Origin of the sequence: Marinobacter sp. tcs-11 (assembly GCF_002049515.1) — a bacterium.
GTDB classification, from domain to species: Bacteria; Pseudomonadota; Gammaproteobacteria; order Pseudomonadales; family Oleiphilaceae; genus Marinobacter; species Marinobacter nauticus.
Window position 1 is genome coordinate 115,343 of record NZ_LLYU01000005.1, and the last position, 115,343, is coordinate 230,685.

Annotated in this window: 100 protein-coding genes (2 of these 100 running past the window's edge); 51 read left to right on the top strand and 49 right to left on the bottom strand. The window is 58.2% G+C overall.

Annotated elements, in window-relative coordinates:
- The 9 genes from lptA to yjgA form a co-directional block, all read left to right on the top strand.
- On the top strand, positions 1-224 hold the 3' end of the coding sequence (gene lptA, locus ARC85_RS07800) for a lipopolysaccharide transport periplasmic protein LptA (protein WP_114434201.1). Its footprint begins 343 nt before the window's first position; the window shows 224 of its 567 coding nt (coding positions 344-567); the start codon falls outside the window, past its left edge; its stop codon occupies positions 222-224.
- Positions 202-927, top strand: a complete 726-nt coding sequence (gene lptB / locus ARC85_RS07805) for an LPS export ABC transporter ATP-binding protein (protein ID WP_014422107.1) — start codon at positions 202-204, stop codon at positions 925-927. The genes lptA and lptB overlap by 23 nt, the downstream gene beginning before the upstream one ends.
- 188 nt (positions 928-1,115) lie before the next feature.
- On the top strand, positions 1,116-2,645 hold the full coding sequence (locus ARC85_RS07810; protein WP_153741163.1) for an RNA polymerase factor sigma-54: 1,530 nt from the start codon (positions 1,116-1,118) through the stop codon (positions 2,643-2,645).
- A gap of 73 nt (positions 2,646-2,718) precedes the next feature.
- Entirely contained in the window at positions 2,719-3,027 is a 309-nt protein-coding gene (hpf, locus tag ARC85_RS07815; RefSeq protein ID WP_011786161.1) for a ribosome hibernation promoting factor, read from the top strand.
- A gap of 88 nt (positions 3,028-3,115) precedes the next feature.
- Positions 3,116-3,586 carry a PTS IIA-like nitrogen regulatory protein PtsN gene (ptsN, locus tag ARC85_RS07820; protein ID WP_153741145.1) on the top strand — a complete coding sequence of 157 codons (471 nt, stop codon included), beginning with the start codon at positions 3,116-3,118 and terminating at the stop codon, positions 3,584-3,586.
- 54 nt (positions 3,587-3,640) lie between these two features.
- Positions 3,641-4,525 carry an RNase adapter RapZ gene (gene rapZ, locus ARC85_RS07825; RefSeq protein WP_153741146.1) on the top strand — a complete coding sequence of 295 codons (885 nt, stop codon included), beginning with the start codon at positions 3,641-3,643 and terminating at the stop codon, positions 4,523-4,525.
- A gap of 6 nt (positions 4,526-4,531) precedes the next feature.
- Positions 4,532-4,801, top strand: a complete 270-nt coding sequence (locus ARC85_RS07830; RefSeq protein WP_011786164.1) for an HPr family phosphocarrier protein — start codon at positions 4,532-4,534, stop codon at positions 4,799-4,801.
- A gap of 91 nt (positions 4,802-4,892) precedes the next feature.
- A complete protein-coding gene (gene mgtE, locus ARC85_RS07835) occupies positions 4,893-6,254 on the top strand; it encodes a magnesium transporter (protein WP_011786165.1) in 1,362 nt (453 codons plus the stop codon).
- Positions 6,255-6,271: 17 nt separating this feature from the next.
- On the top strand, positions 6,272-6,796 hold the full coding sequence (gene yjgA / locus ARC85_RS07840; RefSeq protein ID WP_011786166.1) for a ribosome biogenesis factor YjgA: 525 nt from the start codon (positions 6,272-6,274) through the stop codon (positions 6,794-6,796).
- Here yjgA and ARC85_RS07845 read toward each other — a convergent pair whose 3' ends face one another.
- The 7 genes from ARC85_RS07845 to ARC85_RS07875 are packed head-to-tail and all read right to left on the bottom strand — an operon-like array spanning position 6,797 to position 15,880.
- Positions 6,797-7,621: a carbon-nitrogen hydrolase family protein gene (locus tag ARC85_RS07845; protein WP_153741164.1), complete on the bottom strand. Its 825-nt coding sequence runs from the start codon at positions 7,619-7,621 to the stop codon at positions 6,797-6,799.
- Between the two features lie 10 nt (positions 7,622-7,631).
- Complete coding sequence (locus ARC85_RS07850) at positions 7,632-11,342, bottom strand: YhdP family phospholipid transporter (RefSeq protein WP_286714690.1); 3,711 nt, start codon at positions 11,340-11,342, stop codon at positions 7,632-7,634.
- A gap of 37 nt (positions 11,343-11,379) precedes the next feature.
- Entirely contained in the window at positions 11,380-12,861 is a 1,482-nt protein-coding gene (gene rng, locus ARC85_RS07855) for a ribonuclease G (protein WP_011786169.1), read from the bottom strand.
- Entirely contained in the window at positions 12,858-13,460 is a 603-nt protein-coding gene (locus ARC85_RS07860) for a Maf family protein (protein ID WP_153741148.1), read from the bottom strand. The genes rng and ARC85_RS07860 overlap by 4 nt, the downstream gene beginning before the upstream one ends.
- 4 nt (positions 13,461-13,464) lie before the next feature.
- Positions 13,465-13,941, bottom strand: a complete 477-nt coding sequence (mreD, locus tag ARC85_RS07865; protein WP_011786171.1) for a rod shape-determining protein MreD — start codon at positions 13,939-13,941, stop codon at positions 13,465-13,467.
- Positions 13,941-14,807, bottom strand: coding sequence for a rod shape-determining protein MreC (gene mreC, locus ARC85_RS07870; RefSeq protein WP_153741149.1), 867 nt, complete (start codon positions 14,805-14,807; stop codon positions 13,941-13,943). Before mreC ends, mreD begins: the two co-directional genes overlap by 1 nt.
- A 29-nt stretch (positions 14,808-14,836) precedes the next feature.
- A complete protein-coding gene (locus ARC85_RS07875) occupies positions 14,837-15,880 on the bottom strand; it encodes a rod shape-determining protein (protein WP_011786173.1) in 1,044 nt (347 codons plus the stop codon).
- Between the two features lie 394 nt (positions 15,881-16,274).
- Between ARC85_RS07875 and gatC the strand changes: the two genes are divergently transcribed.
- Genes gatC through gatB form a run of 3 tightly spaced genes read left to right on the top strand, consistent with a single transcriptional unit; the run spans position 16,275 to position 19,527 of the window.
- Positions 16,275-16,562, top strand: coding sequence for an Asp-tRNA(Asn)/Glu-tRNA(Gln) amidotransferase subunit GatC (gatC, locus tag ARC85_RS07880; protein ID WP_014422114.1), 288 nt, complete (start codon positions 16,275-16,277; stop codon positions 16,560-16,562).
- Between the two features lie 33 nt (positions 16,563-16,595).
- Positions 16,596-18,053: an Asp-tRNA(Asn)/Glu-tRNA(Gln) amidotransferase subunit GatA gene (gene gatA / locus ARC85_RS07885; protein WP_286714691.1), complete on the top strand. Its 1,458-nt coding sequence runs from the start codon at positions 16,596-16,598 to the stop codon at positions 18,051-18,053.
- Positions 18,054-18,075: 22 nt separating this feature from the next.
- Positions 18,076-19,527 (top strand): Asp-tRNA(Asn)/Glu-tRNA(Gln) amidotransferase subunit GatB, encoded by a 1,452-nt coding sequence (gene gatB / locus ARC85_RS07890; RefSeq protein ID WP_011786176.1) that lies wholly within the window; start codon positions 18,076-18,078, stop codon positions 19,525-19,527.
- A 203-nt stretch (positions 19,528-19,730) separates the two neighbouring features.
- Here gatB and rimO read toward each other — a convergent pair whose 3' ends face one another.
- Positions 19,731-21,071: a 30S ribosomal protein S12 methylthiotransferase RimO gene (gene rimO / locus ARC85_RS07895; protein ID WP_220269747.1), complete on the bottom strand. Its 1,341-nt coding sequence runs from the start codon at positions 21,069-21,071 to the stop codon at positions 19,731-19,733.
- Positions 21,072-21,380: 309 nt separating this feature from the next.
- Between rimO and ARC85_RS07900 the strand changes: the two genes are divergently transcribed.
- The 4 genes from ARC85_RS07900 (at position 21,381) to ARC85_RS07915 (ending at position 25,687) form a co-directional block, all read left to right on the top strand.
- Entirely contained in the window at positions 21,381-21,803 is a 423-nt protein-coding gene (locus ARC85_RS07900; RefSeq protein WP_014422121.1) for a PilZ domain-containing protein, read from the top strand.
- Positions 21,804-21,971: 168 nt separating this feature from the next.
- Positions 21,972-22,886, top strand: a complete 915-nt coding sequence (gene cysD, locus ARC85_RS07905; RefSeq protein ID WP_011786179.1) for a sulfate adenylyltransferase subunit CysD — start codon at positions 21,972-21,974, stop codon at positions 22,884-22,886.
- Position 22,887: 1 nt separating this feature from the next.
- Positions 22,888-24,546, top strand: coding sequence for a sulfate adenylyltransferase subunit CysN (gene cysN, locus ARC85_RS07910; RefSeq protein ID WP_011786180.1), 1,659 nt, complete (start codon positions 22,888-22,890; stop codon positions 24,544-24,546).
- Between the two features lie 124 nt (positions 24,547-24,670).
- Positions 24,671-25,687, top strand: a complete 1,017-nt coding sequence (locus ARC85_RS07915; protein WP_011786181.1) for a nucleoid-associated protein — start codon at positions 24,671-24,673, stop codon at positions 25,685-25,687.
- Positions 25,688-25,694: 7 nt separating this feature from the next.
- On the opposite strand, the gene trmH is transcribed toward ARC85_RS07915, so the two are convergent.
- Positions 25,695-26,429 (bottom strand): tRNA (guanosine(18)-2'-O)-methyltransferase TrmH, encoded by a 735-nt coding sequence (trmH, locus tag ARC85_RS07920; RefSeq protein ID WP_011786182.1) that lies wholly within the window; start codon positions 26,427-26,429, stop codon positions 25,695-25,697.
- 342 nt (positions 26,430-26,771) lie between these two features.
- Here trmH and miaB point away from each other — a divergent pair, with 342 nt between their 5' ends.
- The 5 genes from miaB (at position 26,772) to lnt (ending at position 32,490) form a co-directional block, all read left to right on the top strand.
- Complete coding sequence (miaB, locus tag ARC85_RS07925; protein ID WP_011786183.1) at positions 26,772-28,118, top strand: tRNA (N6-isopentenyl adenosine(37)-C2)-methylthiotransferase MiaB; 1,347 nt, start codon at positions 26,772-26,774, stop codon at positions 28,116-28,118.
- 539 nt (positions 28,119-28,657) lie between these two features.
- Positions 28,658-29,644: a PhoH family protein gene (locus ARC85_RS07930; protein WP_011786184.1), complete on the top strand. Its 987-nt coding sequence runs from the start codon at positions 28,658-28,660 to the stop codon at positions 29,642-29,644.
- Complete coding sequence (gene ybeY / locus ARC85_RS07935; protein WP_014422126.1) at positions 29,641-30,114, top strand: rRNA maturation RNase YbeY; 474 nt, start codon at positions 29,641-29,643, stop codon at positions 30,112-30,114. Before ARC85_RS07930 ends, ybeY begins: the two co-directional genes overlap by 4 nt.
- Positions 30,111-30,956, top strand: a complete 846-nt coding sequence (locus ARC85_RS07940) for a CorC family transporter (RefSeq protein ID WP_011786186.1) — start codon at positions 30,111-30,113, stop codon at positions 30,954-30,956. Before ybeY ends, ARC85_RS07940 begins: the two co-directional genes overlap by 4 nt.
- Positions 30,946-32,490: an apolipoprotein N-acyltransferase gene (gene lnt / locus ARC85_RS07945; protein ID WP_272999222.1), complete on the top strand. Its 1,545-nt coding sequence runs from the start codon at positions 30,946-30,948 to the stop codon at positions 32,488-32,490. The genes ARC85_RS07940 and lnt overlap by 11 nt, the downstream gene beginning before the upstream one ends.
- A 49-nt stretch (positions 32,491-32,539) precedes the next feature.
- On the opposite strand, the gene ARC85_RS07950 is transcribed toward lnt, so the two are convergent.
- Entirely contained in the window at positions 32,540-33,088 is a 549-nt protein-coding gene (locus ARC85_RS07950) for a zinc ribbon-containing protein (RefSeq protein ID WP_022991399.1), read from the bottom strand.
- A 151-nt stretch (positions 33,089-33,239) separates the two neighbouring features.
- Between ARC85_RS07950 and leuS the strand changes: the two genes are divergently transcribed.
- The 5 genes from leuS to ARC85_RS07975 all read left to right on the top strand — a co-directional run bounded on the left by leuS (position 33,240) and on the right by ARC85_RS07975 (position 38,604).
- On the top strand, positions 33,240-35,825 hold the full coding sequence (gene leuS / locus ARC85_RS07955; protein WP_114434281.1) for a leucine--tRNA ligase: 2,586 nt from the start codon (positions 33,240-33,242) through the stop codon (positions 35,823-35,825).
- A 1-nt stretch (position 35,826) separates the two neighbouring features.
- Positions 35,827-36,402 (top strand): LPS-assembly lipoprotein LptE, encoded by a 576-nt coding sequence (locus ARC85_RS07960; protein ID WP_114434188.1) that lies wholly within the window; start codon positions 35,827-35,829, stop codon positions 36,400-36,402.
- Complete coding sequence (gene holA / locus ARC85_RS07965; RefSeq protein ID WP_114434187.1) at positions 36,399-37,412, top strand: DNA polymerase III subunit delta; 1,014 nt, start codon at positions 36,399-36,401, stop codon at positions 37,410-37,412. The genes ARC85_RS07960 and holA overlap by 4 nt, the downstream gene beginning before the upstream one ends.
- A gap of 103 nt (positions 37,413-37,515) precedes the next feature.
- Positions 37,516-37,779: a hypothetical protein gene (locus ARC85_RS07970; RefSeq protein ID WP_014422133.1), complete on the top strand. Its 264-nt coding sequence runs from the start codon at positions 37,516-37,518 to the stop codon at positions 37,777-37,779.
- Between the two features lie 189 nt (positions 37,780-37,968).
- Positions 37,969-38,604 carry an endonuclease gene (locus tag ARC85_RS07975; RefSeq protein WP_022991403.1) on the top strand — a complete coding sequence of 212 codons (636 nt, stop codon included), beginning with the start codon at positions 37,969-37,971 and terminating at the stop codon, positions 38,602-38,604.
- A gap of 89 nt (positions 38,605-38,693) precedes the next feature.
- On the opposite strand, the gene ARC85_RS07980 is transcribed toward ARC85_RS07975, so the two are convergent.
- From ARC85_RS07980 to bioB, 8 genes are all read right to left on the bottom strand, one after another.
- A complete protein-coding gene (locus ARC85_RS07980) occupies positions 38,694-40,484 on the bottom strand; it encodes an acyl-CoA dehydrogenase C-terminal domain-containing protein (RefSeq protein ID WP_114434186.1) in 1,791 nt (596 codons plus the stop codon).
- A 220-nt stretch (positions 40,485-40,704) separates the two neighbouring features.
- The gene (locus ARC85_RS07985) at positions 40,705-42,504 is read right to left on the bottom strand and encodes an acyl-CoA dehydrogenase C-terminal domain-containing protein (protein WP_114434185.1); all 1,800 of its coding nucleotides are present in this window, start codon (positions 42,502-42,504) and stop codon (positions 40,705-40,707) included.
- 249 nt (positions 42,505-42,753) lie between these two features.
- Complete coding sequence (locus ARC85_RS07990) at positions 42,754-43,470, bottom strand: putative metalloprotease CJM1_0395 family protein (protein WP_022991406.1); 717 nt, start codon at positions 43,468-43,470, stop codon at positions 42,754-42,756.
- 11 nt (positions 43,471-43,481) lie between these two features.
- A complete protein-coding gene (locus tag ARC85_RS07995) occupies positions 43,482-43,727 on the bottom strand; it encodes a flagellar basal body rod C-terminal domain-containing protein (RefSeq protein ID WP_011786197.1) in 246 nt (81 codons plus the stop codon).
- Between the two features lie 51 nt (positions 43,728-43,778).
- Positions 43,779-44,483, bottom strand: coding sequence for a dethiobiotin synthase (bioD, locus tag ARC85_RS08000; protein WP_273030369.1), 705 nt, complete (start codon positions 44,481-44,483; stop codon positions 43,779-43,781).
- A 182-nt stretch (positions 44,484-44,665) separates the two neighbouring features.
- The gene (gene bioC / locus ARC85_RS08005) at positions 44,666-45,487 is read right to left on the bottom strand and encodes a malonyl-ACP O-methyltransferase BioC (RefSeq protein WP_114434183.1); all 822 of its coding nucleotides are present in this window, start codon (positions 45,485-45,487) and stop codon (positions 44,666-44,668) included.
- On the bottom strand, positions 45,484-46,668 hold the full coding sequence (gene bioF, locus ARC85_RS08010; protein WP_114434182.1) for an 8-amino-7-oxononanoate synthase: 1,185 nt from the start codon (positions 46,666-46,668) through the stop codon (positions 45,484-45,486). Before bioF ends, bioC begins: the two co-directional genes overlap by 4 nt.
- 6 nt (positions 46,669-46,674) lie before the next feature.
- Positions 46,675-47,733, bottom strand: coding sequence for a biotin synthase BioB (gene bioB / locus ARC85_RS08015; RefSeq protein ID WP_114434181.1), 1,059 nt, complete (start codon positions 47,731-47,733; stop codon positions 46,675-46,677).
- Between the two features lie 51 nt (positions 47,734-47,784).
- Here bioB and ARC85_RS08020 point away from each other — a divergent pair, with 51 nt between their 5' ends.
- Entirely contained in the window at positions 47,785-48,513 is a 729-nt protein-coding gene (locus ARC85_RS08020; protein WP_114434180.1) for a ComFC family protein, read from the top strand.
- Here the strand turns inward: ARC85_RS08020 and ARC85_RS08025 are convergent, their stop codons facing one another.
- Positions 48,514-49,626 (bottom strand): NAD(P)/FAD-dependent oxidoreductase, encoded by a 1,113-nt coding sequence (locus ARC85_RS08025; RefSeq protein WP_114434179.1) that lies wholly within the window; start codon positions 49,624-49,626, stop codon positions 48,514-48,516.
- Positions 49,627-49,749: 123 nt separating this feature from the next.
- Between ARC85_RS08025 and ARC85_RS08030 the strand changes: the two genes are divergently transcribed.
- From ARC85_RS08030 to cmoB, 5 genes are read left to right on the top strand one after another with little or no spacing between them, the layout of a single operon-like run.
- Positions 49,750-50,172 (top strand): hypothetical protein, encoded by a 423-nt coding sequence (locus tag ARC85_RS08030; protein WP_114434178.1) that lies wholly within the window; start codon positions 49,750-49,752, stop codon positions 50,170-50,172.
- Positions 50,173-50,177: 5 nt separating this feature from the next.
- Positions 50,178-51,197: a serine/threonine protein kinase gene (locus ARC85_RS08035; protein ID WP_286714692.1), complete on the top strand. Its 1,020-nt coding sequence runs from the start codon at positions 50,178-50,180 to the stop codon at positions 51,195-51,197.
- Positions 51,198-51,217: 20 nt separating this feature from the next.
- Positions 51,218-51,598: a PA3694 family proteiin gene (locus ARC85_RS08040; protein ID WP_114434176.1), complete on the top strand. Its 381-nt coding sequence runs from the start codon at positions 51,218-51,220 to the stop codon at positions 51,596-51,598.
- A complete protein-coding gene (cmoA, locus tag ARC85_RS08045; protein WP_114434175.1) occupies positions 51,591-52,343 on the top strand; it encodes a carboxy-S-adenosyl-L-methionine synthase CmoA in 753 nt (250 codons plus the stop codon). The genes ARC85_RS08040 and cmoA overlap by 8 nt, the downstream gene beginning before the upstream one ends.
- 22 nt (positions 52,344-52,365) lie before the next feature.
- Positions 52,366-53,358 carry a tRNA 5-methoxyuridine(34)/uridine 5-oxyacetic acid(34) synthase CmoB gene (gene cmoB, locus ARC85_RS08050; protein WP_114434174.1) on the top strand — a complete coding sequence of 331 codons (993 nt, stop codon included), beginning with the start codon at positions 52,366-52,368 and terminating at the stop codon, positions 53,356-53,358.
- A 76-nt stretch (positions 53,359-53,434) separates the two neighbouring features.
- Here cmoB and ARC85_RS08055 read toward each other — a convergent pair whose 3' ends face one another.
- From ARC85_RS08055 to ARC85_RS08105, 11 genes are all read right to left on the bottom strand, one after another.
- Positions 53,435-54,730, bottom strand: a complete 1,296-nt coding sequence (locus ARC85_RS08055) for an adenylosuccinate synthase (RefSeq protein WP_011786209.1) — start codon at positions 54,728-54,730, stop codon at positions 53,435-53,437.
- A 73-nt stretch (positions 54,731-54,803) separates the two neighbouring features.
- The gene (locus ARC85_RS08060) at positions 54,804-55,985 is read right to left on the bottom strand and encodes an ATP phosphoribosyltransferase regulatory subunit (RefSeq protein WP_023011130.1); all 1,182 of its coding nucleotides are present in this window, start codon (positions 55,983-55,985) and stop codon (positions 54,804-54,806) included.
- A gap of 191 nt (positions 55,986-56,176) precedes the next feature.
- Positions 56,177-57,052, bottom strand: a complete 876-nt coding sequence (gene hflC, locus ARC85_RS08065) for a protease modulator HflC (protein ID WP_023011131.1) — start codon at positions 57,050-57,052, stop codon at positions 56,177-56,179.
- Positions 57,053-57,055: 3 nt separating this feature from the next.
- Positions 57,056-58,240 carry an FtsH protease activity modulator HflK gene (gene hflK, locus ARC85_RS08070; RefSeq protein ID WP_114434173.1) on the bottom strand — a complete coding sequence of 395 codons (1,185 nt, stop codon included), beginning with the start codon at positions 58,238-58,240 and terminating at the stop codon, positions 57,056-57,058.
- 78 nt (positions 58,241-58,318) lie between these two features.
- Entirely contained in the window at positions 58,319-59,617 is a 1,299-nt protein-coding gene (hflX, locus tag ARC85_RS08075; RefSeq protein ID WP_114434172.1) for a ribosome rescue GTPase HflX, read from the bottom strand.
- Between the two features lie 94 nt (positions 59,618-59,711).
- Positions 59,712-59,963 carry an RNA chaperone Hfq gene (gene hfq / locus ARC85_RS08080; RefSeq protein ID WP_011786214.1) on the bottom strand — a complete coding sequence of 84 codons (252 nt, stop codon included), beginning with the start codon at positions 59,961-59,963 and terminating at the stop codon, positions 59,712-59,714.
- A 37-nt stretch (positions 59,964-60,000) separates the two neighbouring features.
- The gene (gene miaA, locus ARC85_RS08085; RefSeq protein ID WP_213020293.1) at positions 60,001-60,990 is read right to left on the bottom strand and encodes a tRNA (adenosine(37)-N6)-dimethylallyltransferase MiaA; all 990 of its coding nucleotides are present in this window, start codon (positions 60,988-60,990) and stop codon (positions 60,001-60,003) included.
- 57 nt (positions 60,991-61,047) lie between these two features.
- A complete protein-coding gene (gene mutL / locus ARC85_RS08090; protein WP_114434170.1) occupies positions 61,048-62,937 on the bottom strand; it encodes a DNA mismatch repair endonuclease MutL in 1,890 nt (629 codons plus the stop codon).
- A gap of 20 nt (positions 62,938-62,957) precedes the next feature.
- Positions 62,958-64,289, bottom strand: coding sequence for an N-acetylmuramoyl-L-alanine amidase (locus ARC85_RS08095; RefSeq protein WP_014422153.1), 1,332 nt, complete (start codon positions 64,287-64,289; stop codon positions 62,958-62,960).
- Positions 64,286-64,783: a tRNA (adenosine(37)-N6)-threonylcarbamoyltransferase complex ATPase subunit type 1 TsaE gene (tsaE, locus tag ARC85_RS08100; RefSeq protein ID WP_011786218.1), complete on the bottom strand. Its 498-nt coding sequence runs from the start codon at positions 64,781-64,783 to the stop codon at positions 64,286-64,288. Before tsaE ends, ARC85_RS08095 begins: the two co-directional genes overlap by 4 nt.
- The gene (locus ARC85_RS08105; protein WP_114434169.1) at positions 64,780-66,342 is read right to left on the bottom strand and encodes an NAD(P)H-hydrate dehydratase; all 1,563 of its coding nucleotides are present in this window, start codon (positions 66,340-66,342) and stop codon (positions 64,780-64,782) included. Before ARC85_RS08105 ends, tsaE begins: the two co-directional genes overlap by 4 nt.
- 136 nt (positions 66,343-66,478) lie before the next feature.
- Between ARC85_RS08105 and queG the strand changes: the two genes are divergently transcribed.
- A complete protein-coding gene (queG, locus tag ARC85_RS08110) occupies positions 66,479-67,567 on the top strand; it encodes a tRNA epoxyqueuosine(34) reductase QueG (RefSeq protein ID WP_014422155.1) in 1,089 nt (362 codons plus the stop codon).
- Here the strand turns inward: queG and orn are convergent.
- A complete protein-coding gene (orn, locus tag ARC85_RS08115) occupies positions 67,562-68,104 on the bottom strand; it encodes an oligoribonuclease (RefSeq protein ID WP_114434167.1) in 543 nt (180 codons plus the stop codon). The genes queG and orn overlap by 6 nt on opposite strands.
- 105 nt (positions 68,105-68,209) lie before the next feature.
- Here orn and rsgA point away from each other — a divergent pair, with 105 nt between their 5' ends.
- Positions 68,210-69,265: a small ribosomal subunit biogenesis GTPase RsgA gene (gene rsgA, locus ARC85_RS08120; RefSeq protein ID WP_286714693.1), complete on the top strand. Its 1,056-nt coding sequence runs from the start codon at positions 68,210-68,212 to the stop codon at positions 69,263-69,265.
- A gap of 15 nt (positions 69,266-69,280) precedes the next feature.
- On the opposite strand, the gene motB is transcribed toward rsgA, so the two are convergent.
- Both motB and motA read right to left on the bottom strand, forming a co-directional pair.
- On the bottom strand, positions 69,281-70,240 hold the full coding sequence (motB, locus tag ARC85_RS08125; RefSeq protein ID WP_222448943.1) for a flagellar motor protein MotB: 960 nt from the start codon (positions 70,238-70,240) through the stop codon (positions 69,281-69,283).
- Positions 70,241-70,270: 30 nt separating this feature from the next.
- Positions 70,271-71,122: a flagellar motor stator protein MotA gene (gene motA / locus ARC85_RS08130; RefSeq protein WP_141067191.1), complete on the bottom strand. Its 852-nt coding sequence runs from the start codon at positions 71,120-71,122 to the stop codon at positions 70,271-70,273.
- A 195-nt stretch (positions 71,123-71,317) separates the two neighbouring features.
- On the opposite strand from motA, the gene asd reads away from it, so the two are divergent.
- Complete coding sequence (gene asd / locus ARC85_RS08135) at positions 71,318-72,178, top strand: archaetidylserine decarboxylase (protein ID WP_022991415.1); 861 nt, start codon at positions 71,318-71,320, stop codon at positions 72,176-72,178.
- A gap of 6 nt (positions 72,179-72,184) precedes the next feature.
- Here the strand turns inward: asd and epmA are convergent, their stop codons facing one another.
- Both epmA and efp read right to left on the bottom strand, forming a co-directional pair.
- The gene (epmA, locus tag ARC85_RS08140; RefSeq protein WP_228223854.1) at positions 72,185-73,153 is read right to left on the bottom strand and encodes an EF-P lysine aminoacylase EpmA; all 969 of its coding nucleotides are present in this window, start codon (positions 73,151-73,153) and stop codon (positions 72,185-72,187) included.
- Positions 73,154-73,162: 9 nt separating this feature from the next.
- Positions 73,163-73,738 carry an elongation factor P gene (gene efp / locus ARC85_RS08145; RefSeq protein ID WP_011786227.1) on the bottom strand — a complete coding sequence of 192 codons (576 nt, stop codon included), beginning with the start codon at positions 73,736-73,738 and terminating at the stop codon, positions 73,163-73,165.
- A 45-nt stretch (positions 73,739-73,783) separates the two neighbouring features.
- Here efp and epmB point away from each other — a divergent pair, with 45 nt between their 5' ends.
- The 3 genes from epmB to ARC85_RS08160 all read left to right on the top strand — a co-directional run bounded on the left by epmB (position 73,784) and on the right by ARC85_RS08160 (position 79,030).
- Positions 73,784-74,851, top strand: a complete 1,068-nt coding sequence (epmB, locus tag ARC85_RS08150) for an EF-P beta-lysylation protein EpmB (RefSeq protein ID WP_183576509.1) — start codon at positions 73,784-73,786, stop codon at positions 74,849-74,851.
- A gap of 177 nt (positions 74,852-75,028) precedes the next feature.
- Positions 75,029-76,843 carry a cyclic-di-GMP receptor FimW-related protein gene (locus ARC85_RS08155; protein WP_286714694.1) on the top strand — a complete coding sequence of 605 codons (1,815 nt, stop codon included), beginning with the start codon at positions 75,029-75,031 and terminating at the stop codon, positions 76,841-76,843.
- Positions 76,844-76,945: 102 nt separating this feature from the next.
- Positions 76,946-79,030, top strand: a complete 2,085-nt coding sequence (locus tag ARC85_RS08160) for an EAL domain-containing response regulator (RefSeq protein WP_114434164.1) — start codon at positions 76,946-76,948, stop codon at positions 79,028-79,030.
- Between the two features lie 51 nt (positions 79,031-79,081).
- Here the strand turns inward: ARC85_RS08160 and serB are convergent, their stop codons facing one another.
- Positions 79,082-80,314: a phosphoserine phosphatase SerB gene (serB, locus tag ARC85_RS08165; RefSeq protein WP_014422162.1), complete on the bottom strand. Its 1,233-nt coding sequence runs from the start codon at positions 80,312-80,314 to the stop codon at positions 79,082-79,084.
- Positions 80,307-82,613 carry a DNA topoisomerase IV subunit A gene (gene parC / locus ARC85_RS08170; RefSeq protein ID WP_273030402.1) on the bottom strand — a complete coding sequence of 769 codons (2,307 nt, stop codon included), beginning with the start codon at positions 82,611-82,613 and terminating at the stop codon, positions 80,307-80,309. Before parC ends, serB begins: the two co-directional genes overlap by 8 nt.
- Before the next feature lie 173 nt (positions 82,614-82,786).
- On the opposite strand from parC, the gene ARC85_RS08175 reads away from it, so the two are divergent.
- Positions 82,787-83,041, top strand: coding sequence for a hypothetical protein (locus ARC85_RS08175; RefSeq protein WP_273030403.1), 255 nt, complete (start codon positions 82,787-82,789; stop codon positions 83,039-83,041).
- Positions 83,042-83,134: 93 nt separating this feature from the next.
- Positions 83,135-84,772: a methyl-accepting chemotaxis protein gene (locus ARC85_RS08180; protein WP_226595631.1), complete on the top strand. Its 1,638-nt coding sequence runs from the start codon at positions 83,135-83,137 to the stop codon at positions 84,770-84,772.
- 33 nt (positions 84,773-84,805) lie between these two features.
- Here the strand turns inward: ARC85_RS08180 and ARC85_RS08185 are convergent, their stop codons facing one another.
- The gene (locus ARC85_RS08185; protein WP_011786235.1) at positions 84,806-85,387 is read right to left on the bottom strand and encodes a YceI family protein; all 582 of its coding nucleotides are present in this window, start codon (positions 85,385-85,387) and stop codon (positions 84,806-84,808) included.
- Between the two features lie 60 nt (positions 85,388-85,447).
- Complete coding sequence (locus ARC85_RS08190) at positions 85,448-85,996, bottom strand: cytochrome b (RefSeq protein ID WP_113879990.1); 549 nt, start codon at positions 85,994-85,996, stop codon at positions 85,448-85,450.
- 580 nt (positions 85,997-86,576) lie between these two features.
- On the opposite strand from ARC85_RS08190, the gene ARC85_RS08195 reads away from it, so the two are divergent.
- The gene (locus ARC85_RS08195; protein ID WP_011786237.1) at positions 86,577-87,860 is read left to right on the top strand and encodes an EAL domain-containing protein; all 1,284 of its coding nucleotides are present in this window, start codon (positions 86,577-86,579) and stop codon (positions 87,858-87,860) included.
- On the opposite strand, the gene ARC85_RS08200 is transcribed toward ARC85_RS08195, so the two are convergent.
- From ARC85_RS08200 to ARC85_RS08235, 8 genes are all read right to left on the bottom strand, one after another.
- Positions 87,848-89,614 (bottom strand): SLC13 family permease, encoded by a 1,767-nt coding sequence (locus ARC85_RS08200; RefSeq protein ID WP_273030408.1) that lies wholly within the window; start codon positions 89,612-89,614, stop codon positions 87,848-87,850. The genes ARC85_RS08195 and ARC85_RS08200 overlap by 13 nt on opposite strands.
- Positions 89,615-89,710: 96 nt before the next feature.
- Positions 89,711-91,606, bottom strand: a complete 1,896-nt coding sequence (gene parE, locus ARC85_RS08205) for a DNA topoisomerase IV subunit B (RefSeq protein WP_011786239.1) — start codon at positions 91,604-91,606, stop codon at positions 89,711-89,713.
- A 94-nt stretch (positions 91,607-91,700) separates the two neighbouring features.
- Complete coding sequence (locus tag ARC85_RS08210; RefSeq protein ID WP_273030410.1) at positions 91,701-92,198, bottom strand: protease complex subunit PrcB family protein; 498 nt, start codon at positions 92,196-92,198, stop codon at positions 91,701-91,703.
- A complete protein-coding gene (locus ARC85_RS08215; protein WP_272999323.1) occupies positions 92,195-94,804 on the bottom strand; it encodes a S8 family serine peptidase in 2,610 nt (869 codons plus the stop codon). Before ARC85_RS08215 ends, ARC85_RS08210 begins: the two co-directional genes overlap by 4 nt.
- Before the next feature lie 150 nt (positions 94,805-94,954).
- Positions 94,955-97,006, bottom strand: coding sequence for a TRAP transporter large permease subunit (locus tag ARC85_RS08220; RefSeq protein ID WP_114434156.1), 2,052 nt, complete (start codon positions 97,004-97,006; stop codon positions 94,955-94,957).
- A 15-nt stretch (positions 97,007-97,021) separates the two neighbouring features.
- The gene (locus ARC85_RS08225; RefSeq protein WP_022991428.1) at positions 97,022-98,032 is read right to left on the bottom strand and encodes a putative solute-binding protein; all 1,011 of its coding nucleotides are present in this window, start codon (positions 98,030-98,032) and stop codon (positions 97,022-97,024) included.
- A 63-nt stretch (positions 98,033-98,095) separates the two neighbouring features.
- Positions 98,096-99,160, bottom strand: coding sequence for a hypothetical protein (locus ARC85_RS08230; protein ID WP_199452358.1), 1,065 nt, complete (start codon positions 99,158-99,160; stop codon positions 98,096-98,098).
- A gap of 294 nt (positions 99,161-99,454) precedes the next feature.
- Complete coding sequence (locus tag ARC85_RS08235) at positions 99,455-100,084, bottom strand: TetR/AcrR family transcriptional regulator (protein ID WP_183576517.1); 630 nt, start codon at positions 100,082-100,084, stop codon at positions 99,455-99,457.
- Positions 100,085-100,216: 132 nt separating this feature from the next.
- On the opposite strand from ARC85_RS08235, the gene ARC85_RS08240 reads away from it, so the two are divergent.
- The 8 genes from ARC85_RS08240 (at position 100,217) to ARC85_RS08275 (ending at position 111,833) form a co-directional block, all read left to right on the top strand.
- Positions 100,217-102,013, top strand: a complete 1,797-nt coding sequence (locus ARC85_RS08240) for an acyclic terpene utilization AtuA family protein (RefSeq protein WP_272999322.1) — start codon at positions 100,217-100,219, stop codon at positions 102,011-102,013.
- A gap of 224 nt (positions 102,014-102,237) precedes the next feature.
- Positions 102,238-103,104, top strand: a complete 867-nt coding sequence (locus tag ARC85_RS08245; protein WP_272999321.1) for an SDR family oxidoreductase — start codon at positions 102,238-102,240, stop codon at positions 103,102-103,104.
- Positions 103,105-103,113: 9 nt separating this feature from the next.
- Positions 103,114-104,730 (top strand): acyl-CoA carboxylase subunit beta, encoded by a 1,617-nt coding sequence (locus ARC85_RS08250; RefSeq protein WP_014422172.1) that lies wholly within the window; start codon positions 103,114-103,116, stop codon positions 104,728-104,730.
- A gap of 30 nt (positions 104,731-104,760) precedes the next feature.
- On the top strand, positions 104,761-105,921 hold the full coding sequence (gene atuD / locus ARC85_RS08255) for a citronellyl-CoA dehydrogenase (RefSeq protein ID WP_014422173.1): 1,161 nt from the start codon (positions 104,761-104,763) through the stop codon (positions 105,919-105,921).
- Positions 105,922-106,102: 181 nt separating this feature from the next.
- Positions 106,103-106,927, top strand: a complete 825-nt coding sequence (locus tag ARC85_RS08260) for an enoyl-CoA hydratase/isomerase family protein (protein WP_286714695.1) — start codon at positions 106,103-106,105, stop codon at positions 106,925-106,927.
- 228 nt (positions 106,928-107,155) lie between these two features.
- On the top strand, positions 107,156-109,114 hold the full coding sequence (locus ARC85_RS08265; protein ID WP_286714696.1) for an acetyl/propionyl/methylcrotonyl-CoA carboxylase subunit alpha: 1,959 nt from the start codon (positions 107,156-107,158) through the stop codon (positions 109,112-109,114).
- Positions 109,111-109,935, top strand: a complete 825-nt coding sequence (locus tag ARC85_RS08270) for an SDR family oxidoreductase (protein WP_286714697.1) — start codon at positions 109,111-109,113, stop codon at positions 109,933-109,935. Before ARC85_RS08265 ends, ARC85_RS08270 begins: the two co-directional genes overlap by 4 nt.
- 68 nt (positions 109,936-110,003) lie before the next feature.
- Positions 110,004-111,833: a long-chain-acyl-CoA synthetase gene (locus ARC85_RS08275; protein WP_286714698.1), complete on the top strand. Its 1,830-nt coding sequence runs from the start codon at positions 110,004-110,006 to the stop codon at positions 111,831-111,833.
- A gap of 397 nt (positions 111,834-112,230) precedes the next feature.
- Here the strand turns inward: ARC85_RS08275 and ARC85_RS08280 are convergent, their stop codons facing one another.
- The gene (locus ARC85_RS08280; RefSeq protein WP_286714699.1) at positions 112,231-113,208 is read right to left on the bottom strand and encodes an NADPH:quinone oxidoreductase family protein; all 978 of its coding nucleotides are present in this window, start codon (positions 113,206-113,208) and stop codon (positions 112,231-112,233) included.
- Positions 113,209-113,364: 156 nt separating this feature from the next.
- Positions 113,365-113,934: a BLUF domain-containing protein gene (locus ARC85_RS08285; RefSeq protein ID WP_286714700.1), complete on the bottom strand. Its 570-nt coding sequence runs from the start codon at positions 113,932-113,934 to the stop codon at positions 113,365-113,367.
- Positions 113,935-114,117: 183 nt separating this feature from the next.
- Here ARC85_RS08285 and ARC85_RS08290 point away from each other — a divergent pair, with 183 nt between their 5' ends.
- Positions 114,118-114,735, top strand: a complete 618-nt coding sequence (locus tag ARC85_RS08290; protein ID WP_286714701.1) for a trimeric intracellular cation channel family protein — start codon at positions 114,118-114,120, stop codon at positions 114,733-114,735.
- Between the two features lie 132 nt (positions 114,736-114,867).
- Positions 114,868-115,343, top strand: partial view of an NCS2 family permease gene (locus ARC85_RS08295; RefSeq protein ID WP_286714702.1) — the 5' end (the start) only. Its footprint extends 823 nt past the window's final position; 476 of the gene's 1,299 nt are visible here — the first part of the coding sequence; its start codon is at positions 114,868-114,870; its stop codon lies beyond the right edge, outside the window.

Here is a 115,343-nt window from a genome sequence, read left to right on the forward strand (position 1 = left end):
ATGAAAACCTGGTTATTTTTGAACGCCAGGCCGTTATTGAACAAGACGGCAACGTATTCCGGGGCGACGTCATCCACTACGACACCGTTCGCCGCGTTGTTACTGCGGAAGGCGGCACGCCATCCGACGGCGGCTCCGGCCGGGTGGAAATGGTGATTCAGCCTCGTAATTCAGCTCAATCCAGTGACGGGAAAGGTTCGGATGGCAGTTCTCAGGGCCAGTAATCTGGCAAAAAGCTACAAGCAGAAAAAAGTGGTGCTGGACGTTTCTCTGGAAATTCGCTCCGGCGAGATTGTCGGCCTGCTCGGCCCCAACGGCGCCGGCAAGACCACCTGCTTCTACATGATCGTGGGCCTGGTGCCTGCGGATCACGGCCGGATCACCATCGACACCCAGGACATCACCCCGCTGCCAATGCATGGGCGCGCCCGCAAGGGCATCGGTTACCTGCCCCAGGAGGCCTCCGTGTTTCGCAAACTGACCGTGCGGGACAACATCATGGCCATCCTCGAAACCCGCAAAGGCATGAGTCGGGCGGAACGGGAAGCCAAGCTGGAAGAGTTGCTGGAAGAGTTTCATATTACTCACATCCGAGACAGCGTGGGTATGGCGCTATCCGGAGGCGAACGCCGCAGGGTTGAAATCGCCCGGGCGCTGGCCATGGAGCCTGCGTTTATCCTGCTGGACGAACCCTTCGCGGGCGTAGACCCTATCTCCGTCAGTGACATCAAGCACATTATCCGGCACCTGCGGGATAAAGGTATTGGCGTGTTGATTACCGACCATAACGTTCGGGAAACCCTCGACATCTGCGAGAATGCCTACATCGTTTCCGGCGGCCACATCATCGCCTCCGGCAATGCCGAAGCCATTCTGGCAAACCAGCAGGTGAAAGAAGTGTATCTGGGTGATGAGTTCCGGCTCTGACCTGATAAAACAGGGTTTATCCGAGGTCTGATTGTTTTGATGATCTGTAGCAAGTAAACTCGGCAAAAAACTTGCTTATACTGTTCACAGACAATGGCAAGTAACCAGCGTACAACATTTTTTTCGGCCTGTGCGCCGGCAAAGCAACAACCGGGATGCCCATGAGTTATGGATCTTGAGCCATGGTTATGAAAGCCTCATTACAGCTTAAGCTGGGCCAGAGTCTGACCATGACGCCCCAGCTGCAGCAGGCCATACGCCTGCTACAGCTTTCTACCCTCGATCTCCAGCAGGAAATCCAGCAGGCGCTGGAATCCAACCCCATGCTGGAAACCTCAGAGGACGATGAGCACGCGGAAGGCGACGAGCACGAAGAGCACGAGCACAGTGACGCTTCCAGCTCTGAGGCCAACCAGGACGACAGCCACCAGGACGCGAGCCCGGACTGGGACGAAACCGAGAACGGCCCTGACTGGTCGTCCGAGAACGATATTCCGGACAACATTCCCGATGATCTGCCAGTGGATACCGCCTGGGACGACATCTACCAGTCTGCCCCGGCTCCGGCCAGCAAAGGCGAAGACGAGCACGAATCGGATTTCGAAACCCGGAACTCGCCTACCGAAACCCTGCAGGATCACCTCGAGTGGCAGCTGAACCTGACGCCTCTGAGCGAGCGGGATCAGGCCATTGCCCACGCACTGCTGGATGCTGTGGATGAACGCGGCTACCTGACGTCTGACATTGAGGACATTCACGCAGGCCTGCTGGACGAAACCGAAGAAGACCCGTTGGAACTGGACGAAGTGGAAGCGGTACTCCACCGCCTGCAACACTTCGACCCGCCCGGCGTGTTCGCTCGGGATCTCCAGGAATGCCTGCTGATTCAGCTCAACCAGCTGCCACCGGATACCCCCTGGCTGCGCCAGGCGAGACTGGTGGTTACCCAGTTCCTGCATCTGCTTGGCAACCGGGACTACGCACAGCTGTTGCGCCGCAGCCGGCTCAAGGAAGACCAGCTGAAACAGGTACTGGCCCTGATCACCAGCCTGAACCCGCGCCCTGGCGATGTCGTGGACCGGGCCGAACCGGATTACGTTATCCCGGACGTCATCGTACGCAAACACGAAGGCCGATGGCGGGTTGAACTCAACCCGGAAATCGCTCCGCGTATCCGGGTGAATGCCAGCTACGCGTCACTGATCCGCCGGGCTGACAGCAGTGCCGATAACACCTACCTGCGCGACCAGCTGCAAGAAGCGAAATGGTTTATCAAGAGCCTGCAAAGCCGGAATGAAACCCTGCTGAAAGTGGCCACCCGCATCGTTGAACACCAGCAAGGGTTCCTGGATCAGGGCGAAGAAGCCATGAAGCCTCTGATCCTGTCTGACATTGCCCAGGCGGTGGAAATGCACGAGTCCACGATTTCCCGGGTTACCACCCAGAAGTACATGCACACGCCCCGCGGTATTTTCGAGCTGAAGTACTTTTTCTCCAGCCACGTCAGCACCGCCGAGGGCGGCGAATGCTCGTCTACAGCCATCCGGGCGATGATCAAGAAGCTGATTGCCGAGGAAACCCCGAAAAAGCCATTGAGCGATAGCAAAATTGCAGCCATGCTAGGGGAACAGGGAATCAACGTGGCGCGGCGTACCGTCGCCAAATACCGGGAGGCCATGCATATTCCTCCCTCGAACGAACGAAAACGCCTGGTTTAAACTTTCGCCGGTGCAAGATGCACTGGCATGCAAGCCGGCAAGCACGCCGGCAGTATGACAACAGGAGACGCCTATGCAACTCAACATTTCAGGCCATCACGTAGAACTGACTCCCGCTCTGAAGGATTACGTCAACACCAAGTTCGAGAAGCTGGAGCGTCACTTCGACCATATCAGTAACTGCCAGGTCACCCTGGAGGTCGAGAAGGTGCGCCAGATGGCGGAAGCCACGCTGCACGTGATTGGTGGTGAGATTCACGCAAAGGCAGAAAATGAGGACATGTACGCCGCAATCGACGCTCTGGTCGACAAGCTGGACCGTCAGATCCTCAAGCACAAGGAAAAGAACGTAGACCGGATGCACGGTAACGGCGGTCGCTGAAGCGCGAACCTTACCGGGTGTTTCATGAAACGAGCTGCGGCGGGGCTAACCGGCCGCAGCCTTTTTTTTACGGACATGCAGTCGATCCATGAGCGAGCCATCCCTGACCATCGACAATATTCTTGCCCCTGAACTGACCCTGTGTAAGGTGCCGGCCTCAAGCAAGAAACGTGTGCTGGAGTTCATCGCTGAACGGATTCACTTTCAGGATGAAATCCTCAGCGACACCCAGATCTTCAACAATCTGGTCTCCCGCGAACGGCTGGGTAGCACCGGTATCGGCGAGGGTATTGCCATCCCCCACTGCCGACTGGAAGGCCTGGACCGGGTCATCGGCGTGCTGATGACTCTGGAGGAGCCGGTAGACTTTGATGCTATCGATAACCAGCCGGTAGATCTGGTGTTTGCACTGATCGTCCCCAAAGAAGCCACCAGTGAACACCTGGAGTTACTGAGCCAGCTGGCGGAGCGCTTCAATGACAGCACCTTCTGCGCCCGGCTGCGCCAGTGTGAAGATGCCGCGAACCTTTACCAGCGTATGGCGGAGAGTAATCACTGAGATCAGCCTGATATCTGGACAGGCTGCCAGGCAGATTGAAGGAGAAACAGTCCCATGAAGCTGATTATCGTCAGTGGCCGATCCGGTTCCGGCAAGAGTACGGCTCTGCATGTGCTGGAAGACCTGGGATTCTACTGCATCGACAACCTGCCCATTGGCTTGCTGTTCCCGCTGACCCGAGAGGCGGCCACCCAGGAAGCGCCCGGCCGGCTGAAAAAAATGGCCGTGAGTATTGATGCCCGTAACCTGTCCGCCGAGCTGGCCAATTTTGAAACCATCTACCAGCAACTGAAGCAGACCGGTGTCGAGGTTGAAATCATATTCCTGGATGCCGACGAACAGTCACTGCTGCAGCGCTTTCACGCAACCCGCCGCAAGCATCCGCTGAGCGATGACAAGACGTCTCTGCGGGAGGCAATCACCAACGAAAAGCAATTACTGGAACCCCTGTCAAAGCTGGCCGATCTTTACGTCAACACGACCGGGCTCTCCATGTATGAGCTACGCGACATGATCAAGCAGCGCGTGGCCGGCCGCAAGGATCAGGAACTGGCACTGCTGTTCCAGTCCTTTGGCTTCAAACATGGCGTGCCGGTGGATTCAGACTACGTCTTCGACGTCCGCTGCCTGCCCAATCCATACTGGGACACCAGCCTGCGCAAGCACACCGGCGTTGATCAGCCGGTCATCGAATTTCTTGAACGGGAACCGCTGACACGTCAGATGGTGGATGACGTCACGGGCTTCCTGAATACCTGGCTGCCCTCGTTTGCCGACAGCAATCGTAGCTACATGACCATTTCCATCGGTTGCACCGGTGGCCAGCACCGCTCCGTTTATGTGTGTGAGCAGCTCGGACGCTATTTCCGCGACAATTACCGCAATGTGCAGGTGCGCCACACCGAACTGCCACACCTTCAAGCCCGGGGAGAAATCTGAGCGCCTATGATTTGCCGCCCCATCACCATCATCAACAAACTCGGCCTGCATGCGCGGGCCACGGCGAAGCTTGTGGCCACCGCATCAGACTTTGACAGCAAGGTGCGAATCCGCGGCAAAGGCCGGGACGTAGACGCCAAGAACATCATGCAGGTGATGATGCTGGCCGCCAGCCAGGGCACCGAAGTGGAACTGGTTGCCGATGGCCCGGACGAACAGGATGCCATCGACGCGCTGGCTGCCCTGATCAACGATTATTTTGGTGAAGGGGAATAACCTCCGGTTTCGTCATTCACCTACAATCCTTTCTCACGTGTGCCACCTAACTCCGCTATAATGCAAAGGTTTTCTGATCGCAGGTGGTTCAATGACCGACATTCTGGAAAAAAGCCAGGCCCGCCAACGCCTTCGCTCACTCAGTGAAGCGCTGGACAGTGGTGCCCTCAAGCAGGTGGCCCGCATTCTGAATGGCGGTCTGAGCCCCAGCGATATTGCTCACCTTCTGGAATCCTCGCCACCACGCCAACGGGCCCTGCTCTGGAACCTGGTCGACAAGCAGCTGGAAGGGGAAGTCCTCCAGTACCTTGGCGACGATATTCGTAGCTACTTCCTGAGCCAGCTGAACGCGCAGGAGCTGGCGGACATTCTGGAAGATTTCGAGTCGGATGACCTGGCCGACTTGCTTCAGCAATTGCCGGACACGGTGATCCAGGAAGTCCTGGACACCATGGACGAGCAAGACCGTCAGCGGGTAGAGGAAGTCCTCGCTTACCCGGAGGACACTGCTGGCGGCCTGATGAACACCGACACCATCACGGTGCGGCCGGACATCAGCATCGACGTTGTGTTGCGCTACCTGCGCCGTCACCGCAGCCTGCCCCCGATGACCGACAGCCTGATTGTGGTCAGCCGTCGGGACGAGTTTATCGGCATGCTGCCCATTACCCGGATGCTGGTATCCAATCCCGCGGCTACCGTTCGGGAAGTGATGGACACAGACATTGAACCCATTCCCGTGTCGCTGTCCGATACCAAGGTCGCCACTCTGTTCGAACGCTACGACCTGATTTCTGCCCCTGTGGTGGATGAGACCAACAAGCTGCTGGGCCGGATCACCATCGATGACGTGGTCGACGTTATCCGTGAGGACGCAGACCATTCCCTGATGAGTATGGCTGGTCTGGATGAAGACGAGGACACCTTTGCCCCGGTGATGAAGACCACCCGCCGGCGCGCGGTCTGGCTGGGCATTAATCTGATCACGGCCTTTACCGCATCGGCCGTGATTGGACTGTTTGAAGACACTATTGCCAAAGTCGTTGCACTGGCCGTACTGATGCCAATTGTGGCCAGCATGGGCGGCATTGCCGGTAGCCAGACTCTGACCCTGGTAATCCGGGGCATGGCCGTTGGCCAGATCAGCGGCGCCAACGTGGGCTGGCTGCTGAACCGTGAGTTTCTGTCCGGAGTGCTGAACGGCCTGCTGTGGGCGGTGGTGGTTGCCACCGCCGCGGTGGTCTGGTTCCAGGACTGGCTGATTGGCGCCATCATCGCAGCGGCACTGGTGATTAACCTGGTGGCGGCGGCGCTGGTGGGCACCGTCTTACCACTGTTCCTGAAATCCCGGAACATTGACCCGGCCCTGGCCGGCAGTGTGATACTCACCACCGTAACCGACGTTGTCGGCTTCATGGCCTTCCTGGGACTGGCCACCATTTTCTATGCCTGAGCAACCTGTGACCTACCATGACTGACCAATTTGACGACGAATTCCAGGACGACCTTGGCCCCAGCAAATCGCAGCTGAAGCGCGAAATGCACGCGCTTCAGGATCTGGGCAAACGCATGCTGGACCTGAACGACGAACAGCTGGCCACCCTGAGCATCAGCGAGACCCTGAAAGCGGCGATCATTGAATCACGCCGGATTCCCCAGCGTGAGGCCCGCCGGCGACACTTGCAGTACATTGGTAAGGTGTTGCGCCAGGAGGACGACCCCGAAGCTATTGGCCGTGCCATCGACGCCTTCCACGCTGGCAGCGAAGAGCATACCCGCCGACACCATCTGGCCGAGCGCTGGCGCGACCGGATGATTTCCGAAGGTGACAAGGTGGTAGGAGAGTTTATTGATTACTGCCCTTCGGCCGATGTACAGCACCTGCGCAATCTGGTGCGCAATGCCCGCAAGGAAGTCGAAAAAGGCAAGAATACCGGCCAGGCCCGAAAGCTGTTCCGGGCTCTGCGGGAATGGATCGACGACGCCGAGCAGTAATCAGAGCCGCCGGTGCTCCCACACGGGCATACGGCTTCGCAACTGATGCAGTTGCTCCAGGTCCAGATTGGCGCAAGCCATGCCCGGACCTTCGTCGAACTCACTGACGATCTTACCCCAGGGATCGCAGATCAGGCTGTGGCCATAGGTTCTTCGCCGGCTACTGTTCTGCCCCCCTTGCCCCGGCGCCACCACCCAGACCTGGTTTTCAATGGCGCGGGCGCGTATCAGGGCGTGCCAATGGGCATTGCCCGTCTGCCAGGTAAAGGCGCTGGGCAGGCAGACCCATTCGGCGCCCTGCTCTCTCAAGGCCCGGAACAGTTCTGGAAAGCGAAGGTCGTAACAGATCGCCAACCCCAGTCGTCCGGCCGGCGTATCCACCGTAATCGCCTGATCACCGGGCTCAAAGGTATCCGATTCCCGATACTGGCCGTGGGCGTCTTCAACCATGGCGTCAAACAGGTGAATCTTGTCGTAGCGGGCCACTTCTTCGCCATGATCGTTGTACACCAGACAGGTGGCGCGTACCCGGTCTGTTATCACTGAACCATCTCGCCGACTGGCCAACGGCAGGGAACCGCCGACAATCCAGAGCCCCAATGACCGGGCCTGCTCGGCCAGAAAGCGACGGATAACAGGCTCACTACCCGCCTCCCGGCGGCCGCACTCCAGCATCTGCGCGGTGGCCAGAACGGCGAAGTTCTCGGGCAACACCGCCACCTTCGCCCCTGCGCCTGCCGCTTCAGCCAGCAGTCTGCGGGCCTCTTCAAGGTTGGCATCGATGTCATGGGTACTGACCATTTGTATTGCCGCGACCTGAACCATCATGGCCTCCTTACTCACCGGTATCGAACACGCCCCGCAGATCCACTTCCGGATTGCTCCAGGTTCCTGTGACACTGTACGTCGCACTGGTCAGTTTGCTCAACGGGTCGCCCAGAATTTTATCGAGCACGAACAAGGCGCCGCCGATGGGGGCGCTCGCCCCCATCAGTATGGCAGCCAGGGGCAGATTCTGTGTCACGGGTAGCACTAGGACCAGGCGCATATCCAACGTTTCTTCGGCCATGTTGGTATTGCCACTGAGTTTGAACGCGCCGGACGGACCCACCAGTTGCAGTTCCGGATCCATGGTCACCAGGCCATTTATGATGTTGGCTTTACCGGAAATGGCGTCAAAGGCGACGCCCCGTTCGTACAGATCCGAGAAATCCAGCCGCAACCTGCGCCAGAGCGTATCGGTGTTCAGCAGGTTGAAAATCCGGAACAATTGCGCCGAATTGCTCTGCTCCATGATCATGCCGTCGTCCAGGCGGGCACTGACCGTGCCGCTTATCTTGCTGAGAGAAATGTTATTCGGGCTTCCAGGCCAATCCAGATCCAGTTCAACCGCCGTTTCTTCGTTGGTCATCGGAATGGTGCTGCCAGTCAGCGCTTCCAGATCCTTAAGGGCCCCGCCCTCCAGCTTACCAGTAAACCGGGTGGTTTCCCGATCGTCTACAATGCTCCAGGTCATATCGCCGGACAACACCAGGGATCCAAGCCGGCCTTCCACCTCCTGCACACGCAACCGATAGGGTTCAGGGCGCAGCTTGAAACGCCAGCTTCCCGCAGACTCGCCATCCAGCCGGAGATCCGAGATTCTGGCATCAATGTCGGGCCAATTTCCCATATCCAGCTCCCTGAACGCCTGCAACTGCTCCTCAAGAGTCAGAAATTCGTTGTCCTGCTCTGCGGCACTGGTCTCCCGTACCAGGCGCAGGGTTGCAAAGTCGGCCTCTACCGTGCCCCCTTCCCTGGGTAACACCACCCTGCCCTGGGCCCGATCCGAGTCGGTGTGAACGACCCACCGGTCTTCCAGCTCAAGCGCATCAATGGCGATATTGGTCAGATGGTGAGCGCCCAGATTCAAATGTTCGAAGACCAGCTCGAAGCCCGTCTCCTTAAAACGGAGTTCAGCGTCCAGACGATCCTGCCATTGCGCAGCGATCGCCACGCCTTCGCTCTGGAACGGATCAACCCGGACCGACAGGGGGGTTCGCTCGCGCGCGGTCTTTGCCAGTGGTTTGGGCCAATCCACCTGCAGACCTTCAAGGTCTGAAAACAGGGAAATCACCGGCTCGCTGGCACCGCCTAATTCCAGCTCTGCGGTGTAGACAAGCTCTCCGGAAAGCCCGCGCGCCGCATCGTTAGCCAGGCCAAAGGCCGCCAGGGAGCCTGGCAGCTTCAGACCACCTTGCTGGCGTATCAGCATGGCATCGCCGGCCTCCGCGGTGGAAAAAACGACACTGACCGGTTGATCGAAAAAACGGGCAGTGACCGGTGGCCCGGAAAATCCATCAACACTGTCGTAAGTCAGGTCAGCCCGAATATTCTGCCAGCGAAGTCCCGCATCCGGTAATTGGAATCCGGCATTGTCGGTTTTTACCTGCGCCGTAACCCGGGTGTCCTGCCCTTGCGATAGCGGTAGCTCCAGCCCAAGACTCAGCTCAAACTCCCCGTCATAACGGGCACGGGTGTTACCGTATCCCAACAATTCCCCCAACGGAGTATTGGCCAGCCACCAGGGTATTCTCTCTGCCGGAACCGTCGACACTGCATCTACGCGCACCAGCGTGCCAGCTTCCCCATCTCCGGGAAGGACGTGAACACTGGCGTTTTCCAGCTCCAACCCACCGATCTCGCCCCGAGCGAGCATTACCCGCGTGTCGGCATTCTGGATCTCGACCCGCCCGCTGGCCTGCTCCACAGCGGGCCAGCGCTGGTCGTATCGAATCGTGGCGTTATCGAATTCATACCACATGGAGGAAACAAACGATCCAGACGGCGCGGAGGAATCAATACGGCCGTGGCCATAGTACTGCCCCCGGATACCGGCCTCCGGAATACTGTTGGTGAGCCATTCATAAAGCCCGTCGCCCACAGCATTCGCCGGCACGAAATCCGCCAGCATATCGGCATTGCCGCCTTCTACGCCGACGCTCAAACCAAGATTGTCCTCCCCGAATCGATCCAGCCGCAGGTCAAACGCGCCGCTTAACCGGGTATCTGAGCGATAGATAAACTCCAGATCATCGGAGAATACCCTGGTGATCCCTCCTTCCAGGGTCCAGGCGACGGTTCCGGATAGGGAGTCCAGCGTCCAGTCAGTGTTGAACAACTGCGGAAAGCCCAGCATGACGGGTTCTGGTGTATCCAGGGTCACCCTGCCACTGTCTGAATTCATCTGGATAAAGCCATATAGCCCCTCGGCGCGGGGGGCGCCAGACCAGGCCCGCACCCCGAACTCCCGCAATCTGGCACTTAACGAGAACCGGGAGCCCTGCTCTGGCAGAGTAAACAACATATCGTCCAGAAAACCCGCAGGCTGGTAATGCTCCAGCGCCTCACTGGCAGCATCCGGCAGCAGCTCCAGGGCCTGAACCAATCGCCGCAAAGGCTTGAGCGGCAGTGAGTCTGCCACCAGCTTGAGCTCATTCTGACCGTCCTCGATGCGAACACTGAACGGCAGAACCTGATCGCCAATCCAGTCCCAGCGAAGCTTCTGCAAACGTAGGGCCTCCCCCCGCCGCCAACCGAAGTGAGCCTGGATATCTTCAAGAGGCGCCAGCGATTCACGGTTAACACCTAACTGAAGATAGGGAGTGCGAACCTGACCCTGAACCTGCTGCAGCTCGCCATCCTCAAAGCTTAACCAGGCACTGCCCCCCAGATCGAAGCCTTCAACGCGTATGCCCCGCCAGTTCAGATCATCAATCAGGCCGTCGAACAGTCGACCGGAATCCACATCCAGGTAGAGTTGACCGGTAAACTCACCCCTGAAAAACCGCTGCCCTACCAGAGCAAAACTGGCCAGCTGTGTGGTTGTACCACTCTGCATGGCCCGGCCTGCGGCCTGGAACAAGCCGCCCTGGTAGGACAGATCAAGCTGAGGAATATCCAGAAAACGAAGGTTCTGTCGGCTTGGGCCCAGCGCCAGGCTGACCCGTGTCACCCGGACTTCCGGATCCGACAACCAGCGGCCTGCCAGGCGAATCCATTCCTGAAGTTCCGGCGCACCCGGCTCGGCCAGCTCCACAATCTCTTCCACCGGATTGATAAATGGATCCTCGGTAGGGCGAACCACCGTTAACGCCAGACCGTCAGCGTCAAAATTGCGGAACACCAGGCGGAAGCGGAACAGGGAGGCAAAAAAATCGAGCCGCAATTCCAGGTGCTCAAGTTCTGCGGCTATGCGGTCTGAATCCGGGGAATTGATGGTGATATCTTTGGCGGTAATGGAGGGATCCAGCCAATACCATTGGGAGGATAAACGGCCAACAGACACATCCAGGCCTGTGGCTTCGGAGAGCGAAGCCGCCAGTTCATCAGAAAAGCTGTTGATATTGGAGGTGAGCTGGCGACCGACACCAACATAGAGTGCGAATAACACCAGCAGCGTCAGGATGGACCACCAGACCACACTGGCAAAAACCGCCAACCCGCGGGCAACCAGACCGCGCTCATCCTCGGCTGGTTGCGAACTGTCCGGCTCGCGGATCGACATAAGACTCAGCTCCCTGCAACGCCCTGCTGCTCAGGTGTCAGAGCAAAACAACGTCGTACTGTTCCTGGCTGTAGAAAGGCTCAACCTGGAAGCGAATGGTTTTACTGATAAAGGTTTCAAGGTCCGCAACGTTGTCTGACTCTTCATCCAGCAGGCGGTCCACCACCTTCTGGGACGCCATCACCAGGTAATTCTCCGCCTCATAGGCACGGTTAACGCGCAGGATTTCCCGGAAGATTTCGTAGCACACGGTTTCGGCGGTTTTCAGGAATCCCCGGCCGTCACAGATCGGACACGGCTCGCACAGAACCTGACCCAGGCTTTCGGTGGTGCGTTTTCGGGTCATCTCCACAAGTCCCAGCTCGGAAACGCCGGTGATCTTGGTTTTGGCGTGATCCCGTTCCAGCATTTTCTCCAGCATCCGGTGCACCTGGCGCTGGTGTTCGGGATCTTCCATGTCGATAAAGTCGATGATGATGATCCCGCCCAGATTCCGCAGCCGAAGCTGACGACTGATCGCCCGGGCGGCTTCCAGATTGGTTTTGAAGATGGTCTCTTCCAGATTGCGGTGGCCCACAAAGGCACCGGTGTTGATGTCGATGGTCGTCATCGCTTCGGTCTGATCGATGATCACATAGCCACCGGATTTGAGCTGCACCTTGCGGCTCAGGGCTTTCTGGATTTCATCTTCAACCGAATACAGGTCAAAGATAGGCCGCTCACCGGGGTAGTACTCCACCTTGTCGGCAAACTCAGTGACGAACTCTTTGACAAACTCCATTACCCGCTGATAGCTCTCGCGACTATCAATACGCACTTTTTCAGTTTGCGGTCGGATCAGATCCCGGATGGTGCGAATAAACAACGGCAAATCCTGATAGACCACTGAGGGTGCCGGCGCTTTGGCAATGCGCTCCTGGATCGACTGGCTTAGCCGGTGCAGGTAGGTCATATCAGCAATCAGATCTTCGGCCGAGGCAGCCTCCGCCGCGGTGCGGATGATATAGCCACCCTGCACATCATCATGTTCCGCTGCGCCTTCCTCGATCAGGGATTTCAGCCGCGCGCGCTCATTATCATCTTCAATGCGCTGGGAAATCCCGACATGGCAAACGCCTGGCATGAACACCAGATAACGGGAGGGAATGGAAAGCTGGGTGGTGAGTCGCGCACCCTTGGTACCAATCGGGTCCTTGGTTACCTGCACCACCAGGGACTGCCCCTCCCGCAACAGGGTACGGATATCCGGCACGGTCCGGGGGGCGTCTGACGGTTCGTCGCCTGATGTCTGGCCACTGACGACGTCGGACGCATGAATGAAAGCCGCCCGTTCCAGGCCGATGTCCACGAACGCGGCTTCCATGCCGGGCAGCACCCGAACGACCTTGCCCTTGTAGATGTTGCCGACAATCCCCTTGCGACTGGTGCGCTCGATATAGGCTTCCTGCAACATGCCGTTTTCAACGAGGGCGACCCGGGTTTCCACCGGAGTCACGTTGATCAGGATCTCTTCACTCATGCTTGGCCCTCCTTACTGCATGGCCAGTGGCGCCAGACAGGGTCGCCGGCATCTGCCAATAACTCTGCGGTTTCCTGCAGGGGCAAACCCACCACAGCGCTGTAGCTGCCCTTGAGTTCCCGAACAAAGATACCACCACGTCCCTGAATTCCGTAGCTTCCTGCCTTGTCCATGGGTTCACCGGTGGCGACGTAGGCGACAATTTCGGCTTCTGAGAGCTCCCGAAAGCTGACATCGGTGACCACCACCAATGACCGACACTTCTGATCCTGGGCCAGAGCGATCGCGGTCATCACCTGATGGGTTCTTCCAGATAACCGGCGCAACATCTCACAAGCCTGAGTATCGGACTCCGGTTTCCCAAGAATCTCTCCGTCTACAACAACAGAGGTGTCAGACCCCAGTACCCAGGCACCCGGGGCCTCACCGGCAACACAAGAGGCTTTCTCCCGGGCCAGGCGCTCAACATAGTGCTGAGCCGCTTCACCCGGTTGCGGAGTCTCGTCTATCTCGGCAGGCGCCACCTGAAAGTCAGCACCGATCTGTCTCAGCAACTCAGCGCGGCGCGGTGATGCCGAGGCCAGAATGAGGCAGCTCATACAGTTATCCCAGTTTACGGTTGATTGTGTCCAGTACGCCACTGACCACAGGCCAGGCCAGAGCGCTCGTCAAGGCTGGCCACAAGTAGCTGAAACCGGCGCTTTCAGCACCCAGTAACTGTTTCACGAAATGCACCAGCATCTGGTTGATGCCCAATAACAGAAACACCATCAGGCACTGCTGAGGCAGCGGATACATCCGCAACCGCTGGTGAATGGTCAGCACCAGAAAGGCGATCAGGGCCATGCCCATGGCATTCACGCCCAGCGGGGTAGACTCGAGAATATCCAGTAACAACCCCAGGCACCAGGCCATCAAAATGCCAAACTGGGCCGGGGCGCGGAAGGTCCAGTAGAAGACAATCAGTCCGAGCCACTCCGGGCGAAACTGAAACCAGTCCACCGGAAACAGGGAGATACTCAGCACCAACGATAACACCACGGTGATGGCGAACAGCGGATAACTGATGACAGACAACATCAGTTTGCCTCCTCGTTATCCGGGGCCGTCTGCCCATTTTCGGGCACCGAGCGCTCTTCCGGCTGAAACACGATCAGCACCAGCCGACTCTGGTTGAGGCGGGCTTTCGGCGCGGCCTGAATGGTCACAAAAGGCTCCCCCGGCTCTTTGACGATGGAACTGACCTCTGCCACCGGGTAGCCTCGGGGGAATCGCCCGCCAAGACCGGAACTGACCAGCATGTCGCCCTCGCGGATGTCAGCAGTATCCGGTACGTGAACCAGATCCAGCTCATCGGTTTCGCCGTTACCCAGCAAAATCGAACGCAGACCATTACGCACCACCTCAACGGGAACGGCGTGACTGCTGTCGGACACCAGGAGGACACGGGAGGTGAACTGGCTGGTCTGGATCACCTGGCCCATCAGGCCCTCTGCGTCCAGTACCGCCTGACCGGTCGTGACACCATCACTCTCGCCCTTGTTAATGATGATCTCGTGGGAGAACGGATCCGGGGAGACCCCCACCACTTCGCCCACAATGACCCGGTCATCCAGTACTTCGGAAGAATTCAGCAGCCGGCGCAGCTCGTTATTCTCCGACGCCAGAGCCGCGTACTTGAGAGCACGGCGTTCCAGAATCAGCAGGCGGGTTTTGAGCTCTTCGTTCTCCTGCTGCAGATCATCGCGGCTGACAAACAGGCCGGAAAACCAGTCGGCAAAGGAATATGGGGCATTGCCAAGCCAGTACACCGGAGCCAGCCCGGTGGCGAGAGTGCTGCGGACGGTGGTGAGCTTGTCAAAACGGGCATCGGCAGCGATTAACGCTGCCGATAACAGAACGACGAGAAACAGCCGGAAACCGGGTACCGGCCCCTGGACGAATATGGTCTTAATGGCTTAGCCCTCCCACGGGGTTACCCCTCCTGGGAGAACATTCCGATGCCACCGCGATCAATCACTTCCAGGGCTTTACCGCCGCCACGGGCTACGCAGGTCAGCGGATCTTCCGCAATAATGACCGGCAGGCCGGTCTCTTCGCTGATGAGCTTGTCCAGGCCCCGCAGCAGCGCACCGCCACCGGTCAGCACAATGCCGCGCTCAGCAATGTCGGAGGCCAGTTCAGGCGGAGACTGCTCCAGGGCGCTCTTCACGGTCTGGACGATCTGGGCCAGGGATTCCTGAAGCGCGTCGAGAATTTCTTCGCTGTTCAGGGTAAAGGCCCGGGGCACACCTTCAGCCAGGTTGCGACCACGAACGTCGATTTCTCGCACTTCCAGGCCTTCATAGGCACAGCCGATTTCATGCTTGATACGCTCGGCTGTGGAATCGCCGATCAGGCTGCCGTAGTTGCGACGGACGTAAGTAACGATGGCTTCGTCGAACTTGTCGCCACCAACCCGGACGGATTCGGCATAGACGATGCCATTCAGGGAGATAATCGCGATCTCGGTGGTACCGCCACCGATGTCGACAATCATGGAGCCGCTGGCTTCTTCCACCGGCAGGCCGGCACCAATGGCGGCCGCCATGGGTTCTTCGATCAGGAACACCTCGCGGGCGCCTGCACCCAGGGCCGATTCGCGGATGGCCTTGCGCTCTACCTGGGTAGATTTGCTGGGCACACACACGAGTACGCGGGGACTCGGGGTAATGAAACTGTTTTCGTGCACTTTGTGAATAAAGTGCTGGAGCATTTTTTCGGTCACGACGAAGTCGGCGATCACACCATCTTTCATGGGACGGATGGCGGTAATATTGCCCGGGGTGCGGCCCAACATGCGTTTGGCTTCGGACCCGACGGCAGCGACCATTTTCTGGGAGTTATTGGTGCGGATGGCCACGACAGAGGGTTCGTTAAGTACAATGCCGCGTTCGCGCACGTAGATAAGGGTGTTGGCGGTGCCCAGGTCGATGGACAGGTCGCTTGAGAATAAGCCTCGGAGTCTTTTGATTAACATTCGTGTTGTTTCAACCTGAGAGTTGCGGTTGCAGAAAAGAATGCGGCAACTTTAGCAGTGAGCACCTACTCAGGCAAGGCGCCATCGGGGCTTCGGGGCTTACCATTCTCACATTTTATGGCTTTAGACGGGGCCAATGTTGCGTGGGATTCTGCTAATATGTCTCGCTTATTTTCTCTGGGTGCAAGGATGCCTTGGGGAACTGCTTTCCAAAAAACGCTCCTTCGGCACATCCATGTGGCGCTTCTGCTCCGCCATCCATGGCTCCGCAAATTTTTGGAAAGCAGTTCCCCAAGGCATCTCCGGACGGCAGAGTGGCACTAAACTCAGGCCAGTACAGTCATCCGGACATCACTGCATTAAATTGTTTTCACACACGCTTTTTGGAGGCAACGTGAGCATTTCCCGCGAGGACATCGAGAAAGTTGCCGTGCTCGCCCGCATCAAAGTGGACGGCGAGCAGGTTTCGGCTCTGGAAAAGGATCTGGGCAATATTCTGGATCTGGTGGATCAGTTGAGTGCCGCGGATACCGATTCGGTGGAGCCCATGGCCCATCCGCTGGATGCGGTGCAGAAGCTGCGGCCGGATGTGGTTACCGAGACCAATCAGCGGGAGGCGTTCCAGGCGATTGCGCCGGCTACCGAGGATGGGTTGTATCTGGTGCCCAGGGTTATCGAGTGATTTGGTCGTCCATCAGAGATTTCGGGATTTATCATGCATAACAAGTCTGTAGCAGAGCTTTCCAGAGAGCTGGAGAGTGGCAGGATTTCGAGTGTGGAGCTGACGCAGCAGTTCCTGGACCGTCTGAAGACAGAAGACGGCAAGTACAACAGCTTTATTACCATCTCCGAAGAGCAGGCATTGGCCGAGGCCAGGGCTGCAGACGAGATGCGGGCGGCGGGTAAGGCCACGGTGTGGACCGGGGTGCCCTTTGCTCACAAGGATATCTTCTGCACCAGCGGCATTCGCACCAGTTGCGGTTCGAAAATGCTGGATAATTTTGTGCCTCCCTACGACGCGACGGTAACGGCTAACTTCAAGGCGGCTGGCGCGGTGTGCCTTGGCAAGACCAACATGGACGAGTTCGCCATGGGCTCGTCTAACGAGTCCAGTTTTTATGGCGCCGTGACCAACCCCTGGGGACTGTCCGGTGGTGACAAGCGGGTACCAGGTGGTTCATCCGGTGGTTCTGCGGCTGCGGTAGCGGCACGACTGGTGCCGGCGGCGACGGGCACGGATACCGGTGGCTCAATCCGTCAGCCGGCGGCATTGTGCGGCATCACCGGTTTGAAGCCGACCTATGGCCGGGTATCCCGATACGGGATGATTGCCTTTGCCTCTTCCCTGGATCAGGGCGGGCCGATGGCGCGCACGGCAGAAGATGCCGCGCTGATGTTGAATGTGATGGCGGGGCACGATCCGAAGGACTCCACCTGCATTGACCGGGAAGTACCGGATTACACGGCCACCCTGAACGAGCCGCTGAAGGGCCTGAAGATTGGCCTGCCGAAGGAATACTTCAGTGACCAGCTGGCTCCGGCTATGGAAGAGCAGGTTCGTAACGCCATTCGCGAGTATGAAAAGCTGGGCGCGACGGTGAAGGAGGTTTCCTTGCCAAACGCGAAGCTGGCCATCGCAGCGTATTACGTGATCGCTCCGGCGGAGGCGTCCGCCAACCTGTCCCGGTTTGACGGCGTGCGCTATGGCTACCGCTGCGAAGCCCCGAAAGACCTGATGGACATGTACACCCGCACCCGGGCGGAAGGCTTCGGCAACGAGGTGAAGCGCCGGATTCTGGTGGGTTCCTATGCCCTGTCCGCCGGTTATTTCGATGCCTATTACCTGAAGGCCCAGAAGGTGCGCCGCCTGATCCAGCAGGATTTCATCAATGCGTTCAAGGAAGTGGACGTGCTGATGAGCCCGGTGTCGCCAACGCCGGCGTTCAAGCAGGGCGAGAAGAACACCGATCCGGTGTCCATGTACCTGGAAGACGTGTTCACCATCGCCATTAACCTTGCAGGCATTCCGGCCATGTCGGTTCCGGCCGGGTTTGTCGACGGCTTGCCGGTGGGGCTGCAGATTATCGGGGATTACTTCTCCGAAGCGCGCCTGCTGAACGCCGCCCATCAGTTCCAGCAGGTGACCGACTGGCACCAGCGTGAACCTCAATAAGCCCGGATTAGGAGACGAACACATGCAGTGGGATATCGTGATCGGGCTGGAAATTCACGTTCAGCTCGCCACCCAGACCAAGATTTTCTCCGGCTCCAGCACCGCTTACGGTGCCGAGCCCAACACCCAGGCCAACGCGGTTGACCTGGCGATGCCCGGCACCCTGCCGGTACCCAACGAACAGGCGTTCCGCTACGCGGTGATGTTCGGCCTGGCCACCAACGCAGAAATCGGCCGTCGCTCGGTGTTCGAGCGCAAGAACTACTTCTACCCGGACCTGCCCAAGGGCTACCAGACCACCCAGCTGGCCCAGCCCATCGTTGGCCCCGGCTATGTCGACATCGACCTGGCCGATGGCAGCACCAAGCGCGTGCGCATTCACCACGCCCACCTGGAAGAAGACGCCGGCAAATCCCTGCACGAGGATTATCATGGCATGACCGGCATCGACCTGAACCGCGCCGGCACGCCGCTGATTGAGGTGGTGACCGAGCCGGATATGACCAGCGCCGAGGAAGCCGTGGCTTTTGCCAAAAAGCTGCACAGCATTGTTACCTCGCTGGGTATCTGCGACGGCGATATGTCCCAGGGTTCCATGCGCTTTGACGTCAACATCTCTCTGAAGCCAAAAGGCTCCGACACCCTGGGCACCCGCACCGAGACCAAGAACCTGAACTCGTTCCGGTTCATGGAACAGGCCATCGCCCACGAGGTGGAGCGGCAGATGGATATCCTGGAAGACGGTGGCGTGATTGTGCAGGAAACCCGCCTGTACAACGGTGACCGGGACGAGTCCCGCTCGATGCGCACCAAGGAAGAAGCCAACGACTATCGCTACTTCCCCTGCCCGGACCTGTTGCCGGTGGAAATCGACGATGCCTTCATCGAAGACGCCCGCAGCCGCCTGCCGGAACTGCCGGACGCTCGCAGGGCGCGTTTCAAGGAGCAATACGGCCTGAACGACTATGACGCTGGCATCCTGTCTGCCGACGCCAAACTGGCTGCATTCTTCGAAGAAACCGTGGAACACGGCAAAGATGCCAAGCTGGCCGCCAACTGGATTCAAGGCGAGTTCTCCGCGCGCCTGAATGCGGAGGAGAAGTCCGTCGCCGAGGCGCCGATTACCGGCGCACAACTGGGCGCCATGGTGACCCGCATCGCCGATAACACACTGTCCTCCGCCGGTGCCAAGAAGGTGTTCGAGGCGCTATGGACGGGCGAAAACAACGATGTCGATGCCATTATTGAAGCCAAGGGCCTGAAGCAGGTGTCGGATACCGGCGCCCTGGAATCCATGGTTGATGAGGTGCTGGCCGGCATGCCGGATCAGGTGGCTCAATACCAGAACGAGGAAGATCCGAAGAAGCGCAAGAAGATGCTTGGTGGCTTCATGGGGCCGCTGATGAAGGCTTCCAAGGGCCAGGGTAACCCCAAGCTGTTCAATGAGATTCTTGTTCGCAAGCTTGGCGGCTAGCATTGGCGTGGGCCATCTTGTTTTGGCCCTAGCCTTCGGATTGTGGGGAGGGGTGGGTTTGGAGCCCCTTCCCAAAAACCGCTACAAGCACATCCCTGTGCGCTTCTCTCCGGCCATCCATGGCCTCCGACATTTTTGGGAAGGGGCTCCAAACCCACCCTGCCAGACCTTTTTGCGATAGTTCGCTGACACGATGCCGACAGTCAGATCAAACGTGCCCAAAGGTCATGCTCATCGGCATGCTCTACGACAGCCTGCACAATCTGACCGGGAACGAGTTCGGTTTCATCGTTCAGGTAGACCATGCCATCAATCTCTGGCGCATCGGCCTTCGAGCGACCGATCGCACCCTCTTCATCAACTTCATCAATCAACACATCAATGGTACGACCGATTTTCGCCTGAAGACGCGCCGCTGAGATTTCTGCTTGCTTGGCCATAAAGCGAGCGAGGCGTTTCTCCTTCACCTCCTCGGGGACCGCACCTTCGAGCTCGTTCGCCGGCGCCCCTTCCACCGCGCTGTAAGTGAAGGCACCCACTCGATCCAGCTGAGCCTCGTCCAGCCAGTCCAGCAGGTACTGGAAGTCTTCCTCGGTTTCCCCCGGGAAACCAACGATGAAGGTGGAGCGAATGGTCAGTTCCGGGCAGATTTCCCGCCACTTCCTGATGCGCTCCAGAGTCTTGCTGTCATGGGCCGGGCGTTTCATGGCCTTGAGCACTTTCGGGCTGGCATGCTGGAACGGGATGTCCAGGTACGGCAGGATTTTGCCTTCGGCCATCAGCGGGATGACGTCATCCACATGGGGATAGGGATAGACATAGTGCAAACGCACCCAAACCCCCATCTCACCCAGGGCTTCACACAACGCCTGCATTTTTGTCTTTAACGGGCGCCCCTGCCAGAAACCGGTACGGTATTTGATGTCTACGCCGTAGGCGGAGGTGTCCTGAGAGATCACCAGAATTTCCTTTACTCCGGCATCCACCAATCGCTTGGCTTCGTCCATGACCTCGCCAATCGGGCGACTGACAAGGTCTCCCCGCATCGAGGGAATAATGCAGAAGGTACAGCGGTGATTACAGCCTTCCGAAATCTTCAGGTAGGCATAATGGCGCGGCGTCAGCTTGACGCCCTGAGGTGGCACCAGGTCCACAAACGGGTCATGCTCTATCTTCGGGGGCACATACTGGTGGACGGCACCCACCACTTCCTCGTAGGCCTGGGGGCCGGATACTGCGAGCACGCCCGGATGGGTTTCACGGATCCGGTCGGCCTCAACCCCCATGCAACCGGTGACGATGACTTTACCATTCTCACTGATTGCCTCACCAATGGCGTCCAGGGATTCCTGCTTGGCGGCATCTATAAAACCACAGGTGTTCACCACCACAATATCGGCGTCATCGTAGGTGGGCACCACATCGTAGCCGTCCAGGCGCAACTGGGTCAGGATACGTTCAGAATCTACCAGCGCCTTCGGGCAACCAAGGCTGATAAAGCCTACTTTTCCGCTCTGGGGCGCGTTTTGCGTTTTCTCGGTCATAAAAGCCTGCAGGATGTCCGGAGCCATGCTCCCGATGAGTGTAGCGGGCAATTTTACCTCACGACCGGAAGAACTGCAGCAGTCGCACCACCTACTCCGCCACCACAAATCCGCTGACGCAGATCAACTTACCGACTAAAACTGTGACACCGTGTTCAGAATTTTGTAGTAAAAGTGCCACAATTACCGACAGGATTCTTGCTGTTCACTTTTTAAACAGCTAAACTTTCAATCGTTTATGTGTTTTTCTGGAAGGCGTTTATGGGAAAGGCAACTTCTTTTCAAACCACACATGCCAGAAGAGTGAACATGAAACCTCTTGCCGCCAAACCCAATCTGCGAAACCAGCAGCGGGTGGACGTTTCAACCGACATTACGATCGAAAAGCCGGATGGCTGCTGCCTTACCTGCCAGGTGTCCAACCTGTCCCGCTCAGGCGTGATGCTCTCCTGTGATCAGGACACCGTCAAACAGCTGGTTCCGGGCCTGAAAACACCGGCCCCCGGCCACTGGATCGAAGTCAAAACCCGTTTTTCGGTGCCCGTCATTGCAAACCAGCCGGTCACGGTGCTCGCCGACGGGAACATCGTACACATGCGTCGCATTGCCCGAGACGAGTTCCAGATTGGTATCCAGTTCTGTGAATTCGAAGGCAACGGCTTTGACTATGTCGATCGTTATGTTGCCAAACTGCTTTCGGACGCACGTAATCCCTCCAGCGAAGCTCACTGACGGAAGCCAGTGGCGACGTCGCTGGCGTTTACCCCCGCCTCCAGACACCGGCGAAGGCTATATTATTAGAACCTGAAATTCTTACAGCATTCCTTCTTATACCCTAAGCTGCTCTGATATAGTTGTTCATCTAAATTACAGCCATTACTTCGCCCTCCATGGCAACGGATGAACATGACCACATATAACCTCACCCATCTCAAACAGCTGGAAGCCGAAAGCATCCACATCATTCGGGAAGTGGCCGCCGAGTTCGACAACCCGGTCATGCTTTACTCCATCGGCAAGGATTCTGCCGTGATGCTGCATCTTGCCCTGAAAGCCTTCTACCCGGGCAAGCCACCGTTCCCGTTGCTTCACGTGGATACCACCTGGAAATTCCGGGACATGATCTCGTTCCGGGACCATGTAGCGGAGAAGTTCGGGCTCGACCTGATCGTGCACATCAATGAAGAAGGCGTGAAGCAAGGCGTCGGCCCCTTTACTCATGGCAGCGCCAAGCACACCGACATCATGAAAACCCAATCCCTGAAGCAGGCCCTGAACAAGTACAAGTTCGACGCCGCCTTCGGGGGCGCCCGCCGGGACGAAGAAAAATCACGTGCCAAGGAGCGGGTATATTCCTTCCGTGACGAACACCACCGCTGGGACCCGAAGAACCAGCGCCCGGAGCTCTGGAATATTTACAACGGCAAAGTCAACAAGGGCGAAAGCATCCGTGTCTTCCCGCTGTCCAACTGGACGGAGCTGGACATCTGGCAATACATCTACCTTGAGAACATTGACATCGTTCCCCTCTATTACGCAGCCGTGCGGCCCGTGGTAGAGCGCGATGGCACCCTGATCATGGTAGACGACGACCGCATGCCGCTGAAAGAAGGTGAGAAGCCGATGATGAAATCGGTACGCTTCCGCACCCTGGGCTGCTATCCGCTGACCGGCGCCATTGAATCCGAGGCCAACACCCTGCCCGACATCATTCAGGAAATGCTGCTGGCCACCAGCTCAGAGCGGCAAGGCCGGGTGATCGACCACGACTCAGCGGGCTCCATGGAACAGAAAAAGCGGGAAGGGTATTTCTAACATGTCACACCAGTCTGATCTGATTGCAGAAGATATTCAGGCTTACCTGAAGCAACACGAGAACAAGGAACTCCTGCGCCTGCTCACCTGCGGCAGCGTGGATGACGGCAAGAGCACGCTGATTGGCCGGCTGTTGCATGACACCAAGATGATCTATGAAGATCACATGGCCAGCCTGAAAACTGACAGCGCAAAAATGGGCACCACCGGCGAAAAACTGGACCTGGCACTGCTGGTGGACGGCCTTCAGGCCGAGCGGGAACAGGGCATTACTATTGATGTCGCTTACCGTTATTTCAGCACCGACAAACGCAAGTTCATCATTGCGGACACCCCGGGCCATGAGCAGTACACCCGCAACATGGCCACCGGCGCATCCACTGCGCAACTGGCCATCCTGATGATTGATGCCCGCCACGGCGTACTCACCCAGACCCGCCGGCATTCCTATATTGCCTCGCTACTGGGCATCCGGCACATCGTGGTCGCCGTGAACAAAATGGATCTGGTGGACTTCAGCGAAGAGCGCTTCAATGAAATCCGCGACGACTACCTGGCCTTTGCCTCACGACTGGGCCTCAAGGACATCCGTTTTGTTCCCATCTCGGCGCTGGATGGAGACAACGTCGTCAACAAGAGCGAGAACACCCCCTGGTTTACCGGCCAGCCGCTGATGGAAATTCTGGAAACGGTGGAAGTGTCCCGTGACAAGAACCTGGAGCATTTCCGCTTCCCGGTGCAGTACGTGACCCGTCCGAACCTGAACTTCCGCGGCTTCTGCGGCACCATCGCCTCTGGGGTGGTTCGCCCTGGCGATGCAGTGATGGCCCTGCCCTCACGCCGTACCAGCAAAGTAAAGGAAGTCGTGACCTTCGACGGCAACCTGGACGAAGCCTACATCGACCAGGCGGTCACCCTGACCCTCGAAGACGAGATCGACATTAGCCGTGGCGACATGCTGGTGAAGGTGGAGGACGAACCGGAAGTCCACAACCGCTTCAATGCCAACATTGTCTGGATGACCGACGCACCGCTGGAAACCGGCCGGCTGTATGACATCAAGCTGGGCCCCACCTTTACTTCCGGTACCGTGAAGAAAATCCACCATCAGACCGATGTAAACACGCTGGATCAGCAAGCCAATCCCAGCCAACTGGCCCTGAATGAAATCGGCCTGTGCGAACTGACTCTGAACCAACCGGTCGCGTTCGACGCCTATCAGCGTAACCATGCCACCGGCAGCTTCATCGTCATTGACCGCCTGACCAACGTAACCATCGGGGCGGGCATGATCGCAGGCCTGGCCGATGGCCTGGAATCCCTGGACCCGGTCACCGCCGAGGAACGCGAACGACGCCTGGCCCAGAAGCCGGCCATCATCGCCTGTAACGGCAAACATGGCCCGGAACTGGCGCTGGCCGTTGAGCGAGCTCTGTTCGATCAGGGCAAGACCGCCGTCGTGGTATCCGAAGAAAATGCGGGCGACGCAGACGAACGCCGTCGGGTAGCGCAGTTGCTGACCGCTCACGGGCTGGTAGCCATTGCCGTGAACCTGGGTTCGGACATTGCCAACGCCAGTGCCAACGCAGAGAACGAAGCTGACATTCCCGGCGCCGTCTCGACACTGGTCCAGGAACTGATTCGCAGCAAGCGAATCTGATTTCCATACCCGCCCATTGAGAACCCCGGCCCGAACGAAGACGTCGGGACCGGGGTTTCTTTCTCTGCCAACCGTGGCACAATCACGCTCCGCCAAGCCGACTGAATCTGACAGGAGCTGACCCATGGCCATCAAACACCTGCGCACCGCCTTCGCAAGCCAATACCAGCCGGGCCAACCTGCCCGCCTCGTAGCGGGCGAGGCCCTGCAGGAACCGGGCGGCGACTACGAAGCCCTGCACAAGCAGATGAAGCGCCTGTTCAACAGCAAACCCGGCAAGAAATATGGCCGCTTCTCAGACGACATCGGCGAATGCCCCTTCAGCGCCTGGCTCAAAGACTACCTGGAAGACAAACAGACCTTCGCGGCCATGACCGACCGTCTTTTCGGCCAGTGGCAGGAACTGCTGACCGGTAGCCAGGAAGAATTTGACGGCCACCTGATGATCGTACACGACGCCCTGGCCGATGCCGAAGTGGTGTACCTGTTTATCCTGGAAACCGACAGCGCCATGCGCTTCGACGGCAGCCAGAAACTGGACGCCACCGACGTACTCAGCCTGTCGCGCCTGAACCTGGCCGTGCGAATTGAACTGGACGACTGGCGCAACGCCAACGGCAGCGAAAACTACATGACCCTGATCCACGGCCGCGGCACCGGCGACCCCGGCGAACTGTTCATCCGCCTGTGCGCCTTCACCAACAGCGTGGACGTGGAAAAGGAAACCATGACCTTTCTGGACGCAGTGGAAGCATTCGCCAAAACCAGCGAACCGGAAAAAGCCGGCGAAGTGCGCGCCAAGGCCTACGAATTCTGCAAAGACCAGCACGCCCTGGGCGAGCCCGTGGAAATCGAAGCTCTGTCGAATTACCTGGACGAAAGCCAGCCCCAGCGCTTCAAGGAATTCGCCAGCCAGAACGCGGAACTACCGGAAACCGGCGTACTGCACCCGGACCACCGCAAGGTCAAAAAACTCGTGCGCATCGCTGGCTCCGGCGGAGGTATGAGCGTGTCTTTTTCGTCGGACCTGGTGAACCAGGCGGTGTACTACGACCGTGACAAAGACGCCCTCACCATCACCCGCCTGCCCAAAGCGCTGCGAGAACAACTGCAACGGTACCTGGAAGCCCGCGAGGACTGATCCAAGCTCAGTCCTCTGCTACATTTTCCGGCTGATCGTCCCACCGGGGGCGATTGGCCCTGAGCTTCCTGACCTCCTGCATCCAGCCCACGCCATCGATCAACTCCCCGGTTTCATGATCAATAGGCGGATACGGCAGGTTGCGATCATCACAGTACCGCTTCACTGTTGGCTGGCACCAACAGAACAGCAGACGGTTGTACTCGTCATCGGGCATCCGTCGCTGATCAAACATACCTGCCAGCTTCCGCTGACGCTGGGCTTCGGAAAGGATAATCGAGCAAGCTGAAGACACATTCAGCGATTCCACCATTCCCATCATCGGAATCACAATATGCTCATCCGCCTGCTCGGCGGTCACCGGGTTCACACCGTCCACTTCGTTACCCATGATAATCGTGCACGGCACGGTGTAATCCACCTCCCGAAAATCCACCGCCCGGTCTGACAATTGCGCCGCATACAGCTTGTGCCCCTGGGCCTTCAGCTCCGTTACCGCGTTATCCATGGTCGGATGGGTATGCGTTGTTACCCAATGAAAGCTGCCACCGGCTGTCTTACGAAATGCCCGAAAACCCTCCTTGGGCCAGACCACGTGCATATTGGCCAGGCCGAAGGCATCGCAGGACCGAATAATGGCCGACAGGTTTCTGGGTTTGTGCACCTGATCCGTCAGCACCCGCAGGTCGGGTTGACGGGTGTTGAGGACTTGCTTGATTCGGGCGAGGCGTTCGGGAGTCATAAGTAAATTGGCTAGCGATGATTTTCCGGCTCCCACAAACCAACAATCAAGCTTGTAGAATCCAGTACAGGTGTCTGGGAAGGGTTTTGGGGTGGGCTTTCCAAAAATTTCGAAGGCCATGGATGGCCTGAGAGAAGCGCACATGGATGTGCTCGTAGCGGTTTTTGGAAAGCCCACCCCAAAAGCCTTCATGCACATAAGCGGCGAATAATAGCACAGAGCCAAATGAGGAATACCGAGACAACGGTGGTTGAAGATTAAGCACCCCGTTATAATACGCAGTCCATTTTTGCCAGCGCCCCACTCCACCCCGGCGCCAACACACCAAACTACGTGAGACCCATGGCCAAGAAGCTGTACATCAAAACCCACGGCTGCCAAATGAACGAGTACGACTCTGCCCGCATGGCAGACCTGCTCAAAACCGGCGAAGCGGTCGAAGTCACCGACAACGCCGATGACGCCGACATCCTGCTGCTGAACACCTGCTCCATCCGCGAAAAAGCCCAGGAGAAAGTGTTTCACCAGCTTGGCCGCTGGAAAAGTCTCAAAACCAAAAAACCCGACCTGATCATCGGCGTCGGCGGCTGCGTCGCCAGCCAGGAAGGCCAGGCCATCATCGACCGGGCGCCCTACGTGGATATGGTATTCGGCCCGCAAACCCTGCATCGCCTGCCCGACATGATCACCGAAGTACGCACCAAGGGTAACGGCGTTGGCGTGGTCGACGTCAGCTTTCCGGAAATCGAGAAATTCGACAACCTGCCTGAGCCCGGCGCCGACGGCCCCTCTGCGTTTGTCTCCATTATGGAAGGCTGCAGCAAATACTGCACCTTCTGCGTGGTGCCCTACACCCGTGGCGAAGAAGTCAGCCGCCCGGTGGACGACGTCATCGCCGAAGTGGCCCATCTGGCCGCCCAAGGCGTGCGCGAAGTAAACCTGCTGGGCCAGAACGTCAATGCCTACCGTGGCGAAACCCACGACGGCGACCAGATGGACCTGGCAGAACTGATCGAAGTCATCGCCACCATCGACGGCATTGACCGCATCCGCTACACCACCTCTCACCCGGTGGAATTCAGCGACGCGCTGATTGAAGTCTACGAGCGGGTTCCCGAACTGGTCAGCCACCTGCACCTGCCGGTACAGAGCGGATCTGATCGCATCCTCGCGGCAATGAAGCGAGGCCACACGGCGCTGGAGTACAAATCCAAGCTGCGCCGCCTGCGCAAGATTCGCCCGGACATCAGCTTTTCTTCGGATTTCATCATCGGCTTCCCGGGTGAAACCGACAAGGATTTCGAGGACACCATGAAGCTGATTAACGACATCGGCTTCGACATGTCCTTCAGTTTCATCTATAGCGCCCGCCCGGGCACACCGGCGTCTGACTTGCCGGACGATACGCCGATGGAGGTGAAGAAGCAGCGGTTGAGCATCCTTCAGGATCGCCTGAATCAGAATGTGATGGATATCAGCCGGAAGATGGTGGGTTCTACTCAGCGTATTCTGGTGACTGGTTTGTCCAAGAAGGATCCAGGCGAGTATGCGGGGCGTACGGAGAACAACCGTATTGTGAATTTCCGCCACGAGAATCCTGAGGTGGTTGGGCACTTTATCGATGTGGAGATTGTGGAGGCCTATCCCAATTCTCTTCGCGGTGTGCCGGTTAGTTCCGAGTTGTTTTAGGCTTCGGCACCCATGTGCTCTTTGTGTGGCGTTGGGAGGCGGGCTGGATAAGCCTCCCAAAAACCGCTACGAGCACATCCATGTGCGCTTCTCTACGGCCATCCATGGCCTCCGACATTTTTGGGAGGCCCTTCCAGCCCACCTCCATCTGACCGCACGATGGCATGCTGAAAAATACCTGTTGTCTCCCGGTTTGCGAAGACGCTTGTTAACGCGAAATCAAGCCCCAGATAAACACATACTTGTTTTTCGAGTCGCGGACCTGCACATATTCCGGTAGGCCGGTGTGCGGTACGGCTTCCTCAGACTGTTGAGGGCCAGGGACGGCCCGAAACAAGCGCAAAGGGGTGAGGCAAGCGTTTATGAAGTGAAGCTTCATGCGCCGCCGAACGACAGCAATCTATGATTGCTGGCCGGACCCGCTCGCGGGTGCTTGTAGCGTGTCTGTGGAAGCCGTACCGCACATCGGCCATACTCCAGAATTGAAAGACATACTCCCGGCAGACTAAAGCCGGAGAGCAACACCGAACGGAGCAAGATTGAACACTCACGATACCAGACAATTTGACCTGCACCCGGTGGACCAGCGCCGCCTGGCGACCTTGTGCGGACAGTTTGATGAACACCTGAAAATGATCGAGCAGCGCCTGCAAGTGAAAGTCGGCCGGCGCGGGCATCACTTTCGGGTGGAAGGCAGCACTGAAAACGTAGCGGCGGCAACCGAGGTTATCCGGCATCTGTACCGGGAAACCGAGGCCAGTGATGACATACCACCCGATACCGTGCACCTGTTCATCCGCGAAACCGGCCTGGAACGGCTGCCGGATGATGTGCCTTACGATGAAGGCCAGGTCACTGTTATCAAGACACCCAAGCTGACCGCCAAACCCCGCGGCCGGAATCAGCAGAAGTATGTACATAACATTCGCACCCACGACATCAACTTCGGCATCGGGCCCGCGGGTACCGGTAAGACGTGGTTGGCAGTGGCTTGTGCTGTCGAGGCTCTGAAAGACGAGCAGGTGAAGCGTATTCTGCTGGTTCGGCCGGCGGTGGAGGCCGGCGAGAAGCTGGGCTTTTTGCCTGGCGATCTGGCCCAGAAAGTGGACCCGTACCTGCGCCCGCTCTACGACGCTCTCTACGAAATGCTGGGATTTGATCAGGTCACCCGCCTGATCGAGAAAAGTGTGATCGAGATTGCCCCCCTGGCATTCATGCGCGGCCGTACCCTGAACAACTCGTTTATTATTCTGGACGAAAGCCAGAATACCACCCGGGAGCAGATGAAGATGTTCCTGACCCGGATAGGCTTTGGCTCTACCGCGGTCATTACCGGCGATACCACCCAGGTGGACCTGCCCCGCGGACAGAATTCCGGGCTGATTCATGCCGCCAGCGTGTTGAGCAAGGTCCCGGGTATTGGCTTTACCCGTTTCGACGCCAAAGATGTGGTGCGTCACCCCCTGGTTCAACGCATTGTTGAAGCCTACGATTCTTTCAACGACGGGAGTGCCACAGGCCAATGAGCAAGGTAACTGTGGACCTTCAGATGGCCTTTGACGGCACGGGCGTACCTACCGAGGCGTTGTTTGAAGCCTGGGCAGAGGCGGCGTGGCAGGATGAGAATCCAACCGAAGTTACCATCCGTATTGTCGATAACGACGAAAGCCGTGAGCTGAATCACCAGTACCGGGGCAAGGACAAGCCTACCAATGTTTTGTCCTTCCCATTTGAAGCACCAGCGGGTATAACGGTGCCATTGGCCGGAGATCTCGTGATTTGCGCGCCAGTTGTTGAACAGGAAGCGCGGGAGCAGAGCAAAGACGCTGTCGCCCACTGGGCCCATATGGTGGTGCACGGTATGTTGCATCTCCAGGGCTACGATCATATTGAAGATAATGAAGCCGAGGTCATGGAAGCCCTCGAGATCCGGCTGCTGGCGCAGCTCGGATTTGCTAACCCTTACGAAGCAGAGGAAACGGAACCAGACTCATGAGCGACGATCAGTCGAGTCGCAGTCAGGGCAACAAGTCCTGGCTGGAGCGTATATCACAGGCCTTTTCCAGCGGGCCTGAGTCCGTCGAGGACGTGCTGGAAATCCTGCGGGATGCTGAATCCCAGAGCATTATTGATGCTGACTCCATGAGCATCATTGAAGGCGCCATGCAAGTGATCGACATGCGGGTGGACGAGATCATGATCCCCCGATCCCAGATGATCACCGTAAAGGCATCTCAGGAACCCAAAGAGTTCCTGCCCGAGATTATGTCTTCCGCCCATAGCCGCTTTCCGGTCATCGGCGAGAGCCAGGATGACGTCATCGGGGTACTGCTGGCGAAAGACCTGCTTCCTCTTGCCCTCAACAACGATCTGAACTGGAACCGCATCCGCGAAATCCTGCGGCCGCCCACCTTTGTTCCCGAAAGCAAGCGTTTGAACCAGCTGCTCAAGGAGTTCAAGGAAAATCGTAATCACATGGCGATTGTGGTGGATGAGTACGGCGGAACCGCTGGCCTTATCACCATCGAAGACGTGCTGGAACAGATCGTCGGTGAAATCGAAGACGAACATGACTTCGATGAGGAGACCCATATCAAGGCCCGGGGCGACGGGACCTTTGCGGTGAAGGCCGTGACGCCCATCGATGATTTCAACGAATTCTTCGAGACAGACATGGATGAAGAAGAGTTCGATACCATTGGCGGCCTGGTACTGAAAGAATTTGGACACCTGCCCAGACGGGGCGAAACGGTTGAATTCGGCGGCTTGCAGTTTACTATTGCCAACGCCGATAACCGAGTCATCCGTCTGTTGCAGGTAACCCGCAGTGAGTCATGATCCACAGCACCCGCCACTGAAACTCCCGTTCACCACCCGAAAATGGCTGGGCGCCGCAATCCTTGTGATTGCCGGCGCTCTGCAAACACTGACCTTCTCGCCATTCTATCTGTGGTGGCTGGGGCCCTTGTCGGTGTTTCTGATCCTGCTGGTCACCGTACACCAGGCGCCGGACAAGCTGTTCCGCTCCGGCTGGCTGGCCGGGCTTGGTCTGTTCGCCTCCGGTGCCAGCTGGATTTACGTCAGCATCAGCGAGCACGGCAATACTTCGGTACCTCTGGCCATTGTACTCATGGTCCTGTTTATTGCCGGGCTGGCCCTGTTCCATGGGCTGGCCTTCTGGTTCTGGGGCAAACTCGCCAAAGACAGCGCACCACGCCGACTCTTGCTGTTCCCTGCCATCTGGCTACTGGGCGACTGGTTGCGTGGCTGGCTGCTGACTGGTTTTCCATGGCTGTATCTGGGCACCGCCCATACCGACGGCCCCCTGGCCGGGCTGGCGCCACTGACTGGCGTGCATGGCATTACCTTCTGGATCACCGTTACCGCAGTGGCTGCTTACGGCGCCTGGTGGCTGTTCAAACTTGACAGGAAGGTCACTGCTGGCGCCGTTCTGGTAGCAGCTCTGCTGCCCTGGCTGATCGCCCCGGCCATGAACAAAGCTGACTGGACCGAGCTCAGCGAAGAGCCCGTCAGCTTTGCGGCGATGCAGGGCAACATACCGCAACAGATCAAGTGGGATCCTGATTTCCTGCGCGATCAGATTGTGGCTTATCTGGGCATGACCGAAGCGCACTGGCAAACCGACCTGATCCTCTGGCCAGAAACAGCCATCCCCATTCCGCAGGACCAGGCTGGCAAGGTCATTGATCATATCCGGGAACAGTTAGGAGAAAACAGCACGCTGATCACCGGCATCCCCTGGTATGGCTACAGCGGCCAGATTGAAGACTACACCTTCCACAACAGCATTATGGCCATCGGCAATGGCGACGGCATGTACCACAAACAGAAGCTGGTGCCCTTTGGCGAATATGTGCCACTTCAAGGTCTGCTGCGGGGGCTGATCGGTTTCTTTGACCTGCCCATGAGTAGCTTCACGCCTGGGCCAGAGCAGCAAGCGCCGCTGGTCGCCAATGGCATGAAAATCACCCCTTACATCTGCTATGAAGTGGCCTACCCCGATTTCGTGGCGTTTAATGCCCGCAACACCGATCTGCTGCTGACGATCAGTAACGACGGCTGGTTCGGTGATTCCATCGGGCCGCTGCAACATCTGCAGCTTGCCCGCATGAGAGCCCTGGAGACCGGCCGCTACATGCTGCGGGGCACCAACAACGGCGTCACTGCGATCATCAATCACAAGGGCGAGATTACCGAGCGCATCCCACAGTTCGAGCGCGCGGTACTGACCGGTGAGGTATTTACGGCAACCGGGAGCACACCCTACATGCAAACAGGATCCTGGCCGGTGCTGACGCTGGCGATCATCCTGATTGTGTTCATCCGAGAACGGGTGATTCCGAAAAACTGAGCACCCTGAGCCTGCTGCTCAAATGGCTTGCAGGCTCAAGGCGATGGCTTCAGCTTTCTTTCGGTGGCCAGCGGCTGGTTACCCGCTCAAAGTAATGGGAGCCGCAGGCCTCGCAGGGATGCAGGTGGCTGGTCTTGGTCAGACAAAGCATGTGGCTGCAGTTCATGCACCGGAACATACCCGCCGTGGCCACTTCACCGGAGATATAGTGACTGACGTCCTGATTCTCCAGCTTCTGCTTCAGTTCCAGAGTATCAACCAGGGTCTGATCGGCTACCGAGAGAAGCCGGTCTGCCAGGGTGTGTTCCAGTAACGCGATATCCAGTTGCAGCCATTCTCCCAGGCCTTCCCCGGTCTCCTCCACAAAATGCAACAGGTGCTCCAGATCCCGCTGAAGATACGCCCCGAGCAAATCTGCTTCTTCCCGGGTCATTTCCTCGACCTCGTATTCCACTTCTATCGCTTTCTGAACTTCTTCCTCCAGCGTCTGCAACGACGTTTCCTGTAGCTCATGCAGGCGTGTCTGTACCCGCTCAAGCATTCGGTCGTAAACCTCAAGGGCTTTTCCGGAGAGGTGACTGCGTTCTGGCTCGCTCATTTGGGCTCCTTATCTGCACCTTTCACCATACTCTCAGTCTGGCACAAACCCGCAGAATTGGCAGACTACCTGTTAAGCCGCGTGTGCGTTAGAATGTTCGGCCTTTTCTCGAACATCCTTTTCACACAGGGTACTTTTGGCAATGGCAGGAATGGACGAACAATACAACCCACGTGAAGTAGAACAGACCGCCCGCACTTTCTGGGAAACCAACGAGACCTTCAAGGTCAAGGAAGAGCCGGGCAAGCCCAAGTACTACTGCCTGTCCATGTTCCCCTACCCCAGCGGCAAGCTGCATATGGGCCACGTCCGCAACTACACCATCGGCGACGTGATTTCCCGCTACCAGCGTATGCAGGGCAAGAATGTAATGCAGCCTATGGGCTGGGACGCTTTCGGCCTGCCTGCCGAAAATGCCGCGATTGCCAACAAGTCTGCACCGGCCAAGTGGACTCGCTCCAACATTGATTACATGAAGAACCAGCTCAAGCAGCTGGGGTTTGGCTACGACTGGAGCCGCGAACTGGCCACCTGCGACCCGGAATACTACCGCTGGGAACAGTGGTTCTTCGCCCGCCTCTACGAGAAAGGCCTGGTGTACAAGAAGATGTCCACCGTGAACTGGGACCCGGTTGACCAGACCGTACTGGCCAACGAGCAGGTGGTTGACGGTCGGGGCTGGCGCTCCGGTGCCCTGGTCGAGCAGAAAAAGATTCCGCAGTGGTTCATCCGCATTACCGACTACGCGGAAGAACTGCTGAACGATCTGGAAGACATGGAGGGCTGGCCCGAGCAGGTCAAGACCATGCAGCGCAACTGGATCGGCAAATCGGTAGGGACCGAGCTGACCTTCCCGCTGAAAGAGCAGGAAGGTGGTCTGACGGTTTACACCACCCGCCCGGACACGCTGATGGGCGTCAGCTACATGGCAGTCGCCGCTGAGCACCCTCTGGCCAAGGCGGCGGCCGAGCGCCACCGCGATGTGGCCGAGTTTGTCGACCAGTGCCGTAACAGCAAGGTGGCCGAAGCCGAGCTGGCGACCATGGAAAAGAAAGGTATAGATACCGGCTTCAAGGCCATTCACCCGCTGACCCAGGAAGAAATCCCGGTCTGGGTCGCCAACTTTGTACTCACGGACTACGGCACCGGAGCCCTGATGGCGGTTCCTGGCCATGATGAGCGGGATCACGAGTTTGCCGTCAAGTACAAGCTGCCCATCAAACAGGTGATTGCACCGAACGACAGCCGCGATATCGATATCCAGGAGCAGGCCTTCACCGAGAAAGGCGTTCTGGTGTCCTCCGGCAAATACAGCGGCCTGACCAGCGAAGAGGCGTTTGAGGAAATCGCGGATTACCTTGAAGCCCAGGGCATTGGCAAACGTACCGTGAACTACCGTCTGCGTGACTGGGGTGTGTCCCGGCAGCGCTACTGGGGTGCGCCCATCCCGATGATGACGCTGGAGGACGGCACCGAGATGCCGGTGCCGGATGACCAGCTACCGGTTCGTCTGCCCGAAGACGTTGAAATGGACGGCGTCCAGTCGCCGATCAAGGCCGACCCGGAGTGGTGCAAGACCGAATACAACGGCCAGCCAGCCACCCTGGAAACCGATACCTTCGATACCTTCATGGAGTCCTCCTGGTATTACGCCCGTTTCTGCAGCCCGAACTACGACAAGGGCATGCTGGACCCGGCTGCCGCCAATTACTGGCTGCCAGTCGACCAGTACATCGGCGGCATCGAGCACGCGATTCTGCACCTGCTGTATGCCCGGTTCTTCCACAAGCTGCTGCGCGACGTTGGTCTGGTGAACAGTTCCGAGCCATTCAAGCGCCTGCTGACCCAGGGCATGGTTCTGGCCGAGACCTACTACCGCAATGAAGCAAATGGCGGGAAAACCTGGTTCAACCCGGCCGATGTGACGGTTGAGCGCGATGGCAAGGGCCAGGTAGTGCGAGCGGTGCTGAAATCGGACGGCGAGCCTGTGGAAATCGGTGGCGTTACCAAAATGTCCAAATCCAAGAACAACGGCATCGATCCCCAGGCCATCATCGATCAGCACGGTGCCGACACTGTGCGGTTGTTCATGATGTTTGCGGCACCACCTGAGCAGTCGCTGGAGTGGTCCGACAGCGGCGTTGAAGGCGCCCATCGCTTCCTCAAACGACTGTGGCGGATGGTCAATGAGCATACCGCCAGTGGCGAAGCTCCGGCGGTTGATCCTGCCAACCTCAATGGTGCTCAGAAAGACCTGCGCCGCAAGACCCACGAAACCATCGCCAAAGTCAGCGATGACATCAGCCGCCGCCTGACCTTCAACACCGCCATCGCGGCTGTCATGGAACTGCTCAACGAAGTGGGCAGGCTCAGCGATGACGAGCCGCAAACCCGCGCGGTGCGTCAGGAAGCCCTGGATACCGCCGTGCTGGTGCTTTCCCCCATTGTGCCGCACATCTGTCACAACCTGTGGCAGGCCCTCGGTCACTCTGACACGGTGGTTGACGCCTCCTGGCCGGTTGCCGACGAAAGCGCCATGGTTCGTAGCGAAATTGAGGTGGTTCTGCAGGTGAACGGCAAGGTCCGGGCCAAGGAGAACGTACCGGCGGATATTGGCAAGACAGATCTGGAGAAGCTTGCCCTGGAGAACGAAAACGTCATGCGTTTCACCGACGGCAAGACCGTACGCAAAGTGATCGTTGTGCCTGGCAAACTCGTGAACGTGGTGGCTAACTAAGATGCCCTGCCCTGCCCCTGAACTGAAAAAGCTGGGCCTTCTGGCACTGCTTGCCTCGCTGCTCACCCTGACCGGCTGTGGCTTTCAGTTACGGGGCAGCTCCCCGGTTCCGGCTGCCCTGCAACCCCTGGCTATTGACTGCCCGTCCTCCCTGCCCGGACAGTTCTGCCAGTCTCTGCGTGAGCAGCTGGAGCTCGGTGGCATCGAGCTACGGAATCCGGGCCAGGCAGACTACCTGCTGCGCCTGTCGGACTACCGCCAGGACCGCCGGGCTTCAGCCATTACCGCACAGGCAGCGGCGGCTGAGTACATTCTGCGCCACACGGTCGCCATGGAGCTGGTGACCAAGGACCAGATCCCGCTGATTGCCACCACCGACCTGAACGCCAGTGAAACCTACCGCTACGACGAGACCAATGTACTCGCCAAACAGCGCGAGGAAGACGAATTGCGGCAACAATTGGGCGATCGCCTTGCCCAACAAGTTATCTTCCGGCTGGCGCCTATGTCCCGACAACGAATTGATGCCCTAGTTCAGGAACACACTGCCGATGGTGAGGAGCCTGAATCACCATGAAAACCCAGCCCGGCCAACTCCCGCAACTTCTGAAGAAAGGCCTGGCTTCGGTTTACCTGATCTCCGGCGATGAACCCCTGCTGGTTCAGGAATGCTGTGACCAGATCCGCGCCGCCGCCCGTGAAGCTGGCTATCTGGACCGGCTCACGTTTCACGCAGACAATCAGTTCGACTGGAACACGGTTGCTGACGAATGCAACGCCCTGTCCCTGTTCGCTGAAAAACGTCGCATTGAGATTCATCTGCCCACCGGCAAACTCGGGGATGGCCGCCGGGTTCTGGAGCAGGTACTGCAATCCCCGCCAGAGGACGTCATTCTCCTGCTGATCAGCGCCAGACTGGATGCCGCCGAAACCAAACGCAAATGGTACAAGGAACTTCAGGGCCATGGCGTGCACGTTCCGCTCTGGCCGGTCGAGGGAGACAAGTTTCCCGGATGGTTGCAGCAACGGGCCACCTCAAAAGGCCTCAGCCTGACCCGTGGAGCACTCGGTATTCTTGCAGAGCGCCTGGAGGGCAACCTGCTGGCCGCCAGCCAGGAGCTGGACCGTCTGACGCTGCTCACCAACGGCAAAACCATCGATGAAGAGACGGTGGAGCAGGCCGTACAGGATAGTGCCAGGTTCAACGGCTTTGAACTGGTCACGGAACTGCTATCCGGCAAGGCTGTTCATGCCTGCCGCATGATCGGGGTGCTGGAGCAGGAGGGCGAAAACCCTCTTGGACTACTCACTGTGCTCGTTCGTGACCTTCATCTGATTGTTGAGCTTAAGACCGCCTTGCCCGGTGGAGAAAACCCCGCGGGCTTTCTGAAAAAGCGCGGCGTTTTCCAGCCAAAGCGCTCGTCCGCCGTCCAGCAAGCGGCTCGAAGACTTTCACTGGCCCAGTTACACCAGGCAATCAACCTTTGTAGTCTGATTGATCGGGCCGCCAAGGGTTTCGATGATCTTTCCCCCTGGCATCACCTGCGGGATCTCTCCCTTATTCTGGCCGGCAAGCGGGCCAGCTGATCTGAATCAAAGCGGGATAGCACCGGCCCGCTCAGGGACTTGACACTTTTTCACGTTCGGGCGCATTGTAGAACTCCCAACTCATCAGGGAAGGAGAAATACCATGAGTCTGCAAGACGATTTCAACAAGCTGTCCGACAAGATCAAGCAATATCGTGACGAGGCGCGCGTTCAGTTGCACCTTGCAAGGGAAGATGTAAAAGACGAATGGGACGATCTGGAGCAGGACTGGGATCGGTTCCGGTCAAAGCTGGATCAGATTTTCCATGATGCCGAGAATGCCAGCAATGAGGCGAGGGAAACTGCTCGCAAGCTGGGTGAGGATCTGAAAACCGGATACCAGAACATCCGTAACAAACTGAAATAAAGCGTTAACTGGTTAACAAATAAACACATCTCTCCGTAAACAGGGGCTTTTGTCTCACTGCCTCTGTGCCATACTTCACAGTAAAGACTGAACAGTTCGTCATAATTTCGTCGAACTGTTCATTTTGCCACCAACCAGTCGTCTGGCTGGCCACGGCGTATGACACGTGCTGTGAGGTATAACGGTCATATGAAAAAAATAATCGCACTCTCCGTCACCCTGACTTTCTCACTTACCGCCGGCATGGTCGTGGGCCAGAATACCCGTTTCAGCGACCCTCAAACGGTCATTGATAATGAATTCTGGAGCAACCTGTATGCCGACGGCGGCTCGTCGTTCTTCTGTGATACTCCCTTCACTGGCAAGGGCTTTGTCATGACCGATGGCTACGTTTATCCACTTGCCGACATTCGCACTGCCCTGGACTGCGGAACAACCTCCCAGTGCCGCCAGGACAATCGCTATCGGCAAATTACGTCTGATCTTCACAACATGGTACCGGTACGAACCCGGGTTGAAATGCGGCGGCGTAACGCCCGGTATGAGAATCTTGGCGAGACCACGGGCGCCGATGATTGCGGGATTCGTGAAAGCGCCCAGTTCTTTGAACCGCCAGAGCGGGTTAAAGGCGACGTTGCCCGCACCATGGCCTATATGGTGGACACTTATGGACTGCCCTGGCTTGGGGCCACGCCGGTGTTCAAAGGCTGGAGCAAACTGGATCCCCCGGATGACCGGGAGTTGAGCCGGCATAAGCGGATTGCCGAAATTCAGGGCAATGAGAATCCGTTTGTGGTGAATCCCGGGCTGATAGAACGCCTATAAACCGCCTGACCCAAACCTGTGTTGATAGCACCCACAAAAAAAGCAGGCCATCGAGGCCTGCTTTTTTCATTTCTGCTTCAGAAATCTGATCAGATTTCGTTAGCAGCCGGCGCCATCATGGCGTCGCTGCCACTGCGAATGCCTTCGGCCAGAGACACGGTCTTTGGCAACAGGCGGTCGAAGTAGAAGCGAGCGGTCTTGACCTTACCGGTATAGAAGCCGGAGGTGTCGCCCTCGGCTTTCGGAGCCGCGGCTTTGACCACTTTGGCCCACATAAACGCCAGTGCGGTGTAGCCGAACATGTCGAGGTAGTCGACGGCAGCGGCACCAATGGCTTCAGGGTTGTTAGCCGCCTGGTTTACCACGTGCTCGGTGACGTCTGACAGGCGCTCCAGGGAGGCCGCCAGCGGCTCAAGGTAGGGGCGCAGAGCTTCGTCGCTGCTGTTGGCTTCGATGAAGGCGGCAACGTCCTGGGCGAACAGTTCGTACAGTTTGCCCTGGCTACCCACCACTTTACGACCCATCAGGTCCATGGCCTGGATGCCGTTGGTACCTTCGTAGATCTGGGTGATGCGGCAGTCTCGGACCAGTTGCTCCTGGCCCCACTCACGGATGAAGCCGTGGCCTCCAAAGACCTGCTGGCCGATGATGGTGGTGTCCAGACCGCGATCGGTCAGGAAGGCTTTGGCGACCGGAGTCAGCAGGGCAACCATGCCTTCAGCGTGCTTGCGCTGTTCGTCGTTGTCGGAGTACTTGGAGATATCCAGCCACTGCGCAACGTAGGTAGAGAAGGCACGACCACCCTCTACGTAGCTCTTCATGGTCATCAGCATGCGGCGGACGTCCGGGTGCACCAGAATCGGGTCTGCGGCCTTCTCAGGCTGCTGGGCACCGGTCGGGGCGCGGCTCTGGATACGCTCGTTAGCGTATTCGCGGGCGCTCTGCAGGGACGCTTCGGCGGCCCCGATGCCCTGGATGCCCACACCCAGTCGCTCGTAGTTCATCATGGTGAACATGGCGGCCAGGCCTTTGTTTTCTTCACCAACCAGCCAGCCTTTGGCACCGTCAAAGTTCATCACGCAGGTGGCGGAGCCTTTGATACCCATCTTCTTCTCGATGGAACCACAGCTGAACTGGTTACGCTCGCCCAGGGAACCGTCGTCGTTCACCATGAACTTGGGCACCAGGAACAGGGAAATACCCTTCGGGCCCTTCGGCGCGTCCGGCAGTTTAGCCAGCACCAGGTGGATAATGTTCTCCGCCATGTCGTGCTCGCCCCAAGTGATGAAGATCTTGGTGCCGGTGATGTTGAAGGAGCCGTCGTCGTTCGGCTCAGCTTTGGTCCGGATAATACCCAGATCGGTACCGGCGTGAGGCTCGGTCAGATCCATCGCGCCAGACCAGACGCCGGAGTACATATTCGGCAGGTACTTTTCTTTCAGCTCCTGGCTGCCGTGGGCATCCAGGGCGAGGCAGGCGCCGGCGGTCAGCATTGGAGCCAGGCCGAAGGCCATGTTGGCGCCCTGCATCATTTCCTCAAACTGGGCCACCAACGTCTTGGGCATACCCATGCCACCGAAGTCCGGGTTACCACCCAGGCCATTCCAGCCACCTTCCACGATGGTCTGGTAGGCTTCTTTGAACCCTTCCGGAGTGGAAACTTCGCCTTCGTTCCACTTACAGCCCTGTTCGTCGGCTTCGCGGTTCAGGGGAGCCAGCACGCCGCTGGTGATCTTGCCCGCTTCTTCAAGAATGGCATCAGCGGTGTCGGGATCTACGTTTTCTGCAATCTTTGGCAGTGACGCCCACAGGGAGGGTGCGTCAAACACTTCGTTCAGAACGAAACGCATGTCACGAAGGGGTGCCTGATAATCAGCCATGTAAAACTCTCCAGAAATTCAGTCAGTCACTTGGGGGGCGGTGTTGATGCCTCTTCTGTTGGAGGTCGGAGCCCACCCGCTCGGCTATGTGTCCGAAACAAGGTTGTTGTTCTATGGCGCGCTATTCTACCTCAAAACACGCCGGCAACTCATGAAAAAAGCCCGCCTCCTGCGGGAGAACGGGCTTTCTCTGTGCCATCAATCAGATAGCAACCCCGCCTTAGATAGCGAAGGCTTCTTCCGGCATGTCCAGCAGGCTGTCTGCACCGGCCAGCATGGTTTCTGCGTGGGTCCGGGTGCGCGGCAGCAGACGCTTGAAGTAGAAGCGTGCAGACTGAACCTTGGCGTTGTAGAACATCTCCTCAGAGGTGCCTTCGGCCATCGTGTCCAGTGCTACCTTGGCCATACGGGCCCACAGGTAAGCGAAGACCGCGTAACCGGAGTACATCAGGTAATCCACAGCAGCGGCACCGACTTCCTCGCGGTTCTTCATGGCGGTCATACCAACCTTCATGGTCAGATCGCCCCACTCCTTGTTGATCGCAGCCAGCGGCTCGATAAATTCTTTCAGCTGCTCGTTGTCTGCGTTCTCTTTGCAGAAAACGTGAACCTGCTTGGTGAACACTTTCAGAGCTTCGCCCTGGGTCATCAGAACCTTACGGCCCAGCAGATCCAGCGCCTGGATACCCGTGGTACCCTCGTAGATCATGCCGATGCGGGAATCACGAACGTTCTGCTCCATGCCCCACTCGGTGATGAAACCGTGGCCACCGAAGACCTGCATACCCAGGTTGGCAGACTCGTAACCGATCTCGGTCAGGAATGCCTTGGCGATCGGGGTCAGGAAGCCCAGCAGCGCGTCTGCGTGCTTGCGCTCTTCCTCAGTCTTGCCAGAGTGAACCACGTCCACTTGCTGGCCAGCCAGGTAGATCAGGGCACGGGCGCCTTCGGCCACAACTTTCTGGGTCAGCAGCATGCGGCGGACGTCCGGATGCACGATGATCGGGTCAGCGATGCCGTCCGGATTTTTCGGACCGCTCAGGGAACGCATAGCCAGGCGCTCTTTGGCATAGGCCAGGGAACCCTGGAAGCCCAGCTCGGCAGAACCCAGGCCCTGGATGGCGGTACCGATACGAGCGGTGTTCATGAAGGTGAACATGCAGTTCAGGCCTTTGTTCTCCGGCCCGATCAGCCAGCCCTTGGCACCGTCGAAGTTCATCACACAGGTCGCGTTACCGTGGATACCCATCTTGTGCTCCAGGGAGCCACAGGAAACCGCGTTGCGCTCACCGGCAGAACCGTCTTCGTTCGGCAGCTGCTTGGGCACGATAAACAGGGAGATACCCTTGGTGCCTTCCGGAGCGCCCGGCAGACGAGCCAGTACGATGTGAACGATGTTCTCAGCCATGTCGTGCTCGCCGGCAGAGATGAAGATCTTGGTACCGGTGATGCTGTAGCTGCCGTCAGCGTTCGGCTCGGCCTTGGTGCGCAGGGTGCCCAGGTCAGAACCACAATGCGGCTCGGTCAGACACATGGTACCGGTCCACTCACCGCTGATCAGCTTGGTCAGGTAGGTCTGCTTCTGCTCTTCAGTGCCGTGGGCTTCGATCGTGTTGGTGGCACCGTGGCTCAGGCCCGGGTACATACCCCAGGACCAGTTGGAGGTGCCAACCATTTCGCTGATAACCAGGCCAATGGAATGCGGCAGGCCCTGGCCACCGTAGTTGGGATCGGCAGTCATGGACGGCCAGCCACCTTCTACGTACTGCTGGTACGCTTCTTTGAAGCCGGTCGGGGTTTTCACGCCGTCTTCGCTCCAGGTACAGCCCTCCTGGTCACCCACCTGGTTCAGCGGAGACAGTACCTGCTCACAGAATTTCGCACCTTCCTGGATAATGGCATCGACCATATCCGGAGTTGCATCTTCGGCACCTTCCAGATTGGCGTAGTGCTGCTCGCTGTTCAGCAGCTCGTTCATTACGAATTTAATGTCACGCAGGGGCGCTTTGTATTCAGGCATGGAATCCACCTCGGTTCTGGGTCTCAGCTGAAACGGGTTTACAGCTTCTGGCCTCGGGTTTGCTCAGACACCATGATGCACCGCATCACGGCCTTAATTAAACACTTGTTTGAAACATACGTTTTGAGGCACAGAATTGTCAATAGCCTTGACTGAAATTTGTGTTGGTTTTGTGTTCGATCAGTAAATTTTCAGGGCAGAAATGCCCGGAGAAAACGGGAAGACAAGGAGAAAGGCCAGACGAAGCGATCAGGCGAACAGGGAAGTCACAGACTCGGAATAGCGGGAGTCGCCAGCCATGGCAGAGACATTGCGGTAGCTCTCTTCCGCCTCGCGGGAACGGGCACTGCGAGCATCACCCTGGCTTCCCTCAACACTGGCAGAGGCTTCCGCCGTCCGGGATTCGCCCTCACCTGCCGCCAGCTCCGACTGTGCCTGCAACATGGTCTGCATGGCCTGGGCGGCAACAGCGCGATCCTGACCGGAGGGCTGGGCAGGCGCCATGGCAGCAGACCGCACCACGCGCATTTTTTCAATGGTGGCCTGAGGATCCCCCGCCACCGGCGAAACATCAATGGGAACTTCACCGCCTACCGCATACTGGGCGCCATCCGGCCCTCGCTGGTAGGTAAACGACATAGCACCCGCGTACTGCCCACCAGCAGCCTGATGCGCCGCCTCGTGAGCACGCACTTCCCTGTCCCGGGCTTTGAGATCAGTCAGCTGCTTCAGCTCTTCATCTGTCAGGCCTTGCGGATTCTCGCGCGCGTCGGAGCGTGATTCGGAAGACTGGTCGGATTTTCGTCCTTCGGAAGACTGCTCAACCGGTTTTGAGGTTGATGAAGTATCGCCAGTGGCAGGCTTTTCACCGGAAGCCTCCGGTGTTCGGCCACTGCCTGCGACCGGCGTGGACGCACCGGTGGGAGAGCCGGAGAAGATGGGAGCGATTGAGGAGAATACGTTCACAGAAACCTGGCTCAGGCGCGAATATCCAGCAGGGTACCCAGCGTTTCATCGGCGGTTTTAACGACCTGAGCAGAGGCCTCGACGCTGCGCTCGTATAGTTTCAGGTCGATCATGGGTTCCACCAGATTTCCAGCGCCCTCCGCTGAGCCCTGAGGACCGTCAACGCCACCTCGGGCAATTTTCCGGGCCGCGTTCTCCATGCCCACCATGCCGTCCTGGATACCCTGAATCCCGATAGCAAGTGTGTTGTTAATCATGAGCAGCCATTCCTGTGACGAACCTTTGACCTGATTAACTCACATTTCTGGTCAATTTTCAATCAGCGGTGTGATGTTCAGATACCGAGACAGGATCGCCGGCATCTCGGCGGTATCGGTATTTTCCAACCAGGGAAGCACACCGAGGCAAGGCGCGCCGAGGTGGGTGGACAGGTAGTTCAGGGTATCCTGTTCGCAACTCATCACCTGTTCTTCGGGATGGTTACCTACCCAGCCTGCAACAACCAGTCCGTCGGCGCGAATCGCTTCGGCGCTGAGCATGGCATGATTGATACACCCCAGTTGCAGCGGCACAACCAGTATCACCGGCAGTTTCAACTCTCCCGGCACCGCTGCGTAGGTTTCCCGATCATTGAGTGGTACTTGCCAGCCACCGGCGCCTTCGATCAGCAGAAGATCGGCGGGGCGGATCTGCATGCCACGACAAAACCCGACGATTCGCTGGGCGGTGACCTGTTTTCCGGCCTGCTGGGCAGCTACGTGGGGGGCGATGGCGGGCTTGAGGGCGATGGGGTTGATGGTGTCGTAGGGTAGTTTTTCGGTGATGGCCGCCTGCAGCATCAGGGCGTCTTCGTTTCTCAGGCCCTCAGGGGTCTGGTCGCAGCCGGAAGCGATGGGTTTCATGGCCAGGGTTCGCTTGCCGGCGGATTTGGCCGCCTCGAGAATGGCTGCGGAGACGATGGTTTTGCCGACGCCGGTGTCGGTGCCTGTAATGAAATAAGTGTGTTTGGCCATGCCTGAAATGTTCCTACGATTAGCGTAAGACGAGGGCAGGGGTACTCTTTCCAGGACACGCTACAAGCACATCCATGTGCGCTTGATTCGGGCCATCCATGGCCCTCAACAGTCCTGGAAAGAGTACCCCTGCCCTCGCCCGATATTTTTCACGGGTAGTCCGGACTCAATTAAATCCAATACTATCGTTTAACCCAGTATATCCAGGCCGCGCAGTACCCAGCCTCAACGACGTTGTCAGCTCGCGTTGGATAGGCACGACACATCGCCCGAAAGCGCCCCGGCGCCGTCACCGTCCGCCGGCGCTCTTCGCCTCTAAACACCGCACCGAGTTCTTTCAACTCACGATTGAGGTGCATGGGCGACTGGTACGGCAGTGATATGGTTTCAGCAACCTGTTTTGCGTTTGGCAGAACCGTCTCCACGAGGGCCTGCCACTGCGTTTCCGGAACAAAGCGGTTTACGTGCGCCTGTCCCGGATCGGCCTCGGCCCAGGCCTGTTTCAGTTCAGACAAGGTGCCGTCCAACAGCGTCGATATGGCCAGTCGTCCGCCAGGCCTGAGAATTCTTCGGCACTCCCGAAGGATCAGCTCCGGCCGGGCGCTCCACTGAATCATCAGGTTACTGAAGATCAGGTCAACGCTGTTATCCGCCAACGGAATCTGTTCGGCATCAGCGTGTAGCCAGTAGATTGCTCCCGGGCTTTGATTGGCAGCCTCAGCCAGCATGCCCGCTGAAAGGTCTGCACCGGTAACCTCGGAATGGGGGTATTGCGCCACTAACTTCCGGCTAAACCAGCCGGTTCCGCAGCCCAAATCAAGCACCGATTCCGGCACTGGCGTGTCTGCAAGCTCGGCGAGCATGGCATCGCCCATGATTTTCTGTAGGCGGGAGGCACCGTCGTAGGTGGCACTGGCGCCACCGAAGCCGCGAGCAATGGACTGCTTGGTTCCGGTTCCGCCCTCAACAGGAGCCGTTGGCTCTATTCGGGTATAGATGGTCATAGCACTGGCTCCCGGGCCACGGCCTCACTCAGGATGGAACGGCTCTTCGCCAGGGCCTGCAGCAAACGGTCAACATCGGCTTCGGTATGGGCGGCGCTGAGCGTAACCCGCAAGCGGGCCTCGCCCTCCGGCACCGTGGGCGGCCGTATCGCCGTTACCAGCAGCCCCTCATCCTCCAGTGCGCGGCTGAGCGCCAACGCGGTCCAATTATTTCCGATCATGATGGGCTGAATGGGCGTTCGGGATGACATCAGCTCATAACCCAGATCCTGAGCACCTGCCCTGAATCGCTGGATTAATGCGTCAAGATGAGCGCGTCGCTCATCGCCGCTCTCAACAGCATCCAGGCTGGCGCAGGTTGCCGCGGCCAGTGCCGGCGGCATGGCGGTGGTGTAGATATAGGTCCGGGCCTTCTGTACCAGGTAGTCAATCAACACGTCAGAGCCAGCGACAAAGGCCCCGGAGGTTCCCACGCCCTTGCCCAGAGTACCGATCAACACCGGTACATCCTCCTGGCACAACCCGGCTTCCAGCACGCTCCCCCGGCCCTGTGGCCCGAGAACACCAATGCCATGGGCATCGTCCACCACCAGAAGCGCATCGTGAGCCTTACAGACGCGAGCCAGTTCCGTGAGTGGCGCAATGTCTCCGTCCATGCTGAACACGCCATCGGTAACCACCAGTTTGTGGCCGGAGGTTGCTGAGAGCATGGCTTCCAACGCGGCCACATCACCGTGAGCATAGCGGCGCACGCGGGCACGGCTGAGAATGCAGCCGTCAATGATCGAAGCGTGATTCAGTCGATCCGAGAAGATGGTATCGCCACGGCCCGCCAGTGCGGAAATGACCCCCATGTTTGCCATGTACCCGGTGGAAAAGAACAATGCCGCACTCCGCCGAGTGAACGCTGCCAGCCTCTGCTCAAGGCGATGATGGGCCTCGTGGTGGCCGCAAACCAGATGCGAAGCAGCTCCGCCCAGGCCAACCTCCGGCAGCGCCTGCTCCAGCGCCCGCATGTTTTCGCCGTGACTGGCCAGGCCCAGATAGTCGTTACTGCAGAACGACAACAACGACCGGCCATCCGCCGTCAGCGTCGGCTGCTGGGGGCCGGCGATCAGGCGGCGGGTTCTGTACAACCCGGCCTGCTTTCGTTCTTCTATCTCTTTGGCGAAGTCACGCATGCGGAATCACGCAGACTCCCGGGTCGCGTCGTAAAACATGTGCCGTGTGGCCTCATATTCCACCGCCTCGGCAATGGCCTCTTGCTCCTGCTCCTCGGTCGCACACTGCTCCCGCTGCTCAGGCCGGATGCCCAGCTTGCGGAACAACTGCATGTCCGCATCCGCCTCCGGGTTCGAGGTGGTCAGCAGTTTCTCACCGTAGAAAATGGAGTTGGCTCCCGCCATGAAACAGAGTGCCTGCATCTGCTCATTCATCTGCTCACGGCCCGCGGACAAACGTACATGGGAAGCCGGCATCATGATTCGGGCGACGGCGATAATGCGAATGAAATCAAATGGGTCCAGGTCTTCCACATCTTCCAGCGGCGTGCCCTTCACCTTCACCAGCATATTTACCGGTACACTCTCGGGGTGCTGGGGTAGGTTGGCCAGCTGAACCAGAAGACCAACGCGGTCATCCTCATCTTCACCCATACCCATGATGCCGCCGCAACAGACCTTCATGCCGGCCTTGCGCACGTTATCGAGCGTATCAAGACGGTCCTGGTAGGTACGGGTCGTGATGATGTGGTTATAGTATTTCTCGGAGGTATCCAGGTTGTGGTTGTAGTAATCCAGGCCGGCATCTGCCAGCTCCCGGGCTTCCTCTTCTTTGAGCATGCCCAGTGTCATACAGGTTTCCAGGCCCAGGGATTTCACCTGGCGGACCATATCCAGAACGTAGGGCATGTCTTTCTTTGACGGGCTACGCCAGGCGGCACCCATGCAGAACCGGGATGCCCCTTTTTCTCTGGCAACGCGGGCCTCAGCCACCACCTTCTCGATTTCCAGCAGCTTCTCCTTTTCAAGCCCAGTGTTGTAATGACCACTCTGCGGGCAATACTTGCAGTCTTCAGGGCAGGCACCGGTCTTGATCGAGAGCAGCGTGCTCACCTGAACCTCATTCGGGTCAAAGTGCTCCCGGTGGATGCTCTGGGCGCGAAACAGAAGATCATTGAACGGAAGATTGAAAAGCTCGCGAGCTTCCTGAAGCGTCCAGTCGTGGCGGGTAGCGGTGGCAGTCATGTGAGAGTCCTGTTAACCTTTCCGGGATTTTTGGTTTACGGATAAACCGCGATGATAAACGGACTGATCTCGCTGTCAACCTTGACAAAGGTTAAGGTTAACAACTCAAGACGCGCCGGACGCTGCGTCACCTGCCTCGCAGGCGCTGCCCAGGATGGCCTTTGCCAGGACTGCCGGAACGACCTGCCCGCCAACCGCTGGTGCTGCCAGACCTGCGCGCTGCCCTTGCCCTTTCCAACCCCGGATGGACGTTGTGGCGAATGCCAGGCCTCACCACCGTGCTATAGCCGTTCGCTGATCCCCTGGCGTTACCAGTTCCCGGTTGATGGCATGATCGGCCGCTACAAATACCACGGCCAGCACAAATTCGCGCGACCATTACTGGCGGGTTTTACCGACTACATTGAGCATCATCTGGCAACCGAGGGCCGGCCGCAGGTTCTGATCCCCGCCCCCATGCACTGGACCCGGCGCTGGCAACGGGGCTTCAATCAGGCCCAGGATATTGCCGAGGCGGTGGGAAGGCGGCTGGACCTGCCTGTCAACGCCCGTCTGGTGCGACGAACGCGACGAGTTCACGCACAACGGAAACTGAACCGGACAAGCCGACTGGCCAATCTTCAGGGGCTGTTTGAGGTTACCGGACCGGTGCCGGCAAATGTCGCCATTGTCGATGATGTGGTCACCACCGGCGCTACCGTTCGCGAGCTGGCATCGGTGCTGACCAGAGCGGGAGCCAGGGACATCCAGGTCTGGGCACTGGCGCGCACACCCGGCTGATCAATTGTCCAGTTTTGTCAGCACGTGTCCGGCGATGGCCAGACAGGAGGTGAGTCCGGGCGACTCAATCCCGAACAGATTGACCAGGCCACCAACACCATGGTCCTCAGGGCCATCGATGCGGAAATCCGCAAAGCCGCCATCCGGGCCCGCCAGTTTAGGGCGAATGCCCGCATAAGCCGGCTGCAGACGGGCCTCGTCCAGGGACGGCCACCAGCGCCGGATACTGTCGGCAAATCCACGAACACGCTGCGGATCGACCCGATAGCTTTCCTCGTCTATCCATTCCACATCCGGCCCAAACCTGGCCTGGCCAGCCAGATCGAGAGTCAGATGAATGCCGAGTCCACCGGGTTCGGGTATGGGATAGATCAGCGTATTGAATGGATGGCGGCCACTGAAGCTGAAATAAACACCACGGGCCAACCATTTTTTCGGCCGCGCACGCTCTGGCAACCCCGACCACAGCCCCGCAAGTGCCGGGGCACCAAGTCCAGCGGCGTTAATCACCTCCCGAGCCTTCAGTAACAGATCTCCGGCTTCACCCACCTTAAGAACATGCCCCTCAGGACCGGATTCGGCAGACACCACCGGGCTGTTGAACGCAATCTGGCCACCGGCGTCTTCCAGTTCACCCTGCAGCGCCAGCATCAGGCCATGGCTGTCCACAATCCCGGTTTCCGAAGACCAGAGCCCGGCAGTGGCCCGGATTGAGGGCAATTGGCACGCCATCGCGGCGCCCTCATATAACGCCAGGGACACACCGTTTCGGCCCGCCTGCGCCTGAATGCCAACAAGACGTTCGGCCTGCGCGGCATCACTGGCGATGATCCACTTGCCGCATTTTCGGTGCGCCACTTTGTGGCTGGCGCAGTATTCATAGAGCTGTTGTCGGCCTTCCACGCACAGCCGGGCTTTGAGGGAGCGCTCCGGGTAATAGATTCCGGCATGAATGACTTCGCTGTTGCGAGAGGATATGCCTTCACCAATGGCGGCACCGGCTTCCAGCACCAGCACCTCCCGCCCGGAACGGGCCAGCGCCCGCGCAATGGCAAGCCCGACCACGCCGGCACCGATCACCACGGTCTGTATACTGAACTGCTCCTGGGCCACTCTGCTTTCCTCTACCCGGTTCTCTGGTCGGGAAATTACCGCAGATCAACGCCGGTTGCATTACCTGCCCGCCAAGAACCGTTATACTTGCCCCAAGACAGAACGAACGCAGGGAGCCTGGCGATGTCTGATCGAAAACAGTTTATTACCGTCATGGTGGTTGCCGCGCTTTTTGTCGGCTGGATTGGCTGGCGCGGCTTTGAAGTGACCCACCTGAACGCGCAACTGAAAGAAGACAGAACCGTCGCCAGTTACCCGTACCAGCACCGGGTATTGCGGGTAGAGGGAGATACTGCCGTAATCAGTTCTCTTCGATCCCACTCGGTATCGACCCAGAAGGCCCTGACCGCCGTGTTCCCGGGCATGCGCCATCTGGCGGATACCCATCGTGAATGGCAGAAAGCTGAACGGGAGCTTGCTCAGGTTCAGGCCAGAGCCGGGGATCTTGTCCTGGCCACCGGGCGGGTCAACCGCATTCGCTGGGAGCTGGACGAAAACTGGTACCATCTGCAATCCATGAAAACCCGATACGACACCACATTCTGAGCCCTATGCAGACTGAACCTCCGGCGATCACCCCGTCCTCGCATCCCTACGATGCCCTCACCCCGGAAGTCATTCTGGATGCCATTGAGGCGGAGGGATTCGAGGTCAACGGCCGGCTCTTTGCCCTGAACAGCTATGAGAACCGCGTCTATCAGGTCGGCATTGAAGACCAGCCACCGGTAATTGCCAAATTCTACCGTCCAGACCGCTGGCCGGATTCGGCGATTCTGGAAGAACACGAATTCACCCTGTCACTGCAGGAGGCCGGAGTTCCAGTGGTTGCCCCTTTGGTGCTGCCGGGCGGGCATTCCCTCGGCCAGTATGGGGATTTCAGATTCGCGGTATTTCCGCAGCGCGGCGGCCAGGCCCCGGATACCAGTGTGACCGACACCCTGTATCGACTTGGCCAGTGGCTGGGGCAGATTCACAACATTGGTGCCCTTAAACCCTTTGAGCACAGGCCCGGGTTTGATCTGTTGGCGGGGCTGGAACAGAACAACCAGCTGCTGGTGGAAGGTAACTGGATTCCCGATGATCTCAAACCGGCCTGGAACTCCCTGATTCCGGACCTGATCGCCAACTGCCGCGAACGGATAGCCGAAGCCGGCCCGGTAGACACCTTACGTATTCACGGTGATTGTCACGCCGGCAACATACTGTGCCGGGATGAAACCATGCTGTTTGTGGATCTGGACGACTGCCGCACGGGTCCGGCGGTTCAGGACATGTGGCTGCTTCTGAACGGAGACGCCAGTGAACGGGGCGCCCAGCTTGGCGAATTGCTTGAAGGCTATGAAATGTTCCGGGATTTCAATCGTCGCGAACGCCACCTGATTGAACCCTTGCGATGCTACCGGCAGATCACCCACTGCGCCTGGCTGGCAAGGCGCTGGGAAGATCCGGCGTTTCCGAGATTCTTCCCCTGGTTTTCACAGCCGCGTTTCTGGTCAGACCAGATCCTGTCTTTACGGGAACAGCTGGCCGCGTTACAGGAACCGGCCATCAGCCTGCCGGGCCAATTCTGATTTTCCGACACGAGGTACCCATGAGCGATAACGAACAGCGTTTCACAGCCAAGAGCCTGATTGTGACCGGAGTTGCTGCCATCGTCGGCACGGTACTGGTGCTGGAAGCGTCTGGCCGGATTGATCACTCCGACAACAAGGACCACGCTCCGGTGGGTGAATTTACCGCCATCCACGTCAAACCCGGCGAAACCTTCCGTATGTCCCGAAAATCCTCGGAGCTGCATGCCGTTTGTGAAAACGGTTACCTGGCCATTGCCGCTGACGTCGACCCATCCTTCCGGGGCATCCTGGTCGATTACAAGAACCGGGGGGTTCGCTGCGCACGGCCGTCCCCTACCGACAAGGATCTGGCGACACCTCGCCCCGATGAGCGCGAGGCCGGAGCGGGCGATGAGTAATCGTACGCCCCCGGAGCAACTGACCGACCGGTTATTTGCCACTGAGCGCAATCCCGAGGATTTTCGCTTTGACGCGTCCGTCGCCCGGGTGTTTCCGGACATGATCCGCCGCTCTGTCCCCGGCTACACCACCATCATCCCGATGATTGAGGTGATCACGGAACAGTACGTTCAGCCGGGCTCACATTGTTACGACCTGGGCTGCTCGCTCGGCGCGTCCACGCTTGCCATGCGCCATGGCATCCCCTACCCGGACTGCACCCTGGTGGGCGTGGATAACTCCGAGGCCATGATTGAGCGCTGCGAGCATTATGTCGCCCTGGATGACCACGACCTGCCGGTAACACTACTCTGCGAGGACATCCTGAGCACCGAACTGAGCAATGCCTCAGTCACCACCCTGAACTTCACGCTGCAGTTCGTGCCGCCCGAGCAGCGGTTGGCCCTGCTGACCCGTATCGGCGACGCCACCCTGCCCGGCGGCGTGCTGGTTCTGTCCGAGAAGATCCGATTTGAATCCGACGCGGAACAGGCCATCCAGACCCGCCTTCATCACGAGTTCAAGCGGGCCAACGGCTATTCGGACCTGGAAATCAGCCAGAAGCGTGCCGCCATCGAGAAAGTACTGATCCCGGAAACCCTGGCAGACCACCGGGATCGATTGCAGCGCGCCGGCTTTGACCAGGTACTGGTGTGGTACCAGTGCTTCAACTTTGTCTCGATGCTGGCCATCAAGAACTCCTGACTTATCCACCGAAAGACATACCATGGCACTGTTTGACTGGCACAAGCACTTTGATCCCGTTCTTTCCTACCTGAACGAAACCGGTAACACCCGGTGGACCACAGCCCTGAAAGAACAACTCACTCGACGGTTTGAGGACAACCCCCACGGCGATATGGCACGCTGGCACAACGCACTGCAGTCCTTGCCAGACGTTGCCGATGCCAGGGTCGACCTGAATCAGTCTGCAATCACGTTGACCAGCCCCGGCGGCCTGGATCCAGACGCCATGACCCGCCTTGAGAACGGATTACGGGGACTGATGCCCTGGCGTAAGGGCCCGTTCGATTTCTTCGGCACCTACATTGACACCGAATGGCGCTCAGACTGGAAATGGGACCGGGTAGCACCGCATCTGGCGGATCTGGCGGGGCGTACCATTCTGGATGTGGGCTGCGGCTCCGGCTACCATTGCTGGCGCATGGCTGGAGCGGGGGCCAGGCAGGTGATCGGCATCGACCCGGGGCTGTTGTTCATGTTCCAGTTCCTGGCGGTCAAAGGGTATCTGGGCCAGGCTCCGGTCGATCTGCTCCCGGTGCGCATGGAAGACCTCCCGGCCGACATGGAATGCTTTGACACCACCTTCTCCATGGGCGTGCTGTATCATCGTCGTTCACCGCTGGATCATCTGCTGGAACTCAAGGGCACGCTGCGTCGCGGCGGCGAACTGGTGCTGGAAACCCTGGTTGTAGACGGCCCGGAGGGCTACAGCCTGATGCCCGAAGACCGTTACGGCCAGATGCGCAACGTCTGGTTCTTGCCGAGCTGCCCGACCCTGCTCCGGTGGCTGGACAGAACCGGGTTCCGCAACGCCCGGGTGGTAGACGTCAGTGAGACCACCACCGATGAGCAGCGCCAGACCGACTGGATGCGTTTCAATTCGCTGGCGGACTTTCTGGACCCAGACAATCCCTCGAAAACCATTGAGGGCTACCCGGGCCCCAAGCGGGCGACACTGATCGCGGAAAAGCCCTGACCCCCTGCACCGGAAAACCGGCACAAAAAAACCGCCTGGGGCATCCACCACAGGCGGTTTTTATTAGCTTCTGAAATTACTCTCCGAACGGATGCCGCAGAGTAATGGTTTCCACACGATCCGGACCGGTGGAAATAATATCAATCGGCGCCTCGATCTGCTCTTCCAGGAAGCGGATATAGGCCTTGGCATTCTCCGGCAGCTGATCCACGCTGGTCAGGCCAACCGTGCTCTCGCTCCAGCCCGGCAGCTCCTCATACACCGGCTCGATATCACTGTAGCTGTCGCAGCCGATGGGGGGACGGGTGATTTCGCCGTTCGGAGTCTTGTAGCCAATACACACCTTCACCGTTTCCAGACCGTCCAGAACGTCCAGCTTAGTCAGGCAGATACCGGACACACTGTTGATCTGGATAGCATGGCGCAGAGCGACCGCATCAAACCAGCCACAACGGCGGGAACGACCTGTGGTGGTGCCCACTTCGTTGCCCTTGACGGCGAGGTGCTTGCCCATGTCGTCAAACAGTTCGGTCGGGAACGGGCCGGAACCTACCCGGGTCGTGTAGGCCTTGGTGATACCCAGCACATAGTCCAGATACAGCGGACCAAAACCGGAGCCTGTAGCGGTGCCGCCAGCGGTGGTATTGGAGGACGTCACGTACGGATAGGTACCCAGGTCGATATCCAGCAACGAGCCCTGAGCGCCTTCGAACAGGATGTGCTCTCCGCGCTTGCGGTAGTCGTGCAAAATATCGGTTACGTCTGCGGCCATGGGCAGGATTTCCTCGCCCATCTGTCTGAGTTCTTCCAGGGCCGCATCGATATCCTCGGCCTCTTCCTTGAAGTACTCGGTGAGAACGAAGTTGTGGTACGACATGATTTCCCGCAGCTTGATCTCGAAATCGGCGGGGTTGCACAGGTCACCCAGCCGAACACCCCGGCGGGAAACCTTATCCTCATACGCAGGGCCAATTCCCCGGCCGGTGGTACCAATCTTGTCATTGCCACGGGCACGTTCGCGGGCCTGATCAATACGCACGTGGGTGCGCAGGATGATCGGGCAAGCCAGGCTGATTTTCAGGCGGTCACGAACGGCAACACCGTTAGCCTCCAGCTCCCGCACTTCTTTCAGCAGGGCTTCCGGCGACAGCACCACACCGTTACCGATGAGGCACTGGACATCCTGCCGCAGTATGCCGGACGGAATCAGGTGCAGAGCCGTCTTCTTACCTTCGATCACCAGTGTGTGACCGGCATTATGCCCGCCCTGAAAGCGGACAACGGCAGCCACCTTGTCTGTCAGAAGGTCAACAATCTTGCCCTTGCCTTCATCACCCCACTGGGTGCCCAGCACAACTACGTTTTTACCCATGATTCTCTCTCAATTCAGACGGGCCAGAAGCACACGCCCTGAAGATTTACCCCGGAAATTAAACAAAAACGGCTCAGGCGATGGTTTCTACCACCCATTGGCCATCACGATTCACCAGTTGACGGTCACACCCCCGCTCCGAAGGATCCGTCTCACGATCATCCGGCAATGCCCGGATCACCGTTTCAGTCATTCTCAGGCCGGAAATCACGCCTTCCAGCGCGGCGTCGTTGTCCGCTGGCGCCCATATGGCCCCGGCTTTACGGAACGGGCGTTCGCCCAGCGACACCAGTGCACGGATATCCAGGCTGAACCCGGTGGCAGGCCGCGCGCGACCAAAGTCACTGCCAATAGCATCATATCGGCCACCTTTCGCCACGGCATCGCCATGGCCCGGCACGTAGGCCGCAAACACCAGACCGGTGTGATAGTTGTATCCGCGCAATTCACAAAAATCGAAGCCCAGACTGACTTCCGGAAAATCCCGGTTGAGCATGTCCGCGACGCGGGCAAGCTGATCAAGCGCCGCATCGATGGCGCCAGAAGCGCCACTGAGGATTTCCCGGGCATCGGCCAGAGATTCCACCCCACCGCTGACCCTGGCCAGCTGGCGCAACCGGCAACCAGCAGAGCCCGGCACACAATCCCCCAGCAGGCGATCCAGCTCGGGTACGGACTTGCGTGCCATGGCATCAAATACCGCCGCTTCGGTATCACGATCAAATCCGGCGTCGGAGACCAGGCTTTCATAGATTGAAACGTGAGCCAGGTCCAGATGCAGCCTGGGCAAACCGGCCACCCGCAAGGTTTCCAGCATCAGGCTGATCACTTCCATATCGGCCGCTTCGGAGCCACTACCAAACAGCTCGCAACCGGCCTGAATCGGTGTGCGCCCGGTCAGCATATGGCGCGGCCGGGTATGCAGCACATGGCCGGCATAACACAACCGGGTAATGCCATCCTGGCCCAGGGTATGCGCGTCTATGCGGGCAGCCTGGGGCGTCATGTCGGCGCGAACGCCCATCATCCGACCAGTCAGCTGATCGGTCAGTTTGAACGTCTGCAGTTCCAGGTCGTGGCCTGTACCGGTAAAGAGGGATTCGAGATATTCAATCAGCGGAGGAATAACCAGCTGGTAGCCCCAGCGCTGGCAGGTATCCATAACATCCCGGCGCAGGGACTCGATCCGCCCGGCCAGCGGCGGCAGAATGTCCTCTACCCCGTCAGGCAGTAACCAGCGATCAGATACAGTCATGAGATTCTGTTGTCCGTTTTTCCCTCGCTGGCCATGGAGCCAGGGGGTAACTCAGGATTTAGGCGCTCGGGCTCGGAAAACCCGACACAAAACCGCCAGAATTTTACACGGTTGGCAGACACAAAAAAACCGGAATCCCGGGGTTCAGCAAAATTTCCCCGCAGATTCCGGTTTAGCTGGTGTCAGCCGGCTCAGTTAGCGCCGGCCGGATTCTTCAGGAACTTCATGAAGTCACTGTCGGAATCAATCACCATGATGTCATCCTTGCTGGAGAAGGTGTTCTGGTACGCCTGCAGGCTGCGGTAGAAGCTGTAGAACTCTTCGTTGGCACCATAAGCCTCGGCGTAAATGGTGGCGGCTTCACCATCACCTTCACCACGGGTGGTCTCGGCTTCGGCAAAGGCGTTCGCCAGAATCACCGTTTGCTGACGATCGGCATCAGCACGGATACCCTCGGCCAACTCCTGACCGCGGGAACGGAATTCCTGGGCCAGCTTCTGGCGTTCAGTCGCCATCCGACGGTAGACGTTCTCGCTCACCTGACCCGGCAACTCGATCGCCTTGACACGAATATCAAGCACCTCGATACCGAACTCCTTGACGGACGTCTCGTTCACACGATCACGCAGAGTGTGCATCAGCTCATCACGCTGACCGGACACCACTTCGTGCATGGTGCGTACACCGAACTCATCACGAAGACCGTTGTCCACGCGGGACAGGATCAGCGTCTGGGCACGGAATTCGTCACCGCCGGTGGAACGATAGAACTGGTCCACATCACGGATTTTCCAGGCCACATAGGAATCCACATCCAGCGGCTTCTTCTCAACCGTCAGGTACTGACGGGATGGCAGATCCATGGTCAGCACCCGGATATCGAATTCCCGGATCTGATCGATGACCGGCACCTTGAAATGCAGGCCAGCCTGGATATTGGTCTCTACCAGCTCCCCGAAGCGAAGTTTCACGCCCCGATGGGTCTCCGGGATGATGTACACACTGGACAGCACGAGCAGGACAACAATGAGGGCGCCTGCAAGGCCCACTACACCTTTAGGTCCCATAACTTATCTGCTCCTCCGGGTATTGGTATCCTGGCGGGTGCGCAGCTCCTGCAGCACCTGGTCGGTCAGGGTCTGGATATCCACCTGCTGGCCACTGCTACCGGACATCCGGCTGCCAGATGACGACAGGGAACCCTGTGTCAGACGATCCAGGGGCAGATACATCATGTTGCCGCTGCTCTCGGTATCGACAAAGATTTTGCTGCTGTTACCCAGCACCTGCTCCAGAGCCTGGATGTACATGCGCTCACGGGTAACCACCGGGGCCTGCTCGTACACGGCCAGCAACTGATTGAAGCGTGCAGTTTCACCGCGCGCCCGCTCGATCACTTCCTGCTTGTACGCGTTGGCTTCCTCGATCATGCGCTGTGCCTGACCTCGGGCCTCGGGAACAATCTTGTTACGGTAGGTTTCGGCCTCTTCCTTCAGGCGCTGCTCATCCTCGCGAGCACGCTGAACCTCGCGGAACGCATCCTGCACCGGAGCCGGCGGCTGAGTGCTTTCAACGTTGACCCGGACAATTTCAAGGCCGGTGCCATACTCTCTCAGGAAGCTCTGCAGGCGCTGCTCAACCCGCACCGCAAGTTCCGCACGACCTTCGGTCAGCACGTCATCCAGGGACGAGCTACCGACTTCATGGCGCAGGGCGCTGTCGGTGGCAAATGCAAGGGCCTGGTTGGAGTCACGGACATTGAGCACATACGCCTGGGCATCACCCACGCGATACTGGACCTGAAGATCGACGGTCACCAGGTTTTCATCCTGGGTCAGCATCTGGCCGGAAGACTCGGCAGTACGGATGCTGGTAACGCGAACCTTGTTGACGGTATCAATCAAGGGCACCTTGAACCGCAGGCCCGGGTTTTCGGTACGGTTATACTCACCGAAGCGCAGCACCACCGCCCGCTCCTGTTCGTCCACGGTATAGAACGACTGATAGATGACATAACCCACCACCAGAATGGCCGCAATGGCCAGAATGGCACCAAATCCACCTGCGCTGCCGCCGGAGCTGCTGCCACCGCCAGAGTTGCCGCCTTTGCCGCCAAGCATGCGATTCAGCTTGTCGAGCCCTTTCTTCAGCGCTTCATCGAGGTCTGGTGGCCCCTGATCATTGCCGCGACGACCACCACCGGTTCCCCAGGGATCGTTGTCGTTACGGTTTCCACCCGGTTCATTCCAGGCCATAGTTCTCTCCGTTCGTGTTTAATCGAATGGCTGCAAATACTAGGGATTTATCAAGGCCCCGGCAATAGCAGGGGCCATTCAGACCGGCCGGCTTTCCAACCGGATCACGTCCTCACGTACACCGGCACGGCTCAAAAGCTGCAGCCAGTCCCGGTTCTGCAGCCGGACTTCCAGCACCTGATCGCCGTTGTCGCAATGCTCTTCACTCAGTACCGAACCCGCTTCGTGCAGAAGCGCTCTAAGCTTGCCATCGGCAGGGCCAAGACGCACAAAGTGGTGCACCACATCCTCTGCAAGACGCTCAACAATCGCGTCGAACAGCAGCGGCAGCCCCTCTCCCGTTACGGCTGAAACCCAGGCTCGCACCGGCAAACCTTCTTCGTTGCGATCAATCCGGGGCTCGAAACCATCAAGCAGATCGATCTTGTTGAACACCTGCAGCATCGGAATCTCATCGGCTCCGATTTCTGCCAGAACGTTTTCCACCTGTTCGATGTTTTCATCCCGACGGCTGTCGTGACAGTCGATCACGTGCAACAGCAACGTGGCCTGGGTGGTTTCTTCCAGCGTCGCCCGGAATGCCTCCACCAGCTTGTGCGGCAAATGGCGGATGAAGCCCACTGTGTCGGCCATTACGACCGGCCCGATGTCGGGAAGTTCCAGCCGGCGCAGGGTCGGATCCAGGGTCGCAAACAACTGGTCTGCTGCATATACGCTGGACGTGGTAATTCGGTTGAACAGCGTGGACTTGCCGGCGTTGGTATAACCCACCAGTGACAACGTAGGTATGTCGGCACGCTTGCGGGCGCGACGGCCCTGATCCCGTTGCTTGCGGACCTTTTCCAGACGCCGGTGAATGGATTTGATGCGTTCGCGCAACAGCCGGCGGTCGGTTTCGAGCTGGGTTTCACCCGGCCCCCGCAAACCGATACCACCCTTCTGGCGTTCGAGGTGAGTCCAGCCCCGTACCAGCCGGGTAGACATATGCTCCAGCTGCGCCAGTTCCACCTGCAGCTTGCCCTCGTGGGTGCGGGCCCGCTGCGCAAAGATATCCAGGATCACGCCGGTGCGATCAAGCACCCGGCACTTGAGCTCGCGCTCAATATTACGTTCCTGGCTCGGGCTCAGGGCATGATTGAACAGCACCACATCCGCTTCGGAGGCGGCCACCGCATCCCGGATTTCCTCAAGCTTGCCCTCTCCCACAAAAAAACGCGGGCTGGGCTGCTTCCGGGTGCCAGTTACAGTAGCAACCGGCTCTACGCCGGCGGATGTCACCAGTTCCCGGAACTCTTCCGGATCTTCGGTATCGTCGTGGGCGGTAAAATCAATGTGAACGAGAACCGCCCGTTCTCCGACATCTGGACGCTCAAACAAGTTTCATCAACTCCATAAACACAAACACCCGCGACCATTCAAGCACATAGGCTGTCCTGGAGCGCGGGTGTGAAAGCGGGAAAAGCAGGCGTTATCAGTCTTCAGACTCACCTTCACCTGCCGGGTTCTGCTGCGGTAGCCGGACGTTACGAGCAGGAACCACAGTGGAAATAGCGTGCTTGTAAACCATCTGGCTCACCGTGTTCTTGAGAAGAATCACGAACTGGTCAAAAGACTCAATCTGGCCCTGAAGCTTGATACCATTGACCAGAAAGATGGAAACCGGAATGCGTTCCTTGCGCAAGGCATTGAGGTAAGGGTCTTGTAAAGAGTGCCCTTTTGACATGTGTTTTCTCCTGTTTATAAGTAAATGCAGATCGTCATTATTCAACGTTAAATGTGGTGTGAAGCCCGGATTTTTTCAAGGTATCCAGCACCACTTGCGGGTCGGCGGAGTCCAGCCAGTGCACATCTCGCCATTTTCGCAACCAGGTAAGCTGCCGTTTCGCCAACTGACGGGTGGCGGCAACGCCCTTGGCAACAAAGCTGTCGTAATCCTCGTTGCCTGACAGGTAATCCCAGGCCTGTCGATAACCCACGCAACGCATCGAGGGAAGATCGGGGCTGAGATCACCTCGCGCCATCAAGGCACGGACTTCATCAAGGAAGCCTGCTTCCAGCATTGCCAGAAACCGTTTCTGTATCCGCGAATGCAGCACAGAGCGCTCGGCAGGCGCCAGGGCAAACTGAAAAACAGTATACGGCAGGCCAGCGCTTTCGTCTGCCTGCCAGCTGGTAAAATACGTGTAATCCTCAATACCAGACTGCCGCTGTTGCCCGGAAGTTCCCGATTCTGACTTCCAGAACGAGGAGATCGGCTTATTTGTGAGCCGAATCACTTCAATGGCCCGCATCAGGCGCTGACGATTATTGGGATGAATCAGGCGAGCGGCCTCCGGATCTTTGTCTGCCAATTCCTGATGCAGCGTGTCCCAGCCATCGCATTCGGCTTCCCGCTCGATCTCTGCCCGCAGCTCCGGACTTGCCGACGGCAGATTAGACATGCCATGCAGTAATGCCTTGAAGTACATCATGGTGCCGCCCACCAGCAACGGGATCCGGCCACGGCCAGATATCTCGCTCATGGCCGCCAACCCATCGCGGCGAAAATCCGCCGCGGAATAGGTCTCCGCCGGATCACAGATATCGATCAATCGATGTGGTGCCAGGGCGAGCTCTTCAGGTGAAGGTTTAGCGGTGCCAATATCCATGCCACGATAAACCATCGCGGAATCCACACTGATGATCTCACAGGGCAACTCACGGCAGAGCTCAATGGCAAGATCGGTCTTGCCAGACGCAGTCGGCCCCATCAGAAAGATCGTTGGCGGCAATGAACCCTGCTGGGAGCGGTTATCGGGAATCACCGCTTAGCGCCCCCGTAAAAACAGCTTGTCCAGTTCAGACAGGGTGACCAGGGTCCAGGTGGGCCGGCCATGGTTGCACTGTCCGCTGCGCTCCGTTGCTTCCATATCGCGAAGCAACGAATTCATTTCTGGAATCGTGAGCTGCCGGTTTGCCCGCACCGCCCCATGGCAGGCCATGGTGCCGAGCAATTCATGGGTGACCGCTTCAACGCGATCACTCTGGCCGTGCTCAATCAGATCTGCCAGCACATCGCGCACCAGCTGCTCAGTGTCTGCCCCTCGGAGCAATGCCGGGATCTGCCGCACTGCCAACGTCTCTGGCCCGATACGCTCAATCTGCAGACCAAGGTGCTGCAGCTCTTCACCATGGCTCTCCGCAAGCGCCGCCTCTTTCTGGCTCACTGCCAGTGACAGGGGCACCAGCAAAGGCTGGCTCTTAAGATCCTGTTCGACCAGGGCCCGCTTCATGCGCTCATAAGTAATACGCTCATGGGCGGCATGCATATCCACCACGATCAGGCCGGCACGGCTCTGGGCCAGAATGTAGATTCCGTGCAGCTGGGCAATCGCATAACCCAGTGGCGGCTCTTCCGCATCATCCCTGGGCGGCGTAACCGAAGCTGACGCCGCTGGCATTTCTGCCCGGGCAACGGGTGTTGAAACACCGCCACCCTCATTCAACGACTGGTAAAACGCCATCTGATCACTGGCCCGCCACTCCTGCTGGGGTGACTGCCCGGGCGACGACGGATAAGCCTCAGTGCGTGACTGTGTGGGCCAGGGTCCCGATGTACCCGGGGCACTGAAACCGCCAGCCGAATGCTCGGGTTCAACAACCGCAGACTCACGACCAAAGGATTGGGCCGCCGCCCCACGGAGATGATCGTCCGGGCGTACATCCGCCAGGGCTCGATGCAGAGTCCGGAAAATAAAATCGTGAACCAGCCGGCCGTCGCGGAACCGAACCTCATGCTTGGTTGGGTGAACGTTGACATCCACCGTAGCCGGATCTACCTCCAGGTACAGCACAAATGCAGGGTGACGGTTGTTGTACAGAACGTCCCGGTAGGCCTGGCGAACTGCATGGGCGACCAGTTTGTCCCGGATCACCCGGCCATTCACAAAAAAGTACTGCAGATCTGCCTGACTGCGGGAAAAGGTCGGCAGCGCCACCCAACCCCAAAGGCGCAACCCGGTGGCCTCGGCATCAATAACCACCGCATTGTCGATAAACTGCTGGCCACACAGCGAACCAATCCGACGTTCCTTGTCCAGATCCGTCTCAGCAGGGCGCAGGCTTTGCACCACTCTCTGGTTATGACGCAGGGTAAAACCGGTATCGAACCGACTCAGAGCCTGACGGCGAACACACTCTTCAACGTGGTTGAATTCGGTTTTTTCCGTGCGCAGGAATTTGCGGCGGGCAGGAGTATTGAAGAACAGATCCCTCACTTCAACCGTGGTACCCACGGGATGGGCCGCCGGTGAGATGCGAGCATCCATGTCGCGGCCTTCCACCTCAACACGGGCCGCCGCTTCCTGCAACTCGGTACGGGAGGTGAGGGTCAGGCGTGACACGGAGCTGATACTGGCCAATGCCTCACCCCGGAATCCCAGAGAGGCCACAGCCTCAAGATCATCCAGGGTCAGGATTTTGCTGGTGGCATGCCGGCTCAGGGCCAGAGGCAGGTCCGCCTCTTCAATACCGGAGCCGTCGTCACGCACCCGGATCAGTTTTGCCCCACCCTGCTCGATCTCCACATCGACGCGCGAGGCCCCGGCATCCAGGGCATTTTCAACCAGCTCTTTAACAACAGAAGCAGGACGTTCTACCACCTCCCCGGCAGCAATCTGGTTGGCAAGCCGGGGGGACAGTAACTGGATGTGGGGCATATCCGGGGACTACCTCTTGATCAGGATGAGGGGATGCGAATGGTTTGCCCTACCATAACACGATCATCGTTCATCCCGTTAAAGCGCATCAGCTCGCTGACGGTGGTCTGATTCTCCCGGGCAACGCCCGAGAGAGTATCACCTCGCTGTATCCGGTACTGGCTGACGTCGGTGCCACCCCGGTTTTGCTGTTTTTCCCAGGCCAGCAAAGTGCCGGGAGGTGGTGTGCGACGAAAATACTGCTCGATGCCATCGAAAATGGCGTTGGCCAGCTTGTTGCGGTACCACTCGGACGCAAGATTCTTCTCTTCGGTCGGATTCGAGATGAAACCGGCCTCCACCAGAATCGAGGGGATGTCCGGCGACTTCAAAACCACAAATGCCGCCTGCTCCACCCCCTGTTTGTGAAGCTTGGCCACACGGCCCAACCGGCCCAGCACGGAATCTCCAACCCCCAGACTGGCGTTGATACTTGCGGTCATGGAGAGATCCAGCAATACCCCGGCCAGCATGTCATCACGGCCATCCAGAGAGACACCGCCGGCACCACCGATCAAATCTGAACGGTTCTCGCTCTGGGCGAGCCATCGAGCCGTTTCACTGGTGGCACCGCGCTGAGACAGCGCGAAGACGGATGCTCCCCGTGGCTGCGGCGTTCTGAAGGCATCGGCGTGCACGGACACGAACAGATCCGCGTTGTACTTGCGGGCCAGCAAGGTGCGGTTCCGCAAGCCCACGTAATAATCGCCTGTCCGAGTAAGCTTGGCCGTGAACCCTTTCTGCTGGTTGATCAGATCGGCCAGACGCTTTGCCATTCTCAGCACGACATCCTTTTCCCGGGTCCCCCGGGGCCCGATTGCGCCCGGATCTTCGCCGCCATGACCGGCGTCGATAACCACGATAATGTCACGCTTACCGGCAGAATCCTGGGTCACCGTCGGGCTCGTCGCCCGATCGAGACGGCTGCCCTGTTCGTCAATCAAATCGACCACCAGACGATGGCCATACTGCTGATTCGGCTCCAGCACAAAGCTGCGAGGCTTGATATCACTTTTCAGATCCAGCACCACCCGCAAATCGTTACCATTCCTTGGCGCGCTGCGAATACGCTGAATGGGGCTACCGGAAAGGTCGACCTTGCTGAAATCCGTGCCGAGAGCAGCATCCTTCAGATCAATAACCAGCCGGGACGGTCCACTCAGAGAGAATACGTTGTGCTCAACCAGACCGGCAGTGTCCAGCACCAGGCGGGTATGATCCGGAGCCGGCCACAAACGCACCCCCTCGACACGGGTACCGGCCAAAACTGTACTGGCTGAAAGCAACAGCGCCATAATCACCAAGATTTTCATGAATCCGGCCCTATCAGTTCTATTTCATTAAGCAAGGAAGCCCCAAGCTCCGAACGGGCGCGCAATACCACAGAGCGCCCCTGACCTTCCCGTTCAAGATGGATTTCCAGATCCGGATCAGGCAAGACTCCCTGACCACGCTCCGGCCACTCAATAATCCGGATGCTCTGGCTGGCAAAATAATCCCGGATTCCCATGTATTCCAGTTCCTCGGGGTCACCCAGCCGGTACAGATCAAAATGGTACACCGGTGGTTCCAGGTGTTCGTAGGGTTCAACCAGTGTATAGGTCGGGCTCTTGACGGCACCCTCGTGGCCAAGCCCTCTCATAACACCACGGCTCAGGGTCGTCTTGCCCATCCCCAATTCGCCGTCGAGAAAAACGGTGAGGCCTTCCCGGGCATGACTGGCCAACCGGGCCAACTCACCACCAAGTTTTTCCGTCTCGGCCTCATCTTCCAGAAACAACCGGCGTTCATTACCAAAAATACTCATCGATTCCCCCGGTCACTAAAACATTCAGGCCGCTCCGACCTTACCAGCACCTGTGGCACGGCTTCGATCACATCAGCCGGGAGCAGCCCCATATAGCCTTTATTCTGCCCCGCCTCATCCGCGGCCGCCAGATGTAAAGCCGCTGAAGCCATTACCGCCTGACGGGCGGACGGAATTTGCCCGAGAAATGCCCCCAGGATGCCCGACAGCACATCGCCCATGCCCCCTGTCGCCATCCCCGGATTACCGCCCGGTATTATGCCGGGCACTCCGCTGCCGGTGGCAACAACCGTACCCGCACCTTTGAGCAGGACAATGCCATGCCACAGCTTCTGTATGCGTGCTGCCGCTCCCATCCTGTCCGCCTCGACTTCCTGAACACTGCAGCCCAGCAGCCTGGCCGCTTCTCCCGGGTGGGGCGTCAGCACATGGTTGTCCGCCGGCGCCGGGGCGCGGTCGGCCATGATGTTGAGTGCATCTGCGTCCAACACTCTGGGCTTGCCACTGGCAATAACCTGCTGCAGCATTTGCTGTCCCCAGGCGGACTGGCCGATCCCGGGTCCGCAGACCACGACATCGGGTTTCTCCAGTAAAGCCGGCAACTCAGACCCGTGGGTTACACCCCTGACCATCAACGACGGACAACGAGCCAGCGCAGCGGTAACGTATTCCGGCCGGGTGGCCAATGACACCAACCCGGCGCCGGCCCTGGAGGCCGCCTCTGCAGCCATTATACCCGCCCCGCCGAAACCGTGATCGCCTGCCACCACCAGGACATGACCGAACATGCCCTTGTGGGCGTTAGCGGGGCGTTCCGGCAACCAGGACTGGCATCGCGCCCAGGGATAAAGCTCGGCCAAGGGCATTTCCCCGCTCTGCTGACCGGCGTTAATCGCCCCCAGCGCTTCAAACATTACCTGACCACAGACACCCGCGCCTGCGCCGGTGAAGAGGCCAGTCTTGGCGCCGATAAAAGTGACCGTCACATCGGCATGCACCACATCCCCTGTCGCGGCACCGGTTGTGGCATCCAGGCCGGACGGCAAATCCACCGCCAATACAGGCTTTCCGGATTGGTTCAACTGACCAATAACATTGGCAAAGGGCTCCCTGGGCGCGCCGGTTACTCCGGTACCGAGCATGGCATCTACCACCACCGCAGCGCTATCCATCCGCGCTTGCAAATCGGCATCGGACAGGGCACTGCCTTCAAGAATCTCGACACCATCGGCCCGGGCTTTCTGGCACGCAGACCGGGCGTCGCCCGTGAGCTTTTCCGTCGGCGCCACGGCAACACACGCCACATCAATGCCATGACGCTTAGCGTTGGCGGCCACCAGGTAACCATCACCGCCATTATTGCCAGCTCCGCACAACACAAGCACAGGCTGCGCACCAGGCCAGAATGCCACCAGATGGCGGAACGCCGATCTAGCTGCCGTTTGCATCAATTCGAAGCCATCCACCCCCTGCTGTTCAATCAGATAGCGATCCATCGCCCGCACCGAGTCGGCGGAATAGAGCGCTTCTGGTAGACTGTGCTCGGAAACAGAGGGCATTTGCCGGGAACTCCCAGATACAGAAACCGGTTTAAGAAAATTGGCCAGATACCTGTAAAGCATAGCAAAACAGGAAAAAAGGTCATAACTTAATCAAATTAAATCTTCGCAGGGCCGCACCTGCCAGCAGTCCACTATGGCCGTTACTCCAGAACACCCAGCTTCAGAAACGCTCCATACAGAGCTCGCGGACCTGCCTGCACAGATCCGCCGTTGGGCACGGGAGCTGGGCTTTTCCGATGCCGGGATTACCCAGGCGGAGACGGGGCCTCACGCTGAACGCCTGCAGCGCTGGCTGGCAGCAGGTTACCACGGCCAGATGGCCTACATGGCCGACCATGGCGACAAACGTTACACACCCGACTCCCTGGTACCCGGGACCACCCGGGTCATTTCCGTCCGACTGGATTACCTGCCAGCACCTGACAACCCGAAACAAGTGCTTACTGACCGGGAACGGGCCTACGTTACTCGCTACGCCCTGGGGCGCGACTACCACAAACTGATGCGCAAACGCCTGGCCACGCTGGCAAAATGGATTGACGAGGCTGTCAACGGCTATGACTACCGGGCATTTGTCGACAGCGCGCCGGTACTTGAGCGCGGACTGGCGCAACGGGCCGGACTGGGTTGGATTGGCAAAAACAACATGCTGATTCACCCCAAAGCCGGTTCGTTCTTTTTTCTGGGTGAAATCTTCACCAATGCCCCTCTGCCCCTGGATGCACCGTTCGACAGCCAACACTGCGGCTCTTGCGCTGCTTGCCTGGACGTATGCCCGACCGACGCCTTTGTAGGCCCTCACCTACTGGATGCCCGGCGCTGCATCAGCTATCTCACTATTGAACTGAAAGGACCGATCCCGGAGGAGCTGCGTTCACAAATGGGCAACCGGGTATTCGGCTGCGACGATTGTCAGTTGGTCTGCCCCTGGAACAAGTTCAACAAGCCCACCGACGAGGAAGACTTCAAACCGAGGCATGGTCTGGACAATTCATCCCTGGCGGAGCTGTTCCTGTGGACCGAGCAGGAGTTTCTGAAGCGCACGGAAGGGTCAGCAATACGGCGCACCGGCTATGAAAACTGGCTCAGGAATCTGGCGGTGGGACTGGGCAACGCCCCCAGCACCATTCCGGTGGTGGAGGCACTCAAAGCCCGGGCCGACCACCCGTCGGAACTGGTCCGCGAGCACGTGGCCTGGGCCTTGAAACAGCACGGACTATAGCTTGAAGAAATGATCCCGGTAGTGACGCAGTTCATTGATGGAGTCACGGATATCGTCCAGAGCCAGATGACTGCCGTGTTTCTTGACTCCTTCCAGCACGTCCGGGCGCCAGCGGCGGGCCAGCTCCTTTACCGTTGAGACATCGAGATTGCGGTAGTGGAAGAAGGCTTCCAGTTTGGGCATGTATTTCACCAGAAACCGCCGATCCTGACCAATACTGTTGCCACAGAGCGGGGATTGTCCTGGCTCAAGATGTTTGCCCAGAAACTCGAGGGTTTGCTGCTCGGCCTCTGCCTCGCTGATGGTACTCTCTTTGACCCGTTGGGTCAGACCACTGGCACCATGGGTGCGGGTACACCATTCATCCATCTGCTCCAGCAGGCTGTCGGGTTGGTGAATGGCAATCACCGGCCCCTCTGCCACGATATTCAGCTGGGAGTCGGTGATGATGCTGGCCATCTCGATAATGCGTTCTTGCTCGGGATCCAGACCGGTCATTTCCAGGTCAATCCAGATCAGGCGGTCGCCGTTACTCATCTCGCTGTTACCTATGCCGTTTTGTCGGGTGGATGAAGTTCTGTGTATTGTCCACGATTCACGTATGATGTGATACCCAAACGCCGGTTAACCGATTGAACGCAGATGGCAAAACGACGATTGAACAAACGCCAGCAATGGCGCATCGAAAAGATCCAGAAAGAACGGACGGTGAGAGCTGCACGCAAGGAAAAAGCGGTGGAAGAACAAGCCGCCGCCGGTGAGCTTGGTCCTGAGCAGAATGGACTGGTGATTGCACACTACGGCCAGCAACTGGATATCGAGGCGCTTGAAGGCCCGGAATCCGGGCAGGTGTTCCGCTGTTTCGTCAGAGCCAACATTGACAGCCTGGTGACCGGAGACCGGGTGGTCTGGCGACCGGGCAAAAGCAAAACCGGCGTGATTGTTGCCCGCTGTGAACGGGAAAACCTGCTGCAGCGCCCGGACAACTTTGGCGCGCTAAAACCGGTGGCCGCCAATATCGACCATATCATTCTGGTCATTGCCCCCGAGCCGGAGCCCCACGACAACCTGATCGATCGTTATCTGGTGGCGTCTGAAAGCTCTGACATTCCGGCGGTCATCCTCCTGAACAAGACAGATCTGATTAACGACGGCAACCGGGATCAGATCGAAGCCCTGCTGGCCAGATATCAGGCGCTGGGCTATGAGGTGGCGCGCACTTCAGCCGCAGAAACCGCGGGCACGCCAGCCCCGGAAGTGGAAGCTCTGGTGCGGAATCAGACCAGCGTCTTTGTGGGCCAGTCCGGCGTAGGCAAGTCTTCCATCATTCAGACGCTGTTACCGGATGAACTGCTACGGGTAGGCGCGGTCTCCGAGAGCACCGGCAAGGGCGTGCATACCACCACCACGGCCAAACTGTTCCACCTGCCTGGTGGGGGGGATTTGATCGATTCTCCGGGTATCCGGGAGTTCGGCCTGTGGCACATGACGCCGCAGGAAGTGGAATACGGCTTCCGGGAAATCCGGCCGCTGATCGGGCTCTGTAAATTCCGCAACTGCCGGCACATGGGCGACCCAGGCTGCGCCCTGGATGCCGCCGCCGAGGCCGGAGAGATTTCACCGGAACGCCTGAAGAGCTTTCATCGCATCCTTCAGGATATGACCGATCAGCAGGCCCGCGGGCTCAAACTGACCTGAGCCCCCGGATCAAAGCTACCAATTGAGCTCGCCGGGCGCAGGCTCTTCTTTCGGCTGGAACCACTCTCCGTCTTCTAACTGCTCCCGGGCCTGCTGCTCCTGCTCCTCCGTTGGACGCGTGAGATCAATCAGCGGCTGATCGGAACGCCCGGCCCCGGTCTCAATACTGTCGGCGGTCTTTTTATTCAGGACAATAATGGAAATGCGTCGGTTCACCGGAGCCGTGGGATTGTCCTTGTCGAACAGCACCGAATCACTTAACCCCACCACCCTGGCAATCTGCTCCAGCCGGACGCCACCGGCAACCAGAGCTCGCCGCGCGGTATTGGCACGGTCAGCCGACAACTCCCAGTTGGTGTAACCCGGCCGGCCACTGAACGGCGTGGCATCGGTATGGCCGGTAATACTAAGCTTGTTGTTGACTGACCCCAGGGTCTTGGCCAGTTCAAACAGAATGTCCTGAGAGTAGTACTTCAACTCTGCCCGGCCACTGTCGAACATGGGCCGACCAGACCGGTCTACAATCTGAATTCTCAGGCCTTCGTCAGTAATATCGATCAGCAACTGATCCTTGAACTCCTGCAGGGTCTGATTCTGCTCGATCCGTTCCTGCAACTCCTGGAAAAGCTCCTGCATTCGGCGCTGCTCCAGAGTGTCCGCCAGTTCATCCACCACCTCGTCTTCAATTTGAATGGTGCTGGCCTCCTGATCCTGGGTAGATTCCTCAATGACCGAGGCACTGCCCTCAAGGTCTACCGGGTTGGGCGAGCCGCCTTCGGTAAAGCCAACAGGATCCTTGAAGTAGCCTTCGACCGCCCTTTTCTGTTCGGGGCTCGCCGTGGCGGTGAGCCAGAGCACCAGAAAAAACGCCATCATCGCGGTCGCAAAATCGGCAAACGCAACTTTCCAGGAGCCGCCGTGATGCCCGCCGACAACCTTTTTTTTGCGTTTGATGATGATCGGCTGTTCTTCCAAGATACTCTCCGAGGCTAACCAGGCTTTTTGTTACTTTGAGCGAACGTGGTCATTGAGCTCCTGAAATCCCGGCCGCTTTTCGGTAGGGAGTGCCTTGCGCCCAAATTCGATTGCCATTTGGGGAGCCTGTCCTGACACCGTCGCGACAATGGCCGATTTAACACATTCGTAGGCTTTCAGCTCATATTTGGCGGCATGCTCAAGCGCAATCGAGGTTGGCCCGACAAAACCATACCCCATCCAGATGCCCAGAAAGGTACCAACAAGTGCGGCCGCAACGCTCAAGCCGATTTTCTCCGGCCCTTCCGTGAGGAACCCCATGGTGATAACGATCCCGAGCACGGCGGCAACGATACCCAGCCCTGGCAGAGCATCAGCAATCTTGTTGACCGCATGAGCAGGCTCTTCAAGCTCGTGCTGTCGATTTTCGATTTCGTTTTCCATCATGCCTTCCAGCTCATGCGGCGCCATATTGCCGGAGCTGATGATGCGCAGGTAATCGGTGATGAAATCCAGCAGGTGCCGGGATTTCATAATCGCCGGATAACGACTGAAGATCTGGCTCGACTCCGGATTATCGATGTCCTCCTCAATGGCCATGACGCCCTGCTTGCGGGACTTGTCGAACACCTCATAGAGCAGACTTAACAAATCCATGTAATAGGATTTATTGAAAGGAGACCCGGTCAGCAACCGGATACACGCCTGAAACACCTCTTTTACCGTGTGTAACGGGTTGGCGATGATAAATGAACCAACGGCCGCTCCGCCGATAATCAGGATTTCTGTCGGCTGCCACAAAACCGCCAGATTGCCGCCGTGCAGAACGTACCCACCAAGAACGCACGCAACAACGACCACAGCTCCAATGATCAATAACATGGTGACTATGCACGCCTTTTGTCTGGTTAACGGCCGGGGCCGGTTACTACCCGAAGCTGGCTCAGCCGGGAACACCCAAAATGTGATCTGATAATAGCAAGCATCAACCGTAACAGCGAAGCTGTGAAACAATTTCTATACACTGCGCCGGGTTTGGTAGACTACCGCGCTTTATGATCGCAAGAGTCTCTCGGAATGCTTGATAAACTGTTTGTTCTTAGCCAATACGTCACACCCCAGCTGGCGGTTTCCCGCCTGGCAGGCCGTCTGGCCGACAGCGAGAGCACTCCAGCCCTGAAAAACCGTGTGATCAAATGGTTTATCGGCCGCTATGGCGTGAACATGAGCGAGGCCGCTGAGCCAGACTTTACCGCCTACCCCACGTTCAACGCGTTTTTTACCCGTGCACTCAAGCCGGGCGCTCGCACCATAGACCCCGCACCGGAAACCCTCACCAGCCCGGTGGACGGCGCCATCAGCCAGATTGGCCAGATCAGCACAGACCGTGTATTCCAGGCCAAGGGACAGTCATTCAGTCTCACTGAACTGCTCGGCGGCGATGACGAACGGGCCGAGCCCTTCCGGGAAGGCGAGTTCGCCACTATTTACCTGTCGCCCAAGGATTACCACCGTATTCACATGCCCATGGCTGGCACCCTGAAAGAAATGGTCTACGTACCCGGGAAGCTGTTCTCAGTCAATCCGGTAACCGCCGAAAATGTGCCGAACCTGTTCGCCCGAAACGAACGGGTGGCTTGCCTGTTCGACACCGAGGCGGGCCCCATGGCTATGGTATTGGTCGGCGCGATGATTGTGGGCAGCGTGGAAACCACCTGGGCCGGCGTGGTAGCGCCCAATTCCGGCAAAGTTATGCAATGGCAGTACCACGGAGACGATGCCGTTACGTTTGAAAAAGGTCAGGAAATGGGCCGTTTCCGCCTGGGCTCAACCGTCGTGCTGGTGATGCCCAAGGGTGCAGTTAAATGGCAACCGAACCAGGTGGCCGAGAAAACGGTACAGCTGGGTGAAGCCTTCGGCAAACTGAACGTCAAATAGCAGGGCTCAGGCCCGCTCAATCGGAAACGCAATCACGTCCTGAATATTGCGACTGCCCAGCTTGAGCATCAACAGCCGGTCGAGTCCCATGGCCACACCGGCGCATTCCGGCAGGCCTGTCTCCAGCGCCGCCAGAAAAGGCTCGTCCAGCGCCATCTCCGGCTTGCCACTGGCACGCCGGAGCCGGTTATCCGCGGCAAAACGGGCTCGCTGATCGGCCGGATCCGTCAACTCCCAGTAACCGTTACACAGCTCGAGACCATTGATGTAGAGCTCAAACCGGTGCGCCACTCTAAAGCCCTGATGCTCAGAGATGCGCGCCAGAGCTGCCTGAGAGGCGGGATAGCGGTTAATGAAAACCGGTTGCTCTCGGCCCAATTCCGGTTCCACCACGAAACTCATCACCAGATCCAGGCAGCCATCCCGGCCGAGGCCGGCCAGCTGTTCCGGCTCCAGCCACTGTTCACAGTAGCGTTCAAGGTCCCGGTCGGTGATGGTCATCGGGTCGATACCCGCAATGGACTGCATCGCCTCACGGTAGCTCAGGGTTACCGGAGGCGAGCACTCCAGCCAGCCACAGACCAGATCCGAGACTTCCCGCATCAGTTGTTGATCGTCAAAGCCAACGCGGTACCACTCCAGCATGGAGAATTCCGGATTGTGACGTTTGCCGCGCTCACCGTTACGAAACACTCGGGCAATCTGGAATATTGATCCTGAACCTGCGGCCAGCAGCCGCTTCATGTGATACTCAGGGGACGTCTGCAACCAGCCCCCCTGAACGCCGCCAGCGTCGACCGCAGAGGGAATGCCGTCGAGATTGACGTCGGTTACGCCGTGGCGTCCCAGTACCGGGGTTTCTACCTCCAGCACCCGCCGCTCAGAAAAAAAGCCGCGCACGTGGGCCAGAAGCTGTGCGCGGCTTTCCAGAGCGGCCCGGGAGGCAGAGGGCTGCCAGACAGGGCGATCAGTCATGATCGATGATCAGCTGCTTTTGACACGGTTGACGTATTCACCGGAGCGAGTATCAACCTTCAGCACCTCACCAATGGTGATGAACAGGGGCACGTTCACAACGGCACCTGTGGACAGGGTCGCGGGCTTGGAGCCACCCTGGGCAGTGTCGCCTTTCATGCCGGGATCGGTATCAACCACTTCCAGCTCGACAAAGTTCGGCGGGGTCACGGTCAGCGGCGCGCCGTTGTACAGAGTCACGGTGTAAACGTCCTGCTCTTTCAGCCACTTGACGGTATCGCCAACCGCCTTGGCATCAGCCGCGTACTGCTCGAATGAGCCATCAGTCAGCATGAAGTGCCAGAACTCGCCATCGGTATACAGGTATTCCATATCCTGCTCGACAACGTCGGCCGCTTCCAGAGACTCTCCGGATTTGAAGGTACGCTCCCACACCCGGTTGGTCATGAGGTTGCGCAGCTTGACCCGGTTGAATGCCTGGCCCTTGCCCGGCTTGACGAATTCATTCTCGAGCATGATACAAGGGTCGCCATCCAGCAAAACCTTGAGACCGCTGCGAAATTCGTTGGTAGAATATGAAGCCATGAAATGTCCACCTGACAGACTGTCGTTAAAATTTCAAAGGTCGCTATGATACAGCGAACCCCCGCCCGTATAGAAGCCCGCGATGCCAGCCATCCACCCGATGTCCGGGTTGAACCAGGCAACACACCGGACTGGCAACAGATACTGAGCCAATCGGTCACGACGCCGGAACAACTGCTGGAACGTCTGGGGCTCGCTCCGGAGGACTGGTACAGAGGCGCCGCCTGCGGCCACAGACTGTTTCCGATCCGGGTGCCCGAGCCCTACCTGGCACGGATTGAGCCAGGCAACCCGGATGACCCCTTGCTGCGGCAAGTACTTCCTGTCGCCCAGGAGGCGGAGGTTCATCCCGATTTCGTATCGGACCCGCTGGAAGAGGCGTCGGCCATCCAGACCACCGGCCTTATTCGCAAATACACCAGCCGTGCCTTGCTCATGATCACGGGACAATGCGCTATCAATTGCCGCTACTGTTTTCGTCGGCATTTTCCCTACGGCGATCACCGTCTTGGGCCGGAAGACCGACGCCAGGTCATCGACAGCCTGTCCGCCAGCCCGGAAATCAACGAAGTGATTTTCAGTGGTGGTGACCCACTGGCAGTGAACGACCGCCTGCTCTCGCAATGGGCCGAACTGCTTGGTGACATCCCCCATCTTCGCCGGTTGCGCATTCATTCCCGCCTGCCCGTGGTGATACCACAGCGGGTATGCGACAGCCTGATTGACTGGCTGTCCCGAACCCGACTGCAAAAGGTCCTGGTGGTGCACGTGAATCACCCGGCAGAAATAGACCAGGCCACCCGCCAGGCATTCCGACGTCTGAGCGAGGCCGGGGTTACCCTGCTGAACCAGAGCGTCATCCTCAGAGGTGTCAACAATAGCAGCGCCACACTCTCAGCCTTGAGCGAGACGCTGTTCGAAGCGGGGGTTATGCCCTATTACCTGCACGCCTTTGATCCCGTCTCCGGTGCCCGGCACTTCTCCGTGAGTGACACCGACGCCATCCGGATAGTTAACGAAATGCTGGAAAATCTGCCCGGCTTCCTGGTTCCAAAGCTGGTTCGGGAGCTTCCCGGCCGCGCCAGCAAGACCCCGCTGGACCTGGGCTCGTGAGACCTGTCGCAAAAGATGGCCCATTTTCACTTGTCAAAGATTGTCAACTCGTGATTTTCTCGCTTTTTGTCGTTGCTTTGCTATCTTAAAGTGCAAGATCCATAAACAATAACGACCTGTATTTTCGGCGTTTTCGCTGAGTTACAACTACCGCGGTCCCGACATTGGCGTGAGAACATGGATGGTAAGATCCTGAAACCAGAGCTCAAGGTTCCTGAACAGAAAACAGCCAGCCTGTCGTTTTGCGACACCAGCCCCAAGGCCTTTCGCGCCTGGGCGGATCAGTTGCCGATGGCCAATACCGGTGAGGCATCTCGTCAGCTATATCACGCGATCATTGAGCTGAACCATCTGTTCCTGTCGCCGCTCCAGCGCCTGCAATTTCTGGAAATCGTGCGGGACAAGATTCATTTTGTCTGTAATGAGCTATCGCGACACTTCCTCGGGCTCGCCATCGCGCTGCCTGAAAAGCAACGAAAGATTGCCAATCTGACCCAGGCACTTCAGCTGCATCTGGCCGCCGGGTACAAGCTTTGTCTGCTTGAATACGTCGACAATGGCGGAGTAGACAAACACCGGCGCCAAATTGCCACGGCAATCCATAGGGCAATGTCGGAGCTGGCCGCCACCATACTTCGGTCCCATCAACTGTATTGTCCGAGCCCGGCCAGCAGCTGGCTGGAATGCCATCGCATGTTCCGTTTTGCGCACCGGAACAAACTGGCCAACATGGAGGTGGATGACGACACCCTCACGCACCGACGAGCCAGTACGGTTGTCGACAGCTACAAACGTATTCTTCTGCTTGGCTGTGCGCGGCCTAACCAACTGCGTCAGGCCGAATTGACACAGGTATATGACCTGTTCGAATCCTGGACCGAGCACTGCCAGTGTGCCCCGGATCTGGGCCCCGACAGCCTGTTCGTCATCAATATGGAAAAAGACAATCCGCCGGTCTACCGCAGCCTGCTCGAAAATACACCGGGCAATGAAAGCTTCAGCTTCGACACCCGCGATCTGTCCACCCTGCTGGCAGAGACCCTGCACGCCAGGCGCCAAGACGGCCATGGAGGCGAAGCTCTCAAGATTCCCTCCACGGTGAGCGATACCTTACTTACGCACCTGAGCCAGGCACTCGGCATTCTGGCCAAGCGCAACTTTAACCGCATCGCCAGCCAGGGCACGCTGGAAGTGTGCGTAGGTCTCACCGCTGCGCACTACTTCGTAGCCGGCCAGAAAGCGTTCTCGGAGTTCCTGGATGGCAACGAAAGCAGTCATCTCGAATCCGATAACCTGTTTATCCGGAATGCCAATCGCAAGGCAGATGCCTGGTCCGGCGCACACGATGCCGGCCCGAACGAAGACCGGCTGCATTCTGCCGATGCCCCGATCAACTTCCGTACCAGTGGTGGCAGTCATCAGCCCTCCGGCAGCCAGGACAAAAACCGGCCGCGATCGCACCATGCGCTACTGGTCAACACCAGCCCGGGCGGCTACTGCGTAGCTTGGGAGAGCAATGTCCCGGCGTCACTCCAGGCCGGTGAAATTCTGGGTGTACGAGAACAGAGCTCGCACCCCTGGAGCATTGCCGTTGTGCGCTGGCTGCGCCAGATCCGCAATCAGGGTACTCAGGTTGGTATCGAACTGCTGGCACCGAGCGCCGCGCCCTGTGCCGTGCGACTGATCCAGAAGGTCGGTAACAGCAGTGAGTACCTCCGGGGTCTGTTGCTACCTGAGATCAGCGTGGTCAATCAGGCCGCGACACTGATTACCCCGCGACTGCCGTTCCAGACCGGCAGCCGGATCTCGCTGCTGCACGATGGCCGGGAAGACCAGGGACAGCTACTGAAAAAGGTCTCGGCCACTGGCAGCATCAGCCAGTTCGAGCTGAAACTCCAGAATCCCATCACCCCAACTGCCGGCCGTGGTGCTCCCCCATCAACGCCAGGCACTACGGAAGACGAATTTGACTCACTGTGGCCGTCGCTTTAAATAGTGCGGCCCGTCAACTGCCGGCATGGCCAGGGTTGTTATTGCTGGCCAACCCCTGCATCATTCATCCGTGAATATCCGGCACCACGAGACGTCTGACGAATGCAGAAGAAAAACACGACCGTACACCTGCTGATTCTTGACCCATCACAAAACGATGCGGAATCCATAGTCAGCTTGCTCCGCAACTCCGGCAAGGCTACCCGCGCTCACCGGATTACCTCGGAAGAAGATCTGGAAGAAGCGCTCAAGACCTCCAACTGGGACTTGCTGCTGGCACGCGACCTGGAACAGGAATTCGGGGCAGACGATGCTCTGGCCATGGTCAAGCGCATGGACAAGGACATCCCCTTCGTTCTGCTGACCGAGGAATACAGCCGCGAGCGTACCGTCAATATTATCCGTGCCGGTGCCCAGGATGCCGTGCCCTTTCAGTACACCGACCAGCTCGTTCTGGTGGTCAAGCGTGAGCTGGCGGCCCTTGAGGAACGTCGCAAACGCCGGGTGCTGGAATCGCATCTGCGTGAAGCCGAGCAGCGTTGCCAGTTGCTGCTGGAAAGCTCGAAAGATGCCATCGCCTACATCAACGATGGCATGCACATCTATGCCAACCAGTCCTATATGGAATTCCTGGGCTACGACGACATCGACGAACTGATTTGTATTCCGGTGCTCGATACCCTTACGCCGGAAAGCCAGGAGAAGTACAAGGAGTTCATGAAAGCGTTCGCCGAAGAGCGCAAAGATGGCATGACTCTGAACTGCACCGCGCGCCGCAGTGACGACCACGAATTGAATGTCACCATGTCGGTGTCCGCAGCCACCTACGACGGAGAGGCCTGCACCCAGATCGTTCTGCAACCGGAACACAGTGATGCAGAGCTGGAGGAAAAGCTGAAACAGATCAGCAGCCAGGATTTGCTGACCGGCCTGTACAATCGTCAGTACCTGATGGATGCCCTGGCCCAGGCTATCGCCACGGCTGGCAAGGACAACAAGACCGGCGCCCTTGCCTACATTGCCCTGGATAATTTCCTGAGCATGAAGAGCCAGGTCGGCATCTCCGGCGCGGATCTGTTGTTGGGCGATCTCGCCACCCTGCTTCGGGAACAGGCCGGCGACGAGGTTACCCTGGCCCGCCTGAGCGACGATGCCTTCTGCGTCATGTGCCTGCCCTGTGATGAAGCCAGCATGGAAAGTCTGTGCGAGCGCATCCGTAAAGCGGTCGAGGACCACTTGTTCGACATCAACGGCCGGACGGTTCCGCTGACCGTGTCCATCGGTATCGCCGCGATCACGGAAAACTCACCAAAGGCCGAAGAACTCATGGGCCGGGCCCATACTGCCTCGGCCGATGTGAAAAAACAGGAAGGCCACGAGCGTGGCAACGGCATCCTGGTCTATAACCCGGCTGAATACGAGAGCCTTGATGAAACCAACTCGGTGGAGGCCATTCTCAAGGCTCTGGACGATAACCGTTTCCGGCTGCTGTTCCAGCCCATCATCAACCTGCGCGGTGAGGGTGAGGAGCATTACGAGGCCTTTGTCCGGATGCTCAACAAAGACAACGAAGAAGTCTCGCCGTATGACTTCCTGCCGCCGATGGGACCCAGCGATACCGCCATCAAGATCGACCGCTGGGTTATCCTGCAAACCATCAAGCAGCTATCGAGCCACCGCTCAAGGGGCCACGACACTCGCCTGTTCCTGAACATCACAGCCGAGACGCTGCAGGACAAGACCTTCACGCCCTGGCTCAGCGTTGCCCTCAAGGCCGCCCGTTTGCCGGGAGATTCGCTGATCTTCCAGATCCGCGAGGGCGATGCCAATAACTACATGAAGCAGGCCAAGGAATTCACCAGGGCGGTGCACGAACTGCACAGCAAGGTATCCATCTCCCAGTTCGGCTGCGCACTCAATCCGTTCAACACCCTCAAGCACATTGAAGCGGACTATGTGAAGATCGACGGTTCCTTCACCGAAGAGATCCAGAAGAGTGACGAAGCCAAAGAGCAGGTCAAGGAAATGGTCAAGAGCCTGCAGAACGCCGGCAAGCTGACCATCATTCCGCTGGTGGAGAACGCTGGTGTTCTGGCGACGCTCTGGCAGGCTGGCGTGAATTACATTCAGGGCTACTACCTGCAGGCGCCGGTACCGGAGATGAACTACGACTTCGGCGACAACTGATCAATAGCGGCTTAACCAAAAAGGGCGAGATCATTCTCGCCCTTTTTGGTTTCAGAGGTGGGTATTCTGAAGCGTTTGATTGGTCTCGCTTTCCCGGAACCCGATCAGGTACAGGATGGCATCCAGCCCCAGGGTGGAGATGGAGTGGCGTGCCGACTCCTTGACCAGCGGCTTGGCCCGGAAAGCAACTCCCAGGCCCGCCTGACTGAGCATTGGCAGATCATTGGCGCCGTCCCCAACGGCAATCACCTGTTCCCGGGAAATGTGCTCTTTCTCAGCTATTTCCAGCAACAACTCCGCCTTGCGCTTACCATCTACAATCTGACCTTTCACCTCACCGGTTACTTTGCCGTCGATAATTTCCAGCTCGTTGGCGTAGATATAGTCAATGCCCAGCTTACTCTGAAGATGACGAGCAAAGTAGGTGAAGCCGCCAGACAGGATGGCGGTCCGATAGCCCAGCGCCTTCAGACTGCGAATCAGGTGCTCGGCCCCTTCGGTCATGCGCAGTCGGTTGGCGATCCCTTCAAGCACCGACTCGTCCAGCCCCTTCAACAGGGCCAGGCGCTCGGCAAAGCTCTGGCTGAAATCCAGTTCACCCTGCATGGCGCGTTCGGTGATCTCAGCCACCTGCTCGCCGACCCCGGCTTCATGGGCCAGCTCGTCGATCACTTCCGCTTCAATCAGCGTGGAGTCCATGTCGAACACCACCAGCCGGCGGTTGCGCCGGAAGATTGAATCTTCCTGGAAGGCGATATCCACATTCATCTCGCCGGCAATGTGCAGAAAATCGGCACGAAGCTGTTCAAGATCCGAGGGTGTTCCCCGTACCGAGAATTCGACGCAGGCAATGCGGTTTTCCGAGGTATTCAGTGATGGCCGTGCTGACAGCCGGGTAATATTGTCGATATTCAGGCCATGGCGCGCCGTAATCGCCGACACCCTGGCAATCTGCTCAGCCTTGATGTCCCGGGACAGCAGGGTCACGATGTAGCAGGCCCGGTTGCGGCCCTCGGCCCAGGCCTGATATTCCTGCTCGGTGATCGGCGCAAAATGCACCTGCAGATCGAGCGCGTGCAGCCGGAACAGCAAGTCACGGATCACCGGAGAGGATTTCGATTCATCCGGGATTTCAATCAGAATGCCCCAGGTCAGATGGTCATGAATAACCGCCTGGCCAATATCCAGAATGCGGACATCGTAGCGCCCCATGATTCCGGTGATTTCCGAGGTCAGGCCGGGTTTGTCGCGGCCCGATACGTTTACCAGTACCAGCTCACTCACTGTCTGTCGTCTCCCCACTCTGGGCTTCTTCCTCGGCTCGCGCCGCCGACGGAATCACATCAATACCATCCACACGCTGCAGGCCCCGGGGCAGCTTATGACCACGACGGCCCCGTTCACCCAGGTAGTGCTCAAGATCGCCAAACCGCAGGCCCAGCTTGCGCTTACCCGCTTTCACTTCCAGCTGATCCTCTTCACCGAACACGGCGACCGCAACCACGTATTCTTCGCGATTCTGCACCCGTGCGGAGGGAATGCTGATGATCTTGTTACCTTTACCCTTGGCCAACTCCGGCAGCTCGCTGAGCGGGAACACCAGCATGCGGCCCTCATTGGATATGGCCGCCAGATACAGGGTCGATGCCGTTTCCGGAATCATCACCGGAGGCATGATTCTGGCGCCTTTGGGCACGCTGACCACGGCCTTGCCCGCGCGATTCTTGCTGATCATGTCGTTCAGCGACGTGACGAAACCATAGCCACCGTCGGTGACCAGCAGTGTCTTACGTTCGGGATTACCCATCAACAAACCGGAGAAAGTAGCTCCGGAGGGGGGATTGATTCGCCCGGTCAGGGGCTCGCCCTGCCCCCTGGCAGAGGGCAGACTGTGGGCCATTAATGAATAGGCCCGGCCGGTGGAATCGAGGAAAATCGCCTGCTGGTTGTTGCGCCCCTTCGCCGCCAGGGCAAAACGGTCGCCGGACTTGTAGCTGAGACCAGCGGGGTCAATGTCGTGACCCTTGGCCGCGCGAACCCAACCCTTATCGGACAGCACCACCGTCACCGGATCGTTGGATACCAGGTCGGTTTCGCTGAAGGCGCGGGCTTCTTTCCGCTCGACAATCGGCGAACGGCGCTCATCACCAAAGGTCTCGGCATCCTGCTGGAGTTCGGTCTTGATCAGTTCGCGAAGCCGGTCTTCAGAGCCCAGAATGGCCTGCAGCTCATCGCGCTCGGCGGAGAGCTCATCCTGCTCGCCGCGGATCTTCATTTCCTCCAGCTTGGCCAGGTGCCGCAATTTCAGCTCCAGAATGGCCTCTGCCTGCTCCGCCGACAAACCAAAGCGCGCCATCAGTTCGGCCTTGGGCTTGTCTTCGGTGCGGATAATCTCGATCACCTCATCAATGTTGAGGTAGGCAATCAACAGGCCTTCCAGCAGATGCAGCCGGGCCAGCACCTTGTCCAGGCGATGCTGCAGGCGACGGGTCACCGTCGTTTTCCGGAACGCCAGCCACTCGGTCAAGATGGTGTACAGGCCTTTTACGCCCGGCCGGCCGTCGTTACCGATCACGTTGATATTGACCCGATAGGTCTTCTCAAGATCGGTACTGGCAAACAGGTGCGCCATCAGCCCGTCCAGATCGACCCGATTGGATCGGGGCACGATCACAAGTCGGGTCGGATTTTCATGATCCGATTCATCGCGCAGGTCTGCCACCATGGGCAGCTTCTTGGTCTGCATCTGCTGGGCAATCTGCTCCAGCACCCGGTTTCCTGAGACCTGGTGGGGCAGATCAGTGATCACCACTTCGCCATTCTCGCGAATCCAGCGTGCGCGCATCCGCAGCGACCCCCGACCGGTCTCGTACATCTGGCGCAAGTCTTTGCGAGGAGTGATGATTTCAGCCCTGGTCGGGAAGTCCGGTCCTTTGATGTGTTCGCACAACTCATCCACGGACGCATCGGGCTGATCCAGCAAACGAATACAGGCGGCTGTGACTTCCCGAACATTATGGGGCGGAATATCCGTCGCCATACCAACGGCAATACCCGTGGTACCGTTGAGCAGCACGTGCGGAAGCCGGGCCGGAAGCACCGAGGGTTCTTCCATGGTGCCATCAAAGTTTGGCACCCAGTCTACGGTTCCCTGCCCGAGCTCACTGAGCAGCACTTCCGCAAAGGGTGCCAGCCGCGATTCGGTATATCGCATGGCGGCAAAGGATTTGGGATCATCCGGAGACCCCCAGTTACCCTGCCCGTCTACCAGCGGGTAGCGGTAGGAAAACGGCTGGGCCATGAGCACCATGGCCTCGTAACAGGCACTGTCGCCGTGCGGGTGGAACTTACCAAGCACATCACCCACGGTACGAGCCGATTTCTTGTACTTGGAGGTGGACTTCAGCCCCAGCTCCGACATGGCGTATACAATCCGCCGCTGTACGGGTTTGAGCCCATCCCCTACGTTGGGCAGAGCCCGGTCCAGAATGACATACATGGAATAGTCCAGGTACGCCTTCTCGGTGTAGTCCCGGAGTGATACCCGCTCGAAACCTTCATCCGTTGTCTGAAACTCTGGCATGGACGCCTCTTTGCCTTGGATGCCTATCAATGTTGTGGCGCACATTATATGGACGCCAGCCCCGATACACCAATTTCCAATAGCGGAATTCCCGCATGGAGAGTCTGTAAGGTGATCCGTATTCTCGCCACAGTGATTAGAACGCCGTTTACTCTCTGAACAAGCGGAAACCTATGAAACCCAATCTCAAAGCCTGCGGGCAAGCCATGGTTACGGCCATGGTCAATGCGGTTCTGGCCGTTGCCCTGATGCTCCTGGTGGAGTTTGCCATCAGTGGTACCTTCCAGGTTCCCAAGCCCTATATCTGGGCGGGTGTACTGATCTGGGCCGTTATTTTCGCCGCCCAGTTCCTCCGCCAACGGCATCTTTGCCGAGCCTGCGAACAGACCAACGAACCTTCATCCCCCGAAACCGCCGGCAAATCCTGAACTATATCAAGGGCCTGGATCCTCAAATGTGACAAATCTGCCCCCCCTGCTACGCTTGGGATAAGACAATAACGTCGAATCCCGGGGGGCTAGATGACTGCTCTTAAAAAGCTCGGACTCCGCACAAAAATCGCACTTCCTTTTGCCATCACGGCGCTTGCCCTGGTTATCGTTGGTGTCTTCAGCGTTCTGACTGCACGCAACCTGGTATCCGATACCGACGACATAGCCGCCACCTACCTGCCTTCGGTCAGCCAGATCCTCAATGGCGACCGAGATCTCTACCAGGCACTGGTGGCCCAGATGACTCTGCTGGACCAGGCCTTCAACAACGAGGACACCTCCGGAGCTCTGGCGGATTTCAATGAAAATGCCGAACAGGCCAGGCAACGCTTCCAGGACAGTGCACAACGTCTGGCAGGAACCGGCATCTCCGACGTCACCCAGGGTTTCAATACCGCCTTTGATCGCTGGCAACAATCCGCTCGGCAGGTCATGGAACTGGCGGCCAACGGCAACCCACAACAGGCCCGGGATCTCGCCGCACGAGAAACAGCGCCACTGTTCGATCAACTCCGGAATTATTACGACAGCGCCGGTTCCCACGCTGACGAGCAGGCCCAGCAACGCTCGGCCGAGGCTTCCTCTGAAGGCACCTCCAGCTCAGCCACCGTGCTCGCTATCACCGTGATTGCCATCATTATCGCCATCGCACTGTTCACGGTGTTCATGAAACTGATCATCTCCTCAATCAGTGCTCTCCGGGATCAGCTCGACAACATTGCCCAGGGCGAAGGGGACCTGACTCAACGGGTTCCGGTAACGGTCGAGGATGATCTCGGCAAACTGGCCAGAAGTTTCAACCAGGTACTGGAAAACCTGCAGGGCATGATCGGGTCCATTCAGAATCTGAGTCGCGATCTCGGTGCGGGTGCGACCGAACTGGCCACTGCCGCCCGGGACAACAACGATGGTGTGACCCGCCAGACCGACTCCATTTCCATGGTGGCCACCGCTATCAACGAAATGCAGAGTGCGATTGAAGAAGTAGCCGGGAACGCCTCCCGCGCCGCAGAGATCACTCGCGAAGCGGAAACCAAGGGAAACAACAGCGCCCAGATCATCCGCAACTCGTCGAAACAGGTGCACCGCCTGGCCGCACAGATTTCCAAAGCGGTTGAGGTTATCCGCAAACTTTCTGCGGATTCCGACAACATTACTTCGGTGCTGGATGTCATTCGCGGCATTGCCGAGCAGACCAACCTGCTGGCTCTGAACGCCGCCATTGAGGCTGCCAGGGCCGGTGAGCAAGGCCGCGGCTTCGCCGTGGTGGCGGATGAGGTCCGCACTCTGGCGCAACGCACCGGCCAGTCGACAGAAGATATTCAGACCATGATAACCGCGCTGCAGACCGGTGTTTCGGACGTCGTGAGCGTAATGGAGACCGGCAGCAAGGAGGCCACCGAAACCGAACGGCTGGCAACGGAAGCGGAACAGGAACTCCAGGCCATTCTGGAAGCTATCTCCAGTATCACCGACGTCAACACCAGTGTGGCGTCCGCCACCGAAGAGCAGACCCAGGTGGTAGATGAAATTAACCGGAGCATTACTGATATCAATGATCTGGCTGCGGCCAGTGCCGATCGGTCCAAAGCCATCGATGGCATTGCCAAATCGCTGGAGAGCTATGTCAGGGAGCTGGAACAACAGACAGGGCGGTTCCGGGTTTAACCGGACCGCCGCGTCATCGCCGGAAGGATCCGATTACTGGCGAATGCCTTCTACCGAGATTTCGATTTCCACGGTTTCGGAGGCTTTGCCAAGATCCATGGGAATGCCAAAATCCTTCAGGCGCAACTCGGTTTCAGCCTCAAAACCCATGCGATAGCCTCCCCAGGGGTCTTCACCGTGGCCAACCAGCTCAGCATCCAGGGTGATTTCCCGGGTAACGCCACGCAGAGTCAGATCACCAATGATGTCCGCCTCACCGGCCTCGTCAACCACTACGCGCTTGCTTTTGAACGTGGCTTCCGGGAACTCACTCACATACAGGAAGTCTTCGCTGCGCAAATGCTTGTCGCGCTCGGCATGGTTGCTGTCAACGCTGGAGGTATCGATCGTTACTGATACAGAGCTGTTTTCGGGGTTGTCCGCATCGTAGGTGAACTCACCATCAAAATCGTTGAATCGACCGTACAGCCAGCTGTAGCCCAGATGGGAAATCTTGAAGGTTACGAACTGGTGCGTGCCCTGGGTATCGAAGGCGTAAGTACCGCTGTGCTCGTTTGCCTGCACAGAGGCAACCATCGCGGCTGAAATGGCTGAAGCCAGAAGAATCTTCTTCATTATTCACTCCTTTTGAGTCTGTTTTGCGTTGCGTTAAGAGAGTTAGCTGTCCCGGAACTGTCAGGCCAACCCAAGCATTCTGCGAAGCGTACTGTCCCGGTCGATCAAGTGATGCTTCAACGCCCCCAGCGCATGAACGCCGGCCAGGACGACAATCGCCCAGGTGCTCCAGTAATGGATGGCTCCCGCCGTATCTTCGAGGCCTTTCACCTGGCCTGTCACCGATGGCACCTGAAACCAGCCGAACACATGGATCGCAGAGCCGTCAGCCGTTGAAATCAGATAGCCACTGATCATGGCGACAAAGATCAACAGATACAGCGCCACATGCGCCAGGTGAGCAGAAACCACCTCCCAGCGCTGGTGATTGGGCAAAGGCCTGGGCAGCGGGCTTAACAGCCGCCAGACCAGTCTGAGCACCATCGCCATGAACAGGAGAATACCCACGCTGCGGTGGATGTCCGGCCCCTGTCGGTACCAGGGATCATAATAAGAGAGATCGACCATCCAGAAGCCCAGGGCAAACAGGCCGATAATGGTGACGGCCACCAGCCAATGCAGCAGGATTGCCACCCACCCGTATGCGTCTTCTGAATTCTTTGCCTGCATAAAAACAATCGCCTCCGTTGCTGATGTGGACCCAAACGGCTTTTCCACGTCCTCCAGATAAGATCAGCATAGTCTAGAAGGACAGAGAGCTGACCAAAATCAAAATGTTTTGCTGGCCTGCATCAGATTTTCTGACCATAGCATCCACGATCCGCAAACACTTGACAGCAACCACTTTGGTCGTATGCGGTTTTACGGATTGTTGAAAATTATGACAGCGATAAACTTTAACCATACTTTTAATCCGCCCCGTCCGGGGCCTCAGTGACCGAGAGGAAACGACATGGAACTTGAATTTGACGAGTCTGTGGTAGTACCCAGCAACAACTGATTTGATACAGACCCGGCTACTGCCGGGTTTTCTTTACCACCGTTTTAATGCCTGAAAGATACAAACTGTTTCGTCTTTTATGCATTAAGTAGTGGTAATGGTTCTTGTTTTTTGGCAACCTTCGACGAATTGATGAGGTAACGCCTGAATTTCAGGCGTCCGTGCCAGGGACACAGGCACAGTGGCTAACAGATTGGCGTGTACTTCAGTACTGCGCCAATGTATTCGTTGAAGGGTACAGACCTGCCTATGTCCCACAATCTTCCCGATTCGCTACCCGCGCCGGAAGTAGACCTGCTTTCCCCCATGCTTAATCAGCAGGGTCAGGTGTGGACAGCGGATTTTCGCGGGCTCAAACTGCGCACCGCCCTTCAGCCGATTTACAGCATTTCCCACAAACGTACCGTCGGTTATGAAGCCCTGATCCGGGCCTTCGATAACGACAATTCAGCTGTTCTGCCTTTGCACCTGTTCGAGCTGCCCGCATCCGAAGCCGAAAATCTGTTGCTGGACAGACTCTGCCGGTACTTGCACATTCGCAACTACAGCGAGATCAAGGATCAGGTCAACTGGCTGTTCCTGAACGTCTCCCCGAGGGTGGTCACCTCCGGCTCTCAATCCGATTCCTTTTTTGGACAATTGCTTGAGAAAACCGGGCTGCCGCCACATCGAATCGTAATGGAAATCGTTGAACAGCCAACCGACGATGCTGAACGGCTACGGGATACCGTTGCCTACTACCGCAAACTGGGGTGTCTGACCGCCATTGACGATTTTGGTGCCGGGCACTCCAATTTCGAGCGCATCTGGAATCTGTCACCGGACATCGTCAAGCTGGACCGTACCCTGCTGACCCGGGCAACCGAAGATCGCCGCGCCAGGCAGATACTGAACGGCATGGTATCCCTGCTGCATCAATCTGGCTGCCTGGTGTTGCTGGAAGGAGTGGAAACCCGGGATCAGGCCATGATTGCCATTGATGCCGGTGTCGATTTTGTACAGGGCTTCTACTTTCGTCGGCCCTGCCTGGAGCTGGACGAACTGCCCCAGAGCACAATGAATTTCGAGGATTTGCTCGAAGAGTACAAAAGCAGCAAGCAGATTAGCCACGATCCAACCCAACTGGTCGTCAACCATTTCAGTGGGCCTTTCCGGCGGGTGATCGAGCGCCTGCAGAAGGGCCTGTCCATGGACCAGGCCTGTTTTGAACTGCTCAGCCACCACACGGTTTCCCGCTGCTACCTGGTGGACGACCAGGGCGTTCAGCTGGAAGACACTCTGGTTTCGGAGTCCGCCGTTAAAAAGCAGGACCCAAGATTCCGACCACTGGAAAACACCAGCAGTGCAGACTGGTTTCGCCAGCAGTATCTCCGCCAGGCGCTGGCCCAGCCAGAGAACATTCATGTGACCACTCCCTACCTGTGCGTCACTGGCGCCTACATGTGCGTGACCCTGTCACTGGCCTTCCGTCAGGACGGCAAACTGCGGGTACTCTGCTGCGATATTCTTGCCAACGCGGATCACAACCCGTAAACCACGGCAATCACCGCAACCGTTACCAACCCCACCAGCACATTCATGGGCAACCCCACTTTCACGAAATCTGAAAACCGGTAGCCACCGGGACCAAACACCATCATGTTGGTCTGATACCCCAATGGCGTAGCGAAGCTGGCGGAGGCTGCCATCATCACTGCAATAACAAAGGGTTCTGCGGGCACCCCCATGCTGCCGGTCATCGACAGCACAACCGGAATCACCAGTACGGCAGCGGCGTTGTTGGTGATCACTTCCGTCAGAAACGACACCGCGCAGTAAACCAGAAACAGCGTGAGCAGCACCTGCCCCGCACTGAACGCCAGAATACCCTCGGCCATAAACGCAGCTGCCCCAGTTTCTTCCAAGGCCGCCCCCAGCGCAAAGGAGGCGGCGATGGTAAGAATCACCGACACATCCACCGACTTCTGGGCCTGACCCACCGAGCAGCAGCCGGAGAGAATCATCAAAGAGGCCCCCAGCAAGGCGGCGTTGAGCATACTCATTACACCGCAGGCCGCCAGACCCACCAGTACCAGCAGGATCGCCCAGGAAAGCCAGGCCCGGTCATGGCGCGGCGTTTCCGTTTCCAGGTCGTTGATGAGCAGAAAATCCTTGTTGTAGCGCTGACGGCTGACGAAGGCCGGACGCGCCTCCAGCAGCAGGACATCGCCAGGCTTGAGGCGGATGTTGCCGAGGTTGCCCGACACCCGCTCGCCACCCCGGGCCACCGCCAGCACCACGGCGCCGTATCGGTCCCGGAACCTTGCGTCCCGGATGGTCAGGCCCAGCACATCCGATTGCGGAGACAAGGCGGCTTCCACCAACCGCCGCTCGGCACGATCCTGACTGAGGCTGGGCTCATCGTCGTGCACCGACGGCACGATGCCGTTGATGCGCAACAGGTCTGAAATCGCCTGGGTATCACCGGCAAACACCAGCCGATCACCGCCACGCAGCCGTTCTTCCGAAGGCACGGCCGTGACCACACTGCCGTCCCGTTCGATTTCCACCAGGTACAATCGCTCCAGTTCCCGCAAACCGGCCTCACCCACCGTTTTGCCCACCAGCGGGCCTTCAAAGGACACCGCCACTTCCAGGGTAAACTCCCTCATGGAACCAAACTTCTGCTGGTCCTTACGGTCTGGCAGCACCCGCGGCATGACCAGAAGCATGACCGCCAGCCCGATAATGGCCACTGGTAAACCAACCGCTGTAATGGAGAAGATCGAGAACCCGGCCTCACCGGTCAGTTGCTGATACTGGCCATTAACAACCAGATTGGTGCTGGTGCCAATCAGTGTCAGCGTGCCGCCCAGAATGGCGGAGTAGCTCAGCGGAATCATCAACTTGGAGGGTGAAATACCGATCTTCCGGGACCAGGCATGGACGGCGGGAATCATGGTGGCAACCACCGGCGTATTGTTGAGGAAGCCACTCAGCAGGGAAACCGGAAGGGCAATGCGGGCCTGCGCGGAACGGACCGATTTCGGGTTGCGAAGCAGGTGGTTGACCAGCAGATCTACACCGCCGGAATGATGAATACCGGCGGCCACCACAAACATGGCCACCACGGTGATCAGACCGCTGTTACTGAACCCGGCCAGTGCCTGGTCGGCGGAGATAATGCCACCGGCACTGAGCACCACCAGCACCGCCATCATCACCAGATGCGGCGCAAAACGGCCCGAACTCATCAATAACAGGGCGGTGAGCGCCAACCCCAGGGAAAACCATCCTTGCCAGTCCATAACTCGGTCTTTTCCGGTTTGAAAGCTGGCAGGATAGCGAGGCAGAGCAATTCTGAGAAAGAATAACTATCGATTTTTATAGCATTCTATGGAATATCAAACCGCCACGTCGGCCATGTTTCCGTAAGCTTCCAGCCAGGCCCGGCGATCGGAAGCACGCTTCTTGCCCAGCAGCATGTCCATCCGCTCGTCGGTGTCATCCCCTTCTTCCAGAGTGAGCATGACCAGGCGGCGGGTGTCCGGTGCCATGGTGGTTTCTCTCAACTGTAACGGGTTCATCTCGCCCAGTCCCTTGAAGCGCGTTACCTGAATCTTGCCTTTGCGATTTTCAGCCGCCAGGCGGTCGATGATGCCCTGTTTCTCGTGTTCGTCGAGGGCATAGAAGGTTTCCTTGCCGAGATCCACGCGGTACAGAGGGGGCATCGCCACGAACACGTGCCCGGCCGCCACCAGCGGCCGGAAGTGTTTCACAAACAAAGCGCACAGCAGCGTGGCGATGTGCAGGCCGTCCGAATCCGCATCGGCCAGGATGCAGATCTTGTTATAGCGCAGGCCGGCAAGGTCGTCAGAGCCAGGATCCACACCAATAGCAACGGCAATATCGTGTACTTCCTGGGACGCCAGGATTTCACCCGAGTCCACTTCCCAGGTATTCAGAATTTTACCCCGCAACGGCATGACCGCCTGGAATTCCCGATCCCTGGCCTGCTTGGCGGAACCTCCGGCGGAATCACCTTCCACCAGGAACAACTCCGATCTCGCGGTGTCACCGCCGGAACAGTCCGCCAGCTTGCCGGGCAACGCCGGGCCAGAGGTCACCTTCTTTCTGGCCACCTTTTTGCTCGCCCTCAACCGGCGCTGGGCATTACTGATAAACAGTTCCGCCAGGGCTTCGGCAATGTCGGTGTGCTGGTTCAGCCACAGACTGAAAGCATCTTTCACAACCCCGGAGACGAAGGCAGCGGCTTCCCTTGAAGACAGCCTCTCCTTGGTCTGGCCGGAAAACTGGGGCTCCTGCATCTTGAACGACAGTACATAGGCCACCCGTTCCCAGATATCCTCGGGCGACAACTTTACCCCCCGGGGCAGCAGGTTTCTGAATTCACAAAACTCCCGCATGGCTTCCAGCAGGCCGGTGCGCAGACCATTGACGTGGGTACCACCCTGGGCAGTGGGAATCAGATTGACATAACTTTCCAGCACCGCATCACCGCCCTCCGGCAGCCACTGGATAGCCCAGTCCACGGCTTCCTTGTTGCCGGAGAAACTGCCGGTGAAGGGTTCCAGCGGCACCGCTTCAATATCGGCCAGAGCCGTTCTCAGGTAATCCCGAAGACCGTCCTCGTAGAACCACTCGTCTTTCTCGCCGGTCTTCTCCTGCAGAAAGGTCACCGTCAGTCCCGGGCAAAGAACCGCCTTGGCACGAAGGTTGTGGCGCAAGCGGCTGACCGAAAAATTGGGACTGTCAAAATATTTGGGGTCCGGCGTGAACTTCAGGCGGGTACCGGTGTTGCGCTTGCCTACGGTATCAACCACTTCCAGCTCGGAGGCTTTGTCACCGTTGGCGAACGTCATCCGATGCACCTGACCATCCCGCTTGATGGTCACTTCCAGATGCGTGGACAGGGCATTGACCACGGAAACACCCACACCGTGCAGACCACCGGAGAAGTTGTAGTTGCCCTGGGAGAATTTACCACCGGCGTGCAACCGGGAAAGGATAAGCTCCACCCCGGGCAGTCCTTCTTCCTTGTGCAGATCGACCGGCATGCCCCGACCGTCGTCCTCCACACTCAGGGAATTGTCGCTGTGCAGCACCACATCAATCCGCCGGGCGTGGCCGGCGAGGGCCTCGTCAACGCTGTTATCAATGACTTCCTGGGCCAGGTGGTTGGGCCGCGACGTGTCGGTATACATCCCCGGGCGCTTGCGCACCGGATCAAGACCGCTCAGGACTTCAATGGCATCGGCGTTGTACTGTTGCTCGCTCATAGGAATGGCACGGCTCCGCAAATGATCGTTGCGCCATAGCTTAGGGATTCAGGCTGAAAGATCAACGGTTGTTTTGTGGCGGCGCCAAGTGGTTTCAGTTTTCAAGCGTCCGAACCAGTGGCTGCTCAGTCAGGCCCTGCACACGAATCTGCTGCCAGCCGCGAGGCTCAACCGCAAGTACCGCACAGGGCGAGGTGACCACCTGGGCCACCATCATGTCCGGCGCCGGTTCATTCACATGCATGTCGAGCACCAGACTCTCGCCTTGCGCCAGCGCAGACTGGAGCCCGACGCTGTAACCGGCGGTTGGTTTCTGGCCGAGCGTGACCATCACCAGTGCCTCCCGGCTCAGATCAACCTTGCGCACCACATCCGTGGCCATATTCTGGCCGCTGACATCCAGGAGCGCTTCGCGATCTGCCTCCGAACGCACAAACGCCACCCCCGGCCCGGTCAGGCCGCAATACGCAGACTGGGTAATCTGCCGCACCATTACGCCCTCACCCGCGCTGGGTCCGCCCGTGGCGCTACACGCCGCCAGAAGCAGCATCGCAGCGGAGGTGATAAATGGTCGAACCAGAGTCCTTTTCATTGAACTGCTTTTACTCCGTCGTTGGTCGAAGGCGCCTGGTCAGGCTGCAGTAATCTGTAACCTTTAAACCCGGGCCTGGGAAGGATATCAGGGTTGGAGGTAGAAATGGTTGGACGTGAGAAACTGGTGGTCATGCGGATATCAGACAGGCTTTGGCCGTCTTCTATGGTGATCACTTCTCGCAAGCCTGAAACAGGATACTCCGCACAGGCTTCACCCGCCTGACAAATCAATCCATCTCCATCTAGATCTGTTCCAGCAACCAGAAAGTACTCACCAGGGGTAACTTCAGAAAGCCGTCTCGGTTCTTCTCCATCGTCCGGCTCAAACCTGAAGCGATACTGACCGTTCTCGACATCTGCAACGACCTGAGACTGCGCAAGATAAAAGCCGCCATCAGTCGGCTCTTTGCTTACAAGCAAGACGAAATGTCGCCCGGCATCTCGAGCACGCTCATCGCTGAGCAGCTGCCCGATGACGGGGATGCTCAATGTGTTCGGGGATAGATCGACCTCGTATGCAATATCAACGACCCCTCTGGCTGGCTCATCGGGGTCCAGGAGATCTGGTTTGAGTGTCAGCATTAATTCCAGATCACCACTTTCTGCACTCCCGGATAGTTCAGCGCCCAGCCATTCCGGCTGACTCGCGACCATTTCGGCGGAAACCGAGGCGTCTCCGAATTTCTGAATCTCAACCAACTGTGTTGATATACCTTCATTGCTAAGGCTAACCACGGCGGGTGAAGCAGAAAGGACAGTGACAGGTTCACCGTCGATAGCCTTGGCCACAGCTTTGCCTGCATCGATAATCCCCCACCCCAGGCGATCAGTTCTGCCATCCTGAGGCTGTGTTAGCAGTCCCGATTCTAACCACCCCCTAACGGTTACTGTGTTCAGGTTCGGCATTTCCGACTTCATCAAGGCCAAAACACCAGCTACATGCGGCGATGCCATGGAGGTGCCCTGCAGCCCACGATAACCCGGCACAGAAACACTTCCACGACGCTCTCCGCTGGTCGACCAGACCACGTCGGCCAGGCCATCAAGATTGCCATCCCGGCTCGCATCGCCCCCAGGAGCCGCAAGGTCAATCCAGCTACCGAAATTGGAATAAGAGGCGGGGCGGCCTCCAGCGTCAACGGCACTGACTGAAAGCACATGACTGGATGCCGCCGGATACGACGGTACTGACGTAGCCGAATTTCCGGCGGCTGCCACAAATAGCAGACCTTCACTCACTCCATATCGCAGCGCGCTTTCCAGCGCTTCGATCTGGGGCAGCCCACCCAGACTCATATTAACGACCTGAGCTTTTGGCGATCCACCGCTGGTTTCACCTGTTACCCAGCGAATCCCGGCTATGAGCTGATCCGACGTACCAACGCCACCCTCACCAAGCACACGCACCGGAACAATCTTGCTTTCAAAAGCAATTCCGCCAATCCCCTCATTGTTGAGGGCGGCCCCGATAGTGCCTGCTACGTGGGTGCCATGATAAACATCTCCGCCAACGCTACTTCCGGGATCAACCGGCTCACCACCATCGATAAAATCTCGACCTTCCGGGGCGACATTCTGCTGAAGATCCGGATGCCAATGACCTTCACTGTCTTGCAGAAGGCCGCTATCCAACACAGCAACGTGAACGGGCGTCAAGCCAGCGTTACCGATCTGCCAGGCGATCGGCGCATTAACGAGGTCGTAGTGCCAGTTCAGGGAATAATCTGGTTCATCAATCGGCGTAGCCTGGGTGCGAAAGAAATAATTAGGAACCACCGACTTGTATTCCGGCCGCTTTCTCAGCTCTCTGATCCATTCAAGCGTGATCTGTTGGCCAGCAATCCCACTATTTGCCGCTGATGAAGTCGCCACTACAGGCATTGATACCAGCCAGTCCGCACCGCCCAAATGCCGCCCTGAGACTCCAGCATTTACGGCGAAACTACTGGTCTTTCCCTCCGCCATGGAGACCAACGCCTCGCCCTGAACAAAGTCATAGTCAGGCCAATCAAAATTCAGTTGTGTTGCGGTTCCGACGGAGTTCTTGGATATAACGTAACGGGCAGGCCCACTACCGAGAGTACGCACTGTCAGGCTGTATTCCCCTTCCGCTTCATCCCCCAACTCGACAACAACACGAGACCCGGCACTTCCAGTCTCCGCGCTATCGACTATTCTTCCGTTATCCGTCAGTTCAATCCTTAGTGCCGGATTACCTGCCCGACTACCAAAAGCCTCGAGTACAATCGCCTGGCCTTTTGCCATAGGCACGTTGTAGAGGTCCTCAGCATCGCTCTCGTAGCTAAAAATAACGCCTTGATCCGTGAGCGTCGGATAGCTCCCACCACTGCCTGCCAGGTAACCGGCCAGCACAAAGTTGTCCGGCAGTCCCAGTGAAACGGTCGCAGGTCTCGCCCCATCCAGCCCCAACTGGTCCATCGTGTCCTGATCAACCCGGCTGTTGGCTTCAATACTGATAACCCCGGAAAGCGGACTGGGCGGCGCTATCGGTGCAACGGCATCGGAACCGCCCGAACCACCGCCACAACCGGTGAGCAATGCCATCCCTGGCACCACAACAAAAGCAAGAATCGACAATCTCACGGCGTCTCTCTTATTCTTTGTTGAAACTGTTCACAGAGTATACGGCCAGACATCCCTGATCGACCTGTGTCAGACCTTCACGGGCCCCATGAAAAAACCCGCGGGCCTTGGCATCGCGGGTTCTTTCATAGTACTTCGCTTCTCCTGGCCTTACAAAGCGTAGAAAAGCATGGGCACAAAGGCCACCAGCAGAAGCGTGGGAATCATCACAACCAGCGGCAGCAACAATCTCTCATAGCGGTGCCAGAAGGTGCCGGTACGTTCCGCTGCCAGCACTTCGGTTTCACCCACCACCTGCCGGGTCAGCAGGTGATTCAGGGCAACCGGCGGGCTGAGATAGCCAAGTTCAAATGCCACCAGGCAGACGATCCAGAAATGCAGTGGATCAATGCCAATCTGTAGGGCCGGTTGGGCAATAGTGGCGGAAACCAGTATGACGGCACCGAACGGATCCATCACCATCCCGATCACCGTCAGCATGACCACGATTACCAGCATGGCAATCCAGGGGCTGGTCAGATCCTCCGGGAACAGGGCATGAACAATATCAGAACGCTCAAGAATACCGCCCAGGCAAATCGAGAAACCAATCAGCGCCAGTAGTGCGCCAATGTGCACAGCCGAATCGCTGGCAGCCGCTGTGCTTCGGGAGAAAAACGCACTGGTACGGCTCTGGCCTTCGTCACGGCTATTCCGGCCGGCGTCCAGGGCAACCAGCGCCAGCATTACCAGCGGCAAAATCAAAGGCGCACTGTACTCGTTGAATTGAAGCCCCAGGATCGCCCAGATGGCCAGGATCACTGCCGTTGCCGTCAGTGCATAAGGCAACAACGGTCGCAGCTCCATGACGGCCGCGCGGAATGCACCCGGGGCCGGCCTTGGTCTCCAGTTGCCTTCGGTCTTACACACCACAAAGGAGAACAGGGTGGCCGACATGATGAACACCCAGAACCCCCATCCATACATTTCGGTGGTGGTCACTTCCTTGTTCAGTGCGGCAACCACCACAATCAGCAGGCAGGGATTGAGCACCACCCCAAGGCTGCCCGACATGGCGGTCGTGGCCAGTGACAATTGACGCCCTGCCCCGGCCCGCCGAAGCTCGTCGTAGACAACCCCGCCCACGGCCAGAATGAAAATGCCGGAGGCTCCGGTAAATGCTGTCGGGAAGGCAGTGGCAAAGATGATTACCGAAGCCAGCAAGGGTGCAGGCAGATTGAAGGGCTTCACCAAGTTCAGCAACAGCTCTGGAACCCGGGTCTGTTTGAGCATCATGCCCACCAGCACGTACAGTCCGATGTTGATGAACATGGAGGACAGGTTCGACATCATGCCGAAGTAGATTGCCAGCCCGGAGGAGTAGCCATCCACAAAGAAAAAATAGCTCATGGCAATGAAGCCCATGGTGCAATACAGCGGCACCACAAGGCCGGAAGCCAGCGCCAGACTGCCCGCCCTCATTCGCTCCGGCACATAGACGAAGCGAAAAGCATTGATGATCATGAACAGCCCGAACACGCCTGCCCAGGCGTACTGCAGGACAATGTTCGCCTCAGACCCCGGAGACTGAGCCAGCCGGCCCATGTAAGCGTTCAATGACAGCACCATCAGGCCGTTGATGACGAACTGCACGCCCTGGCTTAAACGCCACTCCGCCCGATTGCGGGGCAGACGCAAAGCAATGTGGTCGGCATCCATTGCGGCAATGGCGGCAGCCAGAGCAAACATGCCGATAAACAGGAACTTAGTCAGGTCTATGTTATCGAGCAGGAAGTCGGCCAAACCCTGCTCTACAGCCTTGTAGACACCGAGCGCCCAGGTGGCGTGTTTCTGGTTTTCGGCAAACTGCAGGTGGCGCTGCTCACACAGCGCCAGGTTACTCTGCAGGGACTGCCGGATAGCCTGGGGATCCGGCGGCGAACTGAACAGGTCGTCCGGGTCTGGCTTATAGGCCTGGACCCGTCGCTCTACCTCTTTATCAATGTCCATGAAAAGGTTGCAGGTAGGCTCTGTTGCATCCGGATTGAGCAGGTAATAGTTAGGCCATACCTGCTCGCCGACCCATAGCAACCGGGAGTGGAGCGAGTTGCCCATCCCCAGCAGCAGGGTGGCCAGAAGCAACAGCAGCAGAATCATCCCATGCAGTCTGTGCATGGGATACAACGTTCTTACGCCGGTTGCAGTCATTGCGCGCCAGTTCATGGTCAGGCTCTCCGCTTATTCCCGGTTTTCCGCTGTACACTCGGAGGCGCCGGGATTGCTGGCACATCGGATCTTGCTGAGCAGGCTCAGCATTTTCGGGTGATAAACGTTGGGAGCTCCGTCAACCCCATCGCGCATTTCCAGACGGTTCTGGCGGAACATCTCCTGGTAACCAACGATGTCCTTTTCCGGGATCCGTATCCACTGCTCGTCAGGAATCCCGTTTTCCTGGCTTTTAATCAGATTCATTGCCTGTGGGTACATGCCCCAGGCAACTTCCCGGGCCTTCTGGGCCGTGTCGTCTTCGATCACGCCATCACGGGCAATGATCTGAATGGTCAGCTGGGCAAGCGGGTAGTCGACAATGCCACCCTTGTCGCCGATCCCTTTGTACAGCTCCAGAGCCTGGTAGGCGAACGCAGGCGCATAGGCAGTATCGACCGACCCATTGTTGAACTTGCCAGCAAAGTTGGTGATATCAGAGGGAACCACCGTCGCTTTTACATAGTTCACCATGTGAATGGCGTCTTTCTGGTAGTCCAGGGTGGCAATACGCTTTCCGGCCAGTTCGCCCGCTGTATCAATGCTGCGATCATTCACAAACAGATAACCGGCACCCGCCGGTACAATGCCCAGTACCTCATAGCCACCGTCCTTCATGAGGGACGCTGCCTTGGGCTGTGCCAGGGTGGCCAGCAGGGTTTTCAGGTCGTCGTAACTTGGCAGGGCACCGACGGCACTGATGCTTCCGGTAAAACGATTGAATGGGCGAATACGGATGTCGGTCGCGGCGACGGCATCGCACTGGCCCGCGTTGAAGTCGCCAATGGCCACGCCTTCATCAGTGTAGGGCTTGAGTTGGAAATCGACCCCATGGGCTTTCATTTCCAGAGCGTAGTCCTTGACCATGTTGTAGACGTCGCCGTTAGCGCCGATGACATCAAACACACACATGGAAACCGACTGGGCAGATGCCAGTGGTGCGACAATGGCAAGAGACAAGGCTGCAAGGGATTTGCGAATCATGACGACCTCCGGGTCATTCTTGTGTTTTTGATCTTTAAGTCATAGATAACTGAAAGGCCAGCCTCAGAGCAGGCCTTCCAGATCCATGGTTTCAACGTTCTCGGTATTGCGCTCCGGACTCATCTTGCCGAAGAAGGTCCGTGGTGTGCGGTGGCCGTAGTTGGCGCTCCAGTGTTTGTCCGATGCGAACTGGACAATCCTGCGGGCCACTTCGTCCACAAGCCGATATTCTTCCCAAACCTCGATGCGCTCTTCAGCCTCTGCGAATTCCGAAATGGCCTGTGCCAGCACCTGCGGTCGCCCAAAGGTTTCCGCAGCGACTACCTGAACGGCGTAAGAGGCACGGATACCGGACTCAACACTCAGCTCTGCGCTGTTTTCCATCACCTGCCAGGGGTCTGGAGACAGGTCCGGTCGGGTGTCAGGCAACAGTAACCAGACGAGGGCGCGAACGGCGTTGGGCAAACCGCCCCATTTTTCATTATCCACGCACTGGGCGGCACGCTCGGCCTGGGGCGCAATGTTGCGAGGCACACCCGCCAGGGCGCCGGAGTTGGAGTCGTTCACAATGCCCTGCATCCCCGTTAGCAGCCCGAGCAGGAACGTGAGTTCGTCCTGATCACTGAAAAGGAACGGGCATTCCAGAGGTTCGGCTGCCGGGTCAAAATCGTAGGCGGCCATGGCACGCTTGAAGGCTTCGTAGCGGCGCTCAGCGGTGCGCGCGTAGAGTCTTTTGGAGACTTCCCGGGCATCTTTGGCGGCGGGAACATCGCCACGGTATTCCGCCCGCAGATAAGCCAGTTCAGCCTCCCAGGCCCGGTATTCCATGCAATTCGCCGCCAGCAGCATGAGCAGGGAACCGGTTGAGTCCGGTGCATCAGTGACTCTCGAAAACGAGTAAACCAGTGGATCCGTGCCCTCACCCAGCGCACAGGCCATGCCCGGATCGGACATCTGCATAACGTAGGGGGTTGCCTCGGACTCCGAGTAGTTCGACAACACGATGCCGGTGGTGGTGTAGATAGGGTTGGCAGAACATCCGGCCAGCAGCAGTACCGAACTTCCCAGCATTGCCTGGCGAACACGAGCCGAGAACCGACGCGCTTGAGAGACCATTGAGGAGATCATAATTCGACCTGTCTGACATTGTTTTTGTATGTAAGGGAGTGCGAGAAATTCTTATCACATTTAATTCTCGTCAATCCGTGAACCAGCTCCGGATACCTCTGGCCAGAGCTCGAACGAGAGCAAGAATGCGAGGAATATTGTCAGACAGAAATGGCTTTATTGCCGAAACCGACATGCCGATCAGGCCAATGGCCCGGGATGAATCGAATTATTTTATTATTTATTGATTTATAACAATGAGTTAAATATGTAGCGCATTTCGGAACAAGCGTGCCACTTTGTGACTTGTGCACATTAACATTGATCAAGACCCAGCATCGCCATCACCTGATCGGTCAGTCCATCGAGGGTCAGACCACCCCGTTCCGGGCGATACCAGGTGACCGTCCAGCTCAGGGCGCCGGTCAACATTCTTCGGGTAATGAAAGGGTCCGCTCCAAGCTGGTGTTCCTTCGACAGCTGTTGGAGCGTAGACAACCACAGGTCTTCATAGATATCCCGCAACTCCAGCACTTCAGCCTGGGAGCTTTCCGAAAGACTGCGCCACTCATACACCAACACCGCCATGGCCTCTCCGGTCTGGCCGTTAATCGACTCCAGTTCCGCCCTTATCAGCGCCCGCAGTTTTTCTCTCGCTGAATCCGCCTGGTCGGCAGCGGCCTGCATCAAGGCGGTATTCAGCCGAATGGTCTCGACCATCACCGCCTTGAGAATTTCCTCTTTGGTGCGGAAATGGTGGAACAAGCTCCCTGACTGAATACCCACAGCCGCCGCCAGATCCCGCACCGTCGTGCGCTCGTAGCCTTTATCCCTGAACAGTCTTGCTGCTTCGTTTAACAGGCGCCCGCGGGCGCTGGAGGGATCAGACACAAGTTGCTCGGCAATGAGGGATTGCAGGATTGGGTTCTGGTTCACAAAGGCCATCCGGTTGTCTTGCTGGGACTTTTTATTCTACCCGAGATTTGCCTGTTTACAAACCAAGCGCTTGCTTGGTATTGTCGTTTCGATCGTTGGATAACCTCTCGCCAGTGCGGGTATCAGAACAAGGCCAAGAACATGTCAGACGCCAACAAAACCATCCGTATCGGTTGCTCCGCCGCTTTCTGGGGCGATACCGAAACCGCCGCTGCCCAACTGGTACGCCAGGGCAATATTGATTACCTGGTCGCCGATTACCTGGCCGAGATCACCATGTCGATCATGGCCGGCCAGAAGATGAAAGACCCGACTCAGGGCTACGCCCGGGATTTTGTGCAGACGGTGATGGCGCCTCTGCTCGGCGAGATAAAGGATAAAGGCATCCGGGTTCTGGCCAATGCCGGTGGAGTAAACCCGGTGGCTTGCCGCGATGCTCTGCAGGCCCTGTGTGAAAAGGCCGGCGTCGATCTGAAGATTGCGCTGGTGCTCGGCGATGATCTGTTGATGAAAAAGAAAAAGCTGGGCGATGCCGGCATTACTGAAATGACCACCGGTCAGCCCTTCCCCGCCATGATGGTGAGCCTGAACGCCTATCTGGGTGCGCCCGGCCTGGTGGCGGCCCTGGAACAGGGTGCCGACATCATTATCACCGGCCGTGTCGCAGACAGTGCGCTGGTGCTGGCGCCGCTGGTGCATGAATTCGGCTGGCGCTGGAACGACTACGACAAACTGGCCCAGGGCAGCCTGGCCGGGCATTTGCTGGAATGCGGCGCCCAGTCTACCGGCGGTAATTTCACCGACTGGGAACAGGTGGCTGATGGCTACGCCAATATGGGCTTTCCCATCGCCGAGGTCAGCGCCTCTGGCGATTTTGTGATGACCAAGCCCGAGGGCACCGGCGGCATGGTCAGCAGGGGCACTGTGGGCGAGCAGCTGGTGTATGAGATTGGCGACCCACGGGCTTACCTGCTGCCAGATGTAACCTGCGATTTCACTCAGGTGACACTGGAGGAAATCGACAAGGACCAGGTCCGGGTGTCCGGTGCCAGGGGACTGCCGCCGACGGACAGCTACAAGGTGTCAGGCACCTGGCCAGATGGATTCAAGTGCACGGTGACGTTCCTGCTGGCCGGCCTTGATGCCCGCGCCAAAGCACAACGAGTGGCGCAAGCTATTCTGGCCAGGACGTCAGCGATGTTTGCCGAGCGCGGCCTGCCGGATTATTCCGAAACCAGTATCGAATTGCTGGGCACCGAGACTACCTATGGCCCCCATGGCACGGGCGACCAATGCCGGGAAGTGGTGGTGAAGATTGCCACCGCCCATCCGAAGAAAGAAGCCCTGGTGCTGTTTTCCAGGGAAATTGCCCAGGCCGCTACCGGTATGGCGCCTGGCATCACCGGTATTGTCGGCGGTCGGCCAACCGTGTGGCCGAAGATTCGTTTGTATTCCTGTCTGGTACCGAAATCGGAGGTGGCGGTTTCGGTGGATCTGGCAAGTGAGAAGTCTGAGGTGGAGGTAGCGACCGAAGGTGGTTTCAATCCGGGCGATCTCGCGGCTGAGCCGGAGTCCCGGATGGAGGTGGCAACGGATACCACAGTGCCGCTGCTCAAGCTGGCTTGGGCGCGGTCCGGGGATAAGGGCGATCACAGCAATATCGGGGTGATCGCGCGGGATCGAGAGTATGTTCCTTATATTGAGGCTGCGTTAACGGAACAGGCGGTGGCCGAGTGGATGGCTCATACGCTGAATCCTGAGTCCGGCAAGGTGACTCGCTGGTCTATGCCTGGGTTGCATGCGTTCAATTTCTTGCTGGAGCACAGTCTAGGTGGCGGCGGTGTGGCGTCGCTTCGGATTGATCCGCAGGGTAAGGCGTTTGCTCAGCAGTTGCTGGAGTTTCCGGTGCCTGTGCCTTCGAATCTGGTTCCTCAATGAATGTATTAACCCCGGTTCTGGGGCAAGAGCCCCGACAGGGCATTACTTCCCTGAGCTTGGGTGCAAGCGCCCCACCGGGGTACAGCCTTCCGGGACACGCCGTAAATGCGTCCGTGTAGGCTTGAGCGCAGCTTCCCTGCTGCGCACAGTCCCGGAAGGCTGTACCCCGGCGGAGCGCCCGAACGTTTTTCGTGGATTCTTTGGATTGGAATAGGGAATTTTGTATGAGTTATCAGTCTGTTCTTCGCCCGGGCTTGTTTGAAGGCCAGGTTTTTATTGTCACCGGTGGCGGTTCGGGGATTGGCCGCTGCACGGCTCACGAACTGGCGGCGCTCGGTGCCCGGGTTGCGCTGGTGGGTCGTAAGCAGGAGAAGGTAGACGCGGTTAAGGCCGAAATTGAGGAAGACGGCGGTATTGCCAGCGCCCATGCCTGCGATATTCGCGAGGAGGAGTCGGTCAAGACCACGGTGAAGGCCATTATTGAGACCCACGGCGGTCTGAACGGGGTGGTGAACAATGCCGGCGGGCAGTTTGCGTCTCCGTTAACGGGCATTAACCAGAAGGGTTGGGAAACCGTGGTGCGCACGAATCTGACCGGCGGTTTCCTGATGGCCAGGGAGGCCTATACCCAGGCCTTGAGCAAGTCCGGCGGTGCGATTGTAAATATCGTGGCAGATATGTGGGGTGGCATGCCCGGCATGGGGCACTCTGGCGCAGCCCGGGCCGGTATGGTGAATTTCACCCAGACAGCCGCGGTCGAATGGGCACCGTCCGGGGTTCGGGTGAATGCGGTGGCGCCGGGGTGGATTGCGTCCAGCGGGATGGACAACTACCCGGCCCACATGAAGTCGTGGATTCGCAGCCTGGCGGATGCGGTGCCGATCAAGCGGATGGGTACAGAATCAGAGGTGAGTTCGGCGATCTGCTTCCTGCTTAGCCCGGGCGCGGCGTTTATCAGTGGTGATTGTCTGCGGATTGATGGCGCGGCGTCCCAGGGTGGGCGTGTGTGGCCGATGCCGAAGGCGACGAATAACGAGCCCTATAACGGTTTTCATCGGGCGGTAACGCCGAAAGTGTTGAGTGACGACTGAGGATTTGCCATGCAGGTACTGGAAACAACAATAAGCCCCCAGTCCGACGAGTTCCGGGCCAATGTCGAGGCCATGGAAGCGCATATCTCGACTTTCCGGGATGTGGAGCAGAAGGTTCTGGACCTGGCGGAATCGGCCCGGGAGAAGTTTACCAAGCGGGGCAAGCTGCTACCGCGGGATCGCATCAATCGCTTGCTCGATCGTGGCAGTGAGTTTCTGGAGCTGTGTTCCCTGGCCGGTTACAAGATGCATGATGACAAAGACGGTTCCATGGCCGGAGGCGGGATTATTGCCGGCATCGGCAGAGTAGCAGGAGTACGCTGCCTGGTGGTCGCAAGCAACAGTGCCATCAAGGGCGGAACCATTACTCCCGCCGGTCTGGACAAAACCCTGCGCCTGCAGCAGATCGCCATGGAGAACAAGCTGCCGGTGGTGTCGCTGTCAGAATCTGGCGGCGCCAACCTGAACTACGCCACCGATATCTTCGTGCTGGGCGCCCGGGGCTTTGCGAACCAGGCCCGTATGTCAGCAGCCGGTATTCCACAGGTAACCGTCGTCCATGGCAACGCCACTGCCGGCGGGGCCTATCAGCCCGGTCTGTCGGATTATGTGATCACCGTGCGCGAACAGGCCAAGATGTTCCTGGCCGGCCCACCTCTGCTAAAAGCGGCTACCGGCGAGGTCGCCACCGATGAAGAGCTGGGTGGAGCAGAAATGCACGCCACGGTTGCCGGCACCGCCGAATACCTGGCGGAAGACGATGCTGATGGCATCCGGCAGGCCCGGGAGATTCTGGGCGCCCTGCCCTGGAACGAAAACCTGCCGCTACGCCAGGAACCACAGTGGGATGAGCCGCTGTATCCGGCGGACGAGCTGCTGGGCGTGATTCCTTCCGACGCCAAGAAGCCCTATGACGTGCGAGAGATCCTGGCCCGCATCGCCGATGGCTCCCGGTTCCTGGATTTCAAGAACGACTACGACAGTCAGACGGTGTGCGGCACCATCCGTATTCAAGGTCACAGCGTAGGCATCATCGGCAACAACGGCCCGATCACCCCTGCCGGCTCCGCCAAGGCGGCGCAGTTTATCCAGCTTTGCGATCAGGCAGGCACGCCTATCCTGTTTCTGCATAACACCACCGGATTTATGGTCGGTACCCACTCCGAACAGAACGGCATCATCAAACACGGGTCGAAGATGATTCAGGCCGTGGCCAACTGCCGGGTACCAAAACTCGCCGTGGTGGTGGGCGGTTCCTACGGCGCCGGCAACTACGCCATGTGCGGCCGGGGCCTGGACCCGAGATTTATCTTCGCCTGGCCCAACAGCCGCACCGCCGTCATGGGCCCCGCCCAGGCCGGGAAGGTGATGCGCATCGTGGCTGAAGAAAAACAACGCAAAAGTGGTATCGAGCCGGACGAAAAGACTCTGTCGTTCCTGGAACAGGCCACCGCCAAAAAGCTGGAAGACGGCTCCACCGCCCTTTACGGAACTGCCAGGCTCTGGGACGACGGCCTGATCGATCCTCGGGATACCCGCCGTGTTCTGGCCATGGTGCTTTCCGTTTGCCGTGAAGCCGAACAACGACCACTGCGACCCAACGTTTACGGCGTCGCCCGTTTCTGATTTCCACACTGATTTACCGGGAGAACAACAATGAAATTCACAGCCGAACACGAAGCCCTCAGAAAGACCGTCCGCGATTTTGTCGAAAAGGAAATCAATCCGCACTGCGATGAATGGGAGGAAGCCGGCGAGTTTCCCATTCACGATCTGTTCAAGAAACTCGGCAACCTGGGCCTGCTGGGCATTCAGAAGCCGGAGGAATACGGCGGCATGGGTCTGGATTACAGCTACAACCTCGTGGCTGCTGAAGAACTGGGCATGGCCAAGTGCGGCGGTGTTCCGCTGGCCGTGGGCGTACAGACTGACATGTGCACCCCCGCGATTGCGCGCTTCGGTTCCGATGAACTGAAACGGGACTTCCTGGCCCCGGCTATTGCTGGCGATATGGTGGGCTGTATCGGTGTGAGTGAAGTGGGCGCAGGCTCCGATGTGGCCGGCCTGAAAACCACGGCTAAGAAAGACGGCGATGACTACGTCATCAACGGCTCCAAGATGTGGATCACCAACTCCCCGAAAGCGGATTTCATGTGTCTGCTGGCCAACACCAGCGACGACAAACCCCACAAGAATAAAACCCTGATGATCGTGCCCATGAACACACCGGGCATCACCTTCAGCCCGCACCTGAACAAGCTGGGCATGCGTTCATCAGAAACCGCCCAGGTGTTTCTGGACGACGTGCGAATTCCCCAGCGTAACCGCATCGGCGCAGAAGGCACCGGCTTTATGATGCAGATGCTGCAGTTCCAGGAGGAGCGCATGTGGGGGGCCGCCAACGTAATCAAGGCCCTGGAAAACTGTGTCACGCAGACCATTGAATACTGCCGCGAGCGCAAGACCTTTGGCCAGCCGCTCATCGACAACCAGTACATCCATTTCCGCCTGGCGGAGTTACAGACCGAAATCGAAGCGCTGCGCGCGCTGACCTATCAGGCCTGTGAGCTGCACGTTGAGGGCAAAGATGTCACCAAGCTGGCGTCGATGGCGAAACTGAAGGCCGGGCGTCTGGGTCGAGAAGTGACCGATGCTTGCCTGCAGTTCTGGGGTGGCAACGGTTACATGTGGGACAACCCCCTGTCACGGGCTTACCGCGATGTGCGGTTGGTCTCCATCGGCGGCGGTGCCGACGAAATCATGCTGGGCATCATCTGCAAGCTGATGGGCACCTTGCCTGGCAAGAAACGCGACTGACGTTGTTCAAGGCCTTGTGGGCAGGCAGGGCTTGATGGAGGGCCATGAGGCGGGGATCCCTTTTCGGGACACGCCTACAAGCACATCCATGTGGGCTCGTTTCGGGCCGTCCATGGCCCTCAACGGTCCCGAAAAGGGATCCCCGCCTCACGGCCCCGAACATTTTACGTGGAGTCCTTTTATGGAACAGCAGCTACCACATTGCGAAACCCTGATTCTCGAAAAACAGGGCCCCACCCTGTTCATCACCATCAACCGCCCCGACGTCCGCAACGCCATGAGCCTGCAAATGGTGGCTGAACTGTCCACAATCTTCAGCGAGATCGAAAACGACACCAGCATTCGCGCAGCCGTCATCCGCGGCGCAGGTGGACACTTCTGCGCCGGCGGCGATATCAAAGACATGGCAGGCGCCCGGAGCCAGAAAGCCGGCGAAGGCCGCGATGACCCGTTCTACAAACTCAACCGCGCCTTCGGCCAGATGATTCAACAAGTCAACGAATCCTCCAAAGTCGTCATCGCCATCACCGAAGGCGCCGTCATGGGCGGCGGCTTCGGCCTGGCCTGCGTCTCCGACCTGGCCATCGCCGGCCCGACCGCCAGATTCGGCATGCCGGAAACCACCCTCGGCGTAATCCCGGCCCAGATCGCCCCGTTCGTGGTAGAACGCATCGGCCTGACCCAAGCTCGGAGACTGGCTCTTCTTGGTTTAAGAATCGACGCAGCGGAAGCCTGCGCGCTTGGCATCGTTCATCAGGTTGCGGAATCCGAAGAACAGCTGAACGACATGCTGAAACAGGCCCTGGAACGGATACGCCTGTGCGCCCCCGACGCCACGGCAGAAACCAAGGCCTTACTGCACCGAGTCGGCCACGAAGCCATGGCCGGTCTGCTGGACGACGCCGCTGAAAAGTTCGTGGCCGCTATCCGGGGGCCCGAGGGCACGGAAGGCACTATGGCGTTCATGCAAAAGCGTGAGCCAAAGTGGGCAAGCAACGAAAGCTAATCAACAACCAGAAGCCGCAGACCAATCACAAAGTATGTCTGCAGGCACGAACAAAGTCAGCGGAAGCGCCGATGGCGGGGAGGGCCTCCGGAAAATCTCGGAGGCCATGGATGGCCGGAGCGAAGCGCACAGGGATGTGCTCGTAGCGTTTTTCCGGAGGCCCTCCCCGCCAGCGGTGCGCACGAGCACCCAAACACGCAGGCGCGTATCAAGGCAGGTGACATACAAATGCTAAAAAAACTACTCATCGCAAACCGAGGCGAAATCGCCGTCAGGGTCATCCGCACAGCCAAGGCGCTGGGCTATCGAACCGTTGCCGTCTACTCCGAAGCCGACGCCAACGCCCTGCACGTTGAACAAGCCGACGAAGCCGTCTGCATCGGCCCGGCACAGGTTGCCGCCTCCTACCTGAACGCCGACGCCATCCTCGAAGCCGCCGCCAAAACAGGCGCCGACTGCATCCACCCCGGCTACGGCTTCCTCTCCGAAAATGCAGGCTTCGCCAAAGCCATCAAACAGGCCGGCCTCACCTTCGTCGGCCCGCCCGAAAACGCCATCGAACTCATGGGCAGCAAACGCCGCTCGAAAATCGCCATGCAGGAAGCCGGCGTGCCCGTAGTCCCGGGCTACGAAGGCAACAACGCTAGTGATGATGAACTCATCGCCGCCGCCCAGGACATCGGCTACCCCCTCATGCTCAAAGCCTCCGCAGGTGGCGGTGGCCGAGGCATGCGCCTGGTGGAAAGCGAAAGCGAGTTAGCCGACAACATTAAAAGGGCCCGCTCAGAAGCCAAGCAAGCCTTTGGTGACGACGAGCTGATCATCGAAAAAGCGGTCATCGAACCCCGGCACGTGGAAATCCAGGTTTTTGCAGACCGCCACGGCAACGCCGTATACCTGGGCGAGCGGGACTGCTCCGTACAGCGCCGGCACCAGAAAGTGGTAGAGGAAGCGCCCTCACCTTTTGTTACCCCGGAACTGCGTAAGGCCATGGGCGAAGCTGCTGTCAAAGCAGCCCTGGCCTGCGGTTACGAGGGCGCCGGTACCGTGGAATTTCTGGTCGACAAAGACCGCAGTTTCTACTTCCTGGAAATGAATACTCGCCTGCAGGTAGAGCATCCGGTCACCGAACTGATTACCGGCCAGGATCTGGTGGCCTGGCAGTTGATGGTCGCTGAAGGCCGCCCACTACCTCTGGCCCAGGATGACATCCAACTCAATGGCCACGCCATCGAAGTACGACTTTACGCCGAAGACCCGGCCAGCGGTTTCAACCCGCAAACCGGCACCCTGCACCAGTTCACTCCGGCCGAAGGCGAAGGACTGCGGTTTGATACCGGCGTGCGCTCCGGTGACGTGGTCAGTCCCCACTACGACCCCATGCTGGCGAAAGTCATCGCCTGGGGCCAGAACCGGGACGAAGCCCGTCGCCGCCTGATCCGGGCGCTGGAAGACACCACGGTGTTTGGTGTGACCACCAACCGCCATTTCCTCAGCCGCATCATCGCCGATGACACCTTTGGTGCCGGTGAAGCCACCACGGCCTTCCTGCAACAGGCCTTCAAGGATGATCCGTCACTGGCGCCCCAGCCGCTCACCATCCGCGAGCTGGCCCTGAGCGCCTGCGCATTGAGCCTCGGCCAATCCGCCCAGGAAGGCTGGAGTAACGCCCCCGCCACCGTCATGCCGATGAAACTTGAGGCCCAGGACGAAACCCTGGAACTGCTGGTCCGGCACAGTGGCCACAAACTGCTGGTGGCCCACGGCGAAGAACACTATGAATTGCAACTGCAACGCCAGGAACCCGGCCTGCTATGCATTATCGACAAGGGGGTTCGTCAGCGGTGCCAATACTACCGGAGCGGAGATTCCCTATATTTGCAGGCGTTCGGCCGTTCCTGGTGCGTTCGGGACATCACGCACCAGCCCGCGCAAGGTGCCATGGGCGCCGGCAGCGGCAAGGTCCAGGCCACGATGGACGGTGCCATTATTGATGTACTGGTGGCAGAGGGCGATCAGGTGGAACAGGGCCAGACCCTGGTGATTCTGGAAGCCATGAAAATGGAGCATCCGGTGAAGGCGGATCGCAATGGCACCGTTAGCCAATTGCTCGCCCGCAAAGGGGACCAGGTCAAGCGTGGCCAACTTCTGGCAGACGTGCAGTCCACCGAGGAGGCAGAATCATGAGCCGGCTACAGCAGCGCACAGTGTTTATAACCGGCGGTAGCCGGGGAATCGGCCGCGCTATCGCCCTGGCCTGTGCCCGGGAAGGCGCCAACGTGGTCATTGCGGCGAAAACGGATACCCCGCATCCAAAATTACCCGGCACCATCCACACGGTCGCTGAGGAAATTCGCAACGCCGGAGGCCAGGCACTGCCGCTGGTGCTGGACGTGCGGGATGAGCGACAGGTCCGCCAGCGAATGGATGAAGCCGCCGGTTATTTTGGCGGTATCGATGCACTGGTTAACAACGCCGGGGCGATACGTCTGACCGGTGTCGAAAACCTGAAAGTAAGCCGATACGACCTGATGCATCAGGTTAACGCCCGGGCGGTATTCACCTGTAGTCAGGCGGCCCTGCCCTGGCTGAAGGAATCCGGTGGCCACATTCTCAGCCTGTCGCCACCGCTGAACCTGAATACCCGGTGGTTTGCCCAGTACGGGCCCTACACCACCACAAAATACGGAATGACCATGCTCAGCATGGGCATGGCCGAGGAGTTTCGCCGCTATAACATTGCCGTGAACTGCCTGTGGCCAAAGACTCTGATTGCCACTGCCGCCATAGAACACGAAGTGGGCGGGCCTCAATTGATGGCGCAGGGACGAAAGCCGGAGATCATGGCCGATGCCGCGGTCAGCATACTGTCCCGCAGTGCGGACGAGCTGACCGGGCAAGCGCTGATTGACGAGGATGTACTTCGTCAGGATGGCGTAGAGAACTTCGAACACTACCGGTATGCCGCAGGTGACAAGCCGCTGCTGCCGGACCTGTTCCTGGATTAGCCGCGGAGCCAGGGGTTGGTCCGCGGTTCAAAACCTATAAAGACAATGACGACTGAAACGGACGCACCATGAGCCAAGACATCGTAACCGCACGCGACATCATGCGCAGCCTGCCCACGGTTCTGAAAAAATTTCCCTTCGTGGCAAAAGGGCTTTACTACTACCGGGTCAAGGACGACAAAAAAGAGCTGACCCTTGGCAAGCTGGTAGAGCGCAACGCTGACAAGCACCCCACTCGCCCTGCCATTCTCTTCGAAGATCGCAGCATTACCTGGGCAGAACTGGATGCCTGGAGCAATCGAATTGCCCATTACCTGAAAGATCAGGGGCTGGTAAAGGGCGATGCCATTGCGGTACTGCTGGAAAACCGACCGGAACTATTGGCTACCGTTGTTGGCGCAGCCAAGGTCGGCGTGGCCTGCGCCATGCTGAACACCTCCCAGAAAGGCAAAGTGCTGGCCCATAGTATCAACCTGATCGAGCCACGACTGCTGGTGGTTGGTAGCGAACTGATCGACCATGCCGAGTCGGTTCGTGGTGAGGTTCAGCTCCGGCACACGCATCCCCTGCTCTACCTGCACGACGCCAACACCCTGAACACCTTTGGCGATGCGCCGGAGGGTTACGTCAATCTGGCCCTGGAAGTCAGCCGTCGGCCCTCGACCCGCCCGATCCTGAGCAACCCGGTGACCATGGGTGATACCGCCGTGTTCCTCTACACCTCGGGCACCACCGGCCTGCCCAAGGCGGCGCCCGGTTCGCATCGCAAATTTATCAAGGCCTATGGCGGCTTTGGCATGCTCTCCCTGGCCATGGAACCGGAAGACGTCCTGTACTGTACGCTGCCGCTGTATCATGGCACGGCCCTGCTGGTGTGCTGGGGTTCGGTTCTGGCCGGAGGCTCCGCCATCGCCCTGCGCCGAAAATTCTCCGCCAGCGCCTTCTGGGACGACGTCCGCCGCTACAACGCCACCACCTTCGGCTACGTGGGCGAACTGTGCCGCTACCTGCTGAATCAACCTCCCGGCAGCCAGGACCGCAACCACGGCCTGACCAAAATGATCGGCAACGGCCTGCGCCCCTCCATCTGGAAAGAATTCAAGGAACGCTTTGGCATCGACAAGGTGGCTGAGCTGTATGCCTCATCGGAAGGCAATATCGGCTTCAGCAACTTTTTCAACATGGACAACACCGTGGGCTTCTCCACCGCGCCCTACAAGCTGGTTAAGTACCACGAGGGCACCCGGGAGCCGATCCGCAACGACAAGGGCCGTCTGGAGGAAGTGGAAAAAGGCCAGCCCGGCCTGTTGATCGGGGAGATCAACAAGAAGTGGGCATTCGAGGGATACACCCAGAAGGAAGCCACCGAGAAATCCATCCTGCGCGATGGCTTCAAGAAAGGCGATGCCTGGTTCAATACCGGTGATGTATTAAAAGAAATCGGCTGCCGTCACCTGCAGTTTGTCGATCGCATGGGCGACACCTTCCGCTGGAAGGGTGAGAACGTGTCGACGACGGAGGTGGAGAACATCATCGATGGCTCCGGCATGGTGGAGGAAGCCATTGTGTACGGTGTCGAGATTCCCAAAACCAACGGCAAGGCGGGCATGGTAACGCTGGTGCCTCAGTCCAATGGTTCGGCGTTCGATATCAACAAGCTGTTTGGTTATCTGCAGGAGAATCTGCCGGCCTATGCGGTGCCGGTGTTTGTGCGGGTGACCAATGCCATCGAGAAGACGGGGACGTTCAAGTACCGGAAGGTGGACATCCAGAAGCTCGGCTATTCGCTGGAGCGGTCGGAAGACGATGTGTACGCCTGGCTGCCCGGTTCGTCCGGTTATACTTTGCTGACTCCGGAGCTAGTCTCGGATATTGATTCGGGGGATGTTCGGTTCTGAGCACATCACTTGTGTTCGTCGCCCGTCCCTAGCCTGCTAGCCTGGGAGTTTGCCGCGTCGGGGATTGCTTCCAAAAAACCGCTACAAGCACATCCATGTGCGCTTATTTCGGGCCATCCCTGGCCCTCAAAATTTTTTGGAAGCAATCCCCGACACGGCTTTCGGAAGCTCAGCAATAGTCCTCCAGCCCCTTAACGGGAAGTTCTTTTCAGACTATCCCACCAAGGTATGCAGGTGAGATCGGGGTGCCCCTCCCAAAAATGTCGGAGGCCATGGATGGCCGGAGAGAAGCGCACATGGATGTGCTCGTAGCGGTTTTTGGGAGGGGCACCCCGATCTCACCACCACCCGCACTCGAAGGCCAGGAGTGAGACAAGCCCTCCGGTTCGAAGAACCATTAGCCAACTCGCAAAACGATCTTGCCAGTGGCCCGACGCCCCGTAAGCGCCCCAAGCGCCGCGGCATATTCCTCGAACGGGAACACTTCGCTGACCTTGGGATCGATCTTGCCGTCGGCATACATCTGCAACAGCTCCATCATGTTCTGGGCACTGGTTTGCGGCTCGCGCTGGGTGAAGCTGCCCCAGAATACGCCTACCACAGAACAACCCTTGAGCAGTGTCAGGTTCGCGGGAATCTTGGGGATGTCCCCTGCGGCAAAGCCGATCACCAGGTGGCGGCCGTTCCAGCCCATGGTGCGCAGGGCCTGTTCGGTGAAATCTCCGCCGACCGGGTCGTATATGACATCCACACCTTTGCCCTTGGTCAGTTTCTTCACCGCATCTTTCAGCGATTCCTCGGTGTAGTTCACCAGTTCATCGGCGCCGGCTTCTTTCGCCACCGCGAGTTTTTCAGCGGAGCTGGCCGCCGCGATCACTTTCGCGCCCATGGCCTTGCCCAGCTCCACGGCCGCCAGGCCGACGCCGCCGCTGGCGCCGAGTACCAGCAGGGTTTCGCCGGGCTGCAGGTTACCTCGCTGCTTGAGCGCATAATAGGAGGTGCCATACACCATCATGAAAGCCGCTGCTTTCTCATCGGACATAGAGTCCGGAATTGGCAACAGGTTGGCTTCCGGAGCAACCACTTCTTCGGCAAACGCACCCCAGCCGGTCAGGGCGGCTACCCGGTCTCCGGGTTTGAAACGGGTGACTTTTTCGCCCACTTCAAGCACTTCACCGGACAGTTCGCCACCGGGGGAAAACGGCATGGGCGGCTGGAACTGGTATTTGCCCTGAATGATCAGGGTGTCCGGGAAGTTCAGGCCTGCAGCCTTGACCCGGATTTTTACGCCGCTGCCTTTTACGTCCGGGCTGGCAATGTCTTCGATGACCAGATTCTCTGCCGGGCCATAGTCTTTGCACAGAATGGCTTTCATGGTTGCTCCTGGGCTGTCTGTTCTTACCCTGTTGGCGTCAGGGTCGGTCTGATTTGATGTTGTAAGTGACCCCGATCAAGCTAAACGCACACGGCCCATGAAGCAAATCAAGGCTGCTTATTCATGGCAATAAGCCCGGCTGATAAAAGTGCGGATTCAGAACAGCACAGCGCCCGCCACCATGGCGACGATGATCATCACGCCTGCGGCCAGAAGCCCATACTTTACGCCGGGAGACAGGGTTTGTGACGGTTGAACCCGGGCTGGGCCGTCTTCATCGTGATTGACCAGTTTCTGATCGTCGCTGGAGCGCCGAATCAGGTCGATCATTTCCTCGCACTGGTGACTCGAAAAGGCCGCCGGGTTGAAGTCCGGCAACTGGTGCTTCTCCAGGAATGCCTGCACATCGGATGACAAGGGTACGTATTTCATGGACCAGTTGGAGAAGGTGGGAACATCCAGCGGCTCTTCAATCAACGTGCGGATATTGCGGTGGCGAGAGTCTTGGCGGATACGCTCGAAAGTTTCCCGGACATATTCTTCCTCGCCTTCAAGGTACTGGAAAAACCGGTTGTCGCCATAGTACAAGCCACCGACCAGCCCCGCCCGGCCGTTGTTTCTTCGGGACACCATGAGAATTCTGGCCACATGGGGCTCTACGCCCTTTTCCAGGGGTTGCGCTTCAAACGTTGCTTCGCTGGCGTAAGCCAGTCGCATCAGGGCCATATTGCAGTACTCCGGATCAATCAAACGGGAAATGAAACAGAGATACGCGTAACTGTCGTGAAACAGATCACACTGTCAGCCCCAACCACCGATACCTGAATGGTGAATCCCGGGGCGAATTCCGCTATTCTTCCAGCCTTTGACGCACGCCCCAGCCTGAATTTCGTCAGATCAGAGCCGCCCATGTTCGACATCATCTATACTCTTGAAATGATTGGCGTTGTGGCGTTTGCCATTTCCGGCATGATCGTCGCCCGTTCGAAAAACATGGACCCGGTGGGTATTTTTGCCATCGGTTTTATTACCGCGCTGGGTGGCGGCACCTTGCGGGATCTGATCATGGACAATCACCCGCTGTACTGGATCAAGCATCAGGAGCAGCCGATCCTGATCCTGGCCATGGCAATTGTGTTCAGCTACTGGAGCCGGGCCCATTCCCTGAAAGAATCGAGAATCGTGTTCCCGGACGCCATCGGCCTTGGCATTTTTTCCATCCTCGGCGCCCAACTGGCTCTTGATCTGGGCCATTCCTGGTTTATCGCGTCCATGCTGGGTGTCATGACCGGCTGCTTTGGTGGCGCCCTGCGCGACACCCTGTGTAACGAAGTTCCCTTTATTTTCCGCAAGGATCAGATCTACGCCTCCATCGCCTTCGCCGGTTGCTGGCTGTACTTTGTGTGCCAGTGGTGGCTGGAGAGCGAATCCATCGCACTGACCATCGGCCTGCTGTTCATCGTGATTGTTCGTATGCTCGCGGTGCGCTTTGATATTCGTCTGCAGCGGGACCAGATGCTGAACTGAACTCTGAATCATCCCTTGGCGCGAAGCGCCTGAGCCGGTAACATTGCCGTTTTTTCACCCAACTCACGTTTTCCGCACGCAAACAGACTTTCAAACTCCCTAATCCAGGCATCCTAGAGGCAGACCCGAGTCATGCTTGAACGACTGTTCCAACTCCAGGCCCACGGCACTACTGTCCGTAAAGAAGTGGTAGCAGGCATTACCACCTTCCTGACCATGGCTTACATCATCGTGGTCAACCCCAGCATCCTGTCGTCCACCGGCATGGATTTCGGTGCGGTGTTTGTGGCCACCTGCCTTGCCGCCGTCATCGGCACCCTGATCATGGGCCTGTGGGCAAATTACCCCATCGCGCTCGCTCCGGGCATGGGCCTGAATGCGTTCTTCTCGTTCACCGTGGTTGGCAGTATGGGATACAGCTGGCAGGTCGCGCTGGGGGCGGTGTTTATCTCCGGCTTCCTGTTCTTCCTGCTCAGTATTTTCAAGGTGCGGGAGTGGATCATCAATTCCATCCCGATGTCCCTCCGGTTTGGCATCTCGGCCGGCATCGGCTTCTTCCTGGCGCTGATCGCGCTGAAAAATGCCGGTATCGTGGTCGATCATCCGGC

Bases quoted from the DNA above. Each gene is read 5' to 3' on its own strand.
- lptB (WP_014422107.1), top strand. From the start codon at position 202: ATGGCAGTTCTCAGGGCCAGTAATCTGGCAAAAAGCTACAAGCAGAAA.
- ARC85_RS07810 (WP_153741163.1), top strand. From the start codon at position 1,116: ATGAAAGCCTCATTACAGCTTAAGCTGGGCCAGAGTCTGACCATGACG.
- hpf (WP_011786161.1), top strand. From the start codon at position 2,719: ATGCAACTCAACATTTCAGGCCATCACGTAGAACTGACTCCCGCTCTG.
- ptsN (WP_153741145.1), top strand. From the start codon at position 3,116: ATGAGCGAGCCATCCCTGACCATCGACAATATTCTTGCCCCTGAACTG.
- rapZ (WP_153741146.1), top strand. From the start codon at position 3,641: ATGAAGCTGATTATCGTCAGTGGCCGATCCGGTTCCGGCAAGAGTACG.
- ARC85_RS07830 (WP_011786164.1), top strand. From the start codon at position 4,532: ATGATTTGCCGCCCCATCACCATCATCAACAAACTCGGCCTGCATGCG.
- mgtE (WP_011786165.1), top strand. From the start codon at position 4,893: ATGACCGACATTCTGGAAAAAAGCCAGGCCCGCCAACGCCTTCGCTCA.
- yjgA (WP_011786166.1), top strand. From the start codon at position 6,272: ATGACTGACCAATTTGACGACGAATTCCAGGACGACCTTGGCCCCAGC.
- ARC85_RS07845 (WP_153741164.1), bottom strand. From the start codon at position 7,621: ATGGTTCAGGTCGCGGCAATACAAATGGTCAGTACCCATGACATCGAT.
- ARC85_RS07850 (WP_286714690.1), bottom strand. From the start codon at position 11,342: ATGTCGATCCGCGAGCCGGACAGTTCGCAACCAGCCGAGGATGAGCGC.
- rng (WP_011786169.1), bottom strand. From the start codon at position 12,861: ATGAGTGAAGAGATCCTGATCAACGTGACTCCGGTGGAAACCCGGGTC.
- ARC85_RS07860 (WP_153741148.1), bottom strand. From the start codon at position 13,460: ATGAGCTGCCTCATTCTGGCCTCGGCATCACCGCGCCGCGCTGAGTTG.
- mreD (WP_011786171.1), bottom strand. From the start codon at position 13,941: ATGTTGTCTGTCATCAGTTATCCGCTGTTCGCCATCACCGTGGTGTTA.
- ARC85_RS07875 (WP_011786173.1), bottom strand. From the start codon at position 15,880: ATGTTAATCAAAAGACTCCGAGGCTTATTCTCAAGCGACCTGTCCATC.
- gatA (WP_286714691.1), top strand. From the start codon at position 16,596: ATGCATAACAAGTCTGTAGCAGAGCTTTCCAGAGAGCTGGAGAGTGGC.
- gatB (WP_011786176.1), top strand. From the start codon at position 18,076: ATGCAGTGGGATATCGTGATCGGGCTGGAAATTCACGTTCAGCTCGCC.
- rimO (WP_220269747.1), bottom strand. From the start codon at position 21,071: ATGACCGAGAAAACGCAAAACGCGCCCCAGAGCGGAAAAGTAGGCTTT.
- ARC85_RS07900 (WP_014422121.1), top strand. From the start codon at position 21,381: ATGAAACCTCTTGCCGCCAAACCCAATCTGCGAAACCAGCAGCGGGTG.
- cysD (WP_011786179.1), top strand. From the start codon at position 21,972: ATGAACATGACCACATATAACCTCACCCATCTCAAACAGCTGGAAGCC.
- cysN (WP_011786180.1), top strand. From the start codon at position 22,888: ATGTCACACCAGTCTGATCTGATTGCAGAAGATATTCAGGCTTACCTG.
- ARC85_RS07915 (WP_011786181.1), top strand. From the start codon at position 24,671: ATGGCCATCAAACACCTGCGCACCGCCTTCGCAAGCCAATACCAGCCG.
- trmH (WP_011786182.1), bottom strand. From the start codon at position 26,429: ATGACTCCCGAACGCCTCGCCCGAATCAAGCAAGTCCTCAACACCCGT.
- miaB (WP_011786183.1), top strand. From the start codon at position 26,772: ATGGCCAAGAAGCTGTACATCAAAACCCACGGCTGCCAAATGAACGAG.
- ybeY (WP_014422126.1), top strand. From the start codon at position 29,641: ATGAGCAAGGTAACTGTGGACCTTCAGATGGCCTTTGACGGCACGGGC.
- ARC85_RS07940 (WP_011786186.1), top strand. From the start codon at position 30,111: ATGAGCGACGATCAGTCGAGTCGCAGTCAGGGCAACAAGTCCTGGCTG.
- ARC85_RS07950 (WP_022991399.1), bottom strand. From the start codon at position 33,088: ATGAGCGAGCCAGAACGCAGTCACCTCTCCGGAAAAGCCCTTGAGGTT.
- leuS (WP_114434281.1), top strand. From the start codon at position 33,240: ATGGACGAACAATACAACCCACGTGAAGTAGAACAGACCGCCCGCACT.
- ARC85_RS07960 (WP_114434188.1), top strand. From the start codon at position 35,827: ATGCCCTGCCCTGCCCCTGAACTGAAAAAGCTGGGCCTTCTGGCACTG.
- holA (WP_114434187.1), top strand. From the start codon at position 36,399: ATGAAAACCCAGCCCGGCCAACTCCCGCAACTTCTGAAGAAAGGCCTG.
- ARC85_RS07970 (WP_014422133.1), top strand. From the start codon at position 37,516: ATGAGTCTGCAAGACGATTTCAACAAGCTGTCCGACAAGATCAAGCAA.
- ARC85_RS07975 (WP_022991403.1), top strand. From the start codon at position 37,969: ATGAAAAAAATAATCGCACTCTCCGTCACCCTGACTTTCTCACTTACC.
- ARC85_RS07980 (WP_114434186.1), bottom strand. From the start codon at position 40,484: ATGGCTGATTATCAGGCACCCCTTCGTGACATGCGTTTCGTTCTGAAC.
- ARC85_RS07985 (WP_114434185.1), bottom strand. From the start codon at position 42,504: ATGCCTGAATACAAAGCGCCCCTGCGTGACATTAAATTCGTAATGAAC.
- ARC85_RS07995 (WP_011786197.1), bottom strand. From the start codon at position 43,727: ATGATTAACAACACACTTGCTATCGGGATTCAGGGTATCCAGGACGGC.
- bioD (WP_273030369.1), bottom strand. From the start codon at position 44,483: ATGGCCAAACACACTTATTTCATTACAGGCACCGACACCGGCGTCGGC.
- bioC (WP_114434183.1), bottom strand. From the start codon at position 45,487: ATGACCATCTATACCCGAATAGAGCCAACGGCTCCTGTTGAGGGCGGA.
- bioF (WP_114434182.1), bottom strand. From the start codon at position 46,668: ATGCGTGACTTCGCCAAAGAGATAGAAGAACGAAAGCAGGCCGGGTTG.
- bioB (WP_114434181.1), bottom strand. From the start codon at position 47,733: ATGACTGCCACCGCTACCCGCCACGACTGGACGCTTCAGGAAGCTCGC.
- ARC85_RS08020 (WP_114434180.1), top strand. From the start codon at position 47,785: ATGATAAACGGACTGATCTCGCTGTCAACCTTGACAAAGGTTAAGGTT.
- ARC85_RS08030 (WP_114434178.1), top strand. From the start codon at position 49,750: ATGTCTGATCGAAAACAGTTTATTACCGTCATGGTGGTTGCCGCGCTT.
- ARC85_RS08035 (WP_286714692.1), top strand. From the start codon at position 50,178: ATGCAGACTGAACCTCCGGCGATCACCCCGTCCTCGCATCCCTACGAT.
- ARC85_RS08040 (WP_114434176.1), top strand. From the start codon at position 51,218: ATGAGCGATAACGAACAGCGTTTCACAGCCAAGAGCCTGATTGTGACC.
- cmoA (WP_114434175.1), top strand. From the start codon at position 51,591: ATGAGTAATCGTACGCCCCCGGAGCAACTGACCGACCGGTTATTTGCC.
- cmoB (WP_114434174.1), top strand. From the start codon at position 52,366: ATGGCACTGTTTGACTGGCACAAGCACTTTGATCCCGTTCTTTCCTAC.
- ARC85_RS08055 (WP_011786209.1), bottom strand. From the start codon at position 54,730: ATGGGTAAAAACGTAGTTGTGCTGGGCACCCAGTGGGGTGATGAAGGC.
- ARC85_RS08060 (WP_023011130.1), bottom strand. From the start codon at position 55,985: ATGACTGTATCTGATCGCTGGTTACTGCCTGACGGGGTAGAGGACATT.
- hflC (WP_023011131.1), bottom strand. From the start codon at position 57,052: ATGGGACCTAAAGGTGTAGTGGGCCTTGCAGGCGCCCTCATTGTTGTC.
- hflK (WP_114434173.1), bottom strand. From the start codon at position 58,240: ATGGCCTGGAATGAACCGGGTGGAAACCGTAACGACAACGATCCCTGG.
- hfq (WP_011786214.1), bottom strand. From the start codon at position 59,963: ATGTCAAAAGGGCACTCTTTACAAGACCCTTACCTCAATGCCTTGCGC.
- miaA (WP_213020293.1), bottom strand. From the start codon at position 60,990: ATGGGGCCGACTGCGTCTGGCAAGACCGATCTTGCCATTGAGCTCTGC.
- mutL (WP_114434170.1), bottom strand. From the start codon at position 62,937: ATGCCCCACATCCAGTTACTGTCCCCCCGGCTTGCCAACCAGATTGCT.
- ARC85_RS08095 (WP_014422153.1), bottom strand. From the start codon at position 64,289: ATGAAAATCTTGGTGATTATGGCGCTGTTGCTTTCAGCCAGTACAGTT.
- tsaE (WP_011786218.1), bottom strand. From the start codon at position 64,783: ATGAGTATTTTTGGTAATGAACGCCGGTTGTTTCTGGAAGATGAGGCC.
- ARC85_RS08105 (WP_114434169.1), bottom strand. From the start codon at position 66,342: ATGCCCTCTGTTTCCGAGCACAGTCTACCAGAAGCGCTCTATTCCGCC.
- queG (WP_014422155.1), top strand. From the start codon at position 66,479: ATGGCCGTTACTCCAGAACACCCAGCTTCAGAAACGCTCCATACAGAG.
- orn (WP_114434167.1), bottom strand. From the start codon at position 68,104: ATGAGTAACGGCGACCGCCTGATCTGGATTGACCTGGAAATGACCGGT.
- rsgA (WP_286714693.1), top strand. From the start codon at position 68,210: ATGGCAAAACGACGATTGAACAAACGCCAGCAATGGCGCATCGAAAAG.
- motA (WP_141067191.1), bottom strand. From the start codon at position 71,122: ATGTTATTGATCATTGGAGCTGTGGTCGTTGTTGCGTGCGTTCTTGGT.
- asd (WP_022991415.1), top strand. From the start codon at position 71,318: ATGCTTGATAAACTGTTTGTTCTTAGCCAATACGTCACACCCCAGCTG.
- epmA (WP_228223854.1), bottom strand. From the start codon at position 73,153: ATGACTGATCGCCCTGTCTGGCAGCCCTCTGCCTCCCGGGCCGCTCTG.
- efp (WP_011786227.1), bottom strand. From the start codon at position 73,738: ATGGCTTCATATTCTACCAACGAATTTCGCAGCGGTCTCAAGGTTTTG.
- epmB (WP_183576509.1), top strand. From the start codon at position 73,784: ATGATACAGCGAACCCCCGCCCGTATAGAAGCCCGCGATGCCAGCCAT.
- ARC85_RS08155 (WP_286714694.1), top strand. From the start codon at position 75,029: ATGGATGGTAAGATCCTGAAACCAGAGCTCAAGGTTCCTGAACAGAAA.
- ARC85_RS08160 (WP_114434164.1), top strand. From the start codon at position 76,946: ATGCAGAAGAAAAACACGACCGTACACCTGCTGATTCTTGACCCATCA.
- parC (WP_273030402.1), bottom strand. From the start codon at position 82,613: ATGCCAGAGTTTCAGACAACGGATGAAGGTTTCGAGCGGGTATCACTC.
- ARC85_RS08175 (WP_273030403.1), top strand. From the start codon at position 82,787: ATGAAACCCAATCTCAAAGCCTGCGGGCAAGCCATGGTTACGGCCATG.
- ARC85_RS08180 (WP_226595631.1), top strand. From the start codon at position 83,135: ATGACTGCTCTTAAAAAGCTCGGACTCCGCACAAAAATCGCACTTCCT.
- ARC85_RS08185 (WP_011786235.1), bottom strand. From the start codon at position 85,387: ATGAAGAAGATTCTTCTGGCTTCAGCCATTTCAGCCGCGATGGTTGCC.
- ARC85_RS08190 (WP_113879990.1), bottom strand. From the start codon at position 85,996: ATGCAGGCAAAGAATTCAGAAGACGCATACGGGTGGGTGGCAATCCTG.
- ARC85_RS08195 (WP_011786237.1), top strand. From the start codon at position 86,577: ATGTCCCACAATCTTCCCGATTCGCTACCCGCGCCGGAAGTAGACCTG.
- ARC85_RS08200 (WP_273030408.1), bottom strand. From the start codon at position 89,614: ATGGACTGGCAAGGATGGTTTTCCCTGGGGTTGGCGCTCACCGCCCTG.
- parE (WP_011786239.1), bottom strand. From the start codon at position 91,606: ATGAGCGAGCAACAGTACAACGCCGATGCCATTGAAGTCCTGAGCGGT.
- ARC85_RS08210 (WP_273030410.1), bottom strand. From the start codon at position 92,198: ATGAAAAGGACTCTGGTTCGACCATTTATCACCTCCGCTGCGATGCTG.
- ARC85_RS08220 (WP_114434156.1), bottom strand. From the start codon at position 97,006: ATGAACTGGCGCGCAATGACTGCAACCGGCGTAAGAACGTTGTATCCC.
- ARC85_RS08225 (WP_022991428.1), bottom strand. From the start codon at position 98,032: ATGATTCGCAAATCCCTTGCAGCCTTGTCTCTTGCCATTGTCGCACCA.
- ARC85_RS08230 (WP_199452358.1), bottom strand. From the start codon at position 99,160: ATGATCTCCTCAATGGTCTCTCAAGCGCGTCGGTTCTCGGCTCGTGTT.
- ARC85_RS08235 (WP_183576517.1), bottom strand. From the start codon at position 100,084: ATGGCCTTTGTGAACCAGAACCCAATCCTGCAATCCCTCATTGCCGAG.
- ARC85_RS08240 (WP_272999322.1), top strand. From the start codon at position 100,217: ATGTCAGACGCCAACAAAACCATCCGTATCGGTTGCTCCGCCGCTTTC.
- ARC85_RS08245 (WP_272999321.1), top strand. From the start codon at position 102,238: ATGAGTTATCAGTCTGTTCTTCGCCCGGGCTTGTTTGAAGGCCAGGTT.
- ARC85_RS08250 (WP_014422172.1), top strand. From the start codon at position 103,114: ATGCAGGTACTGGAAACAACAATAAGCCCCCAGTCCGACGAGTTCCGG.
- atuD (WP_014422173.1), top strand. From the start codon at position 104,761: ATGAAATTCACAGCCGAACACGAAGCCCTCAGAAAGACCGTCCGCGAT.
- ARC85_RS08260 (WP_286714695.1), top strand. From the start codon at position 106,103: ATGGAACAGCAGCTACCACATTGCGAAACCCTGATTCTCGAAAAACAG.
- ARC85_RS08265 (WP_286714696.1), top strand. From the start codon at position 107,156: ATGCTAAAAAAACTACTCATCGCAAACCGAGGCGAAATCGCCGTCAGG.
- ARC85_RS08270 (WP_286714697.1), top strand. From the start codon at position 109,111: ATGAGCCGGCTACAGCAGCGCACAGTGTTTATAACCGGCGGTAGCCGG.
- ARC85_RS08275 (WP_286714698.1), top strand. From the start codon at position 110,004: ATGAGCCAAGACATCGTAACCGCACGCGACATCATGCGCAGCCTGCCC.
- ARC85_RS08280 (WP_286714699.1), bottom strand. From the start codon at position 113,208: ATGAAAGCCATTCTGTGCAAAGACTATGGCCCGGCAGAGAATCTGGTC.
- ARC85_RS08285 (WP_286714700.1), bottom strand. From the start codon at position 113,934: ATGGCCCTGATGCGACTGGCTTACGCCAGCGAAGCAACGTTTGAAGCG.
- ARC85_RS08290 (WP_286714701.1), top strand. From the start codon at position 114,118: ATGTTCGACATCATCTATACTCTTGAAATGATTGGCGTTGTGGCGTTT.